This is a genomic window from Mucilaginibacter sp. P5_A4 (assembly GCF_056400605.1).
Window position 1 is genome coordinate 57,672 of the sequence record NZ_JBFUKX010000003.1, and the last position, 115,343, is coordinate 173,014.

Genomic DNA, 115,343 nt, shown 5'->3' on the forward strand with positions numbered 1-115,343 from the left:
AAATGCCGGAGCAGTTGATATTAATTTATCGGCTGCAGATCTGCAGGATATAGGCGACCTGTTAAAAAAATACCCTGATACAGGCCAGCGCTATACCGAGGCATCTTTGAAAATGACCAACCTGTAGTTTATCGGGTTTTAACGAATATCAGCCAATGAAAGATCATCATTACAAAGCCAACATCAGCTGGACGGGTAATACGGGGTTGGGAACAAAGGATTATCGTTCTTATGAACGCAGTCACACTATCAGCATTGAGGGTAAGCAGGATATTTTAGGTTCGTCGGATCCGGCATTTAGGGGAGATAAATCCTGCTATAGCCCGGAGGACCTGTTGCTTTCATCCATATCTGCGTGTCATATGCTGTGGTACCTGCACCTTTGCACCACGGTTGGTGTTGTTGTAACTGCTTATGAAGATAATGCAGAAGGTACCATGGTTGAAACAAGCGATGGCGGCGGCTATTTTTCCGGGGTGATATTAAAGCCATTGATAACATTAAAGGATGCAGCGATGCAGGCTAAGGCTGATGAGCTGCACCATGAGGCAAATAAATTGTGCTTTATTGCAAACTCGGTTAAATTTCAGATACTACACGAAGCACAGTACCAGGTAGTGGATTAATATTCTCAATTTTTTCATCTAAAAGTTTCAGGATTTAATCCGCAGTTCAAATGAAACACCCTGATTTGTTCTTGACGTAGGTTGACCAAATGAAAGACATCCCCGTACATCAGCTAAAAGAACGTGGCACATCGGGACTTGGAGATTGAGCGTTTCCCGGAAGGAGATATACCTAAAGAGGATGAACCGCTTGGTGCCAACGGTAACGATCATTATATTTTTGTTGTATGGGGGGCAGCATCGCTGATGATTGATTTTTATGAGATTGAGTTAACAGGGGTATCCTTCGGGCCAGATTAAGGTGCGGGTTTTTGGGGATTAAGCTTTTTGAATACATCGGCTAATATTTTCACAGCTTCTTCCAGTTCTTTGGGGTTGAGTGATGCGAACCCCAGCCTCACGTATTGGTGATTCTGGCTGTTATCATAAAAATAATCCTTACCATTATTGATGGTAAGCCCCATGGCAGCGGCTTTTTCGGCAACATCTGCAGGTTTTATGTCATCAGGGTATTTTACCCAAACCGCAAACCCCCCATCCGGTATCCTGAAACTTACCTGATCGCCAAGGTATTCTTTTAATAAAGCGCAAAGGATATCCCGCCTTTCATGGTATAATTTATTTGCCTTTTTAAGGTGCCTGGTTATATCCCCATTTTTCAACAGGTTGGCTATGCCCTCCTCCAGTAAGTGTTCGCCTTGCCTGTCAATCAGTTTACGTAGGCGGGTAGCCTGCACAATCAGGTTTTGCGGTGCTATCATAAATCCTATTCTTATGCCAGGCGCTATGGTTTTGCAAAATGAACCCACATAAACTACGCTACCATAATAATCGGCACTTGCTAACGGTAATATGGGGCTGCTGGCATAATGAAAATCATAATCGTAATCGTCCTCAATAATGGCAAAACGGTATTTGCGGGCCAGATCAAGCAGGCGGATACGCCGGTCGGCACTTAAAGTTACCGTAGTAGGGCGGTGGTGGTGAGGGATCACATATACCAGTTTTACCTTTTTCTTCCGGCAGATGTCCTCAACTACATCCAAATCAATACCATGCTCATCGACAGGCGCTAATAATAATTTGGCGCCAGTTTGCTCAAATACTTCATTGGCGCCAGGGTACCCGGGATCGGCAGCAATTACCACATCATATTTACTCAACAGGATCTGGGCGGCCAGGTAAATAGCCATCTGCGCACCTTTGGTAACCAAAATATCCGCTGGCGTAACTTGTAAGCCCCGCGTTTCGCCCAGGAAACGGGCCAGCTCGGTGCGCAGGTTTACCGAACCCTGCTCCGGACCGTAAGTTAAATACTTTTGAGTGAATTGATAATTGGCAAAGCGCCTGTATTCTCTCACCAGTAATTCAACCGGCGCCATCCTTGTATCCGGGAAACCATCATCAAATACAAGGGGGCGATATTTATTCTCCACAAACAGATCAGGATAGGGAACCTTCTCATCCACTTCAAAAAAGGTTTTATCGGGATAAGTGTTTTTCTTCAGCGCCTGATTGATAGGTCGTGGTGATACAACAGGCAGGTTCCCGGCTACAAAAATGCCTTTCCGCGGGTAAACATCCACCCAGCTTTGGGCATATAATTCGTTGTAAGCGGCCACTACGGTTTTACGGTGAACCTTTAGCCCAGCTGCAAGCAATCGGCTGCTGGGCAGTGCAGACGCCGGCTTTAAGGCGCCCTGCCTGATGTGCCTTATAATGCTGTTGGTTATCTGCAGGTAAACGGGTACCTGCGCATCCTTATCTATGTGTATTAACCCGGCTGTAAACAACATGTTGGACTACCTTGTTTGTGTTTTCTGGACTATAAAGGTAGGCCAATGGATGTGTAATTTTATATCAGCAAATAAAAAAATATGCAGCTCATTAAAAACTATTCATTCCCATCCATCGCTTTGCGAGGTACCCTGGCAACAAGTTACCTATGGGAAGTAGCCGATCGCCTGGGTTTTTTTGGTGCCCACGGGCAACCTCACGTAGGCTGGGGCGACTGGCAACACTTTATGACCTATGCCCGCCAGGTTATGAACTTTTTACCCGAAGCAATTATACCAACACTGGCAGTAATAGCCACCGTTGGCGAAGCTACTATTGGGATATTATTATTGGTTGGTTTATTTACGCGGATCGCTGCATCCCTTAACTGCCTGCTCAGCCTGGCTTTTGCACTATCCATGGCCATATCCGGTGGCCTTGAATCGCCGATAGGTTATTCTGTTTTTACAGTAAGCGCTGCAAGCCTGTTGCTGGCCACCCTGCCAGATTATAAATGGAGCATCGATTCATTATACACAAAAACTAAAAACAATCATGACACAAATTAAGCAACAAAAAACACCTGCATTACTGGTAATAATAGCGTTTGCAACAGTTTATATAGTATGGGGTTCAACCTACTTTTTTATACAAATGGCAGTGCATGGCTTTCCTCCAATGCTGATGGGAGCATTGAGGTACACTGCCGCCGGCCTGTTAATGCTTGGCTGGTGTGCTTTTAGGGGCGATAAGATCTGGGTAAAAAAGGATGTGGTCAATTCTGCAGTAAGCGGCTTGCTTATGCTATTTTTAGCTACAGGGATAGTGATCTGGGTTGAGCAAACTTTGCCCAGCGCCATGGTTGCCATTACGGTTTCTGCCGGGCCCATCTGGTTTGTAGCATTGGATAGGCTTAACTGGCGTACCAACTTTAAGAGCAAGGCAACCATTGGTGGCCTGATAATTGGTTTTGCCGGTGTAATACTGTTGTTTGGCGAACAGGTAAGCAAAGCTCTTGCGGGTAGCCCCCATACTTCAACCATTTTGGGTGTTGCATTGTTAGTTTTGGGGCCGATAGCATGGTCGGCAGGTTCATTATATTCAAAACGGAAAGCAAGCAGTGCCCCGGCACGTTTAAATACAGCATGGCAAATGATTATTGCGGGTGTTGCCTTCTTGCCTGCAGGTGTAATACATCATGAATTTAACGGTTTTAGTTTGATGAGTGTACCTACATCATCATGGGTGGCCATAATTTACCTTATCGTGTTTGGGTCTATCGGTGCATTTAGCGCTTATATATGGCTGTTGCAGGTTAAGCCGGCAACGCAGGTAAGTACCCACTCTTATGTAAATCCGGTAATTGCGGTTCTTTTAGGTGTATTGTTTGCCAATGAGCACATCTCATTATTGCAGATTATTGGCCTTGTTGTTATATTATTGAGCGTATTACTCATAAACCTGGCAAAATACCGTAAAGCAAATACCCGGCAAAATGTTATACCAATCACTGGTTTAAAGGAAAACGACCTAATGGTAAAGGCTTGTTAAATATGTTATATAGTAACCTGTAGGTTAACAGCCTCGTTTATTTACAGGTTACCTAATGAATTCCACAGGTTTGGATTATCTCTTATATACGTTAACTGCTCAATAACTTCCTCAACTTCAGCTACACTTAATGATCGTTCACCGGCAGTGTACGAGAATACATTAGCTGGTTCTTCAAAAGCAATAAAACCTAAGTAATCAGGATCATTAATTTTATCGAGGTGCAAACTACTCTCTTTGTTAAAGCTTTGGTTTGGGTCGCCTTTAGCCCTGTCAATGAATAGGCTATAGGTATAACTAATTACCGGGTGACCATTTAAGTGCGCCTCAGTATCAGGTATAGCCATTAAATGGAGATGGCTTTTTAGCGTAAAAAAGAGCGGTTTCATAATTGGTTATTAAAGTTAACCTTTTAATTTCAAATTGTTAAAAGTATCATGGCTTTTATTTGATGATGAGCAACCGGGGAAATCGCTGTCGTAATTGCACCCACAAAATGTCAGGTATAGCCATTGTAGGTTGTGGTAATCATCCTTAAATTCGGATATTAAAAAAGACATTTATATGGAAAGCGCAAATAATCAGAATAATGAAAATGCCGAACGCATTAGTATCATCGAAACTACAAAAATGATTGAGGCCAAATATTCGCACCTTGATGGTTCAACGTTTGTGATGTTAAAAATGAGCAAAGCGAGTTTTAACGATGTTGACCTCAGCAATTTGAAAATTGAAAACGCCAATTTAAGTGATCTTGAAATTGAAGGGGCACAATTGGGCGGCGCTTATATACACAACATCGGTATGCCACCCCAAGGACATCCTGCTTATGATGAAAATGCCAGGCAACGTCCCCTGCGTTTTGAGGATTGCGAACTGGAAGGCAGTACAATAACCAATTGTAATCTTAAACAAGTGGCTATTACCCATTGTAATACAGAGGGGATGACTATAAATGGTATTTTAGTTGATGAGTTGCTAAAAAATTACAAGGGATAAAATATTTTTAATAAATATGGTACTATGTATTGTATAGTACTGTGTTTTGTATTAGCTTTGTGATGACATTGACGCATTAACAATTATCATCATGAAAAAAATACACCTATTAATTGCTTTGGCAGGGCTATTAACCCTGGCAACAGCTTGTCGCTTTGGCGGAAGACATACTACCATTGTGGAGAACAATAATGGTACCATCGTGAAAATAGAATACGGCGGAAAAACCTATTTTACTGAAGATGGAAAAGGCATCAAAAGCATTTCGCCACATGGTTATGTAAAATTTAGCCGTAACAGCGATGACTTTGTGGCCGAAGACGATAATGGCCGGATAGTTTATGAAATAAATGGTGGTGGTAAGCAAACGCACCTTGATGAGGATGGGAAGGCGTTTTTAGCCCGGGCAGTTAAGGAAATGATTAAAAGAGGGCATAATGCCGACGGGAGGTAATGCTCAATTTGAAGATTTGTTAATTTGAAGATTTGAAAATGGATCCTTTGAATCCTGTTAAAAAAGCTGGTGATTGATCTTTCCGGTTTTTTATTTTGGTTTAATTTTTAAGTTGCTATTTATTTTCAAATCGTCAAATCACCGGATCTTCAAATTAAAATTGTTAAATTGAGCATATGAAAATATTTGTCAGCATCGTATTTGTATTGTTAATATATTTATTTAACCCGGGTTTGGCCCGCGCACAATCAGTATCGGTGGATGCCCCTAAAAACACAGGTCAAACCTTAAAGATAAGCCGTAACAAAATTGATTCCCTTGACAAAAAACTGATAGAATTACTGGGAGAGCGGGAGAAGGTTGTTAAAGAGATTGGTGTTTACAAAGCCAAAAACAATATCCCCCCGCTACAAACCGACCGCTTTAAACAAGTACTTGAAAAAGCCATTGAGGCCGGCAAACAGGAAAGCTTATCAGAAACCTTTGTTATCGAATTAATGAACGCCATCCACAAGGAAAGTTTGYGGATAGAGGAGGAGATTAAAAACCAATAAATAAAAGCCTCAACTCATCAAAAAGTCATAAACCGGCTTTCTAAAGTGTATAAATTACACAATGTAGTTTACCGTATCAAAACATTTCTTCGGTAATATTAATAATTATGAAACTAACTGATTATGAGCCATATTTGTTGTTATTTGTTTGGTATTAAACCGTATCATTTAGCCAACAAGTAGTTATAAATCAATTATTTATAGCCTTTCTTATTTGCTTTATTCAAATTAACTTTCTTAATTTGGGATACCGGAACCGCTTTCTGATCAGCGATGTTGCCTGYCGGAGACCAATTAAGTTAAACCATGAATAAAAAAATATTACTCACTTGTTTTATTGCAGGTAGCTTGCTGCAGGCCGGTTGGGTAAATGCCCAGGTAAAAGCGGTGTTCTCTGCCAAAAATAAGAATGTAAAGGTTATTGTTTCTGATAACGAAGCGGGAGTTAAATTTAAAACCACCGAGACGTTAAAGTTTACCGATAGCCCGCAACCTGGCGAAACAGAGGTTGCTGTTTTTGTTGATCCGGCAAAATCATTCCAAACCATGCTGGGTATTGGCGGTGCATTAACAGATGCCGCTGCCGAAACCTTTTACAAACTACCTAAAGACAAGCAAAAAGAGTTTTTAATGGCCTATTATGATAAAGATAAGGGTATTGGCTATACATTAGCCCGTACCAATATCCAAAGCTGTGATTTTTCGAGCGATAGCTACAGCTATATAAAGGAGGGCGATGCATCGTTGAAAACATTTAACATCAGCCATGACAGGGCCTACCGCATACCTTTTATAAAAGCTGCAATGACCGCTGCCGGTGGTAAGCTTACTTTGTTTGCATCGCCATGGAGCCCGCCTGCATTTATGAAGGATAATAACAGTGTTTTACATGGAGGTAAGCTTTTGCCAAAGTACTATCAAAGCTGGGCAAATTTTTATGGCAAATTTATAAGGGCTTATGAAAATGAAGGTGTGCCTGTATGGGGGCTTTCGGTACAAAATGAACCTATGGCGTCACAAACCTGGGAATCATGTAAATACACCGCCGAAGAGGAACGTGATTTTGTAAAGAACTTTTTAGGCCCAACATTACAAAAACAAGGCCTGGCCAATAAAAAATTAATTGTTTGGGACCATAACCGCGATTTACTTTATCAACGTGCCAGTACTATATTGGAAGATCCGGCGGCGGCAAAATATATCTGGGGTGTTGGTTTTCACTGGTACGAAACCTGGACCGGTGCAGGGCAGCAATTTGAAGCTACCCGCCGTGTACATGAGGCATTCCCCAGTAAAAACCTGATTTTTACGGAAGGGTGCATTGAAAAATTCGACTTTGATAAAATTAACGACTGGTCGCTTGGCGAAAGGTATGGCCTTTCCATGATCAATGATTTTAATGCCGGTACTGTAGCCTGGACAGACTGGAACATCCTGCTTGATGAAAAAGGCGGACCAAATCATGTTGGTAACTTTTGCTTTGCACCGGTACACGCCGATCTGCGCAATGGTAGCCTAATCTATACCAGCTCATACTATTATTTGGGGCATTTCAGCAAATATATCCAGCCGGGTGCTAAGCGTGTAGCTGCTGTTGCCAGCAGAGATAAGCTTTTAACTACTGCTTACCTAAACCCTGATGGCAAGTTAGCCGTAATAGTAATGAATAAAACCGAAGAGAAAATTGAATATAGTTTATGGATAAAAGGTAAAGCTGTGAAAACAACCAGCCAGCCGCACTCCATAACTACCCTCGTAATAGAATAAAAGACCTTTTATAATCAACTAAATCTCAGATGTATGGTGGATCATTTATGGTCCACCATTATCATTACCGGGAAATGGTCTGATGGTAATTTGGCCTCGTACTTTTTAGTCGCATTGTTTAAAGTACGGTAACTATCTGTCAATATCCCATATCTTTTTACCGCGAAATCTTTGCTCAGGAAGATATGATCTATTCGTCCTTTTGATTTGTTTTCAGCATTAAAGTCATTGAATGTGCCATTCTGGGCATATTTTATGGGCGAGAGCTCGTATGCATCCTTCAGTTTGCCCGATGTATTGATCACTGCATAGCTATCTGATGTTTCGTCGACATTAAAATCGCCAGATAATATAACCGGTTCATTAGCTGTCATTGCTTTAATTTTTGCCAGAACGAGTTTGGCACTTTCGCGACGTGCTATTACACCAATGTGATCCATATGGAGGTTAAAATAATAAAATTTATAACCTGTTTTTATTTCCTGGAACGATGCCCACGAGCAAATTCGCGGCAGGGCTGCATCCCAACCTTTATTAGGGCGGTTGGTTATAGGTGATAGCCAGAAATCACCATGCTTAAGCAACTTAAATTTGTTTGTTTTATAAAATATAGCCGAAAACTCCCCCTCTGTTTTACCATCATCGCGCCCTATGCCGGTATAGGCATATCCTGGCATTGCCGAAGTAAGATTTTTTAATTGATGAACAAGACCCTCTTGTGTGCCGAAGATATCAAAATCATGAAACTGTATCAATTTAGCTATAACAGGAAGGCGCTGCTTCCAGCCGTTGCCCCGTAAGGAATCATCATTGGTGGCGTTATCGTTACGAAGATTATAAGTAGCTACTGTAAAATGCTGCGCAAAAACAAAAGGGCACGAGAAAACAGTAAGCAATAAAATAAGCAGAAGCTTTTTCATAGAATGTATTTAGATAGATTGCAGGCAAAAATAACCGGTTGTTGTTAAATAACCGTTAAGTAATGTGTTTGTTTATGTAAGACTTCGGGATTAAGATGGGTATTGAAGTCAGTATATAAATTTCACCATAAGGGCAGATCCCGTGATCTCTGAATTTTACAATTACTCAAACACAACCGTCTTGTTTTTAGAAACAAACACACGATCTTCAAATATCAACTTAAGCGCTTTAGCTAATACCGCCGTTTCAATTTCCTGCCCGGCCTTTACCATGGTTGCTGCACTAAAGGTGTGATTTACCGGGATGATCTGCTGGGCAATAATAGGGCCTTCATCCAGCTCATTTGATACAAAGTGGGCGGTAGCGCCTATCAGCTTAACGCCGCGTTCAAAAGCCTGGCGATAGGGGTTAGCGCCGATAAAAGCAGGTAAAAAGGAGTGGTGGATATTGATTATCCGCATGGGGAACTTTGCTACAAAGGCCGGCGATAAAATGCGCATGTATTTGGCCAGTATTACATAATCCGGTGCATGTTGCTCAATAGTATCGCTTATTTTTTGTTCAAATTCTTCCTTACTTATTTGCTCATGCGATATATGGTAAAAAGGCATATCAAAACGTTCGCAAATGTTTTGCAGGGTGGCGTGGTTGCCAATCACGCATTGAACAGTTGCTCCCAGGGTTTTAAAATAATTACGGATGAGTATATCGGCAAGGCAATGATACTCCTTTGTTACCAGCACAACCACTTTTTTTTCGGGAAGGGGATTTACCGAAATAATTGCGCCGGCAGGCAAAACTTCTTTTAATTTTTGTGCAAGATTTTCATTATCCCCATCTTCTACCTCCAGGCGCATAAAAAATATGTTCTCGCTTTTATCAACATGTTCGCGCATCGAAACAATGTTCAATTGGTATTTTGCTAATATAGCCGATATAGATGCAACCAGGCCCACCTGGTCTTTACACTGGATAACAATAATCATGGTTTAATGATACAAAGAATTTTGTTGAAATTAAGGAATAAGATTTTTTTTGAAATATTTATAACTCGTTGTATCAAAGTATTTAGCGCCTGCGTAATGCTGTATATAACCTTGTATTATGAAATACCTTGCCCTTGTAATTGCCGCGCTGGTTCTATGCAGCGTTAGTTCATGCAATAAAGATGGTTTACCGGGCCCTGCTTCCACATCAATATTTGGTAGCTGGCGTTGGGTAAAATCTGTTGGGGGCATAGCGGGGATGACAATAACGCCCCAAAGTGCCGGGTATAACTTAACCCAGGTATATGGGAATGACAGCACTTTTAAAATGTTCAAAAAAGATTCGGTTATGCTTTCCGGCAAATTTTTAATAACCCGCAATTATAAATATTCGGCTACCGAAACGATAGATCTGTTGAAGATCAACGATCTGCAGGCCCATGCATTTATTATCAGAAATGATACTTTGTTTTTGAATGATGTATTTATCAGCGACGGTTTTAACAGCGTATATGTGCGGGTTAAACCAGATTAATAGTTTTAAAAGTCATCCCGTAAATGCTGGCCAGCTTACCCGGGTCCCACAAGCAAGGTGATCAATTACAGATGAAACCTTGCAAGTGGGAGGCTGATCTACCGAAAGGCAGATCAGCATGACTTTAATTTTTTTCGCCATCCGGCACAAAGTTTACCTCCTGCCCGGTACCAAAAGTAACATATACACGTCGCCATGGCTCATCGTCTATCAGCTTCCATTGATGAGCCGTTCCTGTTGTATCCATGGCTATCAGTATTTCGCCCGGGCGTAAAATAAAGGTTTCGCCTGTACGGGTTTCAAATTCCAATGTGCCGGATAGGTTGATCACATATTGCCAGGCAGGCGCGTTGTGCCAATCGTAAAACGAATGCGGGGGCGATTCCTGGAACCGGATAGTTGAAGCCGGGTTAAAAATCATTTCGGCTACTGTTCCTGATTGCACATGTGAGTGCCCGTCTTCGCCGGTATATAGTTTATAAGCTTTTATCATTTCATTTTACTTGTGGCAACGGTTGCTAAGCTAATATTTTTACGGTTTTTAATTGTAACGCCTGCACAATGTGTATGTAATTATTTACCCAAAACTTATTGTTATTTTATTGGTTTGCATAAAACGATGATTCCAGCGATACCCAGAAAATTCCGGTTCTTTCCGTTCCTCATCAGTTTATTAATTACACTGGCGATAGGTTTTGTAGCTGTACTTTTTGCTCGGCCCGAAATCACAGGCTGGTACAATACGCTTAAAAAGCCATTTTTTAACCCGCCGCTCTGGCTTTCTGCACCGGTTTGGACAATGCTTTACATCATGATAGCCATAGCAGCCTACCTGGTTTGGAAACACCGCAGCCGCAAACCGGCCTTTAAAATCACCCGGGCAATTTATTTTGTGCAGTTGTTTTTAAATTTTTTGTGGTGGGTCATGTTTTTTGCTTTACACCAGTTATTGGGTGCTATGATGGTTATTGTATTGTTGTGGATAGGTATTGTTTTTAATATTAACTGGTTTGGTAAATATAGTAGGGTTGCCGGGCGGCTGCTTTGGCCCTATTTGCTATGGGTAAGTTTTATAGCTGTGCTTAACGCGAGTATTTATTTACTAAACAGATAGCACAAAAAAACACTATTTTTATTGCGTACATTTTATTTTATGGTTTTTAACAGATGAAAAAATTATTGTTTTTATTGTGCCTTATTGCAACTACACACAGCTTTGTTTTTGCCGATACAATTGCCATAAATCATTTTGTAGTTAAAGAAAACCCTTTCGGGGTTGACCAGGTGGCTGTTATTGCCACAGATTCGGCCGGGGTAACCCAGGAGAACGTAAACGGCCTGTTCACATTTATCATGAACGGTTTTGAGTACCAGTTGAAGTTTGAAAAGGGGGTTGCCTTTTACAGGCAAAAGATAGACCGCTCTACCTTTTTATATGCCAAGCATATTAACGAAAGCGGTACACATGGCATACTCTACTATATTTATAAACACGATAGCAAATTAAGCCCGTTCCACATCAGTATTATGTTTTTGATAGCTATACCGCTAATTTTAATATTGCTGGCCTATATGTTTAAGCGGTTCATTATTATAGCGGTTATCATATTCTGCATATTCCTGTATTTTAACTACCACAATGGTTTAAGTATGCACACTTTTTTTGAAAGTGCTATAGATGGTTTGAAGGGGCTATTTTAGCCGGGAGAGCTTGATGCTAATTCAGTAATTCAAAATTAAAAAGGCAATCCTATACCAAAATTCAGTTGCATAAAATTATACGTATCGCCTCCATTGTTGCTTGCATAAGCGGTTTTAAATGACCTGCTGTGGAAAAGCTCATTTGAGTGTTTTATCAGTACCCACTGTTCGGCTCCGCTAAACTGCGGATCCTTAAATTTAAACGCTGCATCAAGCCTGAAAACAAAGAAACTCAAATCGAACCGTAAACCGGTACCAATACCAATAGCTGTTGATTGTAAAATATTATCGAACCTGAATTCACCATTTGGACTTTCTGCTTTTTTGCCCAGCCTCCAAACGTTACCGGCATCTATAAAAACAGCCCCTTTTAATTTTGCGCCAAAAAAGTTATCTGCCAGTTTATAACGGTATTCGGCATTGGCTACTATTTTTATTTCGCCAAACTGATCAAGATATTTTAGGCGGGCAAGGGATGTTGGGTCACCTGCATAAGCGGTTCCCCGGTTAAACTGACCCGGGCCAAGTGTTCGGGGTAACCACGCACGCATATCATTTGCGCCACCGGTGTAAAAGTTTTTTTCAAATATCAGCTCGTTACTATTGCCATAAGGTATACCAATGCCGGGATTAAAACGAAATACAAATTGTCGCTCGCCCCCCAGGGTTCGGTAAATGCGAAAGTCGGCTTCGGTTTTGGTATATTGAGAAAAGGTATATCCTAAAATTTGGCGCTGCCCAAGCGAATCCCTTGGTGTATTAAGGGTATTGCCCAGCAAGCTCAGGAAATTACCGCCTATATCCAAACTTCCACGGAAATACTCGAAATTTTTATAAGAGTTTAATTCAAGTGCATTATACTGAAATGTATACTGGCTGCCGGTTGTAAATACAGTTCGGCCAATTAGTTTTACGTAGGCAAACTTACCATGTGCCAATAAGGTATCACGCGCAGCAGGATTAATTACCCCCTTTGAAAATTCGATATTTATGGGTGTAACAGTATGTAGCTTGCGCCCGGTTTCATAAAAATCATAACTTATAGAGTTTACAAAGCTTTGCCGTGTTACCAGGTCTTTTTGGTAAAACAATGAATAGTTTGTGGAGAATGTGGTATGCGGCACACCGTATTTACCCATTAAAGGAAAATGAAAAGGTGATACGATACGCGGATATATTAAATTTATCCCTGCCCTGAATTCCTGGTTCTGGATATCGGCATTATTTGTAGTGTTTGTGCCGTTGTCAAATAAAATGCTCCAGTTAAGTTTTACCTGTAATATGGCTGCCTGCATAAACAGGTTTCGATTTGTAAAAGTATTGCCTATGTTGTATCCATACCGCCCATTGGCAAACAAAAACTCACCTTCTACCCGGTCTGAGTAATGTTTAAGCGGGATAATATCTATTTTGGTATTTAAGCGGTGGGTGCTATCGCCAAGTTTTTCATAAGTAGGGTTGGGTACATTTCTAAAAACATTTAACTCCGATAGGCGGGTAGTGGTAAGGGTTTGTTTATCAATATCATATATTTGCCCCTTTTTTTGATAGGTATAATCAATAACCACCCTTGGTTTAAAACGTTTAGAAAAATCAACAAACCTAAATTGCGAATCAACCTGTATTGTATCGGCCTTGCCCGGTGTTCTGCCACTACTGGCGGATATGGTTATGAGTGTATTGTTAATTTTGTAAACCGGGTGCTCTGTTTTACCGGCCGGGTTATCAATTAGCATTTTAATATCGACTACACTGCTGTTAAAGGTGGAGTCGTAATTAAAATTGATGTATTGCCTGTAAAAATCAAAATAGCCATTGCGTTTCATGAGCAGGTACAGTTCGTCACGGTCATGTGCAAGGCTATCGGTATCAAAACGGGCGCCGGGTTGTATGTGCGATATTTTGTTGCGGTTTGCTATGTAAATATTCTTGATGTTTTTATCGGGAATGCTGTCTTCAATTTTACGGATGTGGAACATTGGGCCTTCATGCGCGGTAAAAATCAACTCGGCCCGCTGTTTTTTTATCACAATGCTATCGGTGATCCTGGCTTTTAAATACCCACGGTTCTGGATGAATTTTTCCATCTGGAAACGCGAATATTCAACTAAGTTACTATCCAGTATGGCAGGGGCCTCACCAATATTTCGTTTACCATTATTGCTAAACCAGTAATAAAATTGAAGATTGAGTTTATTGTTGGGCTGTTGCTCTTTATCAACATAGTTTACAGCAACTTCTGCAAATTCCTTATCAATGCCTTTTATGGTAATTTTGCGCACTAAAGCCTGATCTTTGCGGATGCCACGGGTAACGCTGCAACCCGCGCCGATAATGAGCAGCAAAATACTTAATATTGTAAGGCGGTAACCAGCAGGTTTTATATATGCTTTCAAAATCACAAATCAGTTTATTAACATCCTTACAACATAAAAAATTTCGCAGGGAACATGGTTTTTTCCTGGTTGAGGGCTATAAATCAGTAATTGAATTTACAAGCTCAGGTTACCAGGTAGATACCATATACCATACCCCTTCAATTGCTCCAAAAATGCTGAATTTATCCCGAAAAATAAACTTTCAGGAGATTTCAATGAAGGATATAGAAAAAATAAGCACTTTGAAAACGCCGCAGGAGGTAATTGGTTTGATAAAAATACCAATATGGGCAACATTAAATTATAATAGCCTCAAACAAAAGTTTTCATTGGTGCTTGATAACATACAGGACCCCGGCAACATGGGCACCATTATACGCACCGCCGATTGGTTTGGCATTACCGATATTGTATGCAGCGAAGATACGGTTGATGTTTATAACCCTAAAGTGGTACAAGCCACTATGGGTTCCCTGGCGCGTGTAAATGTGCATTATGTAAGTCTGGAGACGGTTTTACCACAGATAGGGTTGCCCATATTTGGGGCAATGCTGGATGGGGAGAATGTTTATAACAGCAATTTTGGCACCGAAGGATTGCTGGTGATGGGTAACGAGGGTAACGGCATAAGCCCAGCCATTGAGCGGCTGATTACCACAAAAATAACCATCCCAAGGGCCGGAAAAGCCGAATCATTGAACGTTGCTATAGCTACAGCCATACTATGTTCTGAAATAAAAAGAAATTCAATGAAATAAATATTGGCTACCATTAAATTAATTACTATTTTTGCAATCCTTAAAAACAGGGTCGGGTGGCCGAGTGGCTAGGCAGAGGTCTGCAAAACCTTTTACAGCGGTTCGAATCCGCTCCCGACCTCAAGGGTATTAAAAAAATTAAAATAACAACACCATGGGCGTTACACGTTTAAAAAGAAAAGATAGAAAAAACAAAACTACTTCACGTTTAGAAGTACAGTTTTTGAAGCTGGCTACCAACCTTGAGTACGGAAGCCGTTCTGCTGAGTCAAAACACAGCCAGATAGCAAAAAACAATGCCGTTTTGGCAATTGCTGCAGGTAAATAATTCTATCTGTTAAGAGCGCAGGCGCTCAAAAGATCTTATAAATCCTGCTGGTTTCAGAAACCGGTGGGATTTTTTTGTTGGTATATTTTTCTGAACCGGAATTCATCGAATTAAAGAATTTTTGAATTTCTTTCTGCAGTTTGTGTTTTTCACAAACCACAAATGTGAAGTGTTATTCTGAATTTTTAGAATTCTGTTAATTCATAAATTCGATGAATTCCGGTTCAGACAATTAATTGCCAAGAAGTTTCTTATTTATCCTCCCTATCAGCCCCGGTCCTTCATAAATAAACCCGGTATATAGTTGCACCAGCGATGCCCCTGCATTTAATTTCTCCATTGCATCACCGGCAGAGTGGATTCCACCTACACCAATGATAGGGAACGAGCCTTTTGATTTTTTGAAAATATAGCTGATCACCTCAGTTGAGCGCTTAGTAAGCGGCTTACCGCTTAAACCACCCATCTCTGATTTTAAACTATCCGCAGCAGTTAAATTTTCACGACTGATAGTGGTATTGGTAGCTATAATGCCCGCAATGCCGGTTTGCTGTACAATATCAACAATGTCGTCCAGTTGTGAGTTGGTAAGGTCTGGTGCAATTTTTAACAGTATGGGGCGGCTGATGCCGTTTTTTGAATTGCGTTGCTGCAGGGTGTTCAATAATTGCATCAGCGGTTCTTTTTCCTGCAGTTCGCGCAGACCGGGCGTATTGGGCGAGCTTACGTTCACCACAAAATAATCAACCACATCAAACAGGCGATCGAAACATTTGATGTAATCGCTAACGGCATCTTCATTAGGTGTTACCTTGTTTTTGCCGATGTTGCCGCCAATGATCAGGCTTTTTTGTGCTCCTTTGGCATTTTTGCGGAAGGTGGCTATTCTTTCGGCAGCAACATCAACGCCGAAGTTGTTAAAGCCCATTCGGTTAATCAGCGCGCCATCTGATGGCAGGCGGAACATGCGCGGCTGCGGATTGCCGGGCTGGGGCAGGGGGGTAACGGTACCTATCTCCACAAAGCCAAAACCGATGTTGGCCATTTCGCCCATCAGTTCGGCATTTTTATCAAAGCCGGCTGCCAGGCCAACAGGATTTTTAAATTTTAGGCCGAAGACCTCTTTTTCTAAACGCCGGTCGTTTACATCCCATATAGCCCTGCTTAAAGCGGCGCCACCCGGAAAACGGTTAAAGCGCTTTAAATTGCGGGTTACAAAATAATGTACTTTTTCGGGATCGAACAGGAAAAGGATGGGTTTTAATAAAAAATACATGGTGCGAAGTTAGCAATTACTGATACGTGTGTAAACCAGAATTTGATGAAAAACAAGCCTGCGATAATATTAATCATTCAAAAGCTTGTATAAAATTTAACAAAGTATAAAAAAGCCGGGTAAATCTGTAAATTCGGAAATCAAAATCGATCTATAAAATCATTTATGAACAATATGTTTAAACGCAACCGACGCAATTTTCTAAAAACAGCATCAGTAGGTACCATAGCCGCCATGGGGCTGCCTCAAATAGTTTCAGCAGCGTTAGCTACCGAAAAACCATCAACAAAAATTAGCTTCAATACAGGTGATGTGATTCTTTTCCAGGGCGATTCCATTACCGACTGGGGCCGTGATCATAATACTACCGAATTTAATACAACCAGCTCCTTAGGATCGGGTTATGCGCTTATCACAGCATCGCAGCTATTGCTTAACCATGCTGACAAGAATCTTAAAATTTATAACAAAGGTATCAGCGGCAATAAGGTATATCAACTGGCCGAGCGCTGGGATACCGATTGCCTGGCCATTAAACCCAATGTGCTGAGCATCCATATTGGCGTAAATGATTTTTGGCATACACTCACCAGCGGTTACACCGGCACAATTGATACTTACATAGCCGATTATAAAAAACTGCTCGATCGTACCAAAGCGGCCCTGCCGGATATTAAACTGGTGATCTGCGAGCCATTTGCCCAAAAGGGCGTAAAGGCTGTTGACGAAAAATGGTACCCGGCGTTTGATTTGTATCGCAAGGCGGCCAAAGATATTGCCCAGCAGTATGGTGCCGTTTTTGTACCCTACCAGGCCGCATTTGACAAAGCCGAAACCATTGCCCCCGCCACCTACTGGAACCGCGACGGTGTACACCCCAGCGTAGCCGGCGAAGCCCTTATGGCGCAAACATGGCTTAAAGCGGTGGGAGTATAATTTGAGGTGAAAGGATAAATTTGAGGTGAAAGGCAAAAGGTGAAAGGCAAAAGGTAAGAGTGTCATTGTCTAAAATATAATGATAAAACGATGTGAGCTTTTGTGTCTTTGGTAGGTTTTCTTCCTATCAACATGCAACCTTTAACCTTTCGCCTTTTGCCTTTCACCTAAACTTCCCCCTTTTACCTAAATTTCACGTCAAATCCGTATCTTTGCGCCCAAATGATTGCTATAAATAACCTTACGTTTGAGATTGGTGCGCGGGCCCTTTACGATGAAGCCAACTGGCATATAAAACCCGGTGAAAAAATTGGTTTAATAGGTGCCAACGGAACCGGGAAAACTACCCTCTTAAAAATTATTGTAGGCGACTATAAACCTACATCGGGCACCATATCAATGGCGAAGGACCTTACCATGGGTTACCTTAACCAGGATTTGCTGTCATACTCATCTGATAAAAATATTGTGCATGTGGCTATGGAGGCTTTTGAGCGCCAAAACCAATTGCATGATGAGATAGAAGTGCTGCTTAAAAAATTGGAAACCGACTATACCGAAGACCTTTTGCACAAGCTTAGCGATAAGCAGCATGAGTTTGAACTGCTTGACGGTTATAATATTGAATACAAAGCACACGAAATTTTAGCGGGTTTGGGATTCAACGAGGCTGATTGCCAGCGTAAGCTAAGCACCTTCTCGGGAGGGTGGCGTATGCGTGTAATGCTGGCCAAAATCCTGTTACAGGCGCCCGATATTTTACTGCTGGATGAGCCTACCAACCACCTTGATTTACCTTCTATCCAATGGCTGGAAGATTATTTGAAAGCTTTTAACGGCGCCATCATCATCGTATCTCACGATAGGTGGTTTTTGGATAAGGTGATTAACCGCACAGTTGAATCGCGTAAAGGGAAACTTACCGTTTATGCGGGTAACTATACTTTTTACCTGGAAGAAAAAGCCCAGCGCGAAGAAATTCAGCGCGGTGAGTTTAAAAACCAGCAATCAAAAATAAAACAGGAAGAGCGTTTGATCGAGCGTTTCCGTGCCAAGGCCTCTAAAGCAAAAATGGCGCAGTCGCGTATTAAAATGCTTGATAAAATGGAGCGCGTGGATGATGTGGATGATGATAACCCATCGGTTAACTTCGCTTTCCGTTTCTCCAAACAATCGGGCAGGCACGTAGTAACGTTAGAGGATATTGTTAAAAAGTATCCCGCAATTGATATTCTTGATGGCGGCGAGGCAGTAATTGAAAAAGGCGACAAAATAGCACTGATTGGTGCCAACGGTAAGGGTAAATCAACCTTGCTGCGCATCATTGCCAATGCCGATCATGACTATACAGGCAAGGTAACCACCGGGCACAACGTTAGTACCACATTTTTTGCCCAGCACCAGCTGGAGTCGTTACACCTGGAGAACCAGATACTGCAGGAACTACAGGCATTTGCACCAAAGCATACCGATACCGAGCTGCGTACCATATTAGGTTCGTTTTTGTTTACCGGTGACGATGTGTTTAAAAAGATAAAGGTACTATCGGGGGGCGAAAAATCACGTGTGGCTTTAGCTAAGGCGCTTACCGCCGATGCTAACTTCCTGGTGCTGGATGAGCCTACCAATCACCTGGATATGCAATCTGTAAATATACTGATCCAGGCTTTGGAGCAGTATGAGGGTACTTTCATTGTAGTATCTCACGATAGGTATTTCCTTGATAATGTAGCCAACAAGATCTGGTTCATTGAGGATCAAAAGATAAAAATTTATCCCGGTACTTATGCCGAGTTCGACGAGTGGTTTTCAAAACGCAAGTTGGAACCCAAGGCTGCGGCTCCTGCACCTCAACCTAAAAAGGAAGAGAAAAAGCCTGAGCAGGTTAAACAGCAGCAAAGTGAAAACAAGCACCAGCAGCTAAAGAAACTGAACCAGGACCTGGCCAAAATGGAAGAGCAGATTGCCGCGCTTGATAAAACAGTGAAAGAGCTGGAAGCCAAGCTGGCCGATACCAAAATTTATAACGACAGCCAAAAGCTAAAAGAAACCAATACTGCCTATAACCAAAAACAAGCCGAGCTGAAGCAGATCCAACAAAAATGGGAAACTTTGGCCGAGCAGATTTTGGAGCTGGAAGCTTAAACGCTTTTACACTTTTGTCATGCTGAACGATAGTGAAGCATCTATTATACGTCATGCATTTTCAATATGCAAAGTTCACGAATAGATCCTTCGCGATGCTCAGGATGACAAAAGTTATCATAACTAACCAAAAATTATGAAACCCGTCATTGCGACGTACGAAGCAATCCCCAACTTTACAGGGCAACCTTGCAAGGCCGCTTTGCATATCGGCGATTGCTTCGTGCCTCGCAATGACGTTTTTGAAAATAAAAATTTTGTCATCCTGAACGCAGTGAAGGATCTGTTATTCGCGATGCTTCTTCGCCCTGTACAGTCAGCGAATAGATCCTTCACTGCGTTCAGGATGACAAACCTTTCAAAACGTCATTTACCCTTAAACATCTCCCGAAACTTTATCTCTTGCAACCTCGCGTTGTTAATACTATTTCTACTTGTCTTCTTCTCCCTCAAGACTTTTGCCCAAACACCTTACGATAATAACGTTTACAACCCCGCCATAAAAAGCGTTGAGTTTAACAATACCGATAAGCAAAACGCGTACCCGGTAATCAATCTTGGCGCTGATGATAAAGTGCTGTTGGCTTTTGATGATCTGCGTGGCGGTAGTCGTAATTACTATTATACCATTGAGCATTGTGATACCAAATGGAACTCATCTAACTTATCGCCGGCCGAGTACCTGCAAAGTTTCCAGGACGACCGTTTGTATAATTACAGCTATTCAACAGGTACGTTCCAAAAATATACCCATTATGAGCAGCTGATCCCTAATAATAACATCGCTCCTAAAATATCAGGAAACTATATCCTGAAGGTTTATGAAGATGGTGATCAATCAAAAATGGTGCTCACCCGGCGCTTATATGTGGTGGGTAAAAAGGTTTCCATAGCTGCCAATGTAATTGCATCGCCTAATACGCAAACGCGGCAAATCAACCAGAAATTAAACTTTACGGTTGATTACGGAAGTTTGCAGGTTCAAAGTCCATCCCGGGAGATCCGTGCATTGGTAATGCAGAACGCGCGTACCTCCACCGGTATTTTAAATACCGAGCCAACAAATATCCGCGGTACATCATTAATCTATAACGATGTGGCCATTAACGATTTCTCCGGCCGTAATGAATTCAGGCTATTTGATATGCGAACCTTGAAACTTAACTCGCAACGTGTGGCTAAAATTTATAAGGATACGGCAAATATCGTAGTGCTATTGGGCGACCCCATTCGCGATAATCTCGACTATGTATTGTACTATGATAACAACGGCAAATTCTTTATCCTGAACCAGGATGGCCGCGACCCACGTACCGATGCCGATTACGCACATGTATATTTCAGTCTTGCTGCCAATAAATTGGGAAGTGAAGGCACACCATACATTGTTGGCATGTTTAACGATTACAAGCTTGACGAGCAGAGTAAGCTTATCCGCGATGAAAATGGCCGGTATTATATCAACCTGTTGTTAAAGCAGGGCGTATATGATTATGAATATGTTTGGGTTGATAAAAATGGCAAGGCCGATGATGTTCCCCTTGAAGGCAGTCACTTTGAAACCGAGAACGATTACCAGCTATTGGTTTACTACCGCCCGCCCGCAGCCCGCTGGGACGAACTGGTAGGATTTAGTATGGTGAATACGGTGAAAAAGTAGTAATCAAAAAAGAAAAGAATAGGAGGGAAGACGTTTTAAAAGATTTGTCATCCTGAACGGAGTGAAGGATCTATTCGCAGACAGTACAGGGCGAAGAAGCATGGCGGAAAGTAGATCCTTCACTCCGTTCAGGATGACAAAAGAATTTTTTTAGTAAAACGTTATTCCGAAATAAATTCGGCACTACATTGGGTTAATATTATATTATTTCTAATTTAGTGTCTAAATTACATTTAATCCCAATTAACCTATTATGCATCCTATAAAGTCAATTGCCCAAGCTGTAACATCATACGGCTTGCTGCTTCTCGCCCTGTTTTTTTGTGCAGATAGTTTTGCCCAGCAAAGCCGTCAAACGCTCGACTTTGATAAGGGCTGGCGCTTTAATTTAGGCGATGTGCCTCATGCCGAAAAGCCTGGCATGAGTGATGCCAAATGGCGTTCGCTAAATTTACCGCATGACTGGAGCATTGAGGGGAAATTCAGCAAAGATAACCCAGCTACTCCCGAAGGTGGCGCATTGCCGGGCGGTATAGGCTGGTATCGTAAAACATTTACAGTGCCGCCTTCATCAAAAGGGAAATTGATTTATATAGATTTTGACGGCGTTTACCAGAAGAGCGATGTTTGGGTTAACGGGCACCACCTTGGTTTCAGGCCAAATGGTTATATCTCTTTCAGGTATGAGCTTACTCCTTATTTAAACTTTGGCGGGAATAACGTTATCGCTGTAAAAGTTGATAACTCTGTTCAGCCAAATTCCCGCTGGTATTCGGGTTCGGGCATTTACAGGAATGTGTGGTTGGTAACTACCAATAAAGTAGCAATTGACCATTGGGGTACTTATGTAACTACAACCGATGTAAGCAACGCATCGGCCAAAGTTAATTTAAAGGTGCAGGTTAAAAACGCCGCATCCTCACCGGTTACAGTAAAAACTACGCTATATGATGCTGCAGGTAAAGTGATTGCTGCAGAGGCATCTATTCCATCAAAAAAACAATTAAAAGATACTGTATTTGAAACAAACAGCGTGTTTAATGTTAAAAACCCGGTATTATGGAGTGTTGAAAAGCCTTACTTATACAAAGCGGTTACGCAGGTGCTTTCGGGTAAAACGGTAATTGACGAATATACCACTCCCTTAGGTATCCGCTATTTTAACTTTGATGTGGATAAAGGTTTTAGCCTGAACGGCAAACCAATGAAAATTTTAGGCGTTTGTGATCACCATGACCTGGGCAGCCTTGGCGCAGCTATAAATACCCGTGCGTTGGAACGCCAGCTGCAGATTTTAAAAGGCATGGGTTGTAACGGCATCCGTACCTCGCATAACCCGCCAGCTCCGGAGCTGCTTGATCTTTGCGATAAAATGGGTTTTATTGTAATGGATGAGGCTTTTGATACCTGGGAATGGGAAAAAGCAAAGTACGATTATCACCTGTTTTTCAAACAGTGGCACAAACGCGACCTGGAAGATCAAATCCTGCGCGATAGAAATCACCCCAGCGTAATGATTTGGAGTATTGGTAACGAAATAGGGCAGCAAAGCGATACTTCGGCTTTAAGGATTGCGCCGCAGCTTACAGCTATTGTTCATAGTTTAGATACTACGCGACCTATAACCGCCGCCAATAATAACCCGGATACAAAAAACAAGATCATAGCATCAGGCGCGATTGATTTGGTTGGTTATAATTACCATGAGGGAGAGTATGCCGGTTTTCATGACAGGTATCCCGGTAAAAAATTCATCGCTACAGAAACTACATCCGGCCTGGAAACCCGGGGCTTTTATGAAATGCCATCGGATAGCATCCGTGTATGGCCCGAAAAATGGGATAAGCCATTTGAAAGGGAAGGTAATAACGTATCGGCCTATGATAATGTGCGACCACCATGGGGATCGACTCACGAGATGACCTGGAAGGTAATGAAAAAGCATGATTTCCTTTCGGGGATGTTCATCTGGACAGGGTTTGACTATTTAGGTGAGCCTACCCCATATAGCTGGCCATCGCGCAGCTCGTATTTTGGTATTGTTGACCTGGCGGGTTTCCCCAAGGATGTGTATTACATGTACCAAAGCGAGTGGACTAACAAAACTGTATTGCACATTTTCCCGCACTGGAACTGGACACCTGGTAAAATGATTGATGTTTGGGCATATTACAATAATGCAGATGAAGTAGAACTTTTCCTGAACGGCAAATCATTAGGCACTAAAAAGAAAACCGGGGACGATTTGCACATCATGTGGCGCGTAAAATATGAGCCGGGTACATTAAAGGCAGTATCGCGCAAAAATGGCAAGGAGGTTTTAACCCGCCTGATCCATACCGCAGGCGAACCGGCAAAAATCGAGCTATCAGCCGATCGTAAACTGATTAAGGCCGACGGCAAAGATCTTTCATTCATTACCGTAAAAATCCTGGACAAAGATGGTAATGTGGTACCTGATGCCGAAAACCTGGTCGACTTTAAAATAACCGGACCAGCCTTTATTGCCAGCGTTGATAACGGCGATCCGGTAAGTCATGATTCATTTAAAGTATCGTATCGTAAAGCGTTCCATGGCCTGGCTTTGGCTATTGTTCAGGCTAAGGAAAAGGCAGGTGCGGTTACGTTTACAGCGACATCAAAGGGTTTGCCAAACGCTACGATTACTTTAAAATCTAATTAAGACGTACATTGTCATAAGTGGTAAAATTCAGTGCCCTCGGGGTATTATTAAGTTAAGATATTTTTCACGCAAAGACGCAGAGACGCAAAGAGTATGGATGAAAATGAACTATCCAAAGTAATCGTTAATACAGCTTTTGAAATTCATTATCAACTTGGCCCAGGTCTTTTGGAGTCTGTTTATGAGGAAATATTGTTTTTTGAACTGCTTAGTAAAAATCTTAAAGTAGAAAGACAAAAAGCTATACCGGTATTTTGGAAAGGAATAAAAATGGATGTTGGCTTTAGAGCCGATTTGATTGTTGAAGGCAAAGTTATTGTGGAATTAAAATCAATTGCGTCTATAGCTACCGTTCATTCCAAACAAGTGTTAACTTATTTAAAATTATCAGGCTGTAAACTTGGAGTTTTAATAAACTTCAACGAGTCTTTTATTAAAGACGGGCTAACACGAATAGTTAACAATCTTTAAGGCTTTGCGTCTTAGCGTCTTTGCGTGAAATTATTTTATGCTATTTTTCTTAAAGGGTTTGAAACTACGGTTTCAGGCCCTTTTGTTTTTCAGGAATTTATTGGGCAGATAAAACAATTAGTTGATTTACTCCTTGATTTGGATACACCTTATTTCCTGCCTGTATGCCGGTTAAAGAATACCCTTTTTATCTTAAGAGCACCGTTATTATGTTCGGGCTCATTTTATTGGTCTATATATTTTCACAGCTGGCCGATGTTTTTGTACCGATAGCGTTCTCGTTGTTTATTGCTATTTTATTAAACCCCGTTTGCAATTGGCTGGAAATTAAAAAGGTACCCAAAGTATTGGCTATCTCTATTACCTTGCTTTTGGCATCCGTCGCCATTGCCGGGTTATTTTATTTTCTATCTACCCAAATTATCCAGTTTGGCGATTCGCTCCCCATGCTGAAACAAAAGTTTGCAGCAATATCCGTTGATGCTAAAGATTGGGTAGCAACCACCTTTGGTTATTCTGTACAAAAGCAGAATCAATTAATTAAAGAGGCAATGGATAATAGCCATTCGCTGTTGGGCAGTACTTTAGGTTCGGTAATTGGCATCTTTGGGTTGATATTGATTGTTCCTGTGTATGTTTTCCTGGTACTGTATTATAAAACCTTACTGCTCAACTTTTTTTTCGAAGTGTTTTCAGAGGAGAACTCCAGGCGCGTGGCCGATGTATTGCACGAAACCAAAGCGGCAATCCAAAGCTACATTATAGGTTTGCTGATAGAGATGATGATTGTGGCAGCGCTGAATTCGCTGGCGCTTATCCTGCTTGGCGTAAAATATGGGATATTGATTGGGGTGATAGGCGCCATCCTTAACCTGGTGCCTTATTTAGGCGGTATTATTGCCATTGCCCTGCCAGTGTTGATGGCTACTGTTACCAAAGATGGCTATACAACGCAATTGGGGGTGATAGTGGCTTACCTTGTTATCCAGTTTATTGATAACAATATCCTGGTGCCACGTATTGTATCATCCAAGGTGCAAATCAACGCGCTCATGTCCATCATCGTTGTATTATTAGGCAATATGTTATGGGGGCTATCTGGTATGTTCCTTTCCATCCCGTTCATAGCCGTACTCAAGATCATTTTCGACCGGATTGACGGTCTTAAGCCCTGGGGTAAACTTTTAGGCGACACCGTACCTACCCGGCATAAAGGCGAGATTTGGGGCAGAAGGAAGAAGGTGGTTCTTCCGGTAGAGTAATTCAAAATTCAAAATTCAAAATTCAAAATTCAAAATTCAAAAAGGGGACGCGGGCAATTAGTTTGGCGGAATTCTCTATAAAAGTCAAAAGTCAAAACCGCATGGCAATTTTGACTTTTGACTTTTTAATTTTGACTTTTTTAATGATTAGCTCCGTTTTCGCCTTTATTTAAAGTTCCGTTGATATACAATACCTGGTTTACTTTTTTAGGATCGCCCTGGTATACCCACACAATATTGTTGATATAAGTTTTAAAGGCGTCGTTTACCTGCTCGGTTGTTAGTTTTTTAACATCGTCAACCAGGGTTAATGAGCGTTTCCAGTTGTTGAACAGCACCTCGTTTGATGCTATTGACGATGCCTGGGCGCTGTTGGTTTCGTTTTTGTAATAAAAACCTGTAAGGTAGGTTATCTTCATGTTGGCAACCTCTTCGGGTTTAAAGCCCTCGGTTTTTACCTTATCAACCAGTTTATCAAATACCGCTATGTATTTATCGGGCTGTGTAGTTGATACCGAAAACCTGGCTGTTGATGTTTGCCCTACGCTAAACCAGGCCTGTGGCGCATAGGATAAACCATTGTTGGTACGTATATCCAAAAAGTGACGGTTGGCAAATATCCTCATCGCTACGTTGAACGCATCAAAATCCTGGTTGCCGGGGATAGGGCCGCTGGTTACGCCTTCCACATAATTTGTAGCCAGGTCGCGCGACTCTACATTAATACTGTTTTTATAAACCCTGAACGATGATTTTTTAAATTCAAACGCCGTGCCTTTTTTTACACCATCAAGCATAGCTTTTACTTTCGCCTCAATGGTAGCCTGATCAAGATCAGCAACTACAACAATTACTAAACGCGATTTGGTGAAGATGGATGAGTAATAGGCTTTTGTTTCTTCGGGAGTTAATTTAGTAATAATATCAACCGTACCGGCAGGGTCCTTGGCATAATCACGGTTAGCGAAAGCTGTTTTGTCGGCAAATTTATCAATAGCCACATCAGGTCTCGAATCCATGCTTTTTATTTGGTTAATAGCATCCTGCTTAATACGGGTAAACTCTTTAACATCAAAGCGGGGCTGGGTCATGGCCTCAACGTATAAAGGCCATACAGCGTCCAGGTCGCTTTTAATACAGTTCATGCGTACTACCGAATAATTTTTATTGCTGTAACCATAAACGGTAGCACTTACTTTATCCAATAAATCCTTAAAGCTGTTTTTGTCGTGCTTAATGGTTCCGCACTCGGTAAGTGCATTCATGGCCATCGATTCGATCCCCATTTTGTCCGCCCTGTAATTTTGTACGCCGCCTTTTATAATGGTTTGTATCTCCACAATGTCGTTTCCGCTTGGTTGCACAATTACCTTTACGCCATCAACGGTGGTTTCATAAGCGGCTTTTTGTGCCTGCACTGTTTTTATATTTCCTATCGCCGCTGCAATCAGCAGGGTGAATACATATTTCTTCATCATGATAAGATGTTTTAAAATTACTTAGCTACAAAAAATGAAGCTACATTTAATTGTTTACTTAAAGCAGGTGCTATGATTATACCTGCGGCGTATGGCTTACCTATAATATAAGTATCCACAAATTTTTTGATATCAGCGCGGGTTACTTTCTGGTAATTACTGTCAAGATCGGTACCATAATTAAGCGAGGTACTGCACCATTGGTAGCTCAGCTGGCTGGCCAGCGATGACGGTTTTTCTTTACGATGGATGCTGTTTCTTAATAAAATAGCCTGGGCATCTTTTAGCTGTTCATCGGTATAGTAATCAGCTTTGCTCCATTGGCTTACCTGGTTTATTACCTCATCATAGCATTCCTTCAGCTTGGTGGGATTAGGCTCGATACCCATATCAATAGGGCCAACGTATTTGCTGGTGGTATAGCTTACATAAACGCTGCTTGCCAGGCCTTTATCAACCAGGGCCTGTTGTAGTTTTGATGAATTTAAACCCAAAATGGTACTAAATACATCCGCAGCCACAGTAGATGCCGAATCTGTTAAATATGAAGGGCCCTGCCATGAGAGTTGTATAGATGGTGTTTGCGCTATGGTGCTTTCCTTTATAAAGTATTCGCTTTTGGTTAAAGGCTTAAAGGGCGGGATAGGGTATTTTTCATGCGGATTGAAACCACTGCTGGCCCAGTCGCCAAATAACTTCTCGGCCATGGCAAAGGCTGTTTCATGTTTTACGTCGCCGCAAATAGTAAGCAAGCTGTTGTTGGGGAAGTAATATTTGTCTTTGATGATCATCATCTTTTCGGGTGTAGCGGTATTGATCACTTCATGGATCCCGATTGGATTTTTACGGGTGATGAGATCGCCCCAAAGTTTTTGCTGGATGCCATACCACAGCTGAAAACCCGGGTCGCTTTCAGCACGCTGAAACTCGCCATCAACAACCGGGCGTTCCTTTTTCATATCCTCCTCACGGTAGATGGGGAAACGGATGGCGGCGTTCATGAATTTTAAACCGGCATTAAGGCTGTCCCTGTCGAAAGTGAAAAAATAGTTTACACGCTCTACATCGGTAGTGCCATTCCAGATGGCGCCCAATTCCTGGGTGCGTTTTAAAAATGCTTCCTGGTTAGGGTAATCCTTATTGGCTTTAAAAAACATGTGCTCAAAAAGGTGAGAGAGGCCGCTAAATTCCGGGCCTTCGGTATAGGCGCCATTTTTTACAGCAATTTCTATGGTGGCCAGGGGCACCTTGCTGTTTTCAATAACAACTACTTCCAGTCCGTTTGGAAGCTTTTTCCAAAAGTAACCTTCCGGTAAGCGGGGTTGGGCAATCGCTATGCAAAAGCTGAACACCCCAATAACACTAAGTGCTAAAGTTTTAATAAGATTTCGGGTCATATATTTCATAATGTTTTAGACACTATAAATATATTGGTATAAATTATGAAAAGGAAAAATTTATCCCTTTTTAACTTAATTTTTAGTTAGAGCGATAGATATAAATGGATAAAAATAGATATAATTAATACAAATATATTTTACATGCCCGATTTGATACTATTATAGGGCACACCAAGGTCGTCAATAGAGTATTGGGTAAGTACACTATCTTTTATAGTAATATAGTCGCCCCGGTCGGTAACAAACCATTTTTCAACCCCATCCTTTTTAACTACAGTTGGGATAGTTGCCGAAACTACCTTGCCGGTTGTATCGAGCTCAAGGATATAATACTCCTTTTTGGGGTCGGTTAAATCCCTGAAGGGAATGATAACGGTATGGTTATTATCATCAATAAAGTGCCCATAAAAGTTTTGATCTTTTAGCTCCTTGGGATGAAAGCCGATAAGTTTTTTAGCTGTTTGTGCAGATACCCCGGTTATTTTTAAGCGCACAATGTTGCCTTCGGTATCTTTCAGGGTATCCTGCATGGTAGTAACCTGTGCACCGGGATATTTGGCGACGGCATAAAAGTTATTTGAACCCGTATTTTTATCGCTATGGCCGGGTAGTAAATAACAAAGCTGCAGGTTGGGCAACGCGGTGCTATCTGATCTTATTTTCCCGGCGATGCTAAGCAACTGGGCCTGGGTTAAGCGTGCTTTGATATTAACAATAACTTTACTGGCAGTATCAGATTTTGTTACCCTGGATATGGTGTAGTATGGTACGTCTTTTTTAGTGCAGCCACAGGCAAGCAGGAGTATGGAAGTATATAGAAAGATGTTTTTCATAGCAGTCAAAGATAAACACGATTTTTCACTCATTGTTTATTTTTTAGGTGTTTAAGAAGCTACGTCGCTTAAGAATTTTGCAGGATTTAGAGGATTTTGCCTGCAAAGTACGAGGAAAAGTTGAATGTTATGTTGATTTTCTTTAAATTATAACTAATTGATAATCAAACATAAAGGTGTTCCGCTTTGTGTTTTGTGAAAGCTTAAAGTGTTGACTGTCAGTGCAAATAGTGTTCCACCCGTTCCGGTGCGTTTCACCGTTCCGATGGAACACTTGTGGCTCATTATCTTGTTGTTTTCAGTGCTAAATTATCCCGTAAAGCGCTCCGCCTTTTTCGCCCATTTTGTCAACTGATTTTTCAACTTCCGGGTCCCGTTCCAATACAGGGGCATGGTGAGGCTTAATGCGGGCATCAATAATAAGCGGACCGGTACAGCCCCAGTGTTTATGCTCGGTAAAGCTGCCTATGCCATAAATATCGTGCGATGGGTTGCTGCGGGTAAACGTTACCCAAACAAAGTTGCTGATGTTTTGGGCAGCGAAAGCAGCATCGTCACATAATACTATTAATGGCAAGCCATTTAGCTCTTCTTCCTCTTCTTTCAGTCGGTACTCTATAATGCTGATGATGTTGTCGATATCCTTATGGTTCACATGTTTGGGCACTTCAACCATCAGCACACCAGGCATAGCCATTTTGTAGTTGTTTACCGGCTTAGGCAGATCGAACCAGGATGGCAATGCTGTCCACAGCTCACGTTTGATGTCGCCGGCAACGGTAATGGCTACCTTACTGCCGGTGTTGAGTCCATCTCCGCTATAGTCAAGGGTGTCGATAGTGGTACGGGTATAAAAGTGGAGGTCGCGCGTAAGGTCTACGCGTTGCAGCATGTGCAGCAGGAATGCTTCGATATTGTTTACATCCAGTGACGGGTCATCTTCCTGGGCTGCAATCAGCAGGTATTTGGCCAGGCTCAACTGGCTTTTGCCCAATATGTGATTGGCAATGGTCAGTATCTCCTGCGGTTTACGCTCTTTAATGTAGGGTGTATAACGCTCGCTGCCGATAGCAAATAACAACGGGTGTACGCCTGCCGCGTCCACCGCGTTAACGGCATGCAGGCCCGGAATTTCCTTGGGGATGGCTGCACCGCTGATCTCATGGATGAGCGCCCCAAAACTGGTATCCTCCTGTGGCGGGCGGCCAACCACCGTGAACGACCAAATGGCATCCTTACGATGATATACGTTATGAACCTTTAATAAAGGGAAAGGGTGCTTTAAGCTGTAATAACCCAAATGATCGCCAAAAGGGCCTTCGGGCTTGTTTTCAAGCGGCATTACTGTGCCGGTGATCACAAAGTCGGCATCCGAAGAAATACAGAACCCTTCCTCATCATAAAAATAACGGAAACGGCGGTTACCCAGGGCTCCGGCAAAGGTCATCTCTGATAAGCCTTCGGGCAGGGGCATCACCGCAGCAACAGGGTGCGAGGGCGGACCGCCTACAAATATGCTCACCTTTAATGGTAGCCCTTTGGCGTTTGCTTTGGTTTGGTGTACGCCAATGCCGCGGTGCAGCTGGTAGTGCAGGCCTATCTCTTCATTCAAAATATAATCGTTACCGGCCAGCTGGATGCGGTACATGCCCAGGTTGGCATTCATGATGCCCGGCTTATCGGCGTCCTCAGTGTACACTTGCGGCATGGTCACAAAGGGGCCGCCATCCATGGGCCAGTTCACAATCTGCGGGATATCGCTGATCTTACATTTACCGAACGTTACCGGGGCATTGCTGCTACCTTTCATGGGCAGGGCCGATAGGGCTGTAAGCGCTACATTTGCATATTTAAAAGGCTGTTTTATAGCTTTAAGCGGGTCGTTTTTGATTTCGACAAGGGTTTTGATCTTATCCAGCGTATCTCGGAAAATAAATTTCGAACGCTCCAGGGTACCAAACAGATTGGATACCGCGGGGAACCTGCTGCCTTTAACCTGCTCGAAAAGTATGGCTGGCCCCTGGTTTTCAAATACCCGGAGGTGTATGGCTGCCATTTGAAGGTAAGGGTCAACCTCCTCCTTAATCCGTACCAAATGACCATGCTTTTCCAGGTCGGCAATACAAGCCTGTAAACTTTTATAACCCATTCCGCAAAAGTAGTTCATTGGTTTATTAGTTCATCGGTTCATTAGTGGAAATTGTTTATCAGTTTGCTTTGGTAAGCTTAATTAAAATGTAGCCCATTTTAGGTTGACCGTGAATATTACCAAAGAGCAACGCCTGCAAAGACCAATGAACTAATGAACCAATCACCTAATCATTCCTGATCACCTTCTTAAACGCCTCAGCCGCTTCGGTGGCTTTTTCCGGGTCGCCGAGGTAACTCCATCTCAGGCCTACAATATACTTGTACATGGCCTGGTTAATTTGGTCTACGGTTACTTTTTCTATCAGTTTTGGCAGGTCATCGGCAATTTGCCACCCGCCTAAAATTTCGGCAATGCCCAGGCTGCCGGTAATTGATGCGGTGCTTTGCTGCTTGATATAGTTTGTGGTAATAAAACTGCTTTTTATACGCTGTAAACCTTCGGGAGTTAAACCATGGCTTAATACTTTTTTTACCTGCCTGTTTATGGCCAGTACTGCCTCTTTTGGATTAGTTGTACTTACATACATAATACCATATGGCATTTGCTGCATTACCGAATATGTACCCGGATCATAAGAAAGGTTAAGCCTTGTGCGCAATTCGCTAAAAAGGGAGCCGCCCAGGGCCGAGATCCCAACGCGGTAAGGCACATAATCGGGGCTGGTGAATTTAGGGGAATTCATAATGCCATTAATGTAATTAGTTTGCAGGTTTCTGTCTTCCTTCAGTAAATGATAATCATTCCAGATGGGCTCTTCCAGGGTTACCGGATTATAAGGTTTTGACGGTAAACCTGAAAATGATGCTTTAATTTTTGCAATAAGCTCCGCTTTATCAACCTTACCGGCAACCACAATAAACAGTTGGTTTTTATTTAATATGGAGTTGTAGTAGGTTTTAAGATCAGCGGCTGTAAGTTTGCTCAAAATTTCTTCGGTGCCATCCGGATCTGTAGCATATGGGGTACCCTCAAAGGCATTTTGCAATACCAGGTGTTCTGCTTGTTTGTCCGGGTTTGATTGATTGCCTTTTACCTTTGCAATCATTTTGTTCCTTAAAAGCTCAGCCTCACCGGCATCAAAAATAGGGTTCACAATAGCTTCGGTAAACAGGTCCCAGCCCTCGTTAAAATATTTGGCAACGCATTCCATCTGGATATTGCCATAATCATATTCTGAGTTCGAGCCTATGTTGATGCCATATTTATCGGCCCTGTCCTTGTAAACATTGCCTGTGTATTTTTTTGTGCCGCATTCATTGGTTGCTTCCAGCGCAAAGCTTTCAATACCAGCCTGGCTTGTAGGGTAATTGGTTACACCGCCCCGATAGTACATGCGTACATTAATGATCTCTTTTAAGGTTGGTTTAAATATCACCTTTATGCCATCCACATCAAACGAGGTAGTTTCTGTTTGAGCCAAAACCATAGATATGCCGCTCCAGATCAACAGGATGGTTGTTAATAGTTTCTTCATTGATTTAATGAGTTTGATGCTGTAAAAAAGGTTTTGGGATCAACTTGTGCGGCAAGGGTGGGGTTGATAAGCATCCCGGCGCAATAGGGTTTGTTTTTAATATACTTGCGTACGTAGTTTTGCAGATCGGCACGGGTTACCTTGTTTAACCTCGCATTATAGGTAGTGAAGTAATTAAGAGAGGCCGACGACCACCAAAACGATAATACCTGCACAAAATCGGATGCTACCTCTTCTTCCTGAACCTTAAGGATGCCCAGTTTTTGTTTGGAAGTGGCAATTTGTTCATCAGTTACATAATCATCCTTGTCCATCAGCGCAAGTTGCCTTTTTACTTCGGCCATGCATTCCTTAATTTTATTGGGATTGGGTACCACAAAGAGGGTGATAGGGCCAACATGACTTAAGGTTAAATAACTGATGTTTACATCAAGCGCCAGGCCCGATTGTACCAACGCTTTTTTTAGTGTGGATGAGTTTTGATTTAATATATAGCTAAACACATCTGCCGCGTAGGTTGATGGAATATCGGTACGGGTATCGGGCCCCTGCCAGTCTATCATAATAAAAGGCACGTTGCTCAGGTCTGATTTAATAATAAAATAATCCGGCTTTACCAGCGGTTTAAATTCAGGAATAGGCCATTTTTTAAACGGATCAAAGCCAGATGGCTTCCAGCTGCCATAAATAGCTTCTACTTTTTTAAAAACATCCTCATGCGCAACGTCGCCGGCAACGGTTAGCAACGCGTTATTGGGGTAATAGTATTTGTTTTTAATGGAATCCATCAGGTCGGGTGTGGCCGAGCGGATAACATCATGGTCACCTATGGCGTTTTTACGACTGTACAGGCTGCCCCACATGTGGTGGTCCATAGCATTGCTCAAAGCAAAGACGGGACTCGATTCCTGCCGTTGAAATTCGCCGTCAACAACCACATTTTCCTTAGCCATTTCCTTGCTGTCAAACAATGGGTAGCGGATGGCCGAGTTCATAAAATCAAGCCCCTGGTTTAAGTTGAATTTTGGCAAAGTAAAATAATAGTTTACGTTTTCGTAAGTGGTCGATCCGTTAAACTGCATCCCCAGTTCACTTACCTTGTCTAAAAAATCATCCTGGTTTTTATAATCCTTATTGGCTTTAAAAAACATATGCTCGTACAAATGGCTCAGGCCGTTAAACTTCGGCGTTTCGGTGTATGATCCATTTTTGCAGGTAATCATGATAGTTGCAAGTGGTACACTATTATCTTCAACCACCAGTACATCCAGGCCGTTGGGTAGCTTGCGCAAAAACATATTGGCAGGCAGTTTAGTTTGCCCCAAAAGCAAAACGGGCATCACGGCAGAAAGGAGTAAAAGCAGGCAGGCTTTCTTGTTCATGGATTTAAGTTTTAAGGGCTTAAAATAGTAAAACAAATTAACGCAAAGGGCATAATCTGCGTTATATATTAAAATACTTGTGAAAGGGTTAGTGGCTATCTAAAAAAGTTATTGTTACTTTCGCAATTCAACATTGCTGCAAATTATGTCGGTAATTGTACTAACGCTTATTATTCTTATCGGCTCGTATTTTGCGGGATTACTGGGTTCGCTAACCGGTTTGGGTGGTGGGGTGGTTATTATTCCCTTACTCACACTGTTATTAAAGGTTGATATCCATTATGCCATCGGCGCTTCGCTGGTATCGGTAATTGCTACTTCATCTGGATCGGCCGCGGCGTATGTTAAAGAGGGTATCACCAATATCAGGCTGGGTATGTTTTTGGAGATTGCCACCACAGCTGGGGCAATGGTGGGTGCGTTGATTGCTGTTTATATCCCAACTCATTACATCGCTATATTATTTGGGGTGATATTGATCCTCTCGGCCATTATGTCTTTAAAGAAAAAGGTTGAAATTATTAATCAGCAACCAAGTAAACTTGCCGAAAGACTCAAACTGAACAGCACATATCCATCGCGTCAGGGCACGGTAGCTTACAAAGTTAAAAACGTAGGTGGCGGCTTTTTTATGATGATGTTTGCCGGCACCATATCCGGATTGTTAGGAATAGGATCTGGCGCGTTAAAGGTGTTGGCTATGGATACCATTATGCGTATCCCCTTTAAAGTATCAACCACAACAAGTAACTTTATGATAGGTGTAACAGCCGCGGCAAGCGCCGTAGTTTACCTTCAACGGGGATATATTGACCCGGGACTATCCATGCCGGTTGCTATAGGAGTTTTATTGGGGGCGCTTAGCGGATCAAAAATACTGGTACACACCAGTTCATCCGGCTGGTTGCGTTGGGTTTTTGCTATAGTTGTAACCTTTTTGGCTTCGCAAATGATATATAATGGGTTCACACATAAGATTTAGTCATGGGGCATGATGCTGCGCTTGCCATTGGTGCCTTTCTGGTTAGAAAAATAGTTATAGCTAATTAAAACAAAGCATTCGATCGTCAATTCCCACTAATGACTAATGACTAATGACTAATGACTAATGACTAATGACTAATGACTAATGACTAATGACTAATGACTAATGACTAATGACTAATGACTAATGACTAAATTCAAAGATACCGACATGCAATCCGTTATAGGCTGGATATTGCGGGCAGGGGTTTTAATATCCATGAGCGTGGTGTTTATTGGCGGTGTGCTGTACCTGTACAGGCACGGGCAAAGTCATGTAGATTACAGTACCTTTAAGGGTGTGCCCGATTTTGTACAGAATGCAAGTGGTATCATTAATGGCATTTTTACATTACGTGGCAGGGCTATTATACAAGCCGGTATTATTTTACTGATAGCTACACCAATAATAAGGGTTGTATTCTCGGCTATTGGTTTTGTATTGGAAAAGGACTACCTGTACCTGTGCATTACATTATTAGTTTTGCTTATTATTTTGGCAAGTATGCTTAGCGGCCACGCGGGATAATTGTTTTTTAAAACATTTTTTCTTTTAGCATATTATATATAATAATATGTAATACCAGGATATGCAAAGGCAGACTGTGCAATCATCGGCATTAAGTAGTGCGGGCTATAATCCTTCCACGAAGGTTTTGGAATTGGAGTTTAGAGATAGTGGAGGGGTATGGCAATATTTTGGCTTTTCAAAAGCATCCTTTAAAAAATTTATGCATGCCGAGTCATTAGGTAACTTTTTTGTAACCCGGATAAAGGGTAAGTATCCCGAACTAAGGATAAGGTAACCAAAAGGTTTAGTTACCCGTACGGCGTTGCTCATCGGCGTTGCCTGTATCATGCTTTAAGGCCGACTTAACTGTGCTTTTACCAAAGCGGTAAGAAAAACTTATTCTGAATATGCGGGTTTCTTTTTTGTCTGTTCCTGATAGGTCGACGTTCTGGTAAACAGCATGATTGCGGTCGCGGTCGGTGTTAAAAATATCAGTCACATTTGCTTTGATACTGCCACGTTTGTTAAAAAGCTGTTTGCTGATACCAGCGTTAATAGAATAGGTTTCTTTTAGCCGGTTGATCCCATATAAAGTAGGCGATTCATACCGGCCCGAGATCTCGGCGGATATGGTACTGCTGATAGCAAAGTTTTGTGTGCTGTTGGCCGTAATATACTGCGATGCCTTATCAAAATTGCCGTTAACGGGATAAGCTTTGTAGCGTAGGTATGATGCATCCACATTGAAATTGCCCGACCACCAACTGGTAAAATGCACAGGCGCATAAAACGCAATTCCGTATGAAAATACATGGCCAAAATTTTTGCGCTCTGTTACATTAACCTTGGTGGCATCATTTTGATTGTATAAAGGAAAGTCATAGGCATCATTAGTTTGAGAATAATATACCGATGTAATAAATTCTTCTTTATAAGTATGCGATAGCTGGATAGTATTGGTATACTCAGGCTTTAGGTTTTTATTACCAGACCGGTAATCATATGGATCTGTATAGTATAAAAATGGATTAATATCCTGGTAATCGGGTCGGTGTATACCGCTGTTGTAGCTTAAACTATATGCGTTTTTATTATTGTAAGTGTATGATAACTGTGCCAGGGGGAAAAGGTTAAAGTAATTGTTAATGCTGGCATCTGTATAGTTTTTGTTTAATCCTATCGAAACACCTTTTGAGTGGGTATTCTCGGCACGTATACCAGCAGTAAGGTTCCATTTTCCAATTTTGTTTACATAGTTTATATAACCCGCGCTTACCTGTTCGGTATATAAAAACCGGTTACTAAAATTAGTGTCAGCCTTGTAGGCGCTATTTACTTTAGGGCCGAATATGAGGTTATTATCACTTTTGGTACTACTGTATTTAACACCGGCCTCTAATCTCGACGTTTTAGAGAACGGGTTAATATAATCGATCTTTGATGTCCAGGTGTGGATGTTAGATGGCGAAAGATTCTCCAACTCCATCGTATTGCGGTAAGTGCTGCTATTGGGCCTGTAAAAGTTATTGGTAATATACTCGTTTGAATGGCGCTTATAAGTGGAGTAATTTACATCTGCAGATATAGTTTTGCCGCTTTTATCCAATTCGCCATTATAATTAATATTATAGTTAAAAAGGTTGCTGCCCCTGTTAAGATCAGATTGAGCAATGATTACCGAATCAAGTTTGTTTTGATTGGAAATCTGTAAATTATTACTTTTTACAAAAGCGTCAGTCCTTACAATGCCGCTCACCAAAATACCTATAGTTTGCTTTTCTGACAGGGAATAATCAACGCCCAATTTGAAATTATGATTTTGTGTTCTTTGAATATTATTATACGCTACATTATAATTACTTAAAGTATCATGATAATTAATATTCCTGTTGTTGCTAAAGTAGCGGGTGGTTTTATTGTCATCAAAAGTGTAATTACCAAACACATTAAGTTTTGTCGTACGGTTATTGAACACTATCCCGGTACGGCCCTTGGCATATTTGCCTATGCCCGCACCGGCGGTATAGGTTCCGTTGGTGCCCAGGTTTTTACCTTTTTTTAGTACGATATTGATGATGCCACCACCCGAAGCATCATATTTTGCCGAGCTGCTGCTGATGATCTCGATTTGGTCAATAGTGCTGCTTTGCATGCTGCGCAACAGGTTATTAAGATCATCGCCGGTTAGGTTTGTTGTTTTGCCGTCAATAGTGATGAGGGCTGGTTGCCGTCCAATAATGCTTAATGTTTCTTTATCGCCCCCGGCATGTACTCCCGGCGACTGGCGCAATATTTCATAGGCCGAGTTACCATCGGCTAAAATACTGTTTTGAATGTTTAATATAATTTTGCCCGGCTTTACTTCAATGTAAGGTTTACGTGCTATAATTGTAACATCTTTTAGCTGGGTGCTTACCTGTTTCAGAATAACGTCAGGAGCTGCAAAAGTTTGGCCGGCATTTAATTGATAAGGCCCTGCATATACTTTGCCACTGCCTATCTGGGTTACTAAAAGTAAATAATTGCCGGGTTTCAGGTTATTTAATTTGTAGTTCCCTGATCTATCAGCCAATCCCGATCTAATGATGGTCGAATCAGCATATTTCATCAGTACAACGGTAGCCCCCTCGGCAGGGCCGTTAATATCTATCACAACTTTACCTTGAATAGCCGAAGGTTGGGTTTGAGCAAAAGAAATACAACGCACTCCGGTAAGGAATGCAAAAAAAATGCTTCCGAATAAAACCTTCATTAATAGTTAGATGTAGAAATTTCCGATATTTTCAGTATATGAAATGTAACGCAATATAACACAAAATATTAAATTGATAATATATTGATAATTTGTTTTTTACGGCCTGTTAATAAATAAGATAGGTTTCATATCGATGATTACAGATAAAACCCCTTGTAAATCTAACGTTGCTCTCATTGTGAAATATGTAAATCAAATAAAATGAAACCCATACGTTTTTTATTAATTTCGCATCAAACAGGCGTTACGCCGTTTGGAAGATTATAACCATGAAGAAAGTTAGTTTTTTAGTACTGATCATATGTTTTGCAACTAAGTTGTTTGCACAAACAGAGCCGGCTAATTATAAAACCGCACTAAGCAGGTTTATACAATTTTACAACAGTAACAAGCCCGATAGTATTTTTAATTTTTTTAGTCCCGAAATGAAAGCCAGCCTGCCGTTGGAAAGTTTCAAAACTACCACCCTTCAATTAAAGACACAAATGGGGAGCCTGGACCGTACGGATTTTGTAAAATTTGCCAGCCCCATAGCCGCATATAAAGCAACATTTAGTAAAGGAACTTTTTTATTAAATATAGCTTTGAATGATAAAAATCAATACACTGGTTTGTTTTTAAAACCATATGAGGGTGCAGCGGCCGAGGCAAATACAAACGGACCTACTGCCCCTGCCGCAGCTGCATTTGTTATGGATCCGTCTATTCAAGAAACACCGGTATCGGTAAAAAACCTTGCCGGCGCTATATCGGGTACTCTGGCCATGCCTAAAAACGTTACCGGCAAAGTACCGGTAGTATTGATAATTGCCGGATCGGGTCCTACAGACAGAGACGGTAACAGCCCTAAGTTAGGCTTATCGGCCAATGTTTATAAAATGATTGCCAACGAATTGGGCAAAAGCGGTATCGCATCTTTACGCTATGACAAACGCCTTGTTGGCCAAAGTGTAAGCTCTACCACAGAAAATCAGATAAGGTTTGAGGACTATGTGGAAGATGCCGTTAACCTGATAAATTTCCTGAATGATGACGATCGGTTTTCCCGCATCATTGTATTAGGCCATAGCGAAGGGTCATTAGTAGGCATACTTTCATCTGTTGATGAGCCGGTAAAAGCATTCATTTCTGTAGCCGGTGCGGGCGATTCGGCTGATATCATCCTTACCGAACAAATGAAATCGCAGCCAACACTTATTTCTGAAGGATTTAAGCGGATGCTTGATAGTTTGAAAAGAGGGAAGACAACCGATAATATTGATCCTTCACTATATTTTATAGCAAGGCCCGGGATTCAAAAATACCTGATGTCATGGTTCAGGTATAACCCTGCCAGGGAAATCAGGAAATTAAAAATGCCTATACTTATTGTTCAGGGCACTACCGATTTGCAGGTAAAAGTTACCGATGCCGAAAAATTAAAGAAGGCCAAATCAGATGCTGTGCTTGATATTATACCCGATATGAACCACGTTTTAAAAGAGGCGCCTTTAGATAAGGATAAAAACTTAGCCACCTACAACGAACCAGATCGGCCCCTCAAACCCGAATTTGTGAAAGCGGTTATTAGTTTTGTGAAGAAGGTGAGGTAGGTTATTTTTGCTTGCAATTACGCATCTTACTTAATTTAAAGGGGCTTATTCCCAGGCTCCTAATAACCTCCGTATTACGATGATCTCGGCAATATGATAAGCCATATGATCGGCCGCCTGCAATGCTTCCCGCAAAATATGCTGTCCATCGCCATGTGGGATCCTTGTAAACAGGTCCCCGGTTTTTACAAGTTCTATAAGTTCGTCCAGGTCTTTATTTATTTGGTTCACTGATTGGTCCCATGCTTCATCGCTTCCGGGTTCGGTTTCTTTTGGCCAGTATCCATCAGGCCATTCGGGCGATTGATGGCTGCCATCCTTACAAAACTCCAGCATATCCCATTGTGCAATGCGTATATGATCAACCAGTTGCCAGATGCTGTAAGGTAACTTATCGGGTTTTGCACCACGCTGGTTTTTAGGTAAGCCATCCAGCGCTTTTTTTATATTGGCGTGGGCATTACCGCCTTGCAGTAAATGCACTATTTCTTCAATCAAAATTTTATGTTCGTTATTCATAATGCCCAAAGTAACAAATTAAGCTACCGTTTGATTTATTCACCTTAAATGTTTTAAGTTTATGCGGTATTTAATTTTATTATCCCGTGATTAAAAACATACTGTTTAAAATAGCACTGGCTGTTGTGCTTTTCATGGTAGCCTTAACAGGCTGCAAAAAGGAAAGCGCAAGCAGCTATCCCACGTTTGGTAAAGATGATGAAGCTTTCACCATTTATGAAAACTCCTTCCTGGATGGTTTATGGAAGATAAATCCCGACTGGGCTACGTCCGTAGGTTACCATAAATACGATAGTTTGCTATTTATTCCAAATCAACAAAGTCGCGATAAGATACTTGATTTTGCCAAAGTGCAAAAAGATTCCCTAAGCAGATTTGATGTAAACACGCTTAATGAAAGTAACAGAGTTGACCTTAAAATGATGGAGAATCAGCTGGATTATGCGCAATGGCAGATAAAACAGTTGAAGAGCTATGAGTGGGACCCATCATCATACAACGTAATTAGCACTTTTGCCTATATTTTGAATGAGCATTATGCTCCGCTTACCAAACGCCTGCGCAATTTTTACCAGCGAATGGTTAATGTGCCGCTTTTTTATAAAGATGCACAGAAGCAGATAAAAAACCCGGTGGCCGAACTTACCAGCCTTGCCATTGAGCAAAACCTGGGTGGCGTGGATGTAATAGAAAAAGACTTTGCCGATTCGCTTAAGAAAACCAATATCCCCAAGGCCGAACAAAAATTGATGACAGACAGGGCTGCCATCACCGTTAAGGCTATAAAGGATTATGCCGAATGGTTAAAGAATTTAAAGTACGACCACCCACGCAGTTTCAGGCTGGGCAAGGACTTGTATGAAGATAAATTTAAGTACGAAATAGTAGCGGCAAACACCGCCCAACAGGTTTACAATGCCGCGGTACAGCGTAAAAAATATGTTCACCAGCAGATGGCTAAAATAAGCAGGCAGTTGTGGCCAAAATATTTTGGTAATAAGGCAATGCCTGGTGATTCACTGGCGATGATTAGCCAGCTAATTGATACGCTGTCATCAAACCACGTAAAACCGGATGAGTTTCAGTCGGTCATTGTGCAGCTGATTCCTAAACTAAATAAGTTTGTGACCGCCAAAGACCTGGTAACGCTCGATCCGACCAAACCGCTCATTATTCGTAAAGAGCCGGGTTATATGGCAGGTGTTGCCGGTGCATCCATGAGTGGGCCGGGGCCTTATGATAAAAATGGCAATTCCTATTACAATGTAGGCAGCCTTGCCAACTGGTCAAAAGAAAAGGCAGAAAGCTACCTGCGCGAGTACAACCAGTACATCATCCAGATATTGAGTATCCATGAGGCTGTGCCCGGCCACTATGTACAGGGCGTTTATGCCAATAAAGCGCCAAGTATCGTCAAAGCTGTATTTGGCAATGGCGCCATGGCCGAAGGCTGGGCTGTGTATAGCGAGCAGATGATGCTGGATGCCGGCTACGGTAATAATGAAGCCGAGATGCTGCTGATGTGGTATAAATGGAACCTGCGTTCGGTATGTAACGCCATATTGGATTACAGCGTGCATAGCGGTGGCATGACCAAAGAGCAGGCCATTAAAATGCTTACCACCGAGGCCTTTCAGCAACAGGCAGAAGCCGATGGCAAATGGAAAAGGGTAAGTGTTAGCAGCGTACAGCTTACCAGTTATTACACCGGCTATAAAGAGATCATGGACCTACGCGATGCCTGGAAAGATAAAATGGGCGATAAATATAAACTCAAGGATTTTAACGAGAAATTTTTAAGCTATGGCAGTGCCCCGGTTAAATTTATTAAGGAGGCTATGCTGGCAAAGGAACCGGTGAAGAAGGGATAGAAGCCTCTCGCGTTTGTTTTTAAGCCCTCCCTTCGGGGAGAGTTTGGGTGGGCTAATAAAAAAAGATAGCCCACGAATAATAAATTCCCATGGACTATGAACCATGAGCCATTACCCATGAACTATCAAATTCTTTTTTACCTGTTTTATTAATACCCGTAATGATTTTTTATATGCTGCGCCAGCTGGGCCATTATTTTATCTTCCAGCTTACCCTGGCAGCAAACAACGTTTCGGTTTTCATCAAAATTAACTTCAGCGATAATCTTACCCTGATCAACCACGCGGAACTTTCCTGCCTCGTTGGGTAATACAGCTACAACGCGTTCATCGTTTTTAAAATTGATCAGCACGTGAAATTGACGCTGTGGTATAAATGCTATTTGCTGTAACATAAAACCCTCCTTTCGGTTATTAAAATGACTGAATGATAAAGAGTAATTGGTTACTATAAAGTTAACGAATTTAGTTTTAATTAATTGTTAAAATTTATTACATTTTTTTGATGAAATAATATAATATCTTAGCCCGGTAAGCTCTTAACGCCATGAAATATCTGTTCAACCTGTTTTTACTGTTAATTGCAACCGTTACCTGCCAGGGGCAAAGGTTAAAACTCGCCCTGCATTTAACAAAAGGTAATACTTATAATATGATTACCACCACCACATCGGCTATAAAGCAAACCATAAACGGGCAGGTAAATAATATGGATGTTTCAATATCCGGAACCACATCCTTTAAAGTGCTTAATGCAGACGATTCCCTGTACTATATGGAGGTTACCTACAAAAACCTGAATATGAAAATGCAGTTGCCAAACGGATCGGTGAGCTTTGATTCACAAAAAAAAGATCCTGCTGATATCATGTCGTCTATTTTAGGGGGACTGATTGATAAGCCATTTACTGCTACTTTTACCAAAAGCGGCAAGATCCAATCGGTTGAAAATGTAGAAAGCATGATCTCGTCGGTTCTTGATGGTTTTTCGCAGATCCAGGGAGTGCAAAAAGACCAGTTAAAAGCAAAGTTCATACAATCGTTCGGTGGCGGGGCCATTAAAGGAAGCATCGAAATGTCGACAGCGGTTTTTCCGGAAATAGCTGTGGCAAAAAATGATAAATGGACCATCCATACCACGCTTCAAAGCACCATGAAGGCCAATGTTACAACGGATTACCAGTTAACTGATGTTACGCCATCAAGCTACGTGATCCATGGCGATGGCGCCATAGTAACCATTACCGGCCCGGTAGCAGATATGCCCATGAAATATGATATGAAGGGCACCATGATATCCGATATTAAAGCAGATAAGGTAACCGGCTGGATCAGCGAATCAAAAATTAAACAAAATATCAGCGGAACGGTGTCAATAAAAGATAATCCAGATGTTCCCGGCGGCATTACCTTTCCAATGAGCATGATTAGTGAAACGGTTATTACGGATAAGCCAATAGTCACCGGTCATTAGGCCAGCATTTGAAAAAACTAATGACCAGTGACTAACGACCAATCACTAAATTATTACCTTCGCATATATGTCACCCGCCGAAGCAAAAAACCAGATCCAGGCATTAACCGCCGAGTTAAAGCAGCACAATTACAACTACTATGTGCTGGCTATGCCTACAATTACCGATTTTGATTTTGACAAGAAACTGGAGCAACTGAACAAGCTTGAGAAGGAATTCCCAGAGTTTGCCGACCCGGATTCGCCCACGCAACGGGTTGGTGGAGATATCACCAAAGAGTTTGTTACAGTAAAACATCGCTGGCCCATGCTGTCGTTAGGTAACACCTACAACGCGCAGGAACTGGTGGAGTTTGATCAGCGCATCCGCAAGGCTATTGGCGATAATTTTGAATACGTTTGCGAGCTTAAGTTTGATGGCCTCAGCATGAGTTTAACTTATGAAGATGGCAAGCTGGTGCGCGCCGTAACCCGCGGCGATGGCACACAGGGCGATGAGGTAACTACCAACGTGCGCACCATTCATAGCATCCCCAAAAAGTTAGATAAAGGCGGCTACCCCAATCTGTTTGAGATAAGGGGCGAGGTGTTTATGCACCTGAAAGCCTTTGAGCGGTTGAACAAAGAACGTGCAGATAATGGCGAGGTGACTTACGCCAACCCGCGTAACTTTGCATCGGGTACCATGAAGCTCCAGGATTCGGCAGAGGTGGCCAGGCGTCCGCTTGACTGTTTCCTGTATGGTTTATACACCGAAAAAACTTTGTTTAAAACCCATTGGGAAAGCCTGGAAGCTGTAAAAAGCTGGGGTTTTCATGTAGACAACCATAGCCGCTTATGCGGCGACATTAACGATGTACTGGAATTTATAAACAAATGGGATAAAGACCGTTTCGACCTGAGCTACGATATAGATGGTATTGTTATTAAGGTAAATAATTACTCGCAGCAGCAGGAGCTGGGTTTTACCTCAAAATCGCCCCGCTGGGCCATATCATACAAGTTTAAAGCAGAGCGCGTGGAGACCGAACTGCTGCAGGTAAGCTACCAGGTTGGCCGTACAGGCGCGGTTACGCCGGTAGCCAACTTAAAGCCGGTGCTGCTGGCAGGCACAACCGTAAAACGCGCCACCCTGCACAATGCCGATGAAATTACCGAGCGCCTGAAACTGCACGAACATGATACCGTTTTTGTTGAAAAAGGAGGGGAGATCATCCCGAAGATCATCAGTGTGAATTTAGATAAGCGCAAACCCGATGCAAAACCTATAGCCTACTTAACCCATTGCCCGGCATGTAATACCCCATTGTTACGTACCGAAGGTGAAGCTGCCTGGTACTGCCCCAATGATGAAGGCTGCCCGCCGCAGATAGTTGGCAAAATGCAGCATTTTATTGGCCGTAAAGCCATGGATATTGATGGTTTGGGCGATGAAACAATTGAAACATTATACTCGCGTGGATTTATAAAACACATTAGTGATATTTACGATTTGTACACGCATGCCGATGAGTTAAAACAGATAGACCGTTTTGGAGAAAAATCCATCAACAATATGCTCGACGGGATCGAAAAATCAAAACAGATGCCGTTTGAAAAGGTATTGTTTGGTCTGGGCATTCGTTATATTGGTGAAACAGTAGCCAAAAAACTGGCTTTTCATTTTAAATCAATTGATAAACTGGTGGCTGCCAGTCTTGAAGACCTCGTGGCTGCGGATGAAATAGGTGAGCGTATTGCTCAAAGCATTATTGAATATTTTGGCGATCAAAAACATCAGCAGGAAATAGAAAAATTAAAAGCCCGGGGCTTGCGGTTTGTTGTAGTGGAAAATGAAGTTAAGCTGGCAAGCGAGAAATTAACGGGGCAAAGCTTTATCATATCCGGTGTGTTCGAAAAATTCTCGCGCGATGAGCTGAAAGACCTTATTGAACAAAATGGCGGTAAAATATTGAGCAGTATTTCTGCCAAGCTGAGCTACCTGGTGGCCGGTGATAATATGGGGCCTGCCAAGCTGGAAAAAGCTCAAAAATTAAATATCCCCATCATCAGCGACCAGGAATTGCTTGACCTGATAGGCTAAATTTATAATGTCTTTTTCTTTTTCTAAGTGTCAATTTAGAGGGGCTGATGCTTCGTGCCTACCCATGACTGTTTGCAAAAAAAAGCCTTTTGTCATGCTGAACGCAGTGAAGCTATTCTTCGCTCTGTACAGTATGCGAATGGATCCTTCAATTTCAAGGATGACAAATCTTTTAAAACGTCACTTCCCCTTCAAAGTCCCGGGATTTTAGCCCTAACGGTACATTTAGTTATTTCCAAAGCGATTTCACACAATTTAACATTTAACCACTGTAACATTTAGTAAATAAGCTTCATCTTAGCTTAAATACCTGCTAAATGAAATTAACCCCGCTATTATTCCTGTTTTTAGGTTTAAGTATCCATGCGTTTTCACAACAGCAGCTCAACATCCGCGGTAAAATAACCGACGAAAATAATAAACCAATCCCTTTTGCATCGGTGTATATAAAAAACACCACCAAAGGCGTATCGGCCAATAGTGATGGGGCTTACCAGATACAGTTAAAGCCGGGCACTTATGAATTGCAGTTTAAAGCGGTGGGATTTGGGCAGCAAAGTAAACAGGTAACGCTAACCGACAGCCAGGTGATAAACATCAGCCTGAAAACAGAAATCTACCAGCTTAAGGATATTGCCATACATGCCGGCGGCGAAGATCCGGCCTACGCCATCATCCGCAAGGCTATTAAAAAGCGCAAAACTTATTTAAATGAGGTAAATGCCTATACCTGCGATATTTATATAAAAGGATTGCAAAAATTATTGGCCGCCCCAAAATCATTCATGGGCTTTGATGTGCAGAAAGCTACCAGCGAGGCCGGGCTCGACTCCAACCGTACCGGCATTGTGTACCTTTCGGAGTCTGAATCAAAATACAGCTTTATGCGGCCCGACCTGGTGCATGAGGTGCAGGTATCATCAAAAGTATCGGGTTTTAACAGGGCTTTCAGCTTTAACCGGTCATCAGATATGCTGGTGAACTTTTACCAGAATTTTGAGAGCTGGAAAGGCCTCAGCAACCGCCCACTGGTATCGCCCATAGCCGATAATGCCTTATTTTACTATAAGTATAAGCTGATAGGAGTGACCGTTGAAAACGGCGAAACCATCAACAAAATCCAGGTAACACCCAGGCGCGGTTACGATCCATGTTTTGAGGGCTATATTTACATACTGGATGATAGCTGGCGGCTTTCGGCATTGCAGCTTTTTATCAGCAAAAAATCAAACATCAATTTTGTTGATACGCTGAAGATAAACCAACAGTTTTATCCGGTAAATGATAAGGTATGGATGCCGGCTTCAATTAAATTTGAATTTACCGGCGGTGTTTTTGGTTTTAGGCTGGGCGGGTATTTTATAAGCGTTTATAAAAATTATGACCTTAACCCCGTACTTAACAAAAAGGATTTTGTGGAGCGGATCAATATCAGCAAAGGGCATGATAAGGATTCGGTATACTGGGCACAGGAGCGTCCTATTCCGCTTACCGATGAGGAAAAGAAAGACTATGAGGTTAAGGGTAAACTGGCCATTAAACGCGAATCAAAACCCTATCTCGATTCGTTGGATAAAGCCAATAACACTTTTAAACTAAGTAATTTGCTGGTTACAGGTATTGATACCCGTAACCGGTACAATAAAGAAAGTTTTCACTATAACAGTGTATTAAACTCGGTATTGTACAACACCGTTGAGGGTTTTGCTGTTAACTATGGTGTAAGCTACAGCAAGCTTACAGATACCGTTAACAACAGCTCTATAACCGTGAATGCCAGGGCACGCTATGGTTTCAGCAATCACCTGTTTAATGGCGTTGCCGGGGTTGCTATGCCCGTGAAGCGAATGACATTGAGCTTCAACGCAGGATCGGACATTACTGACCTCAACAATAATCAGCCCGAATCTCCATTTTTAAATTCGGTTTACACGTTGTTTTACAGGCGGAACTATCAAAAGCTGTATCAAAAGCAATTTACTTCGGCATCACTTTCCGGTCGGATCAGCGGCGGATGGCAGGCCAGCGCCTATGTGGAGTGGGCTAACCGTAAATGGTTGCCTAATAGTACCAATTACAGCTTTTTTCATAATAACGATCGCCAGTTTACTTCAAACAATCCTTTAGTGCCCACGCAGGATGTCCCGCTGTTTCCAGAGAATCAATCATTCAAAATAAGTACACGCGTTAGTTATGATTTTAGCAACCGGTATGAAACCTATCCGTTTGGTCGCCGGTATCTGCCATCCAAATATCCAACCATCGGTATCAATTATACCAAAGGGATAAACGGGGTATTTGGAAGCGATGTGGATTACGACCTGCTGAGTGCCGACATTGCCAAATCTGATATCGACCTCGGCTTTTATGGGCAAACATCCTTTTTTATCGGCGCAGGAAAATTCCTCAACACAAACAAAATATATTACCCCGATTATAAGCACTTTGATGGTAACCAGCTGGTAGTTTATAAACCGGCTTTTAGCCGCTTCCTGCTTTTGGATTATTATAATTTCAGTACACCGGATAAATACATCGAAGGTCACCTGGAACATAACTTCTCGGGTTTTATAACCAATAAGATCCCCTTTATCCGCAATTTAAAATTACAGGAGATCATTGATGTAAATTACCTGTACACCCCAACACTTAAAAATTACACCGAACTTGGTTTCGGTTTGCAATACCGCGCTGTTAGGGTATTGTACGGCGTGAGCTACAACAGCGGGAGTAATATGAGGAATAATTTGGTGATAGGAATTTCTCTTTAGTAGCAAGTAGTTAGTATCAAGTAGCAAGCAATCTTCAGCCGGCTATAATAGAAAACTGTACCATTAATACTAGTCAAGGCTCGAAACTTGATACTTATCCGATAAAATCTTGATACCTGATACTAACTACTTGATACTTTCCTCCTATATTAGCATCCTTTAAATTTAATCATGAATATATTTTACGGAACGGGGGTAGCCATGGTGACCCCTTTTCATGCGGATGGAAAGATCGACTACGATGGGTTGAAAAACCTTATTGAACATTTGATTGATGGCGGGGTAGAATACCTGGTATCATTAGGTACAACCGGCGAAAGCGCCACATTAAGCGAGGCCGAACGAAAGCAGGTTTGGGCTTTTACTGCCGGAGTGGTGAATAAGCGTGTTGGCCTGGTTGCCGGTATAGGTGGTAATAATACTCATGAAGTTGTTGAGCAGGTAAAATCATTTAATACCGATGGTTACGATGCTATACTATCATCAAGCCCGCATTATAACAAGCCTACACAGGAGGGTATTTACCAGCATTATAAAGCAATAGCCGAAAATGCGAAGCTGCCCATTATTTTATATAATGTACCCAGCCGTACGGGCAGTACTATAAGTGCCGAAACCACTGTGCGCCTGGCAAATGATTTTAAAAATATCATCGGCATAAAAGAGGCCTCGGGTAGTTTCGACCTGTTTAACCACCTGGTGCGTGATATGCCCGAAGGTTTTTTATTCATATCGGGCGATGATCCGGTTACTTTGCCTATGATGGCATTGGGCGCGGTGGGAGTGATATCGGTTATAGGCAACGCTTTGCCAAGACAGCTATCAGATATGGTGCGTTTATTATTGAATAACGATTACAAAGGCGCCCATGCCGCGCATTATAGTTTAATAGAATTTACCCGACTGATGTTTGCCGATGGCAGCCCGGCCGGCGTTAAAGCCGCCTTAAAGCAATTAGGCATTTGCGGTGATACCGTGCGGTTACCCCTGGTGCAGGTTGGCAAGGCTACTGCTGATGCCATTATTAAGGAAACACAAAGTTTAGCTTAAATAGCGACAGCTTAAAAATAAGGAAAGCCATGTCAATTTGATGTGGCTTTTTTGTTGCGGCAATAAATAGAAAGTGAGGGGACGTCCTTTAAATATCATTTCAATCCGGAAGATGGGAGAAGGTGTAAATTAACCTTTTGTCGCTACTCAGATCAGGAACAGATCGGATTTGAATTGTTTTATCCCTATTTTCGTATCATCAAATATGGACCTGGTAAAACTCACAACAAAATATAATGACCTGGGCATACCGGGGGTGCTTGATCATGACAGGTTTAACCTGATCGCTATTGATCATCATTCAACGCGAATTGAGGGTTCCACGCTCACCGAAATTGAAACGCAGGTGCTTATTAATGAGGGTCGCACACCGAATGGTAAGCCGCTTGAAGAAAGCCTGATGGTAACGGATCATCATGCCGCCCTTTTGTTTACAATGGAAAATGCAAAAGCTAAGCGAAGTTTATCTGAAACTCTTTTACAGCAGATAAATGCCTTGGTGATGAAAAATACCGGTAAAGTTTATAACACTATGCTGGGTACCGTAGATTCAGCAACAGGCGCATTCCGTAAGGGAAATGTAACGGCTGGAGTTTCCTATTTCCCGAACTTTGATAAGGTAGAACGATTAACAAAGGACCTTGTAAAAAAGTTGAATGAGGCAATGGAAAAGCCCCTGTCTGTAGCGGAGCAATTAAACCTTTCGTTTGATGCTCATTTCAACCTCGTAAGCATCCACCCGTATTATGATGGTAACGGTCGTGCCTCCCGTTTGCTGATGAATTATATTCAGGCTTATTATAAACTGCCTTTAGCCATTGTACAAAGTGAAAACAAGGTCGCATACATCCAGGCCCTGGTTGATACACGTGAACTGCAGGATATTCAGATATTCCGGAATTTTATGGCCGGCGAGTACGCTTTTCTGTTAGGGAAGGAAATAGAAAAGTTTGAAGAAATGAAAAAGCCTTCAAAAGGTGGGGGATTTTCCTTCTTATTTTGATCCCCGGCTTCCTGTTTATAATTGTAGGAGGCAAGAATATTAATTTTTCGCGATAGGGATAGTAACGGGCACCGGCCCTCGGGGCTAAGGCCTGTGTAGTATGAGTGAATAGCCCGGACCGCAGGGATCGCCCTCAATTTATCGATCAATAGAAACAAAATGGCAACAAAAAAACCCGGTTATTGATTGTAACCGGGTTTTTATAGGAATAAGATTGATCAAAAAATCTTCCTTAGCTTTCTTTGTTTTTAGCTTCTTGAACCTCAAGGCGAATAGCCTGTGCCAGGTTTTTAAGATCTTGCATACCTTTACGAACACGGGTTCCGGCAGCGCTGTTTCCTTTGTTGTAGAATTTGTCGGCGTCAGCCTCTAAAGAAGCTACAAGCTCTTTTACTTCAGTAAATTTTTTCATTTAATTACTCCTTTTAAATTATGAGGTCTATTGTTTTTAATTAAAGCTAATCTATAAGGTTTTTTTTTAATTTAAAATTTTAAAAGCCGAAAAATACTGCCTTTAAAGCGGTTTTTTTCCACATTTTTAGTTATTCGCAAGTATTTATGTTTTGATTGTACAATATGAAAATGGTACTATACTATAGTATATTTTAGTTATATGTAAATGATAAATTTAATAATTAAAATATGTTGGTATTAAATAGTATTTAATTGCTTTTTAATTTAGATAGGCCTTATTTGATATACTTATTTAATTGATGGTAATATTTCCGTATCGGCTGGCGAGATATATTTTTATGTTCGCCTGGATGTAGCGCTTAAGGCCGCCTTATCGTATAAGAAGAAAAAGCCGGTATGAAAAAAATATTTCTCCTGTTAAGTTTAGGATTGATTGTTTTTGGTTGTAAAAAAAGCAACCCTAACCCCGGCAAAAGCCAGGGGGTAATAATTGGCTACGACCTTAGGTTATGCCCCAGTCCCATGTGCGGGGGCCTTGAAATAACTATTAAAGACGATACAGCTAAAAACCCGCCACCCTTTTACAAAATTAATTCAACACTGCAACAATTGGGCATTAGCGAAAACACGGCATTCCCAATAAATGTTAATTTGAACTGGAAACACGATACCTTACCGTATGGCGCCTATAATTACATAGTTGTTTCGCAGCTAAAGGTTGTTAAATAGCTGTTTTACCAACAGATCACCCATGGCATTCAAACGCCATATAATACCCTCTATAATGCATGCCGGTTAAGAAAAACGGCTAAAGTTAATTTCACGCAAAGATGCCAGGACGCAAAAAAAATGAGCAAATCACATTGCGTCTTCACGTCTTTGCGTGAAAACCCTCTTAACATAATGGCATCGGCATATCGGATTGAAAGTTTTGCAATTATCCGTGTATATTTGGTATAGCTGCTCCCGGTGTTTGGCCATTGATGGGCGCTGCCCATTCTATATGTACGAAATTATTACGCAATCATTACGTAGCCTTGTTGATTTTACCGATGAGGAGCTTTTTTTGTTTATGCAAAGGCTTAAGCCGGTAAGCTTAAAAAAGTATGCTTTTTACCTAAAAGGGGGCCAGGTTTGCAAAAGCATGGTTATTGTTTATAAAGGCGGACTAAGGTATTTTTCGCGGGGCGAAAAGGGCGACCATACCATTGGGTTTGCTTTTGAAGGCGAATGGATTGGCGATTATGAAAGCTTTTTATTACAGACTCCATCGCCCGATTTTATTGAGGCCCTTGAAGATTGTGAACTGTTTACCCTGGGCTATGCCGATATGCAGGCTTTGTACCAGCACAGCCAGCGCTTTGAAAAATTTGGGCGCATCATTGCCGAGAAACTTTTTATTGGTGCTGCCAAACAAAACCGTAATTTAATGATACAATCGGCCGAAGACAGGTACCAGGAATTACTAAGCACCCAGCCCCATATATTTGAAAGATTGCCGCAGCACCTGATTGCATCTTACCTGGGCATCCAGCCTCAAAGCCTCAGCCGCATCCGGGCCAGGCTTTTAAACACCAAAAATTAACTTAGGTTAATAAATCAGCTGCTCTTTTTAACCTCAAATCATTTTCGGGCAAAGCTATTAACGTCATTTTTGTGCTGTGCATTTTAAATGCGCCGCGGTATCAAATAAATCAAAAATGATATGAATCCAGCACAGGTTTTTTCAGCAGTTAGCTCACTTGCAGCTTTGCAATGGCTGTTGTTAATAACGCTTCCAAAATGGAAGGCAACTCAATGGTTAATTAAGTATGCTGCTGTTCCCTTATTGCTGGCTGTTATTTACTGCATTTACGTTGCTGGCTTTTTTAGCATTCGGGGTGGTGGATTTGGGTCTATACAGGAGGTGCGCACGCTTTTTAGCAATGATAACCTGCTGCTTGCCGGCTGGGTGCATTACCTGGCTTTTGATTTACTTATCGGCTTCTCTATCATCCAATCGGCACAAACAAAGGCGGTTTCTCACTGGCTGGTAATCCCGTGCCTGGTACTCACATTCATGTTTGGGCCGTGTGGCTACCTGCTTTATCAAATCATCACTAAAATCAAAACCACCCAATGAAAACCTTATTCGCCCGGATCAGGAATATAAGTCCTGCTTTTTATTATTGCGGTTTAGCGCATTTTACGCTGTTTATGCTGATGTTCATCATCGCTCAGTTTGATCACCGGCAGCTGATGGGGATTAATTTATGGATCAAGCCTATGAAATTTGCCTTATCCATAGCTATTTACAGCCTAACGTGGCCGCTGCTTTTACAATACCTGCCTTTTGAGCGGGCAAAAAAAAGATTCATAAACTTTAGTGTATTTGCCCTCTCGTTCGAGATGGTTTGTATTGCTACACAGGCCGCAAGAGGGCAACTATCGCATTACAACATTGCCGGGCTTTATAACAACCTGGTGTTTGGCTTAATGGGGGTAGTTATTGCTTCGCAAACACTTTTTGCACTTTATATGGGCTTCCTGTTTTTTAAAGTAAAGGCCGCGCAAATACCGGCAGCTCTATTGTGGGGTATCCGTTTAGGGATAATTATGGCAGGTGTTTTTGCTTTTGAAGGTGGTATAATGGCCAGCCGGCTGGCGCATACCGTTGGCGCCAGCGACGGTGGACAGGGCCTGCCCTTTTTTAACTGGAGCCGGATAGCGGGTGATTTACGGATAGCTCATTTTATGGGTTTACACGCTTTGCAGATTGTGCCCTTATTTGCCTTTTTAACCTGGTTTAAAAACGCGGGAGCAACCATCATTTTCGCAGCAGCATATTTTGTATTAATATCCCTGCTTTTGTACAATGCCATGCTGGGCAGGCCCTTGTTTTGAAGAAGGTTGTAAACTGCGTATATTTTTCTCTGCAAAGTTTTTGCTCTCCGGAGCAGCGACCTTTGAGTTTGTATATTATTGAAAAACATATCTGCCCTTACCTTAATTATTTTAATGAATTTGCTCTGATTTCTTGATAGTTATAGTTGACAAAAAGCTAAAAACTAATTATATTTGAGTATGACAACACTAACTATCCATCCCATAACCGCTGATCAGGAAACTGCTATTCGCATGTTCCTGGATGCATTGCATGTTGATTATAATATCAGTGAAGAACCCGGTGATACAGCTTACCGGCTATCATCCAAAGCAAATCCAAAGCATCTGCAAAAATCAACTGAACAAGGGCAAAAACGAGATGTTACCAAACTTCACATTGATGAAATATGGAAGCTGTAAATTGGCGGCAAAGTTCTCTGAAGCTATCTGAAAATGATAATCTGTTTTAACAGCAGGTTAGGTTATTTGTAATGGGTATTTAGTGTAAAAACTCAATATTTTGCATCTCCCGCATGCAATCCAGATTGCATACTGCTCTGTATATCCGAAAACGCAAAATATCTTTGCATAATTTCACTTCAAACTAAAAATGCCCATAATTAAATCACGGGCATTTTTAGTTCAAAATTTAAAATATCTTCTGCAACAAATCCGGGTGATGCGCATGCAGTTTAATAATCAGTTCGCCAAATAGGGTATTGGCCCAGGCAAACCATTTGCGGGTAAAGTTGCTGGCATTATCCTTATGGAAACCTTCGTGCATAAAGCCCGTACCGGCATGGGTGTTTTTTAGCATGTGCAGGCATCGGGTTATCTCTAACTTATCTGTTGAAGTTAGCGCGCGCATGGTAATAGCCATTGGCCATATAAAATCCATCCCCACATGCGGACCACCAATACCTTCGGCAACTTTGCCTTTAAAAAAGTATGGGTTATCCAGGCTCAGCACAAAGCGGCGTGTGTTTTGGTACAAAGGATCGCTTATGGGTAACGAATCGAGGTACGGCAGGGCAAGCAGGCTTGGCACATTGCTATCATCCATCAACAATTGGTTACCAAAACCATCAACCTCAAAGGCCAGAATTTTACCATAAACCGGGTGATTTGCAACCGCATATTTTTTAAGAGCGGCCTCCACTTCGGCAGCAAGGGCTTTGCACGTTGCCGCTGTTTTGGCATCCTTGCCTATCACAGTAAACATTTCGGCCATTTGCCTCAAACTGGTTATCGCAAAGTAGTTAGATGGTACCAGGAAGGGGTAGATAGTTGCATCATCGGATGGCCGGAAGATACTGCAGATGAGCCCAACGGGTTTCACCGGGTTACCATAACCCTTGTTTGGCGCGGTATCACTGGCGGTTTCTGTTTTACGTTGAAAGTGGTACGGACCTTTGCCTGTTTTACGTTGCTGTACTTTAAAAGTATCCAGTATTGTTTTACCTGCTTTTTGCCAGGTTTCGTCAAAAAAGCTGGTATCGCCGCTTATTTTCCAATAGTTATAGGCTAAACGAACCGGGTAACAAAGGGAATCAATCTCCCATTTGCGTTCATGCAGTTCGGGCTTCATGTCGGTTACATCGCTGTCCCATTCACTGCCGGTGGGGCCTTCGTTAAAGGCATTGGCGTAAGGATCTATCAAAACGCATTTGGCCTGCCGGCTTAATACCCCTTGTATCACCTTTTTAAGGGCCGGATCGTTTTTTATCAGTGGTAAGTACGGCCAAACCTGTGCCGATGAATCGCGCATCCACATGGCAAAAATATCGCCGGTGATTACAAATGTATCGGGTTTTCCGTCTTTTTCTGAATAATTTACTGTTGTATCTAAAGTATTGGGGTAACAATTTTCAAAAAGCCAGGCTATTTCCGGGTCTTTTATATCGGCTTTAACTTTTTGTATAATGCTTTCAACAGCCTTGCTGGTGAATTTGCGGTCGGCAGGTTTTGGGCGACGGCTTTCAAATACAGGCGCAGTGCTGCCAAGCCAGGTTGGCATTGGTACAACGCCAAGGCCTAAACCAGCAGTTGCAACGCTGTTTAGTTTAATAAAATGTCTTCTGGTAATCATAAGCGGTTTTTAATAGTATGGTAAATGTAAAAATATAAAAGCCTTTGGTTATCCAAAAAAAATCGTGCTAAATTAATTTAGTAACGGTAATTTGTCCGTATTATAAATTAAGGCAACATTTAATAGGGTGACTTATCAGCCAGATACTTTTTAACAGACGTTCAATACATCGAATACATATAAAAAAGCGTACACCTCATCAGTCTGATTATCTTTTATCTCAAAATCCTTTATCCTTAATCCAAAAAAAGCTATTTTTCCCCCATGCATCACCCCGAAGACAATCCCTGGAAAATAACCTCCGAAAAAGCCATATATGATAACCCCTGGATAAACGTGACAGAGTACCAGGTGATCAATCCATCGGGCAACCCTGGTATTTACGGCAAGGTGCATTTTAAAAACCTGGCCATCGGCGTTTTACCGCTGGACGACGATTTGAACACCTACCTGGTGGGCCAATATCGTTTTGTACTGAACCAATACAGCTGGGAAATGCCCGAAGGCGGTGGCCCGGAAGGCACCGATCCGCTGGAATCTGCCAAACGCGAACTGCTGGAAGAAACCGGCCTGAAAGCCAGCCGATGGACCGAAATCCAGCGCCTGCACCTGAGTAACTCCGTATGTGACGAGCTTAGCATTTTATACATAGCCCGTGGCCTAGCCCAGTTTGAAGCCGAGCCGGAAGATACCGAGCAGCTGATTATAAAGAAGGTGCCCTTTGCCCAGGTATACCAGATGGTTTGCGATGGAGCGATTACTGACGCTATGACGGTTGCTGCGGTGCTAAAAGTGCAATTAATGATCACAGAAAACCAGATATAGACCCATAGGATTTCACAAAATAACCTAAATTTGCCTGTCGAATGAAAAAAATTTTAGGCTATTTCCTTACCCCGATAGCTACCGGGATGTTTTTACTGGTACTTATTATATTTCAACCTATCCAGTGGGTATGCTTTCGTTTTTTTGGTTATTCGGCACATAAAAGGTCGGTTGATATCCTGAACCTGTTCCTTTTGCGTTCGATATACCTGTTAGGGAATACGGTTACCTTTATCAATAAGCAAAACCTGCCGCTTGGGCGGCCTATCATTTTTCTGGCCAATCACCAGGGGCTGCTTGATATACCACCCCTCATCTGGTACCTGCGCAAATATCACGCAAAGTTTATATCAAAAATTGAGCTTACCAAGGGTATACCCTCTATATCCTATAACTTGAGGCATGGCGGCGGCGCTAATATTGACCGTAAAGACGGCCGGCAATCCATCGGCGAAATTGTAAAGCTGGCCCAGCGGATGAAGGAGAATAAATGGTCGGCAGTGATATTCCCGGAGGGTACCCGCTCAACCGATGGTACCGTAAAAACATTCCAGGTTGGCGGAATAGCCACCATACTAAAAAAATGCCCTGAAGCCCTGCTGGTACCCATCGCCATAAAAAACTCCTGGAAAATGATCCAATATGGGCAGTATCCACTCAATACTTTTACGGCAATGACCTGGGAGGTGCTTTCGCCAATTGAACCCGCGGGGCGGTCTGTTGAAGAGCTGGTGCTTGAGGCGGAGAATATGATTAGGGCACGATTACAGGAATAAAACCGATTACAGAATTGGGTAGGATTTACAGATTTTTGATGTGCAGATGATGTCCTTTCCTGTTGTTTCTACTTCATAAATAACTTTTCTCTTTTGTTCGGAATTTATCGAATTTCTGGAATTTTTATTTGTATTTGGGGAGCCGATAAATTCTAAAAAATCATTAATTTGATAAATTCAGGTTCAGACATCATCTGCACATAATCCTGTAAATTCTGCCCAATCCCTAAATCGTGTTAAAAAATCCCCTTATATGTTGATATTCAGCTAAATGTTAACAAATAAATTACAGTCAGTTTACGTTTATATGGAACCTTATCGCTTATTTTTATAGACCTATAAAGTGGGTCGGCTAAAATTAACTTAAAACAATTTTTATGACCTGGAGAAAGTTCAGCGGTGAGGTGATCCAATCGCCCATTATGGAAGAGGTTGAAAGGGCAATTGAACGCGAAGCCAACCTTGGTAACAAGCTTAAAGTATGTATCGGAACCGATTCGCAGGTTAAGGGCACCGTAACTGATTTTGCTACAGTTATTGTTTTTGTGCGCGAGCAACGCGGCGCTTTTATGTTTATTCACCAGGAGCGAACGTCGCAAAAAATGAGCATCAAGGAACGGATGCTGAGCGAGGTGCAAAAATCCATCGACATTGCTTACAAGCTTTGCGATCTGCTCGACCTGTATGATGTGGAACTGGAAGTACATGCCGACATTAATACCAACCCAATGTTTAAATCGAACCAGGCGCTGCACGAGGCAATGGGTTATATCCTGAGCATGGGCTTTGTTTTTAAGGCTAAACCCGAGGCTTTTGCAAGCTCCTACTGCGCCAATAAAATAGTGCAGTAAAAAGCGTAAAACACAAAGTGGTGTATTTATATTTGGTCTTTACTACAGACCGAAAAAACTATGTCGCCACTAATTGAAATTAACGATTCGGCTATCGCCGGCCCGAACACTATACTTATCGATGCCCGCGCCGGGAAAGATACCCATGACCGCTACCTCGCCGGCCACCTTAAAAATGCTGCTTATGTTGACCTGGATAGGGATCTGGCAGCCCCGGTTACCAATGCTGCTATCGGCGGCAGGCACCCTTTACCCGATATTATTGATTTTGCAGCCCTGCTGGGCAAATTAGGTATAACACCCGATAGTCATGTTGTTGTGTACGATGATAAGGCTGCGGCTTTTGGCGGCGCCCGTTTCTGGTGGATGCTGAAAGCTATTGGTCATCAAAATGTACAGGTATTGAATGGCGGCCTGCAAGCTGCTATAAACGCAGATATTGAACTAAGTACAGAAGAATATACACCAACAGCGGTTGATCCATATCCTGTAGCTGGTGGGTACCGGGGTACAGTTGTTATTGAAGAGGTGGGCGCTGCAGCACATGACCCGGGCCGGATTGTTATTGATGTACGTGAAAGCCCGCGTTATTTAGGCCAGACCGAACCGCTCGACCTGATAGCAGGCCACATCCCCGGTGCGTATAACCTGCCTTATATTACTAACCTTGATGTTGACGGTAAATATCTGCCTGCCGAGGCCCTGCGTAAAATTTATGATGAAGCGATTGCTAATGTAAATCATGAGGATATCATTGTTCACTGCGGATCGGGTGTTACGGCCTGCCATACGCTTTTGGGTATGGAATATGCAGGTATTAGCGGCCCTAAATTATATGTTGGCTCATGGAGTGAATGGTCAAGGCGCGATTTGCCAATTGGCACTACTGAGCGATAAAGTAAAACAAGTGGGTATTTAATTTATCGATCCGTCAGTGAAAACATACGTTTTAAAAGCCGAACAAAAGATACCCATCAGTTTGGACGAGGCCTGGGATTTTTTTTCGTCGCCGGTTAACCTGGCTAAGATAACGCCGCCCGGGATGGGTTTTTTGGTAACATCTGATTATGCCGCGGATGCAAAGGTGTACACCGGGATGATCATCACCTACAAGATATCGCCCCTGTTGGGCATCAAAATGAATTGGATGACCGAGATCACGCATGTTGCCGATAAACAGTACTTTGTGGATGAGCAACGCTTTGGTCCCTATGCAATGTGGCATCACCAGCACCATTTTAAAGAGATAAAAGGCGGTGTGCAGATGAACGATATTTTACATTATGCCATCCCATACGGTGTTATCGGGCAGATGGTCAATAGCGTTTATGTAGGGAAAGAGGTTAGCAAAATATTCGCCTTTAGGGAGAAGGCCATTGAGCAAATGTTTGGGGTTTATAAGGGATAATTATATTAAACAAGTCGTGCCGAAATAAATCCGGCACGACTTGTTTTAAATTACACCAACTCCATCAAAGCTTCTTTGCTAAAGCCTTTTAATTCATCTGTACGTTCTTCGCGGATTTTTTGTACCCAATGAGGGTCTGCCAATAGTGGGCGGCCAACAGCTACCAGGTCAAAATCACCACGGTCCATGCGGCGTAATAATTCATCTAATGAGCTTGGGTTTGAGCTTGCACCTGCAAAAGCGCTAAGGAATTCGCCATCAAGCCCAACCGAACCAACGGTGATAGTTGCTTTACCGGTTACCTTTTTTGCCCAGCCGGCAAAGTTCAGGTCCGACCCTTCAAAATCGGTTTCCCAGAAACGGCGTTGCGAGCAATGAAAAATATCTACACCGGCATCGGCCATAGGGTTTAACCATGCTTCCAGTTCCTGTGGTGTTTTAGCCAGTAGGTTATTATATTCGGCAGGTTTCCATTGTGATAGGCGGATGATAATGGCAAAATCATCACCAACCTGTTTCCTTACTTCTTTAATTACTTCAACCGCAAAACGGCTACGCTCGGCCAGGGTTTTACCACCGTATATATCGGTACGTTTGTTGGTAGCATCCCAAAAAAACTGGTCTATCAAATAACCATGGGCACCATGGATCTCTACGCAATCAAAACCTAACCTTTTGGCGTCGGCAGCTGCACGGCCAAACGCGGCAATGGTATCGGCAATATCAGCATCGGTCATGGTATTACCATTGTAATTGCCCGGCTTGTTTAAGCCAGATGGTCCTTCAAATGGCTGTGACGGAACCCAGCCCGAATGATGGTTGTCCATTATGCCCATGTGCCAGATTTGCGGCGCCATAGCGCCACCGGTGCCATGTACACCATCAATTACGTTTTGCCAGCCGGCCAATGCCTGTTCGCCATAAAAATGTGGTATGTTGGCATCGTTTGACGATGAAACGCGGTCAATTACAGTGCCTTCAGATAAAATTAAACCTACTTCGCCTTCGGCACGTTTGCGGTAATAAGCTGCAACGCCGTCAGTTGGTACTCCGTTTGGCGAAAATGAACGTGTCATAGGCGCCATTACTATCCGGTTTTTGATATTTAATGATTTCAGGCTAAACGGCCTGAACAAAGTGCTGTTAGTGCTCATTGTATATGTATTTAGATGGTAAATGCTTGTTTATAATTCTGATTCAACCAGTTTGCTCAGGGCTGCAAATGCTTCTTCATTGCGTTTGTAATAGGTCCATTGGCCAACGCGGGTAGCGGTAACCAGGCCGGTACGTTGCATGAGTGCTAAATATTCGGAAACGGTAGATTGGGTGAGCCCTGATTTATGCTGGATTTGTCCCACGCAAACCCCGTTTTCAAAACCGCCTTCCTGTTCGGGGAAACTTTTTTCGGGTTCCTTAAGCCATTGCAGTATTTGCAACCTGGCTTTGTTCGATAATGCTTTAAATATCTCCAACTGATCCATGGGACAAATATATATCGACTTTTCCCGATATTCCAATTAATAATGTAGAGATGACATTAGATTGATGAAGACTGTAAACTAATCACAGGATTAATCGCCCAAAAGGGTAAAGCTATTTCAGGACCTGGCAGCTGATTGACTGTTCCACCGGAACGGTGGAACGCACTGGAACGGTGTGGAACGCCTTGGTGTTGATTTTCAGTATTTTAAGTTTTGATAAAGTAGGGCCTGGAACACTTCTATGCTGATGGTCAGTGTGTTAAGTTTTTTAATAAAATGCAAAATTTTCAATAAAATCGTATTTTGAGGCGATCTTATACCGCTTAGGATAGTGTGTAAAATAGATAAATAGATCGTCATTGCTTCGTGCCTCATAATGACGTGATTGTAAAGTATTGACTGCCAGTGTTATTTTTTCAATGCAGCCTATGTCATTGCGAGGAACGAAGCAATCGCATAGTGGACCTGTACAGTTCGCGATTGCCGCGCTGCGCTCGCAATGACATGGTTGTTGTTGGGTTCTGAAATCAACCCGTCATTGCTGTTTTTTACAGGGATTACCCTGGATACTCACAATGACGACAGGATATGTATTTCACGGACCTATCAGGGCGCAATCAATCCTTAATTACCAAATAAACAAAGGAACCAGCCATATTGGCGATATATAATACGGATCATAATAGGGCTCGTAATATGTTATCGTTTCTTCTTCAACAACGGTAGTAGTGGTAGTGCCGCCGCCTCCGTTATTGCTGTTGCTATTTTGTTTTTCTTCTTCCTCCATCAGCCTTATCATCAGCTCCGATCCCTGGTTTATCATATCTACCATGGCATCTTTGCCCACGTCTTCGGGTTTTATGGCGGTATTACAAATTTCTTCTATTTCGTTCCAGGCATCATCTGCCATCAAATCATTTTGCCAGCCGGCCGCGGTTGTATCAAACTTGTTTTCGTTGATGAACGACATGAATACAATTTCTGCCGGATCTGCCTTTTTAAACATGGCTACTGCAATACGCAGGTCGTCAAACCGCTCGTCGTTGGTGAAATCAAACCAGGCGTCATCGGTATCAAAATCAAAATAGCTGTCAAAAGCAAACTCGCCTTTTTCAAGATCAACAAATGAAAAAACATCATAAACCTTCAGGTATTCGGTATAACGCTTCATAAAGGTATCAAACACACTCCGGCCCTTTGAACTAACCCGGTAGCCGGAACCCGAGGTAATAATATAGCCGTTGGCAACAAGTTCGGTAAATAAAGGCTGCAGCGCGGCATCGTCACCATGAGCGCTGCCGCTAAATTGGTGGTTGCCATTTATCATTTCGTTTAAAAGGACGATTGCCTTAAACGTTTTTTTATTATCGTCGGATAAAACGGTATTTTTTCTTAATTGGATAGCCATATCTATAGTTCAGAGCGGTTTTCTGTAAAATTTGTGAATAAAAATCTATAAAAATTTAGATATATGGAGATGATTTTACCGCCTGCGGCCAAATCCGCCGCGGCTGCGCCCAAAGCTTGATCTGCTGCCGTTTGATCTGCTGCCGCCAAATCCGCCGCTCCTTACCCTGCTGTTTGAATTGCGGGAACCGAACGATCTTTGCGACCGCGTGGGCTGACTTAAGCTGCTCCGGCTGCTGCTTCTTGACGACATTGCCGACGAGGTGGTTGGCCTGAAGGTGGTGTAAGTACGGGTGCGGGTATAATACGATGGATAGTACCCGTAATGGTACATAGGCATATAATAGCTATGCGGGCGTAAAAAGTAGCTTAATATCAGTACATCGGTTAACGAAAATGAGGAATGGTAATAGTTATTATATCCCGCATAGCTTGGGTTACCCTGTATACTCATATCGGCAGTATTGTTATTGTCCGTAGGGCCAACCTTGATACTGGCAACCGTTACCGATTCGGAATTGCTAACGTCATCAATTACCTTGAGGTTGTTATTATCGGCTTCCTGTACCTTCAGGTAATCAATATTGCCATCCTTATCCAGGTCCAGGTTGTTTATCTGGTTAGCAGGGTTATTAATAGCTTTCTCCAGCGTTTGCGGATCGGTGCTGGTTTTAACAAACTGGGCAAGCTTATTTACGTCGAAACCGGCAGTGGTGTTGTTTTCAATAGTTACATTATTTTGCTGTGGCTGCCTTTGGCTACACGCCGAAACCAGCAATACTAAACCTGTAAGCGCTATAAATATTTTTTTCATGCTGTTTTTTAATGATTTGCCGAACACGGCAGTTTTGTTGGTTATGGTTTGTGCCAGCCGGTTTTTTGTATTTAACTTTTTTGTTTAGTTAGATGTGGGGACATGGTGCTATGTTACAAAAAAAATATACTATTTGAAAGGGGATGGGAGTTACTCTTTTGTCTTATTTGGAATTTTAAAAAATGACGTTAATGATCAATGATAATGATACGCGTTTTTCTGTAAAATAGAAATGGCTTCATCTGCGAGATCATCAGTTAAGCCAACTGAAGGGCTTGTTAACACCAGGTTGTTTTTTATATTTTCGGGCAGATCATTTAACATTTTGTCATCGTCGATAATTACAAACACCTCGTTGGGTATATGTTTTTCCGTGTACCATTGCAATATTTCATCTTTACGACTTGTTTGCAAACTGTTGGTGGTCAACCGGTGTATTTTTTTAGGGTTGATTCCCCTTAATTTTAATAAATCCCGCCATTGCGATACATTATATTTCGTCTTATGCGAAGTGGTTAATAAAACAGCTGCATTTGTTTCCGACAGAATTCGCTGAAGTGCTTTTACAGACCTTGAATTAAACACAGGAAATCCATCAGCCAGAAACTCCGGTTTTTTCCAGGAGTTTGCAGGAACTAATACACCATCTATATCTAATAAAATCAACATGAGATAAATTTACAACTGATTGTTTATCTTAAAGTTATTTGATTTACAAATTCTATTTCCAGGTCGTTATACTTCGCGTCCAATTGATTTCCGCCTGCGCATTAGGTCACTAAATTTGGGCAACAGCAATTGCTAAAAGTACTATGTGCTGAATTATTTAACGTCAATTTCGACCCGGGCATCTAAGCGAAACCCATAAGTTTTATAAAACCATTTATTCTTCTCATTATCAATCACGGTAAAGTTTGGATGCTTTTTATTACAAGCAAACCCTTTTTTATACCTAAAAGCAGATAAATCATGGTTAGCATGGAGTAATTTCATAGTGTTTTCCAACTGTCCGACGGCATCGCCTAACCAACCACCTGTTCCTCTTTCTTTCAGTTCCACAAGGAATAAGGTGTTAACTGTCGTCAGCATTCCATCACAAGTACTTTCTTTGTCTTTTGTACCGGGCTTGTGTAAGATAATACAATTATCAATCGGCGTAAAAATAATTTCTGTTTCGTTTGGGTTATTGACCTTGGCTATCCATTGTTTATCATCGCCAGTGTCGCTATACGCTTTCTCGCTATTCTGATCATCGCAAAGTCCAAAGAGTTTATCCTTTCTTGATAGTTCATTGCATTTAGATCCTAAAAAGTCAGTACTCATTGTTCTTGTTGAAGTTCTAAAAGGGAATCAAATAGTTTGTTGCCCTCAGCCAGCGATTCATTTAAATAATTCCGGTCAGAAGGTATACCCTCATATTTGGGCAGATCGGTAATTGAACCACGTGCTTCATCAAGTTGATAAATACAAACATCATCAGCTTTAACAGTTGCATTTGCCGGTACAATATGCTCAAGTTTATTTTTTAAAGCGTCTGAATTAAGCGTTGCCAAAACTGATCCGGCTTCAATTGCTACACTTAAATAGTTAATAATATAAGGACTGTGGGTTGTTATTACCAGGCTGTTGTTGTCATTTTCTTTATTGATTCGCAATAGTGAATTAAGAATATGATGTTGCGATGTCGGAAATAAATTCTGTTCAGGTTCCTCTACTATATTAATGAAGGCTGAATATGTAGTTCTTGATGACAAGAATTCCAGCGAGTTCTTCTTCACCTCATCCGATAGATTTGGATTGGTAAGAATATCTTGTATTTGCTTTCTTATTCGCCGTTCTTGTTCAATACTAATCTCCTTCGTTGCATTGTCGCTCTCTTTATTAAGTGATTCTGCGAGATAACTACTTACTATAAATAATGGAACAAAGGACTGAAAGCCACTTGAAGCTTCAGAAAGTTTTATTTTATAATCCTCACCAACTATCCATGAAAGTTCATTCAGTTTCTGATATTCAAACTTAACTTTGTTGATAGGCAGTTCTACCTGGCCTTTTAAAGTGCCAACCGCATCTAAAAACTCATCTGAAAAAGTATAAAGTGTGCTTGGTAATCCTTTTAGCTTATTAACGTTCCTCACAGAACTAACAAAATTTCGCTCTGAGGGAACATACATAATCTTTGGAAAAACATAATCTTTTCCTTTAACTTTATGCACAAGTACCGCCTTGTTTTTATAACTGATATGATAAGCCCGTCCCTGGTATTCAATAATCGTATCATCATTAAAATAGCTATCTACATTCTGATAAGAAAAATGCCGCCTAAATAAACTTCCAGCCGTTAATTCCTTCTCACCAAAATCGCCTCTCACCAATGCTTTTTCAAGCCAAGTCATTGTGGAAATCACTTTTGCGACAGTACTTTTTCCAGATCCCTGATTGCCAATAAAAACAGTAACCTTGTTGATGGTCATCCAGCCACCATCGCTATGGTAACCAGCCCTGATCGGCCCAAAGTTTAAAACACGTATTTTATTCATTATTTCTTTTATACAATGCAAATTTACGCATTAGCTGTGAGCTGCGTAATTTAAATAACGCATAAAGATACCAAAATTTTCTACCCTCTTTAGCCCTTTAGTGCAGGTGTTGTGTGGCTGCCTGCGCGTTATGTCACTCGCGACTTTATTTACGAAATAATGACATATTATTATATTGCATCAGACATCATCTGCACATTTGAAATCTATAATCTGCACATCTGCATCACATCAGTAGCCTAAAATTCAAACGCCGCGTCACTATCCGGGTTATCCAGCTTGGTGCTTTTGCGCTGGCCGCTAACGGTTACGTGCAGCATATTGATCTGCTCGGCATGTTCGCTGAAAAGGATATCGTCATGAACATCAATTTTTTTTACTTTGCTGATGCCTTTCACTTCAAAATAAATCCAGGCGGCATCTTCCTGTATCTCGTAACCAACATAGCTTAAATTAAGCGCTTTGCTGTCGGCTTTAATGAGCAAATGCTTTTTAATGTAATCGTTAAGCATCTGGTTCATTTTGGCTTTATCCTTCGGGTGTACAATATCAACAGGCGTTTTGTATTGTTTTTCGATGGTGCGTTCCAGGTCGTCGTAAAAAATGCGGCAGCTTACCTCAACGCTTTGGTTTTTGGCATTGTGGTTAATGGTGGTAACGCTTACAAAAAAGGGGTGGAAAAAGCTAAACCAGCTTATGATGATCAACTGCAACATGAAACGCACGGGTATTTTATTTTCGACAAAAAACGTTATTTTTATTGGCAATTGCGAATTAGCTCAATGACTGACTTTTCATTATACTTCCAGTTGGGATGGCAACACATCTGCAACTGGGAGGGGTACGACCATATTTTATTTGTAACTGTACTATGCGGTACCTACCTGCTTGCCGACTGGCGCAAGGTGCTGGTATTGGTTACAGCATTCACTATTGGGCACTCTATTACGCTGGCCTTAAGCGTTTTAAACATCATTCACATCAATACTTCGCTTATTGAGTTCCTGATTCCGGTTACTATTGTTTTTACCAGTTTGGTTAATGTGCTCAATAAAAAACGCACAGCCAATACCATGCGGCTTAACTATTCTTTAGCCTTGTTTTTTGGGCTCATCCATGGCATGGGTTTCTCCAACTACCTTAAAAGTTTGTTAGGCAGCAGCAGTAATATTACCGCGCAGCTGTTCGCTTTTAACCTTGGGCTTGAGTTTGGGCAGGTTTTAATTGTAATATCTGCGTTACTTATCTCTTATTTGCTTATCAAATTTACCAAAACACCATGGCGCGACTGGACGCTGTTCCTCTCGTCGGCTATATTTGGAATTGCTTTTATAATGTGTATCGAACGTTTTTTTCTAATTAAATTCAGATGAATAAATTTTACCCGGCTCTATTTTCATGCCTGATGCTGGCCTCGGCATCATGGGCACAACACGACAACAACCCCGGCTCCAATCACGGTAACCGTTTTGAGCAGCTGGGCACCATGCTAAGTACGCCGAACGGTTATCGCTCGGCATCCGGCGCACCTGGTCCGCAATATTGGCAGCAAAAAGCCGATTACGACATCAACGCCACCCTTAACGATGATAAGCAGCGTTTGGATGGATCGGAAACGATAACCTATACCAACAACTCGCCCGATGCACTTACTTACCTGTGGCTGCAGCTTGATGAAAATCAACATAAAAAAGATGGGGAAGCTTCAAAAATGAATGAAAGCAAAATGCAGGGCAAAATGAGCATTCGCCAGTTGCAGGGCATCATGGGCACCGGGCTTGACCTGGGTAACCATATTGAAAGCGTAAAGGATGTTAATGGCCGTGCGCTTAGCTTTACCATTAACGAAACCATGATGCGCATTGAATTGCCGGTAGCTTTGCAGCATGGGCAAAAATTTAAGTTTAAGGTTAACTGGTGGTATAATATATCCGACAGGATGACCATCGGCGGTCGCGGCGGTTACGAATATTTTCCCGAGGACAACAATTACCTGTATACCATGACGCAATGGTACCCAAGGATGGCTGTTTACAGCGATTTCCAGGGATGGCAAAACAAACAGTTTATTGGCAGTGGCGAGTTTGCCTTAACCTTTGGCGATTTTAAAGTAAACCTTAACGTACCGGCCGATCATGTGGTGGGTGGTACCGGCCAGTGCTCAAACTACGCGCAAACATTAACTGCCGCCCAGCTAAAACGCTGGAACGCGGCGCAGTCTGCAACCTCGCCGGTTGAGGTAGTAAATTTAGACGAGGTAAAAAACACCATGAAAGGCCATGCAAGCGCCCGCAAAACATGGGCTTTCCATGCCGAAAACGTGCGCGATTTTGCATGGGTATCATCACGCCGGATAGTATGGGATGCCATGAGTACCCAGATAGAGGGCGGTAAAAAGGTAATGGCAATGTCGTACTATGGTCCCGAGGCTTACCCGCTTTACCGCAAATATTCAACCAAGGTTGTTGCGCATACCTTACGCGCCTATTCAAAACATACCATTCCTTATCCTTACCCGGTTGCTATTTCTGTTGAGGCCGCAAACGGCATGGAGTACCCGATGATCTGCTTTAACTTTGGCAGGGCAGAAAAAGATGGCACTTACAGCGAGGCTACCAAGAATGGGATGATAGGTGTTATCATCCACGAGGTTGGGCACAACTTTTTCCCGATGATCGTAAACTCCGATGAGCGCCAGTGGACCTGGATGGACGAAGGCCTGAACACCTTTTGCCAGTACATGGCCGAGCAGGAATGGGACCCTAAATTCCCTTCGTCGCGTGGTCCGGCTTACAAGATTGTGGATTACATGAAAATGCCAAAGAACCAGCTGGAGCCTATCATGACCAACTCCGAAAACATTATCATGTTTGGCCCTAATGCTTACGCTAAACCTGCAACAGCCTTAAACATACTGCGCGAAACCGTAATGGGCCGCGAGCTTTTTGATTATGCTTTTAAAACCTACGCCAAACGCTGGGCCTTTAAGCACCCAACACCGGAGGACCTGTTCCGTACCATGGAAGATGCCTCGGCTGTTGACCTTGACTGGTTTTGGCGCGGATGGTTTTACGGAACCGAACCGGTGGATGTATCATTGGATAGCGTAAAATATTACCGTTTAAATACCAAAAACCCGGCTGTTGAAGGCGCTACAGACCGCGCCGCATTTGATCATAACCTCGAGAATATCAGCACCACCCGCAACAAAGCAGCCGGAACCCGCTTTGCCGTGGAGGCCGATACCGCATTGCAGGATTTTTATACCAAATGGGATCGTTTTGCGGCAACGCCGATGACCACCAAGAGCTACCAGGATATGTACAGCGCCTTAACTCCCGAAGAGAAGAAACTGTACGATAGCAAAAGTTATTTTTATGAGCTTACCTTCAGCAACAAAGGCGGTCTGGTGAGCCCCATCATTATTGAGTGGACATATGCCGATGGTACCACGGAGATAGACAATATCCCGGCTTACATATGGCGTAAAAACGAATTTAAGGTGAGCAAGGTGTTTGCCAAAACCAAAGAGGTAAAATCAATCAGGCTCGACCCATACCGCCAAACGGCCGATATAGACGAAGCCAACAACAGCTGGCCAAGGGAATACAGCCCATCAAGGTTCGAGCTGTTTAAGCAACAAACACTGCCAAGAGGCTCAACACCGGGCAGTAACCCGATGCAGGATGCCAGGAAAACAAATTAATATTAAAAGCCCCCGATGTGATTGGGGGCTTTGCTATTAGTAATATAAGCCATGTCATTGCGAGGCACGAAGCAATCGCGAACTGTGCAGGTCCACCCAGTAAAGCTTGCGATCATTTCGTTTATATCCACGATGGATTGAATAAAAGTAGTTGCGTAATGTGCATTGGGGCGTTGCCTGCGGCCGGGCTCTATGCTCATACTACACAGGCCTTATCAGCCAGCCGGCTGACGGTATCCGCGCCGATCCCTAACGCAAAAATTGTCTGAACCGGGATTAAACAGATTTATCAGATTTTGGGATTTTGAGTCCGCATAGCGGACGGCCCATATATTAGCAACGGGTTTCAACCCGTTGACCCGGAATATCGCAAGCCAATAGTTCCATAGGAACGACCCATATATATGCGCCGAACCTACGGGTCTTTTTCAACAACCGATGAAATAGTTTACATTTGATTTTGAGGCATTATGGAAACAACAACCTTTACCTACACCAAAGTCCGGCCTATATTGGGTATAACGATTTTTAGCTGCTTTACCATTTGCTTCCTTGTTTTGGGCATTCTCAGTCATGAGATAAATATTTGGTTATTTCTTGGTCTTCCTGTTGTAGGTTCAATTTACGCAGTTATTTACATCATAAAATACCGCCTCGTTCCTGCCATCAGGAATTATCCCATACTTGAAGTTGACGCTGAAAAGCTGGTGTTTTATTTAACCGACCGTACCATTTATTGGAAAGACGTTGTCGAGATATCATGGTACTATTACCATGGAAGTTACCTATCTTTCGAAATGGTGGATGGGAGACGAAATTTAAAAGTTGGAGTTAGTTGGATTGCAGGCAGTAATGATGTAATTTACAATACTGTTCAAGAGTATTTCGGCCAATCGTTATTGGCGAAATAAAGTGCTCATGGATGAAGCATTTCAATACTAAAGCAAAACTACCTACAACTCATACGACGATTTCCTGCTAATCTCACTCACCAAATCCTTAATCAATTCTCGTCCGCTTTTCCAGCGCTTTAAGCGGTTGGCCTGTTGAATGCCCGGCCTGTCTTTAATTTCGAGATCCGGGTGGTAGTAATCCTGCATGATGGCTTTCATCGCGTTGTGGATATCATAGGTGCTTCCTGTTAACGTGAGTTCCGGGTTGTTTTTTACCAGGTCGGCCAGGGCATTGGCCATGCTGGTGGCGTAGTAGGGGCAGTCCCAATCATGGCGATAGGGGTTATCGCCCTTAATATTTACCTTTTGTAGCGGGTGCGAAAGATCTTCTACGATCTCCGATATCGCCTCGCCAAATACATGCGAATATTCTGTAATAAAATGATTCCACCAGCGCGGGTGATGGGGCAGTTCCTTGAGCAGGGTATCACAAACCATTACACGCCGGGGGAAATCGGGATTTGCCGGGTCCATGATCACCAGGGATGTTCCAAAATGCCCCTCTTCGGGCGAATGCCTGCTGTAGATCACAAAAAATTGCGGCTGTGTTTCACCCGCCTCATGCATGGCGGCTGTAAGCACTTTTACATCCTGTAAGCGCTCTTCCAAAAATCCACGTTTAAAAAGCACGTGTAGGTTGCCTGCTGATTTTGCCGTGCAGCGCTTACTGTTTTCGTCAAATACATTCCCGTTTGCCGGGCGGCTGCTAAAATGATTGCCGCTGTTATACCGGATTTGTTCTGATCCGGTGGGGTAGGTACTGATATCCGCGGTATCGCCCGCCTCAGTCTGCTTGTAAGGATGAACCGAGCGGAACGGAACATGCATCCGTTCGCTATCCATCCTGCGGGCAAGGTTATAAATCCGCTGTTCTGTGGGGGCCAGTAAGGGATCTCCGCTTACAGGGTCAAAATAAACAGCCCGTGCACGTCGGCCCAGGTGGCAGGCGATAGGACGATTTTTTAACAACCGCTGGATTGGATGCCGCGTATTCAAAAAGAAATCCCGCAAGGCATCATTGGCCAGGTACTCATCCAATGGCTGATCAAACTGGAGCAGCGTTTTATCCTCATGGTTATGCACCCATGCGCGCAAAAAATTGCGCACTTCCCACTCGAAGCTGCGGTTGGCAGCTTCTGCTATTTCTATAGTGTAGATGGGGTGTTTCATAAACTTCCTTGGGACAAGTAATATCGTAGAAAAAAATGTGATAAAAGTCAAACGATAATCATAATTAATACAAATGGGTAAATAGTTTTATCTGAATAATGATGGCGTTGCCTGCGGCCGGGCCATCCGTTCATACGCGCACAAAGCATTAGGCGCGGCCTGTGCGCAGTGCCATCGCGCGGCTGGTATCCACTGCTGTCCCTAACGCTTTTGTCTGAACCGGAATTAAACGAATTAAAGAATTAACAGAATTTAAAAGCAAATTCGACAAATTCTAAAAATTCGTTTAATTCCGGTTCAGATGAAATTCTGTACATTCTAAAATTCTGAAAATTCTGATTCAGACAAATGCATTAGCGATTGCAGCGGATACCTCCGTTAGCTAACGGATAAGGCCTTGTGCGCGTATGAGCGTAAAGCGCGGCCCGCAGGGAATGCCATTATTGGAGTATGGATTAAAGGATAAAGGAATAAGGACTTCATCTATTAAATAAATTCATCCTGCTTACATGGCTTTCACCTATCGCTAAATTATTTACCTTTGCCCCAATGAAATTCCTATGCTACATATCTGCCCTGGTTGTGCTGCTGCTTACGGCAAAGCCATGTTGTGCCGATAATGATTGTAGCATCAAAAACGCTGTTGCAAAAAACACCCCGGCCAAATCATCGCCCAAAGAGAAAGATTGCCAGGGTTGCTCGCCATTTTTTGCGTGCGGCTCATGTACCGGGTTTACCGTTACCAAAGCTATCGACCACACCTCGTTTTTATTGCCCGCAATACCCGTTAAGCATGTTATTGCTTATAACAGACCATATACCGAAGATGTTGCCCTTTCCATCTGGCAACCCCCGCAGATAAGTTAATACAAGCCACCATTACAGCTAAGCAGCTGGCCATTTTGTATTCTGTTAGCTTTAAGCTTTGTGCTTTCTGCTTTTAGCTTCAACATAACTAATTTCCATATTCATGAAAAAAATTATAGTGCTTTTTACGGCACTCTTATATACCACTATGGCGTATGCCCAGGATACGCTTAAAGCAATTATTAAAGACGCCAAAACTAACGAAACCCTGATTGGTGCAACGGCCATAATACAGGGGATTAATAAAGGGGCTACTACCGATGCTGCCGGTTTAATTACCTTAACAAATATACCCGCCGGCAAGCAGGTTATCCGCTTTAGTTATATAGGTTACGAAACCCGGCTGGATACTTTAACGTTCCCGGTTCAACAATCCTCTCCCGTGATAATTTTGCTCCAGGCTAAAGGCAGTGGCGAAGGTGAGGAGCTGGGCGAAGTTACCGTATCATCCACCCGCAGCAGCCGTACCATTGCCAATATTCCTACCCGGGTGGAGGTTATCTCGGGCGAGGAACTCGACGAAAAAGCCAACATGAAACCCGGCGATATCCGCATGCTGCTTGCCGAAAGTACAGGCATCCAAACGCAGCAAACCTCGGCAACCAGTAATAATTCCAGTATCCGGATCCAGGGGCTCGATGGTAAGTATACACAAATTATAAGGGACGGGTTCCCGCTGTACTCCGGCTTTTCGGGTGGCCTGGGCTTGCTGCAAATTGCCCCGCTCGATTTGAAACAGGTTGAAGTGATCAAAGGCTCATCCTCCACGTTGTATGGCGGCGGCGCTATTGCAGGCCTGGTTAACCTGGTATCCAAAACACCAACCGATCAAAGGCAACTCAACTTTCTGTTAAACGGTACTTCGGCATTGGGTTTGGATGCCAGCGGTTTCTATGCGCAGAAGTTTAAAAAAATGGGCGCAACTATATTTGCAGCCTATAATCATGGTGCCGCTTATGACCCGGCCAATATCGATTTAACCGCCATTCCAAAGTATAACAGGTTTACGTTTAACCCCAAATTGTTTTTTTACCTGGATGATAAAACCACCCTGGTAACCGGCATCAACAGCACTATAGAGAACCGTATTGGCGGCGACCTGCATTATATTGAGGGCGACGGCAACGCGCAACACAGTTATTATGAAAAAAATAAAACAGGCAGGTACAGCACACAGGTTGAGCTCGACCGCACTTTGAATGAACGGGAAAAGCTGGTATTTAAAAACAGTGTAAGTTATTTCGACAGGGCTATCAACCTGCCCGATTACCGCTTTTCGGGGATCCAGTTTTCAACTTATAGTGAAGCAACTTACTCCCGTACAAACGAAAGGTCTGACTGGGTTGCAGGATTAAACTATTTATCAGAAAACTTTGCCGAGGATAAAAATAGCGCCTTCCCGCTCAGGAGCTACAACTACAGCACCATAGGCGGTTTTGTGCAAAACACCTGGAATGCCACACAAAAGCTGACTGTTGAAAGCGGCTTACGCGGCGACTATCATAACCGGTACGGCTTTTTCTTCCTGCCCCGTTTGTCTGCTTTGCTGAAGATCAATTCGCATTTTTCAACCCGTTTAGGTGGTGGCCTGGGTTATAAAGCGCCTACTGTATTTACAGAGGATGCCGAACGCATCCAGTTTAGAAATGTATTGCCCGTTGACGTTAAAAACACCACTGCCGAACGGTCATACGGCGCCAGCTATGACCTGAATTACCGTACAGGTTTATTTGATGATAAGGTGAGTTTTAGCATTAATCAATTGTTTTTTTATACGCGGATAGAGAAGCCAATCCTGCTTGCATCGCTGCCCGATGGTAACCTCCAATACCAGCAACCCCGCGGCGACCTGAACACCAAAGGATTGGAAACTAATGTGAAGCTAACCTATGCCGATTTTAAACTGTTTATAGGTTATACGCTGGCCGATGTAACGCAGCACACCGGCAACAACATTGCAGCATATCCCTTAGTATCTAAACACAGGCTGAACAACGTACTGGTTTATGAAATAGAGAATAAGTTAAAGATAGGATTGGAAGCCTACTATTTTAGTCCGCAACGCTTAAATGACGGCACCACAGGCAGGGCTTACTGGACAACCGGGTTGATGGCCGAAAAGATCTGGGATCGGTTTTCCCTGTTCATCAATTTTGAAAACCTGACCGATACCCGGCAAACAAAGTTCGACGCCATTTATACCGGTAGCCTAACCAACCCGGTGTTTAAGGATATATATGCCCCTTTGGACGGCTTTGTTGTGAACGGGGGGATTAAGATTAAGCTGTAACCAGGCCCGCTCACTTCTGAGAGAGAATGATGTATATCGCATGGCGGCGACGACTCACCCCGACGATCCGTTAGCTAACGGACGTCACCCCTCTCTCCGACTGCGTCGCATAGAGGGGGGCTAAAAAAAATAAAAAAATGAGCTCAACCCTCTTTGCGGCACAGCCGGAGAGAGGGTCGGCCAGCGCAGCGTAGCCGGGGTGAGTCGTAGTCCGCGTTCAAAACCGATGTTTATTGAACCGGAATCCCGTCATCACGCATAACGGTATTGTTTACCAGGTGCGATGAACTTTACACAGTTGGCACCGCCGTAAAAATACTTTTATAGTATTTAAAGTAAGCTATGCCCAAAAAGAGGTTTAAAATAATTATCCCTAAAGCCATTGGGACACCTGCAGGAGCCAGCATGGAATGAAAAAGGAAAATATTTAACGAAATAGGAAAAAGAGCAAGCACAAACAAAGCAGTGTAACGGTTGATGAGCAAACCGATGCCTGAAGTAATTTCGATAACTTTCATGTATTGGAAAAAGTAACCGGAACCAAACAGGCCGCCACTAAAGGCCTGTGCTTTCTCTGACATGGCAGGCTGCGCCATTGGGATAAAATGAAAAAAGAAATTAAAACCAAATACTACAAAGATGAGGCCCAGCAATATGCGGGCAATTAATACTGCAATTTTCATAATGTTGAGGTTAAATGTAAGTTTAAACACTAAGTTTAGTAATTTAATTGACATAATCAAATACTGTTTGTGCCAGGGCATTCAACAGGCATTACTTTTGAGGACACAAATACAATGAACACACAAAAAATAACTTTCGGCAACGGTTGCTTTTGGTGCACCGAAGCCATTTTTCAATCACTTAAAGGCGTACTGTCAGTAACATCGGGTTACATGGGCGGCGATGTGGATAACCCAACCTACAAACAGGTTTGCACAGGCACCACCGGCCATGCCGAGGTAATAGCGCTGGAGTATGATGCCGATGTACTATCGCTGGATGAATTGTTGCTGGTTTTCTTTAAAACCCATAACCCAACAACGCTTAACCGCCAGGGTAATGATGTGGGCACACAATACCGGTCGGCTATATTTTATACTACCGATGAGCAAAAATCCGCGGCAGAAGCCATGATTAAAACCCTTACAGACGAAAAGGTTTTTGATAGCCCTATTGTTACCGAGATTACCCCGGCCGGCAAGTTTTACAAAGCCGAAGCATATCACCAGAATTATTTTAACGATAATCCAGGTCAATCATATTGCGCATTTGTTATCCAGCCAAAACTCAATAAATTTGCCAAAGAGTTTACGGATAAAATTAAGCCGGAATTGCTGTAAAATTAATTTATGGTGCTGGTTTGCAGAATTTTGTGAAAATCGATACCCAGACATTGGCTTTGAACGTTGGCTAAAACTCACCCCGGCTACGCTACGCTGGCCGACCCTCTCTCCGGCTGCGCCGCAAAGAGGGTGCAGCTCATTTTTTATATTTTTAGCCCCTCTATGCGCGAAGCGGAGAGAGGGGTGACGGGCGCAGCCTCGTCGGGGTGAGTCGTTTCCGCCATGCGATATAAGAGCAACAAAAAGAATGTACCATCAATGAAAAAAATACACCTACTACCCGTAATTTTGCTATTCACAGCCTGCGCATCCACAAAAAAAACTGCTACCGGTAATGCTCTTTCTATCACCAACGGCGGTAAAGCATGGGCGTCTATCTGGCAGCAAAGGGCAGCGGAGTACAAGGCTTTGTGTTTCCAGGCCTATAATATAGCCAGGCAGCGGGTTGATGAAGGCATAAAAAATCCCGGCAGCAAACCGCTGGCCATTGTAACCGATATTGACGAAACCCTGCTTGACAACAGTCCTTATGATGCCGCCAGGGCATTACAGAACCTGGATTACAGCGATGCAACCTGGAAAGGTTGGACGGATAAAGCCATTGCCGATACCGTACCCGGCGCGCCTGCGTTTTTTAAATACGCGGCATCAAAAGGCATAACCATATTTTACATCACCAACCGTAACGAAAACGAGCGGGCGTCAACTTTAAAAAATTTGCAATTGTATGGTTTACCCAATGCCGATGATGCGCACCTGCAGTTAAAAACAACAACATCAAGCAAAGAAGCCCGCCGGTTAAATGTGTTAAAAACGCATAACATACTGCTGCTTTGCGGCGATAACCTGCCCGATTTTGATATGCTATATGATAATCACCCACCCGAAGAAAGCCGGGTGGCAACAACGCAAAAGCTGCAGCAGGAATTTGGCAGCCGGTATATTGTAATCCCTAACCCATCATACGGCGATTTTGAGGGGGCACTGTTTCACTTTAATTATAAGCTCACAAACGCTCAAAAGGATTCTGTCATCAAAGCTAATATCAAGACGGATAAGTAGGTTTTATTCAGATATCCGGCATTTTGTGATGGGGATTTCGGATTAATGGCACAGATAGCTTATATTTAGTTTTTGTATGCAAAAAGGTGCTCCATAGCATGTTCCGTTTGCAAAAAGCCCCTCAATTGGCGCAAAAAACCGGGAAAATGTTGGAAAGATGTCAAATATTGCTGCTAAATGTGCAGAAACGGCAAATAAATTGCAAATTTGTAACCTGCATAAATACAGTTAACTCCCTGTTTAACGATGAGTGATAGAACGATACTGGTTTGGTTTAGAAATGACTTGCGCATAAACGATAACGAAATTTTGTTAGAAGCCGTACGCAAGGCAGATAAAGTACTGCCGGTTTATTGTTTTGATCCCTATTATTTTCAGCAAACAGCATCGGGTAATTTTAAAACAGGTAGCTTCAGGGCTCGTTTCCTGTTAGAGGCCGTTGCCGATTTGCGGAAAAATTTGCAGGGTTATGGCGCCGAGCTCATCATCAGGATAGGGAACCCTGCCGAGATAATTCCGCAATTGGCCGCTCAATACCAGGTGAACGAGGTTTACCATCACCGCGAGGTGGCTTATGAAGAAACCGAAATATCAGAGCAGGTAGAGACAGCGCTTTGGAAAATGAGGCTCAACCTGAAGCATTTTATAGGCCATACCCTATATCATAAGGAGGATCTGCCTTTCCCTATAAAAGATATTCCCGATAGTTTTGCCGTATTTAAAAAGAAGGTGGAGCGCGATAGCAATGTACGCCCCTGTGTACCAACGCCCGAACATATTTATACGCCCGAAATTACAGATGCAGGAGAGCTGCCAACCTTACAGCAATTAGGATTGACAGAACCTGTGGATGATCCACGGGCTACAAACTGTTTCCAGGGGGGCGAAACGGCCGCGCTGCTGCAACTACATAAATATTTTTCAAAAACCGATCTTGCGGTTAAATCAAAAGGCCGTAGTGGTAACATCAATAATTCGTCAAAATTATCGCCGTGGATAGCAATTGGCTGTATCTCGCTAAGGCAGGTATATTGGGAAATATTTAAACATAGTCAGGAGGGAAGCACGCCGGGTGTTATGCTCAAACTGGAATTGCTTTGGCGCGATTATTTCAGGTTCATGTTTAAAAAGCATGGGCAAAAATTTATACAAGCAAAAAAAGCCGGGGAAGAAGCAGTGGTATCGGCCGCCGGTGAAGAAGGCTTTTTAAAATGGACGGCAGGTAAAACCGGTGTTCCGTTTATTGATGCCTGCATGCATGAGCTGAATGCCACCGGCTACATTTGTAACCAGTGCAGGCAAATTGCGGCAAGCTACCTGGTAAACGACCTTAAAGCCGACTGGACAAAAGGCGCCACCTATTTTGAAGAAAAACTGATAGACTATTCGCCCGCCAGTAACTGGGGTAACTGGGCCTTTATAGCCGGCGTAAACGATGCCAAAGAAAGCAAATACGCCATAGCCGCTATGCCCCAAAAAGAGCTGGAAAACAAAAGTGATTTTGTGAACACCTGGCAATCATCACTTAAAGATGAGGCGGGTGATTTGGTAGAGGCATAAGTTGCAAAAAAAAAATTTTTGTCATCCTGAACGTAGTGAAGGATCTGCTCTCCGCCATGCTTCTTCGCCCTGTACAGTCTGCGAATAGATCCTTCACTGCGTTCAGGATGACAAATCTTTTAAAACGTCATTTCCCTTTCAGAGTCTCCGGATTTTACCGCTGTTTTTATAAAGTCACCAGTCCACCTCGCTTTCGGCCAGGGCAGCTATCTGCGCCAAATAGAAGTTAATTCAATATTGTGACAAATAAAACAATCATATTTGTTATTTTTGCTTTATGCAAGCGTCCTTAATAAGGAATAAAAGAGTAGTAGTTATTCATTGGAAAAATCAAAAAGAAGATTGCTTTGAGGTTTTTTCCAACCTGAAAAACTTTTGCCTTAGTTATCCGGGCTATAATTACAATACGCTCAATAATTATCTGAGTAAAGAAAAGATAGCTTACGAAAACGATGCCGTTCGTATAGAAAGGAAAAACATTATTGCCAAACCCAAACAGGGTGAAAGTTTTGCAGCAACTAAACGAAGTATCGTTCCGGTTGTAAGAAGGGTTCATATGAAAGATGCAAATGATGAACAGAGTGATTTGGAATATTGGTTATCTCAACCACCACATAAGCGCGTAGAAGCGGCAACCTTTATTGTATCTCAATCTTTAAAAAAGGATGAACGTATGGATAGGACAGTTGTTAGTAGAAAAAAGCTTAAAGGATGATATTGACAAAAGACTTTCAGGAATTTGTAGAATTTATTCAAGTATATAGTACCTCACAAATAAATCTCCCCCCAAGTCAAACCAGTACGAAATTCTTAGCGTCCTTGCGTCTTCGCGTGAAACCTTCTTAAATACACCTCCACACCATTTCTCTCCAAATTTCTTTACAATTAATTGTGAAGTATATAAGCCTATATGCTTACTTTTGTACCGTTTTAAAGATCATTTTCACATGGATCGTCTAAATTATATTAATAGCGGCAACGCAGACTACATCAATTCCTTATACGAAGCATACAAACAGGACCCCGAATCAGTAGATTATGGATGGCAAAAGTTTTTCGAAGGTTTTGAATTTAACCTAAATACCAACGCGACCGGCACGGTTGCAACATCGGCAGCCCCGGCAATTGGTGATGAAACACACGATCACTTTTTAAAAGAGATCAATGTGCTGAACATGATCCATGGATACCGTTCACGCGGGCACCTGTTTGCCAAAACCAACCCTGTGCGCGAGCGTCGCCACTATTACCCTGGTAAAGAACTGGAAACATTTGGCCTGAACGATGGCGACCTGGATACGGTTTTTAACGCGGGTGTTGAGGTTGGCCTGGGTGCAGCCAAACTGCGCGACATTCGCCAGCTGCTGGAAGATACCTATTGCCAGGCCATCGGCGCCGAGTACAGGTACATCCGCAACCCTATCAAGATTAAATGGTTTGAGGACAGGATGGAGAAGCATCGCAATACGCCTTCGTTCACCAATGAAGAGAAAAAGCTGATGCTGAATAAGCTGAACGAGGCTGTAACTTTCGAAAATTTTTTGGGTACCAAGTTCCTGGGTCAAAAACGTTTCTCGCTCGAAGGAGCAGAGGCGCTGATCCCGTCACTGGATTCGGTTATTAAAAAAGGCGCCGACCTGGGTATCGAGGAGTTTATCATTGGTATGGCTCACCGCGGCCGTTTAAACGTGCTTACCAACATCATGGAGAAAACCTATAAAGAGGTGTTCTCTGAGTTTGAAGGCAAAAACTTTGATTCTGAATCACCTTTTGGCGGCGATGTTAAATACCACTTAGGTTTTTCTACCGATGTAATTACATCAAACGGAAAAAAAGTACACTTAAGCTTGTGTCCTAACCCATCGCACTTAGAGGCGGTTGACCCGGTTGTTGAAGGGATTACCCGTTCAAAGATCGACTTTAAATACAATGGCGATCATTCCAAAATAGCCCCTATATTGATCCATGGCGATGCCTCAGTTGCAGGCCAGGGTATTGTTTACGAAGTTTTACAAATGGAAAAACTGGATGGCTACCGTACCGGCGGCACCATTCACCTGGTTATTAATAACCAGATAGGTTTTACTACCAACTATAAAGATGCCCGTTCAAGTACTTATTGTACCGATGTGGCTAAAACGGTACTATCTCCGGTGTTTCACGTAAATGGTGATGATGTGGAGGCTTTGGCCTATGTAGTTAACCTGGCCATGGAGTACAGGCAGGTATTTAACGAGGATGTGTTTATTGATATTCTTTGTTACCGCCGTTATGGCCATAACGAAGCCGATGAACCAAAATTCACCCAGCCATTATTGTACAAGGCTATTGAAGCGCATCCCAACCCGTTGAAAATTTACAACCAGAAATTGATAGCCGAAGGCAGCATTGACGCCGAACTGCTTAAATCAATGGAGAAAACTTTCAGGGACGAGCTGCAGCAAAAGCTGGATGAATCAAAAGCTGAGGATAAGTTTACCGATACCATTGCCATGTTTGAAGGCGCCTGGAGCGGTTTACACCTGGCCAGTCACAAAGAATTTGTTCGCACCGTTGAAACATCGGTACCGGAGGAAGAATTATTGGAAATAGGTAACAAAATAACCACCTTACCGCCAAACAAAGAATTTTTTAAAAAAATAGAAAAACTGTTTGAAGACCGTAATGCCATGGTTAACAAAACCCGGGTATTTGACTGGGCTATGGGCGAATTGCTGGCCTACGGTACTTTGCTAAAAGATGGTTACCCCATCAGGTTAAGCGGCGAGGACGTAAAACGCGGAACATTTTCGCACCGCCACGCGGTATTAACATTGGCCGAATCTGAAGATGAGTATACGCCGCTTGCTACTATAGAAACAGAAGCAAAGCTGAGCATTTATAACTCACTGCTATCCGAGTATGGTGTTTTAGGTTTTGAATATGGCTATGCCCTGGCAAACCCCAATGCGCTTACTATATGGGAAGCCCAGTTTGGCGATTTCTTTAACGGCGCGCAAATCATTGTTGACCAGTATATTGCCAGTGCCGAAACCAAATGGCAGCGTGGTAATGGTTTGGTAATGTTATTGCCGCATGGTTATGAAGGTCAGGGTCCGGAGCATTCATCAGCGCGCGTAGAGCGCTTTATGGAGCTTTGTGCCGATGATAATATCCAGGTTGCAAACTGTACTACACCTGCAAACTTCTTCCATATTTTAAGGAGACAGATGCACCGTGATTTCCGTAAGCCACTTATCATATTTACACCAAAGAGCTTACTGCGTAGTCCTAAATGCGTATCGCCGATTGAGGATTTTACCAGCGGTAAATTCCATGAGCTATTTGATGATACTTACGCTGATGCTAAAAAGGTAAAACGGGTATTACTATGTACCGGTAAGGTTTATTACGATTTGTTGGAGAAACAACAGACTGATAAACGCAATGATGTAGCTATTGTACGCGTTGAGCAATTATATCCAACACCGGTTACCCAGATCCTGAAGATAAAAGCCAAATATGATAAAGCAACCGAGTTTTTCTGGGTACAGGAAGAGCCGGAGAATATGGGTGCATGGCCATACATTTGCCGCAAGTTCCATAACGATAAGGTGATTAACCTGAATGTGATCTCGCGTAATGAAGGCAGTAGTACAGCAACAGGTTTTGCCAAGCAACATGCCGCGCAACAGCTGTACATTGTTTCAAAAGCATTTGAAGCGCCTGCGGGCAAAGTGGTAAAGCAAGCAATAAAAAAAACAGCCAAAAAAATGGCTGATGCCGGAGCGGATTGATAATTTGGGTTGCGGGTTGCGGGTATCGTGTTGCGGGTAAGAAAAGCCCGGCACCCGAACCCCGCAACACGATACTCGCAACCCAAACCTCACACCCGCAACGATAATAAGTAAAATCTACAATACTAAAATATGAGTTTAGCGATCAAAGTACCTACCGTAGGTGAATCAATAACAGAAGTAACCCTATCAAGCTGGATTAAAAAGGACGGCGATCACGTGGAAATGGATGAGGTTATTGCCGAATTAGAATCGGATAAGGCTACTTTTGAACTTACTGCCGAGCGTGCAGGTACTTTACAAACAGTTGCCAAAGAAGGCGATACTTTAGCTATTGGCGCACTGGTTGCCAATATTGAAGAAGGAGCCGGTGCTGCTGCTCCGGCAGCACAGCCGCAGCCTGAAGTTGTAGCCAATGCTCCTGCACCGGCCCCTGTGGCCGAAGCAGCGCCTGCCGCTACTCCTGCACCTGCAACAGGTGGCGGTTCTTTAGAAATTAAAGTTCCAACTGTTGGTGAGTCTATTACAGAAGTAACCTTATCGCGCTGGATAAAAAAAGACGGTGATGCCGTTGAAATGGACGAAGCCATTGCCGAACTGGAATCAGACAAAGCAACTTTTGAACTGACTGCCGAAAAAGCCGGGATATTAAAAACTATAGCCAAAGAAGGCGATGTACTACCCATTGGCGCGGTAGTTTGTACCATTGAAGGTGCAGCAGCTGCAAAGCCCGCTGCTGTTCATGTTACACCAGATGTGGTTATTGCTACGGATGAGTCGCCGCGTGGTGGTGGCGCCGGTACTTCTGGTGGTAAAACTTATGCATCTGGTACACCTTCACCCGCTGCAGCAAAAATATTAGCCGAAAAAGGCGTTGATCCTAACGGTGTAAACGGTACCGGCGTTGATGGCCGCATCACTAAAGGCGATGCGCTTGGCGCGCAGGCTGCACCTGTCCAGCCAGCTGCTAAACCGGCCGCTGCTCCAGCTCCTGCCGCTGCACCTGTTGTAGCCGGCGAAAGAAGCGAAAAACGCGAGAAAATGACCTCGCTGCGTAAAACTGTTGCCAAACGCCTGGTTGCCGTTAAAAATGAAACAGCCATGCTTACCACCTTTAACGAAGTGGATATGCAACCCATCATGGAACTGCGCGGTAAGTATAAAGATAAATTTAAAGAGAAACACGGCGTAGGCCTGGGCTTCATGTCCTTCTTCACCAAAGCGGTTACCGAAGCTTTGAAAGACTGGCCTGCTGTTGGCGCCCGTATTGAGGGCGAAGAGGTTGTTTACAGCAACTTTGCCGATATTTCGATAGCTGTATCGGCCCCTAAAGGTTTGGTGGTTCCGGTGATCCGTAACGCGGATAGCATGAGCCTTGCCGAAATTGAAAAGGCAATTGTTGTATTAGCAGGCAAAGCCCGCGAAAACAAACTAACCATTCCAGAAATGACAGGTGGTACTTTCACCATCACCAACGGTGGTGTGTTTGGTTCCATGATGTCTACCCCGATATTAAACTCGCCTCAGTCTGCCATATTAGGTATGCACAATATTATTGAGCGCCCGGTTGCCGTAAACGGGCAGGTGGTTATCCGCCCGATGATGTACCTGGCCCTGTCATATGATCACCGCATCATTGATGGCCGCGAATCGGTAAGCTTCCTGGTACGTGTAAAACAATTACTGGAAGATCCTGCAAGGTTGTTATTAGGGGTATAAATTACTCCATTATAGATATTAAAAAAGCCTGGTGAAAACCGGGCTTTTTTAATGAAAAAGAAAACTTTTTAAATTGCGGAAAACCCTTCATTTTTCTCGATTTCTTTTGCTCTTTTTTTGCATATTTATTGATATAATCAGCGTTTTTATAACATTTTATAGCTAAAAAACGACTTTAAGAAGTTTTTTAGGAAATAATCAATGCAAAACCTTCTTACGCTCCTTACTAACCGGGCTGAGGTAATTATTATCGGCCAGCCAGTCGGCCAAACGCTGCGGCCAGGTGCTGATGGATTGTAGCTTTGAGCGGTTACCCATATTAAACCCATGACCACCCTGCGTAAAAATATGCACCTCGACAGGCACTTTGGCATCCCGGTACTTTTGCAGCAGGCTTACCACCGGTACGGCGCAGCAGGGGTCGTCATTGGCCGCAAGTAAAAAGGCAGGCGGGGCATCCGCAGGGATCACATCCGGTATATACAGCGGCCCCGGATAGATCTGGATCACCAACCCCGGCTTCGCATTCAGGCGGTCGATAGGGTCGGCAGCAGCGGGATCGCCTTTGCCATCGCCAAAGGCTACCATGTCCACAACCTCGCCCCCGGCCGAAAAGCCCATCATACCTATACGGTTGGTATCCAGGCCATATTCAGTTGCCTTACTGCGTACCAGGCGCATAGCGCGATAGCCATCCTGCCTAGCATGCACATCAATTTTATAGGGCGAAAGGGTATCCCTGCCCAAGCGGTATTTCAGCACAAAAACAGTGATACCAAGGCTGTTGAGGTATTTAGCTGGCTCTACCCCCTCGGCTGTATAAACCAGCAAACGATGACCGCCACCGGGGCATATTACCACGGCAGCGCCATTAGCTTTGCCTGCAGGGGGTAAAAACACGGTAAGCGAAGGGTTATGGATGTTCTTCACCCAATAATCCTTTGCCTGTTCTGGTTCATTCCGCCGGTTCTCGAACCCGGGGGCACCCTTTGGCCAAAGCGGGATCACAGCAGGCTTTTCTTGTGCCGATACAGCAAATGGGGCTGCAAATAGCAGCAAGCATAGGTAAAGGGCGAGTTTTGTTTGCATAAAGTAAATATAGTTTATAGTTGATATTTCAAAGTTCATTGGCTTAAACTTTTATGTAACTTAATAGTTATAAAAAAGGATCATAGATCGTTAACTAAAATAATATGGCAAATTTCCAGGAAATTATAGCATCAGAGATACCAGTACTGGTTGATTTTTCGGCTGAGTGGTGTGGCCCTTGTAAAATGATGCCACCAATATTGCAGGATGTAAAGCACGCCCTTGGCGATAAGGTAAAGATCATCAAAATAGATATCGACAAAAACCCGCAGGCTGCAAGCGCCTACAAGGTTCAAAGTGTGCCAACACTCATGATATTCCAAAAGGGTCAAACCAAATGGCGCCAAAGCGGCGTTGTACAGGCCAGGGACCTGCAACGGACGATAGAGATGTTTATATAATCCTTAGTCCTGCCTGTCAAAAAGGGAAAGGGCTACGTGAGGCTTCCATGACAAATAGTTCATACTATGTATGTAACTTTAACGTATAATATTAAAAGCAAACTCACTATGGCAACTATCGAAAGCATCCAGAACGCATATATTGATTATGTACTTACCGAAGGCTCGCAACCAAAATCGGTATACATATTTGCTAAACAAAATGAAATGACCGAGGCTGAGTTTTACCAGCTTTTTGGTTCGTTTGAGGCGGTAGAGCAATCTATTTGGGCTGGTTTTGCCACAAAAACACTGACCGAAATAAGGGCCCAGGAAGTTTGGGCGCAATATAGCGCCCGTGAAAAGGCCTTATCATTTTTTTACGGTTTTTTTGAGTTGCTAAAAGGCAGTCGCAGTTTTGCCATTTACACCATAAATAAACAGCCTAAAGGATTTACTACCCCGCGTGTTTTTGAGCGCCTGAAAGATATTTATGAAAATTTTGCTGATGAAATCCTGAAAGAAGGCATTGAAACTACGGAGCTTACCGACCGAAAATTTTTCAGCAAACGCTATAAGGATGCACTGTGGATTCAGTTTGTATTTGTGCTAAACTTTTGGGTGAATGATAATTCAGCCGGGTTCGAGAAAACCGATGAGGCTATTGAAAAAGGTGTAAATGTAACGTTCGACTTGTTTCAGCGCTCACCTATCGACAACCTTTTTGAGTATGGCAAATTCCTCGTAAAAAACGGCAGGATTTAAGATGAGATTTTAGAAATCATTATGACAGATAATAAAAAAGATCGTCCATTGAAAGATGGAGGAGATTTGCAGGGGGCTGCTCCCGAACAAAACAGCATACCAACTACCAAAGCAGAACGTTCGGCCAGGTTTGTAAAAACAGGGTTTAAAATAGGGGGGAACTATATAAAGCATTATTCAAAAAAACTGTTCAACCCCGGTATGGATAAATCCGAATTGAATGAGGATAATGCTGCAGATATCTATCAGTCGTTAAGCGAACTTAAGGGAAGCGCACTTAAGGTTGCTCAAATGCTCAGCATGGATAAAAACCTGTTGCCCCAGGCTTATGTAGATAAATTCACACAATCGCAATACAATGCCCCACCGCTTTCGGGGCCGCTGATTGTGCAAACATTTAAAAAATATTTCGGCAAAAATCCAGAACAGATCTATGATAAGTTCAATATCCGGTCGACCAATGCTGCATCAATAGGGCAGGTTCACCAGGCCGAACTGAATGGTAAAAAACTGGCCGTAAAGATCCAGTATCCCGGCGTAGGCGATTCTATATCATCCGACCTGAAACTCATCAAACCCTTTGCTTTCCGCATGCTGGGCATGAGCGAAAAAGAACTGGATGTTTATATGCGCGAAGTTGAGGAGCGCCTATTGGAAGAAACCGACTACGAGCTGGAAGTACGCCGCTCCATCGAGTTCTCGACCGCCTGCGCCAACCTGGATAATGTGGTTTTTCCTGAATACTACCCCGAACTATCCAGCAAGCGTATCATCACAATGGATTGGCTGGAAGGGAAACATCTTAAAGAGTTTTTGGCTACCAATCCATCACAGGAGTTGCGCAACCGGATAGGCCAGGCTTTATGGGATTTTTACAATTTTCAGCAACACGAATTGCGGGCTGTACATGCCGATCCGCATCCCGGTAATTTTATGATCACCCCGGAAGGTAAACTTGGTGTTATTGATTTTGGCTGCATAAAAGAGATGCCCGAAGATTTTTACTATCCCTTTTTCTCGCTCACATCTACTAATCTGCTTGATAATAAGGAAGAAACTATCAAGGCTTTCCGCCAGCTGGATATGATCCGTAAAAACGATACCCCAGCACAGGTAGCTTTTTTTTACACCCAGTATAAGGAGATGATCAGCCTGTTTGCTTTACCTTACATCGATACCCATTTTGATTTTAGCAAAAAAGAGTTTTTTGAAAAGCTATTCAGCTTTGGTGAGCGGCTTTCAAAAATGCCAGAGTTTAAACAGGCTCGCGGGGTTAAGCATTTTATTTATGTAAACCGTACTAATTTTGGCTTGTATAATATTTTGCATGAGCTTAAGGCCGAGGTGAAAACGGATACGTTTAAGCCGCATGTGGTGTTGGAGTATTGAGCGGGTATTGATACTCCTTCGCTATGCTAAGCGATAGTAGTGAATCAAATTGTCAACATATAAAATCTGCGTATATATCTTCCACTGGTTAGGATGGTAAAATTTTAAGCTTGCAATCAATTATCTAATTTTTAATTTAGCATTAAATCTCAAATACTACCATGCCATTACTCCAAAACACCTTTGTTCACCATGTACATTTCTGGCTAAAAAATAAGACCGATAAGGATAAACTGATTGAGGGCCTAAACATATTGAAACCTATAGCCCACATCCGCGATATCCATATAGGCGTACCTGCCGATACCAACCGCGATGTGATTGATCGTTCATATGATGTTTCCTTATTGCTTTTGTTTGATTCGCCGGAGTTACAGGAAGCTTACCAGGTTGATGCTACCCATGTTATTTTTGCTGAGCAATATGCCAAACCACTATGCAGCAAAGTTGTTGTTGTGGATAGTATTAACGTATAGCTGGGTAGCTTAAAATACATTGTAGCATAACCCAATTAAAACACCCTGCGTTTTTGGTTGTTGCACATAGCATGAAGGTATTACTTGCAGGCACCAATGGTTATATAAGTACTAAGCTTATACCTGTTTTGCTGGAGAAAGGCCATAATGTAATTTGCCTGGTGCGCGATAAACGCCACTTTAATGAACACAACGACTTTAGCAGGCAGGTAACCGTTATGACCGGGGATCTGCTTAAAGAATCGAGTATAGAAGCCTTTCCTGAAGATATTGATGCGGCTTATTACCTGGTGCATTCCATGTCGCAGGCGCAGGATTTTGCTGCATTGGAAGTGTTATCGGCCTATAACTTTATTCATACGCTGGATAAAACCAACTGCCGGCAAACAATATTTTTGAGTGGCATCGGCAACGATGATAATCGTTCCACACATCCCGAATCGCGCAGGTATGTGGAAGACGTTTTAAAGAAAGGTAAACCGGCGCTTACTGTGTTAAGGACGGGCCCAATCATCGGTCAGGGCAGCGCATCGTTCGAGATTATTCGTGATCTTACCGAAAAATCCCCTGTAATGGCCGGTGCCAGGTGGATGAATACCCGTTGCCAGCCTATTGCCATTTGTGATGTGCTGGGCTACCTGGAAAGTGTGCTGCTCAACGAAAGAACGTTTAATAAAACCTTTGACATCGGCGGGCCGGATATTTTAACTTTTAAAGAGATGATACTTACTTATGCCAAAGTGCGCCATCTTAAAAGATATATTATTAACATTCCGCTTCTGTCGCCAAAAATATCATCATATTGGCTATCCCTTATAACTTCTACGGGTTATGTGATGGCCCAAAACCTGGTAAATAGCATGAAGCACGAAACCATTGTGCATAATCATAGTATAGATCATATAATACTACGACAATGCCTAACCTACGAGGAGGCTCTTAATCTTGCGTTCGTTTCCCTGCAACCAATAAGTAACGCAATGAAAAGCAAAGAACTATTAACCAATGAACAAGTGAATCAATGAATATATTAATAACCGGAGGCTCTGGAGGATTAGGTAGGCGGCTTAGTAAGTTATTGCTGGCAAAGGGTCATTCTGTAAGTTTTTTGAGCAGAAATCCGGCTAAGGATATTGATATTAAAACCTTTATCTGGGATGTGAATAAAGGTACTATTGATGAGCATTGCATTGATGGAGTGGATACTATTGTCCACCTTGCCGGGGCCGGTATTGCTGATAAACGCTGGACAGATCAGCGTAAAAAAGAAATAGTTGAAAGTCGTACCAAATCAATCGCCCTGTTATATAATCTTCTTAAAAGCCGGGCAAACAAGGTTACATCGGTTATATCCGCATCTGGAATTGGTTATTATAGTGATAGGGGCGAGGAGTTACTGACAGAAACCAGCGCCCCTAAAACTGATTTTCTATCGCAATGCTGCGTTGATTGGGAAGCTGCTGTTGATGAAGGTGATAAATTAGGTCTTCGTGTAGTAAAGTTCCGTACAGGTGTAGTATTGGATAAAGATGCCGGGGCATTGCCCGCGCTGGCCTCGCCGGTAAAGCTTTACATCGGTTCGCCAATTGGCAGCGGTAAACAATGGATCTCCTGGATCCATTGGCAGGATGCGATTGATATGTACCTGTTTGCTATAGAAAATAAGGAGCTGAAAGGTGTTTTTAATATGGTGGCGCCTAACCCGGTGACCAATGCTCAAATGATAAAGGCAGTGGCTAAACAATTACATAAACCTACGTGGGCGCCAAATGTGCCTGCATTTGTGCTGAAATTGATGTTGGGCGAAATGAGCAGCCTGGTTTTAGGAAGCACGAAAGTAGCTGGCAAAAAAATCAAAGATGCCGGCTTCAGCTTTAAATATGCTGAAATTGCTGAAGCATTAAAAGAAATATATGGATAATAATATCCCGGTAACCATCTTCTGGTTTCGCCGTGATCTGCGCTTAAATGACAATGCCGGTTTATACCACGCGTTAAAAAGTGGCAAACCTGTTTTGCCTTTGTTTATTTTCGACAGGGAGATATTAGATGAGCTGGAAGATAAGGATGATGCCCGGGTAACCTTTATTTATAACACTATTGAAAAGCTGCATCATGAACTGCGTAAATACAACAGCAGCTTGTTAATAATTTATGATAAGGCCACACATGCATGGGATAAGGTTATTAACGAGTATAACATTGCGGCGGTTTATACCAATCATGATTATGAACCCTATGCTGCCAGGCGCGATGATGCCGTAAGGGAAAAGCTAAAAAAGCATAGTATAGATTTCAAAACCTTTAAAGACCAGGTAATATTTGAAAAAAATGAAGTAGCCAAAGATGATGGGAAGCCTTATATTGTTTATACCCCTTACCGACGTAAATGGTACGCCACACTTAAGCCGTTTTACCTGGAGGTTTACCCTACCGGAAAATATTTAATAAACCTGGTAAAAACCCCGGCGCTGGCGATACCAGAGTTAAGGGAAATTGGCTTTGAAAAAAGTACACGGCATTTTCCCATTCAGGAGTACAAAAATGTTATCAGCGATTATGCCGATAAACGCGATTTTCCGGCTATTAAAGGCACATCACATATTGGGCTGCATTTGCGTTTCGGCACGGTGAGCATACGGGAACTGGCCAAAACGGCATATGGCTATAGTGATAAAACGTGGCTTGATGAGCTTATATGGCGCGAGTTTTATATGATGATATTGCACCATTTCCCGCATACTATGGATCATGCCTTTCGCCCGGAGTATGACCGCATAAAATGGGTTAATAACGAGGAGCAATTTAAAGCCTGGTGCGAAGGGCAAACCGGTTATCCTATAATTGATGCAGGCATGCGCGAGCTGAATGCTACAGGCTTTATGCACAACCGGGTACGTATGATAGTGGCCAGCTTTTTAAGTAAAGATCTGCTGATAGACTGGCGTTGGGGCGAACAATACTTTGCCCGCAAGCTGTTGGATTATGAAATGGCCAGCAATGTTGGTGGCTGGCAATGGGCTGCAGGCTCAGGTACCGACGCAGCGCCATACTTCAGGATCTTTAATCCTGAATCGCAAACTAAAAAATTTGACCCGAATCTGAAATACATAAAAAAATGGGTTCCGGAATATGCTGACTTTAGCAAATGTCCGAAACCCATTATTGATCATGCGTTTGCACGTGAACGTTGCTTAAACGCCTTTAAAGCGGCTTTAGCTAAGTAATATTAGTTAGTTACAGTAACTATTGTAAAGTCAAAACGTAAGTTTGTATTTGTTGGGATACTTTGATTGCCACCCCTGCCATAAGCATATCTTGATGGCAGGAGGAGGGTAACTGCAGCGCCTGTTGTATAGCCTTGTAAACCTTGCGCCACACCTGTTACAGGTACGCTTCCGCCATTGCCCGAAAGATCGAATGCTACACCTGTAGTGTTGGCGTCAAACTCTGTTCCGGTTAAAAATTTGCCCGAGTAAGTTGCAGTAAAGGCCGAATATTGACCAATAGGATTGGCGCCTGTACCTGGAGTTGTCACCTTATAATAATAACCGCCGGCCGATTTAACAAAGCCCGTTAAGCTATTGGTAGCCATATACTTTTTTATGACCTGATCGTCATAAGTATTTTGATCAGATATCACATTTACATAAATGTCAAGGCATTGGTTACCGGCAATACGGGTATTCACATTACTTGAACTCCCCGATCCGGTTCCATTAATGCCATAGCCCAGGCGCGATGGTATCAACACTCTCGCTCTTGTACCTTTGTACTTAATGAGGTTATGAATGGCTATCTGCAATCCCTTAGGTAAATTGCCCTGGCTTATATGCCCTGCAAAGCCATCATAATGATTGGAGGTAAGCGAATCGAGTGAGTTGTACTTGCCATCAAACGATTTTAAAGTAAACACAAACTTTACCGTGTCTGAATATGCTATGGGGTTAGTAGTTGCTCCCTGCGAAAGTATCTGGTAATAAATACCAGTGGTATCACCATCGGTAGTATCACGTTTCATTGCAGTAAGCCCGTTTGCTGTAATATAGTTTTGGATATTGGTTTCGTCGTATTGTGTAATATTCGGATCGTTCCCGGTTTTACGGCAGGATATAAAACCTATTGTGGTAAGTAGTAATAACGTAAAAGTAATTTTCTTCATTTATATTGGTTGTTAACAGTAATAGCTAATCATTATCGCTTTTTACCTTTATTTTTTGTCTAATTAGTTATGTTATAAAGCTGTATATTAAAATCAAGCACCGAATTAGCGGGCAAATTTATCGAATCCTGTGCAAATGGTCCATAAGCATATCTCGATGGAATAAGCAACCTTATTTTGCCACCTTTTTTTATTTGAGGTACTCCCAACTGCCAACCCTTTATCACACTTCCTAATGTATAGGATGGATGAAAATTGCTGGTTTGCGCAAATACTACACCATCAGTTAATCGTTGTCCGGTAAAACCTACTGTTATAGTTGTCGAACTGGTAAACAGGTCATTTCCTGATCCTTCTTCGCCTTTTTTTATAATGTAAAACACACCTGATGTATCAACGCGTTTAGCACTGTCTTCCGGATGCTGTGCCAGGTAATCGCTGATTATTTTATCGTCAATATCAGCTTGTATTTTATACTGTGCTAAAGGATCGGCAGATTTTTTACATGCACCCAGTCCAGCCATCAAAAGCAATAGTAAAACAAGTAACCTGTTCATTTTTTCAAAAGGCAAATTTATTCTTTTATAATAGAAAAACGGCAGCTTAACATTTTTTAACACATTGCTCAGCTATTATTTGTTCACAACGAACATAGTTCAATCAAAAACGCATTATTCTTTGAAAAATTATAGCGGAATCGGCTTCTCGGTTATTGGTCATTAGTGCTTATCTGCGCATGCAATGACTAATGACTATTAGGTTTATAGTTAACTGTAAGCTTGTTTATCTTTTTTAGCATTTCGGTGAGATATTCCTTATCTGCCTCGCTGATATGGGCATCAAGGTAATTGTTAAATTGCCTTACTACTACACGTGCCTGGTGACGTTTTTCTTTACCCAGTTGGGTCAGGTAAATCTTTACCGAGCGTTTATCCCCCTGGTTGGATTCACGATAGATTAACCCCGTTTTTTCCAGTTGACTAAGCATTCTTGATAAACTGGTTGATTTAAGACCCAGCAAAGCTGCAGCCTGGGATACAGTGGTGCCTTCTTTTTCATCTATATTGATCAACAGATAGCCTATAGACTGTGTGATACCAAACTCAGTAACCAACTGGTTATACCTGTTAGCCACAGTTTGCCACACAATCTTTAAAAAATAATCGATAGTTTCCTGGTGTTTTACGCTGTTATGCATGCATACCAAACGTAAGAAATGCTTGTTAATTACGCAAATTTAAGTTTGCGGTTTGCAACAAACAGGTATTAAGTAATACAGCCTTACTACCACCCCAGTTTAGTATCGTCCCCTCTCGGGTCGGCACCTCCTTCATAATAACCCTCCTTGGTTTTAAGGATGGCATCTACGCGACCTATAGCATTGCGATTTGTTATTTTGTAACCTTTGCTTTGCAGTTTTATCAGGGTTGCGCCGTCTATCCCGTCTTTTTCAACGGCTACTTCATCGGGCAGCCATTGTGAGTGGAAGCGTTTAGATGTTACAGCCTGCTGCATATTTTGGTTAAACTCTATCACGTTAAGTATGGTTTGAAATACCGATGTGATTATAGTTGAACCACCGGGAGTACCTACCACCATAAATAGCTTGCCATCCTTTTCAACAATGGTTGGTGTCATGGATGATAACATGCGTTTACCGGGCTGAATGCTATTGGCCTTGCCTCCAACCAGTCCATACATATTGGGTACACCTGGTTTTGAACTAAAATCATCCATTTCGTTGTTCAGTAAGAAGCCGGCGCCTTTCACAAATATTTTGGAGCCAAAGCTATCGTTCAAAGTTGTAGTGATTGACACTGCATTGCCATCTCCATCTACAATAGAATAATGAGTTGTTTGATCGCTTTCATAACCTGTAAAGGTGCCGGGTTGTATGCTGGTACTTGGGGTAGCTGCAGCCCAGTTAAAATTATTCATGCGTGATGTTATATAAGCCGGTTTGAGGAGACTATCGACGGGCACTTTATAAAAATCGGGATCGCCCAGGTATTTTGATCTATCGGCATAAACCCGGCGTTCGGCCTCAACTACCAACCTTATAGTACTATCCTGGTTATATCCCCATCTTTTTAAAGGATATTTTTCAACCGATTGCAGCAGTTGCAGCAGGGCTATTCCTCCGCTTGATGGCGGTGGCATGGTAATGATCTTGTAGTCTTTATAATTACCCGTAAGGGCTTTACGCCAAACTGCATGATACTTTTTCAGATCTTTTTTGGAGATCAGGCCATTCCCGCTTTTCATTTCGGCAACAATCTGATCGGCAACGACGCCCTTATAAAAGCCTTTACGACCTTTATCACGGATAAGTTCAAAGGTTTTGGCAAGATCTTCCTGTACCAGCAGATCGCCTTCTTTCCACTCTCCTTCTTTAATTAAATAGGGTTTACCGGGATTTAGTTTCAGGAATTGGGCATGGGTGCGGTTTAGATCATTGGCCATGCGTTTGGTTATGTTAAAGCCGTTGCGGGCAAGGTCGATAGCAGGTTGTACCAGGTCGGCCCATTTTAGCTTGCCATATTTGCGATGAGCCCTAACCATGCCATCAACAGAGCCGGGCACGCCCGATGCCTGGTGTGTATACAAGCTCATATCGGGTATTACATTCCCGGCGGAATCAAGATACATATTGGCACTTGCAGCGGCAGGGCCTTTTTCCCTGAAATCGAGGGTATTGCATTTGCCCTTTTTTGAGCGGAAAACCATAAAGCCACCACCGCCAATATTGCCGGCATCCGGGTAAGTTACAGCAAGCGCAAAATGTACAGCTACAGCGGCATCAACGGCATTCCCGCCTTTCTTCAAAATATCAAGACCAACCCGGGCTGCATCGGGGTAGGCACATACTACCATACCATTATGATATTGACCATTATTGTTGTCAACGGATTGCCCAAATACGCAACCGGCTGAAATAAAAAAAAGTATTGTTAAAAATCGCGTTAAGTACCTGGTATTTGTTATTTTAAAGGTATATATCATCATAGTTTGCAGCAATTATTTTTACTAAAATAACTTATTTAAAGGCACAATCCCACTAAAAAAAACGAACCAATATTTCCCTCTGAAAATCAGTTAGATGAGCATTTGCCAAAATAGTTTTTAATTTACAATACCATAAAAACCCAAATCCCGCGTTTATTTGCAGAAACATTTAAGCTTACACATGGTTAAACCTGTGTTAAGTTTTATATGCCAAAACATTACCTGTTTAATTGTTTATTTAAAACTACTATATGAAAAAATTAATTTACATTCTGCTCTTCTCTGTTTCATTTTTATTAATTGGTAAGCGCTCACAGGCGCAAGACTATAAGGTGGCCGCCGGTTTAAAATTCGGGGCATATGAAATTGGTCCATCCGGAAAATACTTCCTGGATAAAAACACAGCACTCGAGGGTATCTTGGGCATCCGCGATCATGGCCTGGTAATAACGGGTTTATATGAAATACATACGCAGGCTTTTAACGTGGATAAGCTTAATTTTTATTATGGCTTTGGGGGCCACTTAGGCTCCATCGGTAGCGGTTATTACAAACGTTTTGGCAGCGACGATCAATACTATAGAGACAGGCATCTTTTATTAGGAGCTGATGGTGTTTTGGGCCTTGAGTGGATGGTGCCCAATAGCCCGATTGCGGTAAGCCTGGACCTTAATCCACGCCTTGAAGTGGCAACCGGACCGTTTTTTGACATTGCACCAGGTGTTGGAGTAAAATATACTTTTCAGTAAAAAGCACCCTCTAAGTCTCACCCGCCGCATGGTGCGTGAGACTTTTTGAAAAAATTTAATCCCTGCGTTCCCGGAAAATGTTTGTATGAGGCCGACGAATTAATGGGCTATAATCACCTTCTTCCCGTAAACCTTACTACCCAGTAATACCTTTAATACATAAACGCCCGGCTGCAAATTGGTTACATTTATTACAGTACTAAAATTGCCCTGAGGCAGGACTTGTTTTTTTGACAACACAGTTTGCCCCACAGAATTTACAAGCGATAGATTTAGGTCGGCAGCAGCTTTTGCTGTAAATACAACATAAAGGTTGGCACTTGCCGGCACAGGAAATACTGTCAGCCCAATATCGGTCGATTTATCCGCATTGGCAACCGTTCGTGCGTAAGTAAAAACATCTGATAAGGCTACGCATCCGCTAACTAAAGTATCTGCCACCTGGTAATCCCCGCTTTGCAGGGGCTCATAAGTGGCACTGGTGGCTCCTGCTATAGGCTGTCCATTTAACAACCATTGGTTGCCTGTTGCAATACTGGAGTTTAAGGTATTATTACTTTGCGTAATTACGGGTTTGGCTGGTGTAACAGCTTTTCTTGCAGCCGATGCACAGCCCAGGCTTTGCACCTTCATATCATAAAAATAATAGTAAAAACTTTTGTAGTAGCTTGTATCCGAAGGGTTATCACCTGTCGCGTCGTTCCCGGTAATACTGAAAATATTACCTATGCCAAACGGATAGGCTGTTACACCGGCGTTGTTACGGTAAATGGTTGCTGTATTGTCATACTCAACCGATATTAGGTATTTGCCGGCAGCAGGTAATTCAAGATTAAGATCATAAACCTTACCCTGGTCGGCCGGGTCATCTGCCTGCGGGCCTGGCAGAGGTACAGTACGGGTGGCCTGGGCATTTATAGTTGTTGATGCCACGGTTTGTCCGCTGCTGTTACTTACGTTAAAAGTAATTTTACCGGGATTGCCGATGTATAAGCGGGCGCTTTGAATAACTACCGGTACTTTGGTATTAACAATTACCGATGGTGTAAACTGGTTATACCCACCGCCGCCGAAAGTATTTTTAGTAGCCGGACCAACGGTTCCTTTAAAATCATTTACCCCTGCGTAATATTTATTATTTACAGGCGGATAAGCTGTGCTTACAAGGCTGCCTGCGGCAATAGGGATAGTATCATTTATGTTTTGATACCAAAGTAAAGTGCCATCACCATCGCCCGATAAAAGGTATTGTTTGCTATCGGTACAGTAGTAAGCGTTAAGAGCGCCAATAGCAGATGGTGAGTTGACAACGATAGTTGTTGTTACGGTATCATTTGTTTTTACCGGGTCGCCGGATAAGTTGCTTATGGCAGTTATTGTATAGTTGGCCCCGGCAAGCGCATTAAAACTTTGACTAAAGGTAAAATTATCCTCATCGCCAGATGCAAGTGTGCCGGTATAGGTTCCGGTAAACGTAGTTACGGTATTGTCAGAAGCGGTTATTTTTACCGTTAGCGGGATATTGCTGATTGCTGCGCTGCCAAAGTTTTTAACCCGGATAGTTACGGGGGTACTTACCGAGCATGTTCCATCTGAACCAGGGTTAACAATGGCCGAAATACCTGCATCAACGCTGGTTTGTAAAAACCGCACCCTGTAATCCTGGGTTTCGCCTTTGCTGTAACTGCCGCAGGCCTTTATAGTGGAGGTGTCCCCGGTTTCGCTTAATACTACCCTCATTAAACTGTAAGTGCCCGCGGATACATTTGCCGGTATTTTTATAGTAGTATTATATGTGCCCGTACCGTTAATAAAACCGGTAGTTGCAACCAGTTCGCTATTATCAAAAATGCCGTTTTCATTATAATCAATAAATACCCTGGCTGCTTTAGTAAAATTGCCGCCGCAGGTACCCAGGGTAATACTTAGCGGATAGGATTTGTCCTGCTCCAATTGAACGGTTAAATTGGTGTAATCAGAATAACTTTTGCAGCCCTGGGCCGGTGTATTATTAATATTAGCAAGCTTAAGGTTGTCAATGCGCGAATCGGCATTACTCAGCGGAGCCGACGAGCAATATGCTGTGCCACCAATACCGGTTACTATAAGTGAGTAAGCTTGCTGGTCTGACGATAAAATACCTTTATGAGATACTGTAACTGTGTAAGCTTTGCCTGGTACCACATTGGCAATATAAACCTGCTCCACATTATCCCGAATGTTGTCGCCGGTTGTTGCAGCAACAGATGGGTGATCGGGATCTAAAACCCATGCATCATAGGTAGTATTGCCAGCGTTCACTTTTATATCCAGATCATTTACCAGTTTTGGGGTACGGCTGTTTATCGTGCCGTCAGGCGAAACCGTTCCCTGCGGGTCGGTCCATGCAATGGTGGCCATTAAAGCACCTGATCCTGATGCCACCACATTAAATGTTTGAGTTTGGCCCTGGGTAAGGGTATTCTCTTTAACAAGACTTTTGGTGCCATTATCAGTTATAGCCTGCGCAGCCTTTGTCATATTGAGCAGTCCCCATCCATAGATATAATCGGGGCCTACGTTACCGGCATCAAAAGCAGTATGGCAAACCAAGCCTTTCAGCGTTGCCGAGCGCATAAAACTCTGGTTGTTTTGTTTGTAATAGTACTCCTGCAATAAATATAAAGATCCTGTAATATTAGGCGCAGCCATCGAGGTGCCTGATAAGGTAAGATATGATGTGCTGTTTGCAACGCCTACCGATGTTACATTAACGCCGTCGCCAACAATATCGGGCTTAACCCGTCCATCATCAGTTGGCCCCCAGGCACTGAAATAAGCAACGCTTACATCCTGCCTGTTTGTAGGGCCCGACGGTAAAGGGTTTACAGCCCCTACTGTAAGTGTGTTTTTAGCATTACCAGTTGTGCTTATGATATCATAACCGCTATTATCGCTGATGGTTGCAGGTCTGGCGCCCTTGTTTACCATCGTTTGGTCGGTTCTGCTCCTGTAGCCATAATAGGTTGAACCTATGGCTGGTCCGTTACTGGACCGGCTATTACCGGCCGATTCGACTATAAGATAATATGGGGCGGTATAAGCAATTTTATCCCATGACTGTGCGCGGGTATCATAAAAACCAAAAGTGTAATCAACAGAATCACCGGGTATGCCATACCATTCCCAGCGGGAGTCGGTATCGCTATATTCCCATCCAGCCACATCACCGTAGGAGTGATTGGATAGCAGCAAGCCTGATGCGGCGGCACTCATTTCGCTTATATCGTTATCAAAATCCCATGATAAAAGGCTGCCCGCATTAAAGGCCATGCCTTTGGCAGGTGCATATACACCTTTAGCTATCATAGTACCTGCTACGTGAGTGGTATGGTCAAGTATTGCTGCGCTATTTTTTATGGTAATGGTTTTACCTGTAAATTCCTGGTGAGCGGCATAAACCGAGCCGCCATCCCATATGGCCAATTTATTGAGGAGGCTGGCACTGGAACCAGACAAATTTAATCCTAACGAACCACCGGGTTGTACAGTATTAGTACCTGTTGTTGCCGCGGCAGTAGTATTATTATGTGTAATGAGGTATATGGGGAAGCCCAAACTGTTTACTCCTTGTAACGACAGTAAATTGCCATTTTTTGACCGGCGACTGATTGGCCACCCGCGTTTGCCTGCTAATGACAGAGCCTGCTGCTTGCTGACGGTATAAGTGTCTTTTAATTGTGATGAAAAGTTAGCTAATTCGGCCTTTTTGGCATCACTTACCAAGGGTTGCTGGGCAAAAGTTTGACCGGCTGTACACAGCACAAAAAAACAAGCACATAGCGCTGCGTAAAATTTATTCATGGGCTTGAAATATAGGTATTTTCAAGAAAATTTAAATGAACAAATTAACTCTGTATAAAATTAGTTTTTATAATGAGAATCGATAAACACAATTTATCTACGAAAGATATTTACCCACAATAGGCATTCTGCGGCCCATACCAAAGGCCTTGGGCGAAACCCTTAAGATTGGTGGTGTTTGGTAGCGTTTATGCTCGGCCGAATTGGTAAGCTTGATTACCCGGCGAACGGTAGCTTCGTCATATCCCATTTTAATGATCTCGGCAGATGAGCGACGGTATTCAATATATTCTTCCAATATTTTATCCAGAATATCATACTCAGGCAGGGAGTCGGTATCCTTTTGGTCGGGCCTTAACTCAGCCGATGGTGGTTTAACAATGGAATTGATTGGGATGATTTCTTTATCACGGTTAATGTGACGTGCCAGTTCAAAAACCTGCGTTTTGTATACATCGCCTATAACGGAGATCCCTCCGCACATATCGCCATATAAAGTGCCATAACCTACTGCCGCTTCACTTTTATTGCTGGTGTTTAGCAAAATATAACCGAACTTATTGCACATAGCCATTAATAAAATAGCTCTGCTGCGCGATTGGATATTTTCTTCGGCAATATTAAATGGAAGGTTTTTAAACTGCGGGTGCAAGGAGCCCTCAATTGCTTCGGTAATATGCTTTATAGCTATTGTTTCACTTTTGCAACCCAGGTTTTTCACCAGGTCCTCGGCATCTTTAAGGGAATGATCTGTTGAAAAACGCGATGGCAGCAATACGGCCATCACATTTACGGGGCCCAAGGCCTCAGCAGCCAAAGCGCAAACCACGGCCGAATCTATCCCGCCGGATAAACCCAATATGGCCTGTTTAAAGCCCGATTTATAAAAGTAATCGCGGATACCCAATATAATTCCCTGGTGTATCTGGTCAATATCACTCGGCCGTTCAGTTTTCAGGGTCGATGGATGTTCAAAACTTAGCGTGCCATCATCCGCAAGGGTATAATAAGCCATATTCTCTTCAAAATAAGGCAACTCGTCTATCAGCTTACCTGTATTATCAAATATCAACGATCCCCCATCAAATATCAATTCGGTTTGGGCGCCTACCTGGTTTACATAAAGCAGCGGCAAATTATAGCGACTGGCATTATCGCTCAAAATGGCAATCCGCACCTCATCATGGTTATATGCAAAAGGCGATGCGGCAATATTGATCATTATATCAGGCTGCTGATTGATCAGAATATCCATTGGGCGGGTTACGTATAACGGGTTCTCGATAGTATTCCACAGGTCCTCGCATATAGTAAGCGCTATTTTTTTGCCCTTAAATTCAATACAATTAAAATCTGTTGATGGTTCAAAGTAACGGTACTCATCAAATACATCATAATTTGGCAGCAAAGCTTTGTTCACGATGGCTTTAACCTTACCATCTTCAATAAAATATGCAGAGTTGTTCAGGTCTTTACCCTCTGTTTTGTTATTGAAAGTGGGCAGGCCGATAATACAGGCAACATCAGTACATATTGCAGCTATTTTTTTTGCAGCTTCATCGCACAAACCAATAAACTCATCAAATTCAAGAAAGTCGCGCGCCGGGTAACCGCAAACGCATAGTTCGGCAAATACAACAAGGTCTGCACCTTTTTCCTTTGCCTCTAATATATGATCAATAATTTTGGTAGTGTTTGATTCGAAATTACCTATATGATAGTTAAGCTGGGCTAATGCGATTTTCATGGATGGTATAGTAACGTATTAATGCAAATAAAAATTATTTTTGCTCAAAGGATAAAAATGATAACTACCCGGCATAAAGCAAAACAAATTTACTTAATTTTTTTTATTGGCCTGATATTGACGGCCTGCGGGCGCAATAAAAAGATTGATGTAAGCAATATTGACCTTGAGGTGAAGATACAGCGCTTTGATCATGATTTTGATGCAATGCGCACCGGATCCATGAGTAAGCAGGCAGGCTTTCTTCAGAATAAGTATGGTGTATTTTACCAGGATTTTATTGAACGTATTTTACAGGCCGGTAGTACAAAAGATACTGCCTATTTTAAAACCCTGCACGAAGTATTTAAAGGGAAAGCCTATAACGATTTGAAACATGATGTGGAAGCTGTTTATCCTGATATGGATAAGCAAAATGCCGAACTGACCGAAGCTTTTAAGTATATTAAATACTACTATCCGCAGAAGAGGATCCCGAGAGTTTATGCTTATTTATCAGGTTTCCAGGCACAAACATCAATTGGAGACGGTTATTTTGCCATAGGGCTTGATTTGTTTTTGGGGGCCAACTCCAGGTTTTATCCTTCAATTACCAGTGCGTTTCCGCATTATTTGTCAAGGCATTTTACGCCCGATAATATTACACCCCGTGTTATTGAGGGTATTGCCCGTGAAGATATGTTTCCGGAAGATGACAATGATAAATCATTGCTATCAAAAATGGTGTACAACGGTAAGATCATGTACTTTATGGATAGGATATTGCCCGATGCAGGCGATACATCTAAGATAAGTTATACAACGGCCCAGTTGAAATGGTGCACTGATTTTGAATCGAAGATATGGGCTTACTTTTTAGAAGAGAACTTATTGTATGAAACTGATTACCCAAAAATTCAGAAATATCTTACCGAAGCCCCGTTCACCCCGGGCCTGGGTGAAAGAAATGAATCGGCGCCAAAGCTGGCTGTATACACAGGCTGGCAAATTGTGCGTGCCTATATGGATAGGCATCCTGAAGTTACTTTGCCACAGTTAATGGCCGATAAGGATGCGCAAAAAATATTAAATCAATCAAAGTACAGGCCGAAGTAGCCCCCAAAAGGATGCTTCTTTGATTTGTAGATAAATGTTTAAAACTAAAGAAGCCCCGTTCAAAATGAACGGGGCTTCCTGTTTATATCTGCCAACTTCCTTTTAGGGGTGGGGGATTACTTCATTATATCAAACACTGCTTTTAAAGCAAGCAAAGTACCAACCAGTAGTGCAAAGTTAGCTATATAAGAAAAGTAATGAGAGTTTTCATCACCTGCAAAGCGGATGAATACACCAAAAATGCCTATAATGATTGCGACAACTAATAGTTTGTAATGTTTCTCTGCGTTAGCGTTTTCCATTGACTCCATGATACCGTATTTAATGTTTTGGCAAAAATAGAAATGTTTAGCGAAAATGCCACTAATTTTTATGATTTTATGAAACCGAAAAATGCGGGGTGTTTTCTTTTATAATATCTTACCAGAATCCACACGCCAATGCCTGCTAAAATGGATACCCATAGGTTAGTTATGGCCAAAATAAGTTGAGTAAATAAATACCAGCCATTATGCAATGAATTGGTAAAACGTTTACTAAACGACAATTGGTACGCCGATGGATCATCATTGGCGATAGTTTCGGTTACTATAGTATTGCTTTGATAAAAGCTGAGGGTTATAACACTAAACTTAACGGCAGCATCAATTTTCATATTGTCAATCTGGCCCTCAACCATATCGTCTTTCAATAACAATACATTCAATGGGTTTTTTATGGTGACTTTGCCTTTTTTTTGTTGATCAACAAGCTCCCTGCGACTATTGAGTTTCAATTTCGACGATAAAAAATCCAGCGATTTATCATCAATGTCCATTTTGCTATAAGTAACATACATGCCCATATGCGCTACCTGTTGCATGAAACTGCCTAGCACGTGAGATGGCACCTTAACTGTCATATTCTCAGTAGTGCTAAAAGCAGATAGCCGCTTTACAGAATCGTCGCTAATGCGATAATCCTGGCTGTTTTGTACCGATGACTCCATTTGGTGGTGCATTACCATTCCATTATTTTTAACGGTCAAGGCGGCAATTTTCTCGGCAGTTTGCTGCACATTTTGAACTTTGAAGCGCATATCGGCAGTTTTTACCAATTTGGGCTGTACCATCATTAACGAATCTGTGCGGGCATCTACCGTTGCCGAATCTGCAGCGCTACTGTTATTAATAGCTTCATACTTAGATACGTCTCCTTTACACGCGCCCAGCAGAACAATGCCCGCCAGCAGCGCACTTACAATTTTTGTTTTCATGAATTTTAATTTTTTTTGGTTACTATTGATACTTATAAATACGAATAAGTAACCCTTGTGTGGAGAGAATCAGGTAGTTAGCGTATGGTCAGATAGTTATTTACTGAAACAAACATCTATACCACGATGATTTTTTATATGTTATTATTTGGTTATTGATCGGTTCAATGAAAGGGGTAATCCAACCGAAAAAACCATGTTGGGTTTATCCGATGAATACCTGGTTAAATTAGCCACACCTACGCTAAGGCATACCGGGCTTTTAAATGGCCTTAAGCCAGTCGAAAATCCTAAATTCATGCCTGTCCATTCTGCATTCATACTCAGGTGCCTTATCACTTCAAATGATATGCTACCAAATATTGCAGCGCCATGCGCGCCTTTTTCGTGGGCAATGTCTGCGGGGCTTTTTTCATAAAACCCGCCACTGCCTAGCCCAAGGGTGTAACTAAGCCGCGAGCAGCCCGGAGTTAAAGACGGAATGGTTTGTATTGCATGGCTTATAGCCATAAAAAAGGTTGAACCTGGTGAATCTGATTGTTTATTGCTGGCGAACATCTGCAGCGCACCTGCTGAAATGCTTGTACCCTCAAATACCTTTCTGCTCAGGATAAAATTACCGGACAACCCGGAATCCGCAGTTAACTTTGCAGCCGGGTTGAATATGACCGATTTCGCCATTTTCGTCCAGTAATGTTTCCTGTATTGCTGCTACAGGCACTGGCGCTAAAAACGAATCGATCTTTTGTTTTAATTCTTTTTCGAAGGAATTTTGACCCAAGGTCGATCATGCAAACAAATAAAGAATGGTAACTGTGCAAAACTTAAATGAGCACAGCCGTAGTTTGCAAATCATGGTGGGTGATTAGATTAGATAGTTGGTTTATTACAGCTGTTTGTTTATTGGTTAGTTATGTCAATTAAAACTAAACTATGTATTTTTTTGATACGAAACAATACGCGTGTTTGTTTCTCAAAAAAACTGATTGGAGCTGATAAATAAATTGATAGCTTAAACCAGGGTGAGGCTAATTGTTTTCGGCGGGATGAGTTGGGTTAACTCAACTCATCGTAGGCTGCGGTCAGCCCGCGATCAATTCCATCGCCCTGCCACTCGGTTATGCCCGGAATACTTTTGGCGCCAATGATCTCTTCTTTTGATTTGCCGGCCTTAATACTGGTATCTACAAAGGTAACCAGGCTTTCCATAAAGTGCTGCATGGCTTTCACATCGCCCATATTACCGGTTACTTTAAGCGGATCAAAGGCATGACCAAAAACGAATATCGTGTTTTTGTCAAACTGTTTGGTGGCTGCTTCCAGCGTGGTGATCCAGCTTTTGCAGGATGCACCTGCACTACGATCAACAAAAGGGTAGCGACGGTTAAATACCAGGTCGCCGGTGTGCACAACGTTGGCGTTTTCAAAGTGGATAAAGCTATCGCCATTGGTATGGCCTGCGCCAAAGTAATGTGCGGTGATATGCTCGTCGCCTACTTTTATTTTCCACTTATCGGTATAAGTAGTATCAGGATACAGCTGTTTATCATCACTATTTTGTTTGGCGGCAGATGCTTTTTGATTGCTGAGCGAATTAGCATGTGCAGCAACGTTTTTGACTATGCCTTTAAACGAGATGTTTCCGCTGGTATGATCGCCATGGTGATGGGTGTTGATAAGCCATTGGAAGGGCTTGTCCGATTGTTTTTTCAGCTCGCCTATCAGGTGTGTAGCCTGTTCCGGGAATTCGGCGTCAACCACAACAATACCTTCCTTATTTACCAGCCAGGCAATGGTGCCACCTTTTTCGGCAAACATGCCCACGTTGCCGCGGAGGATTTTAAACTGGAAGGTAGGGTCGGCAAACATCGCGGCCAGGCTTCTTTTCCCCAATAGTGCAACTGAGCCTGCAGTAAGAGCTGCGGTTGTTAAAAACTTACGGCGTTCCATATTTGTCATTGGTCAATGGTTTGATTGGTAAGTAAATTTAGGTATTTTAATTTCTAAGTAGCAAGCAGATATATGATGTATCAATAATAATATATTAACCGGGAGCAAATAACGGCGCAGCGAAATGACTACGGCTATTTGTGTTAAATTATGTTAACACAGCTACTTACGTTAATTAAAGCAATTATCTTTATTGGATAATAAGAAAACCTATGCTGAAAAACTACTTTAAACTGGCCTGGCGTAACCTTGGGAAGAACAAAGCTTTTTCGTTGATCAATATCTTCGGTCTTTCGGTAGGTATAGCCTTTACTTTACTTATTGGTGCCTACATCTGGGGGCAGCTGCAGGTAAACCATCAGCTTAAAAATTTTAAAAACCAGTATATCTTAATAAGCCGGTGGAAAGATCCGGGCCAGGGGAATGAAATTGCTTCGGCCGGGCAAATGCCCCGTGCATTGCATGATAATTACCCCAACCTGGTAGCTAATTATTATCATTTTGATGGTGTTACCACCAATGTATCAAAAGGTGATATGCATTTTAGGGAAAGCCTGCAGTTGGGCGATAGCACGCTTCTGAGCATGTATGGTTTTAAATTGTTGTACGGCGACGCCAAGACCGCTATGCATGATCCTTTTGCTGTTATACTGACTCAAAAAATGGCCTTGAAATATTTTGGTAAGCTGGATGTTGTTGGACAAACCCTCAACTTTGAAAGTTTTGGGGGAGAGAAGCATGATTTTGTGATTAGCGGAGTGTTGGATAATGCGCCCAAAAACTCGGTGACTAACCTTGATCAAAACAATAATTCAGATTTCTTTTTTACGGCCAGCTCGGCAAAATACTTTAAACGCAACCTTGATGGGTGGACAAACTTTAGCACCGTTGGCTATGTTGAATTAAAAGATGGTGCTACTGCAAAGGACCTGGAAGCACCGCTGCGCGAGCTGATGAAGAAGAATGCATCGGCAGATATCAGCAAAAGCCTTACAAACGTAGCGGTGCCCCTAACTGATTATTATCTTGAAGGATGGGGCGGCGCTGTTAAAACCATGTGTTATACATTGGGTTACATTGCGCTGTTTATTTTGTTGATGGCTATCATCAATTTTGTGAACATTTGTATCGGCCGCTCATCCGGGCGGATGAAGGAGATGGGTATTCGCAAGGTATTAGGCGGTTTACGCGGCCAGTTGATCTGGCAGTTTCTAACCGAGGCGGTATTAATGGTTTTAATTGCCACGGTATTTGCACTGGCGTTTTATGCCTTGGCAAGGCCATATTTTAGCGAGGTACTCGGTGAGCAGATCACCGGTCTTTTTGCCTTCCCCGTTTATTTTATAGCGATCCCTTTTTTGTTTGCCCTGTTTGTGGGGATACTGGCTGGTATTTATCCGGCATTGATATTATCGGCATTAAAATCCGTTGATTCGTTAAAAGGCAAGCTGGCATCAGTAAAGGAGAGTGTGCTATTCCGTAAAACGCTGGTGGGCTTTCAGTTTGGTACCGCGGCTATCGTATTTATTGGCGCGCTTATCGTTTCGCAGCAAATAAGCCTGTTTTTTAACGGTAAGTTGGGTTATAATAAAGACTATGTAATATATGCCCAGTTGCCCAGGGATTGGTCGGTTAAAGGAGTGCAAAAAATGCAATCGATAAAAGATCAGCTAATGCAGATGCCGCAGGTAAGCAGTGTATCGCTTTCATGGGATATTCCGAACGGACAAAACGGCGGCAATTATACCGTGTATAAGCAGGGAGGGAACCCCGCGCAATCAGTTACTGCAACGGGTTTAATGGTTGATAATCAATATGCCGCCACCTATAATATTCCAATGAAGGCCGGTACTTTTTTTAAGCCGGTTTTTGTCCCGGCAGATACAGCACAAGTAGTGATTAACGAAACGCAAGCTAAAATAATGGGATATAAAACTCCTGATGATGCTATTGGCCAAAAGATCATGCAGCAGGGCAGCAATATTCCGTTCATTATTTGCGGTGTTACGGCCGATTTTCATTTCGGGTCGATGCATGATTTGATATCGCCCATTACTTTTATGAATGTTAATTACACTACCTATTACCGGTATTTTTCTATCAAACTAAAGACGGGCAACATGCAGCAAAGCATCACCGCGCTGCAAAAAAAGTGGACAGTGCTTTTACCCGGTGCTCCCTTTGAATATGGCTTTATGGATGATGCCCTTAAAAAAGTTTATCAGTCCGAGATTCAGTTAAAGCAGGCCGCTTATATTGCTACAGTTTTAGCGGTGATTATTGTACTGTTGGGCGTATTGGGACTAATATCATTAAGCATACAGAAGCGTACTAAGGAAATCGGTATTCGCAAAGTATTAGGTTCATCGGTTGCCGGGATCATCAGCCTGTTTATAAAGGAGTTTTTAGGGGTGATAGTGATTGCTTGTCTAGTGGCCTGCCCTCTGGCTTATTTGATAATGAGTAACTGGCTTAATAATTATGCCTATAAAATAGCCATTACCCCAAATCCATTTATGATTGCTATTGTTGGACTTACTTTGGTTGCGGCTATATTAATCACTATACAAACTATAAAAGCCGCCCTGGATAGCCCGGTAAAGAGTTTGAGGAGTGAATAGGTAATAACCCATAACGGCGCAGCTTATTTAGTAGGGTCATTCACCACACCTGCAAACAATACCAACCCGCTTTTCATTTCGCGAATAGCAAAAATGAATGGGTGATCAAACCTGTACGTATTGGGGTTTATAGCAGTAACACCAATGCTTATTGAGGTTACTGCCGCGGCAGTGGTGCCATCTTCGTTTACTTCAACGTAAGCTTTGTGTTTTACTTCGGTGATTTGCAATTGCCCCGCGGCATTGATGCGGGTAAAATCGGCTGCATCAGTAAATGCAATGCCCATGCCCAGGCTACTTAAAATATCGTCCAACTTAGTTTCGTAGCTGAACTTAAATTTGGGTATAGTAACCAATCCTTTAGTTTGTGTTAAACTCTTCATTAACGTTTGCCATTTGGCGGAATCAAGCGACGCGGCAAATTCCTTTACCGATTTATCTATTGGCATTAAAAGCACCATGCTGAATTTATTATTGGCATAAGGCAGTTCTATCACCCGGGCATCTGATGCGGCTACGGTATTAAAGTTTACCTCGCTATTCATCAGTTCGGCCTGAACGGTGCTGCCAGATCCTAAATAGAAAGTCGATTTCTGAGTTTTGGCGGCGTCAAATTTATTGGCCCAGCTACTTTAAAGTAAATGGCGTTGATGAGATACATTATCACATTATCCTGAATATTATCGATGATACTGGTGATCTTGCCATCGGTTGCGTTATTAACCCAGCTGTTGATTACATCTTTAGCGGCTGCATTTTTAAAATCAGCAGCTTCAATCCTTGCGTTGTAATTTGAAGCGTTTGCCTGCAAAAATGTGGGAATTGGCGTAAACGAATTAGTGTACCAAATGGAGTTGGCAAATTTTAGCGTGGTTTTAGGATCAAGCTGGGGAAGCTCGGTTATCATTTTGTGATAGTAGCCGTTTACCTGGTCCTCGGTAAAATTATTAAAATTCATGGTATTCCGGATGGCTTGCAGGGTTTGTCCTGATGCTCCGTTGCTGGTCATGCCTACGGCCATGCTTACGCTAAGGGGTGACAGGAAAAGATTATCAGCATCCGGATTGCCATTAAGGGTGGCTTTAAATAGTTTCAGGGTAAAGGCATTATCGGCAGTAACTTTTAGCTGTTCGGCAGCAGTAAGTGTAAGTTCTTTACCGGTATCCGGGGTATTGTCAATTTTTTTGCAGGCGGTAATTATGATAAGCGACAGGCAAAGGAGTGTAATAGTTTTGCGGATCATATATAACTGGTTTATAATGCTATTACGACGTAATAAACCACAATGCAACAAGCTATTGTCTTTTATTTTTTGACAAATTGACAATGGCCACTTCCATATTATACAATTCTTTATCGCGAGTGGCTTTGTTTAAAAAAGCAGGACTGAGGCGGGTGACAGGGTATGATTTAAAAGTTTTAAGCACTTTAATATCCCATCCTTTATTAATATAGGTATGCACTACATCGGCATTGGTATAAAGCAGCACCGGGCCAGGGAGCCTGCCTGTACTATCAGGGTTGATTTCGGTAAAGGGAGCATCCAGGTAAAAGTTTAAATCGTCATGAAACTGACCTGCAGCTATATAAACGGGCAGTTTGCCGGGGTTGTTATGATTTATCCATATAGCGGCCTCGCTGCCCCCCTGGTAATGCAGCAACGATGGGTAAAAGCACAGGTTAAGGTACAGGTTAACGGTAAAGGATACCAAAAGTGTGCGGTATATGGTTTGCTGCATTCCTGCTGATATTTTTGAGGGCAAAAATATCAGCATCAGCAAAAATGCTAAAATGATGGGCCCTGTTAGCCAGTTAAACGTTTCGGGTTTGAAAAAGTACTCAAGCGCGCTCACTATAACTACAAGCAATATAATAACCACATTTTGCGTAACGCGTACTGCTTTAATGCTTTTTAAGGATTTTAGCTTATCAAGATATTGCGCTGTAATAATAGCGAAGAAGGGGAATACGATATTAAGATAATGCGGCAGCTGAAATTTTGATGCTGAAAACAGCAGGAAGGTGATCAACGACCCGCAGATGCAATACCACTCCTGCGCCTGTACATTTTTAGCTCCTTTTTTAATGAACTGAAATATAGCTGCAAACAATAAAAGCGACCATGGCGAAAATGCCCACAGCAGGGTATGGATAAAAAAACTGGGGTCGCCGCTTCCTTTGATGGGGCCTGTATTAAAAAAACGGCCAAACTGACTATCCCAAAAAAAGAATTTAATACCTGATACACCGGTACGGCCAAATACCACCTTTTCGGGGTGCAGATCAAACTGCCGGTACAAGCTCCAGATCTCGGGCAAAATAAACACCAGTATCAATAAGGCAGCAAACAGCCATCGCCAGGTAAAAAGTTGTTTCCACTGCCTGGTGATAATCAGATGGCCTGCAACTGCGCCGCCTATGGTAATAAGGGCAAACATACCCTTAGTCATGAGCGCACAGGCTGTGAACAGGCTGGCCAGTATTAAATGCCAGAAACTGTTGCCGGTTTGGGCTTTATAAAAGTGATAAACCGCTGCAATGATTAGCCCGGTTAAATAAGGCTCGGCACGTACATCGGTGTTGGATAGGATAATGTGCTGCGCGGTAAGCAATATCAGTACCGACCATAGTGCTATTTGTTTACTGTAGAGGTTTTTTGCTAATTGATAAGTATAAACGGCCCCCATCATCATAAACAAAATACCCGGGAGCTTATAAGCCCACGTGTTAAACCCAAAGCATTTAAAAAACAAAGCGGTAACCCAAAAAGGGAAATGTGGTTTATCCAGCCAATCGCCGCCCCAGGCAAACAGGTCGCTGTAATTGTTGCGCAAAACCATGTTTTTAGAGATGGTGGCATACAGGTTAGCATCGGGGCCTATAATGGTTGTAAACAACCCGCTAAAATTTATAACAACCGCCATACCGATAAACAGGTAAAGCCATTTGTTTTGATTTGCGGTGCTGTTGAGATTCATAAGGTAATTGCTGTAAAGATAAATAGAATTGTAGGAGGTGCGAGAATTGAGATTGAATTGTCTGTCGCTCTACTCGTCCCGTTACGAGGTGCAGGTAATATTTTTTGCATTAGTTGGCTTTTACTACAAAATCAAAAAACATAACAATTTATTAACCCGGCAATTTTTTATTCAGCTTAGCTTAGCGCATTATATTTCAACAATGCAAAACCTTGTTAAATTATTTCTTTTTGGCTTGCTGTGTACTGTGGTTATTGGGGTAAAGGCCCAACCCCGTAGTAAAAAAGCCATTTTTATTATTGCTGATGGGATTCCTGCTGATGTGATCGAAAAATTGAACACGCCCAATCTTAAGCAGATTGCCGCACAAGGTGCCTATCTGAGGGCACACGTAGGGGGCGAAAAAGGTGGTTATTCGCAAACGCCGACTATATCTGCCAATGGATACAACAGCCTGCTTACTGCTACATGGGTAAATAAACATAATGTTTGGGGTAATGATATTAAAGCGCCAAATTATGATTACTGGAACATCTTCCGGATGTTTAAAAATGCTTACCCAGGTAAAAAAACTGCTATATTTTCGAGCTGGACGGATAACCGCACGAAGCTCATTGGCGATAACCTGCCCGAAGCCGGCAGCATTCACCCCAACTATGCTTATGACGGATTTGAGCTGGATACGGTAAAATTTCCGCATGACAAGGCAGGTAATTATATGCACCTGATAGATGAGCACGTTGCAGCATCAGCAGCCCTATGTATTAAGGATAAAGCGCCCGATCTTTCATGGGTGTACCTGGAGTATACCGACGATATGGGGCATAAGTATGGCGATAGTCCGCAATATTATGATGCCATTGAGAAGATGGATACGCAGGTTGGCCGTATATGGCAGGCTATCCAATACCGGCAGAAAAATTTTAAGGAGGATTGGCTGATATTCATCACTACCGATCATGGTCGCGACGAGCAAACAGGCAAAAATCATGGTGGCCAAAGTACGCGGCAACGCAGCACCTGGATGGTAACAAATTACAAACCGCTTAACAATTACGCCAAATACTATACTCCGGGTATTGTGGATATTACTCCATCAATCAACAACTTTTTAAATGTAAAAGTGCCCGAAGCACAGTTAAGGGAGGTGGATGGTATTTCGCTGATTGGTGCAGTATCTGTTGCTCAGCCGGAAGCCAATTTAGTGCAGGGCGCGCTTGATGTAAGCTGGAAAGCTATGGATGCTAAAGGTAAAGTAAAGATAAGGGTAGCTGCTGCAAATAATTTTAAGGAAGGTAAAGCTGATGAATATAAGCTGTTAGCCGAAGTGCCTGTTACTGCTGAGCATGTTTTGGTTGATGTAAAAAACATGCCATCAGGGTTTTATAAGGTATGTATTGAAGGGGAATTGAATACGGTGAACAGGTGGGTAGTAGTGAAGTAGGATTTTTGGAGCAAGGATTTTCGGACAAAGGAGCAAGGACGAAGGGTTTTGGGACGAAGGATAAGGACGAAGTTATCTAAACCTTTACAGTTTAGGATGACTTCATATTTTTTTAAATATTAACGCTTAATTTTATATAGATCATGGGCACACGGCGGGATTTTATTGGAACCAGCCTTACTGGCATAGCGGCTTTAACTTTATTGCCGGCTGTTAACTCTTTTGCAAGCATTGGCAATAGTTACCGGCGGGAGCATAAAACAAAACTGAAACTTCGTTTTGCGCTGGCATCTGATATTCATTACGGGCAGCCAGACACCGATTTTACTGCCAATACCGGCAATATGGTAAAATGGCTTAATGAGGACCATGCTAAAAATCACCTGGATATGGTTATCGTTAACGGCGACCTGGTGCATAATCGTCCCGATTTGCTGCCCGAAATTAAAAGCACTTACCTTGATAAATTGAGTGTGCCTTACCATACTATTCCCGGCAATCATGATTTTGCTGATGCCTCTGTTTGGAAGAAGAGTTTTGGTTACGAGGATAAATATACTATAGAATTTGGCGACATCGCTTTTGTGCTGGCCAATACTGCCGATACCAAAGGCGTTTATGTGTGCCCCGATAATACCTTTATAAAAACATCGCTGGATAAATTTGCCGGCAAAAAAATTGTATTTGCAATTCTGCATATCCCGCCAATAAACTGGACTAAAAATGATGTTTTCACCGATTGCCCCGAAACCATTGAGCTGCTGCATCGCTACCCGAATGTAAAGGCCGCATTTCATGGTCACGATCATTTGCTGGACGGCGTGCGCTATACCGGCAACAAATTCCCTCATTTTTTTGATTCGCATATAGGAGGTAATTGGGGAACCGATTACAAGGGATACCGGATAGTTGAGGTAGACGAGCAAAATGCCATTTATACTTACCAGGTAAATGCAAGCCAAAACCCGGTGCTTAACTCCAATAAGTTTTAATCGGACAAAACGGGTTTGAATTTGAATGCTGTTTTGGCTGCCGGTTTACTAACAAGCTTTAAATTCACTTTATTACTGCTCTGATGAATATTTCAACCCAACCTGCGCCCGTGCCCGGTCGATCATATCAATCATTTGTCGCGACATCTGGTGGGGAATGATGGGGCTTTCTGTTGCACCCGATCTGATCAGGTCGCAAAAATGTTTTATCTCGTAATTCAAGCCTCCGGCGGTAAATGGCTCATTGAGCTCTATACTTCGGCCATCCAGGTAATCAATAGTTGCGCGGGTCGGGTTCCACCAGTTTTTATGGATGGTTACGTGGCCAAGCGGACCAGCAATGAG

Annotated in this window: 106 protein-coding genes, 1 tRNA gene and 1 pseudogene (2 of these 108 cut by a window edge); 65 read left to right on the plus strand and 43 right to left on the minus strand. The window is 42.6% G+C overall.

Going from position 1 to position 115,343, the window contains the following annotated elements; genetic code table 11:
* The 3 genes from AC1DQW_RS03140 to AC1DQW_RS03150 all read left to right on the plus strand — a co-directional run.
* On the plus strand, positions 1–127 hold the end of the coding sequence (locus AC1DQW_RS03140; protein ID WP_477452811.1) for an aldo/keto reductase. 881 nt of this gene lie to the left of the window's left edge; only the last 127 of its 1,008 coding nucleotides appear in the window; its start codon lies beyond the left edge, outside the window; its stop codon occupies positions 125–127.
* 28 nt (positions 128–155) lie between these two features.
* Positions 156–626 carry an OsmC family protein gene (locus tag AC1DQW_RS03145; RefSeq protein WP_477452812.1) on the plus strand — a complete coding sequence of 157 codons (471 nt, stop codon included), beginning with the start codon at positions 156–158 and terminating at the stop codon, positions 624–626.
* Between the two features lie 123 nt (positions 627–749).
* On the plus strand, positions 750–926 hold the full coding sequence (locus AC1DQW_RS03150) for a hypothetical protein (RefSeq protein ID WP_477452813.1): 177 nt from the start codon (positions 750–752) through the stop codon (positions 924–926).
* On the opposite strand, the gene pdxR is transcribed toward AC1DQW_RS03150, so the two are convergent.
* Complete coding sequence (pdxR, locus tag AC1DQW_RS03155) at positions 923–2,422, minus strand: MocR-like pyridoxine biosynthesis transcription factor PdxR (protein WP_477452814.1); 1,500 nt, start codon at positions 2,420–2,422, stop codon at positions 923–925. The two genes, AC1DQW_RS03150 and pdxR, sit on opposite strands and share 4 nt — an antisense overlap.
* An 81-nt stretch (positions 2,423–2,503) precedes the next feature.
* Between pdxR and AC1DQW_RS03160 the strand changes: the two genes are divergently transcribed.
* Both AC1DQW_RS03160 and AC1DQW_RS03165 read left to right on the plus strand, forming a co-directional pair.
* Positions 2,504–2,971 carry a DoxX family protein gene (locus tag AC1DQW_RS03160; protein ID WP_477452815.1) on the plus strand — a complete coding sequence of 156 codons (468 nt, stop codon included), beginning with the start codon at positions 2,504–2,506 and terminating at the stop codon, positions 2,969–2,971.
* Positions 2,958–3,953: an EamA family transporter gene (locus AC1DQW_RS03165; protein WP_477452816.1), complete on the plus strand. Its 996-nt coding sequence runs from the start codon at positions 2,958–2,960 to the stop codon at positions 3,951–3,953. The genes AC1DQW_RS03160 and AC1DQW_RS03165 overlap by 14 nt, the downstream gene beginning before the upstream one ends.
* 41 nt (positions 3,954–3,994) lie before the next feature.
* Here the strand turns inward: AC1DQW_RS03165 and AC1DQW_RS03170 are convergent, their stop codons facing one another.
* Entirely contained in the window at positions 3,995–4,342 is a 348-nt protein-coding gene (locus AC1DQW_RS03170) for a hypothetical protein (RefSeq protein ID WP_477452817.1), read from the minus strand.
* Positions 4,343–4,517: 175 nt separating this feature from the next.
* Between AC1DQW_RS03170 and AC1DQW_RS03175 the strand changes: the two genes are divergently transcribed.
* The 4 genes from AC1DQW_RS03175 (at position 4,518) to AC1DQW_RS03190 (ending at position 7,727) form a co-directional block, all read left to right on the plus strand.
* On the plus strand, positions 4,518–4,952 hold the full coding sequence (locus AC1DQW_RS03175; RefSeq protein WP_477452818.1) for a pentapeptide repeat-containing protein: 435 nt from the start codon (positions 4,518–4,520) through the stop codon (positions 4,950–4,952).
* A 91-nt stretch (positions 4,953–5,043) separates the two neighbouring features.
* Positions 5,044–5,406, plus strand: coding sequence for a hypothetical protein (locus AC1DQW_RS03180; RefSeq protein ID WP_477452819.1), 363 nt, complete (start codon positions 5,044–5,046; stop codon positions 5,404–5,406).
* A gap of 176 nt (positions 5,407–5,582) precedes the next feature.
* Positions 5,583–5,960 carry a chorismate mutase gene (locus AC1DQW_RS03185; RefSeq protein ID WP_477452820.1) on the plus strand — a complete coding sequence of 126 codons (378 nt, stop codon included), beginning with the start codon at positions 5,583–5,585 and terminating at the stop codon, positions 5,958–5,960.
* A gap of 306 nt (positions 5,961–6,266) precedes the next feature.
* Positions 6,267–7,727, plus strand: a complete 1,461-nt coding sequence (locus AC1DQW_RS03190; protein WP_477452821.1) for a glycoside hydrolase family 30 protein — start codon at positions 6,267–6,269, stop codon at positions 7,725–7,727.
* Positions 7,728–7,768: 41 nt separating this feature from the next.
* Here AC1DQW_RS03190 and AC1DQW_RS03195 read toward each other — a convergent pair whose 3' ends face one another.
* Together AC1DQW_RS03195 and purU are read right to left on the minus strand one after the other, a co-directional pair.
* Complete coding sequence (locus tag AC1DQW_RS03195) at positions 7,769–8,647, minus strand: endonuclease/exonuclease/phosphatase family protein (protein ID WP_477452822.1); 879 nt, start codon at positions 8,645–8,647, stop codon at positions 7,769–7,771.
* Positions 8,648–8,809: 162 nt separating this feature from the next.
* Complete coding sequence (gene purU / locus AC1DQW_RS03200) at positions 8,810–9,634, minus strand: formyltetrahydrofolate deformylase (protein ID WP_477452823.1); 825 nt, start codon at positions 9,632–9,634, stop codon at positions 8,810–8,812.
* A gap of 118 nt (positions 9,635–9,752) precedes the next feature.
* Here purU and AC1DQW_RS03205 point away from each other — a divergent pair, with 118 nt between their 5' ends.
* Positions 9,753–10,169: a hypothetical protein gene (locus AC1DQW_RS03205; protein ID WP_477452824.1), complete on the plus strand. Its 417-nt coding sequence runs from the start codon at positions 9,753–9,755 to the stop codon at positions 10,167–10,169.
* A 124-nt stretch (positions 10,170–10,293) separates the two neighbouring features.
* Here AC1DQW_RS03205 and AC1DQW_RS03210 read toward each other — a convergent pair whose 3' ends face one another.
* On the minus strand, positions 10,294–10,662 hold the full coding sequence (locus AC1DQW_RS03210) for a hypothetical protein (RefSeq protein ID WP_477452825.1): 369 nt from the start codon (positions 10,660–10,662) through the stop codon (positions 10,294–10,296).
* 126 nt (positions 10,663–10,788) lie between these two features.
* On the opposite strand from AC1DQW_RS03210, the gene AC1DQW_RS03215 reads away from it, so the two are divergent.
* A complete protein-coding gene (locus tag AC1DQW_RS03215) occupies positions 10,789–11,283 on the plus strand; it encodes a TspO/MBR family protein (RefSeq protein WP_477452826.1) in 495 nt (164 codons plus the stop codon).
* 53 nt (positions 11,284–11,336) lie between these two features.
* Positions 11,337–11,870, plus strand: coding sequence for a hypothetical protein (locus tag AC1DQW_RS03220; protein WP_477452827.1), 534 nt, complete (start codon positions 11,337–11,339; stop codon positions 11,868–11,870).
* Between the two features lie 35 nt (positions 11,871–11,905).
* On the opposite strand, the gene tamL is transcribed toward AC1DQW_RS03220, so the two are convergent.
* A complete protein-coding gene (tamL, locus tag AC1DQW_RS03225) occupies positions 11,906–14,266 on the minus strand; it encodes a translocation and assembly module lipoprotein TamL (RefSeq protein WP_477452828.1) in 2,361 nt (786 codons plus the stop codon).
* Between tamL and AC1DQW_RS03230 the strand changes: the two genes are divergently transcribed.
* The 3 genes from AC1DQW_RS03230 (at position 14,257) to AC1DQW_RS03240 (ending at position 15,334) form a co-directional block, all read left to right on the plus strand.
* On the plus strand, positions 14,257–15,006 hold the full coding sequence (locus AC1DQW_RS03230; RefSeq protein ID WP_477452829.1) for a TrmH family RNA methyltransferase: 750 nt from the start codon (positions 14,257–14,259) through the stop codon (positions 15,004–15,006). The genes tamL and AC1DQW_RS03230 overlap by 10 nt on opposite strands.
* A gap of 50 nt (positions 15,007–15,056) precedes the next feature.
* Positions 15,057–15,127 (plus strand) — tRNA-Cys (locus AC1DQW_RS03235).
* Between the two features lie 33 nt (positions 15,128–15,160).
* Positions 15,161–15,334: a spore protein gene (locus AC1DQW_RS03240; RefSeq protein WP_477402690.1), complete on the plus strand. Its 174-nt coding sequence runs from the start codon at positions 15,161–15,163 to the stop codon at positions 15,332–15,334.
* Positions 15,335–15,566: 232 nt separating this feature from the next.
* Here AC1DQW_RS03240 and AC1DQW_RS03245 read toward each other — a convergent pair whose 3' ends face one another.
* The gene (locus AC1DQW_RS03245) at positions 15,567–16,610 is read right to left on the minus strand and encodes a quinone-dependent dihydroorotate dehydrogenase (protein WP_477452830.1); all 1,044 of its coding nucleotides are present in this window, start codon (positions 16,608–16,610) and stop codon (positions 15,567–15,569) included.
* A gap of 174 nt (positions 16,611–16,784) precedes the next feature.
* Between AC1DQW_RS03245 and AC1DQW_RS03250 the strand changes: the two genes are divergently transcribed.
* The 6 genes from AC1DQW_RS03250 (at position 16,785) to AC1DQW_RS03275 (ending at position 25,767) form a co-directional block, all read left to right on the plus strand.
* Entirely contained in the window at positions 16,785–17,546 is a 762-nt protein-coding gene (locus tag AC1DQW_RS03250; protein ID WP_477452831.1) for an SGNH/GDSL hydrolase family protein, read from the plus strand.
* 222 nt (positions 17,547–17,768) lie between these two features.
* Positions 17,769–19,691 carry a ribosomal protection-like ABC-F family protein gene (abc-f, locus tag AC1DQW_RS03255; RefSeq protein ID WP_477452832.1) on the plus strand — a complete coding sequence of 641 codons (1,923 nt, stop codon included), beginning with the start codon at positions 17,769–17,771 and terminating at the stop codon, positions 19,689–19,691.
* A 136-nt stretch (positions 19,692–19,827) separates the two neighbouring features.
* Positions 19,828–21,351 (plus strand): type IX secretion system plug protein, encoded by a 1,524-nt coding sequence (locus tag AC1DQW_RS03260; RefSeq protein WP_477452833.1) that lies wholly within the window; start codon positions 19,828–19,830, stop codon positions 21,349–21,351.
* A 253-nt stretch (positions 21,352–21,604) separates the two neighbouring features.
* The gene (gene galB, locus AC1DQW_RS03265; RefSeq protein ID WP_477452834.1) at positions 21,605–24,034 is read left to right on the plus strand and encodes a beta-galactosidase GalB; all 2,430 of its coding nucleotides are present in this window, start codon (positions 21,605–21,607) and stop codon (positions 24,032–24,034) included.
* Between the two features lie 93 nt (positions 24,035–24,127).
* Positions 24,128–24,505, plus strand: a complete 378-nt coding sequence (locus AC1DQW_RS03270; protein ID WP_477452835.1) for a GxxExxY protein — start codon at positions 24,128–24,130, stop codon at positions 24,503–24,505.
* A gap of 209 nt (positions 24,506–24,714) precedes the next feature.
* A complete protein-coding gene (locus tag AC1DQW_RS03275; RefSeq protein WP_477452836.1) occupies positions 24,715–25,767 on the plus strand; it encodes an AI-2E family transporter in 1,053 nt (350 codons plus the stop codon).
* 140 nt (positions 25,768–25,907) lie between these two features.
* Here the strand turns inward: AC1DQW_RS03275 and AC1DQW_RS03280 are convergent, their stop codons facing one another.
* The 6 genes from AC1DQW_RS03280 to AC1DQW_RS03305 form a co-directional block, all read right to left on the minus strand.
* Positions 25,908–27,245, minus strand: a complete 1,338-nt coding sequence (locus tag AC1DQW_RS03280) for a M16 family metallopeptidase (protein ID WP_477452837.1) — start codon at positions 27,243–27,245, stop codon at positions 25,908–25,910.
* A gap of 17 nt (positions 27,246–27,262) precedes the next feature.
* A complete protein-coding gene (locus AC1DQW_RS03285; RefSeq protein ID WP_477452838.1) occupies positions 27,263–28,642 on the minus strand; it encodes a M16 family metallopeptidase in 1,380 nt (459 codons plus the stop codon).
* Positions 28,643–28,782: 140 nt separating this feature from the next.
* Complete coding sequence (locus AC1DQW_RS03290; RefSeq protein WP_477452839.1) at positions 28,783–29,478, minus strand: hypothetical protein; 696 nt, start codon at positions 29,476–29,478, stop codon at positions 28,783–28,785.
* A 304-nt stretch (positions 29,479–29,782) separates the two neighbouring features.
* A complete protein-coding gene (locus AC1DQW_RS03295; RefSeq protein WP_477452924.1) occupies positions 29,783–31,627 on the minus strand; it encodes a UbiD family decarboxylase in 1,845 nt (614 codons plus the stop codon).
* A gap of 166 nt (positions 31,628–31,793) precedes the next feature.
* A complete protein-coding gene (locus AC1DQW_RS03300; protein ID WP_477452840.1) occupies positions 31,794–33,104 on the minus strand; it encodes a M16 family metallopeptidase in 1,311 nt (436 codons plus the stop codon).
* Entirely contained in the window at positions 33,101–34,486 is a 1,386-nt protein-coding gene (locus tag AC1DQW_RS03305) for a M16 family metallopeptidase (protein ID WP_477452841.1), read from the minus strand. Before AC1DQW_RS03305 ends, AC1DQW_RS03300 begins: the two co-directional genes overlap by 4 nt.
* A 145-nt stretch (positions 34,487–34,631) precedes the next feature.
* Here AC1DQW_RS03305 and AC1DQW_RS03310 point away from each other — a divergent pair, with 145 nt between their 5' ends.
* From AC1DQW_RS03310 to AC1DQW_RS03320, 3 genes are all read left to right on the plus strand, one after another.
* Positions 34,632–35,468: a sulfite exporter TauE/SafE family protein gene (locus tag AC1DQW_RS03310; protein ID WP_477452842.1), complete on the plus strand. Its 837-nt coding sequence runs from the start codon at positions 34,632–34,634 to the stop codon at positions 35,466–35,468.
* Between the two features lie 189 nt (positions 35,469–35,657).
* On the plus strand, positions 35,658–36,038 hold the full coding sequence (locus AC1DQW_RS03315) for a DUF1634 domain-containing protein (protein ID WP_477417051.1): 381 nt from the start codon (positions 35,658–35,660) through the stop codon (positions 36,036–36,038).
* Between the two features lie 61 nt (positions 36,039–36,099).
* Positions 36,100–36,315, plus strand: coding sequence for a KTSC domain-containing protein (locus AC1DQW_RS03320; protein WP_477452843.1), 216 nt, complete (start codon positions 36,100–36,102; stop codon positions 36,313–36,315).
* 9 nt (positions 36,316–36,324) lie between these two features.
* Here AC1DQW_RS03320 and AC1DQW_RS03325 read toward each other — a convergent pair whose 3' ends face one another.
* Entirely contained in the window at positions 36,325–38,772 is a 2,448-nt protein-coding gene (locus AC1DQW_RS03325; protein WP_477452844.1) for a TonB-dependent receptor domain-containing protein, read from the minus strand.
* Between the two features lie 272 nt (positions 38,773–39,044).
* Between AC1DQW_RS03325 and AC1DQW_RS03330 the strand changes: the two genes are divergently transcribed.
* Positions 39,045–40,367 (plus strand): alpha/beta hydrolase, encoded by a 1,323-nt coding sequence (locus AC1DQW_RS03330; protein ID WP_477452845.1) that lies wholly within the window; start codon positions 39,045–39,047, stop codon positions 40,365–40,367.
* A gap of 45 nt (positions 40,368–40,412) precedes the next feature.
* Here the strand turns inward: AC1DQW_RS03330 and AC1DQW_RS03335 are convergent, their stop codons facing one another.
* Positions 40,413–40,886, minus strand: coding sequence for a DinB family protein (locus AC1DQW_RS03335; RefSeq protein ID WP_477452846.1), 474 nt, complete (start codon positions 40,884–40,886; stop codon positions 40,413–40,415).
* Between the two features lie 86 nt (positions 40,887–40,972).
* Between AC1DQW_RS03335 and AC1DQW_RS03340 the strand changes: the two genes are divergently transcribed.
* On the plus strand, positions 40,973–42,757 hold the full coding sequence (locus AC1DQW_RS03340) for a DUF885 domain-containing protein (RefSeq protein ID WP_477452847.1): 1,785 nt from the start codon (positions 40,973–40,975) through the stop codon (positions 42,755–42,757).
* 149 nt (positions 42,758–42,906) lie between these two features.
* Here AC1DQW_RS03340 and AC1DQW_RS03345 read toward each other — a convergent pair whose 3' ends face one another.
* Entirely contained in the window at positions 42,907–43,152 is a 246-nt protein-coding gene (locus tag AC1DQW_RS03345) for a hypothetical protein (RefSeq protein WP_477417063.1), read from the minus strand.
* Positions 43,153–43,304: 152 nt separating this feature from the next.
* Here AC1DQW_RS03345 and AC1DQW_RS03350 point away from each other — a divergent pair, with 152 nt between their 5' ends.
* The 5 genes from AC1DQW_RS03350 (at position 43,305) to AC1DQW_RS03370 (ending at position 51,138) form a co-directional block, all read left to right on the plus strand.
* On the plus strand, positions 43,305–44,231 hold the full coding sequence (locus tag AC1DQW_RS03350; protein ID WP_477452848.1) for a DUF6263 family protein: 927 nt from the start codon (positions 43,305–43,307) through the stop codon (positions 44,229–44,231).
* Between the two features lie 67 nt (positions 44,232–44,298).
* The gene (ligA, locus tag AC1DQW_RS03355) at positions 44,299–46,314 is read left to right on the plus strand and encodes an NAD-dependent DNA ligase LigA (protein WP_477452849.1); all 2,016 of its coding nucleotides are present in this window, start codon (positions 44,299–44,301) and stop codon (positions 46,312–46,314) included.
* Positions 46,315–46,631: 317 nt separating this feature from the next.
* Positions 46,632–49,085, plus strand: coding sequence for a DUF5686 and carboxypeptidase regulatory-like domain-containing protein (locus AC1DQW_RS03360; protein ID WP_477452850.1), 2,454 nt, complete (start codon positions 46,632–46,634; stop codon positions 49,083–49,085).
* A gap of 171 nt (positions 49,086–49,256) precedes the next feature.
* Positions 49,257–50,135 (plus strand): 4-hydroxy-tetrahydrodipicolinate synthase, encoded by an 879-nt coding sequence (gene dapA, locus AC1DQW_RS03365; protein WP_477452851.1) that lies wholly within the window; start codon positions 49,257–49,259, stop codon positions 50,133–50,135.
* A 205-nt stretch (positions 50,136–50,340) separates the two neighbouring features.
* Complete coding sequence (locus tag AC1DQW_RS03370) at positions 50,341–51,138, plus strand: Fic family protein (RefSeq protein WP_477452852.1); 798 nt, start codon at positions 50,341–50,343, stop codon at positions 51,136–51,138.
* Between the two features lie 232 nt (positions 51,139–51,370).
* On the opposite strand, the gene AC1DQW_RS03375 is transcribed toward AC1DQW_RS03370, so the two are convergent.
* On the minus strand, positions 51,371–51,550 hold the full coding sequence (locus AC1DQW_RS03375; protein WP_090652322.1) for a histone H1: 180 nt from the start codon (positions 51,548–51,550) through the stop codon (positions 51,371–51,373).
* Between the two features lie 398 nt (positions 51,551–51,948).
* Between AC1DQW_RS03375 and AC1DQW_RS03380 the strand changes: the two genes are divergently transcribed.
* The 5 genes from AC1DQW_RS03380 (at position 51,949) to AC1DQW_RS03400 (ending at position 54,837) form a co-directional block, all read left to right on the plus strand.
* Positions 51,949–52,281 carry a hypothetical protein gene (locus AC1DQW_RS03380; RefSeq protein ID WP_477452853.1) on the plus strand — a complete coding sequence of 111 codons (333 nt, stop codon included), beginning with the start codon at positions 51,949–51,951 and terminating at the stop codon, positions 52,279–52,281.
* Between the two features lie 274 nt (positions 52,282–52,555).
* Positions 52,556–53,137: a Crp/Fnr family transcriptional regulator gene (locus AC1DQW_RS03385; protein WP_477452854.1), complete on the plus strand. Its 582-nt coding sequence runs from the start codon at positions 52,556–52,558 to the stop codon at positions 53,135–53,137.
* A 120-nt stretch (positions 53,138–53,257) separates the two neighbouring features.
* Positions 53,258–53,674 carry an ABA4-like family protein gene (locus AC1DQW_RS03390; RefSeq protein WP_477452855.1) on the plus strand — a complete coding sequence of 139 codons (417 nt, stop codon included), beginning with the start codon at positions 53,258–53,260 and terminating at the stop codon, positions 53,672–53,674.
* Entirely contained in the window at positions 53,671–54,435 is a 765-nt protein-coding gene (locus tag AC1DQW_RS03395) for a hypothetical protein (RefSeq protein ID WP_477452856.1), read from the plus strand. Before AC1DQW_RS03390 ends, AC1DQW_RS03395 begins: the two co-directional genes overlap by 4 nt.
* A 180-nt stretch (positions 54,436–54,615) precedes the next feature.
* Complete coding sequence (locus AC1DQW_RS03400) at positions 54,616–54,837, plus strand: hypothetical protein (protein WP_477452857.1); 222 nt, start codon at positions 54,616–54,618, stop codon at positions 54,835–54,837.
* Between the two features lie 229 nt (positions 54,838–55,066).
* On the opposite strand, the gene AC1DQW_RS03405 is transcribed toward AC1DQW_RS03400, so the two are convergent.
* The gene (locus tag AC1DQW_RS03405) at positions 55,067–56,506 is read right to left on the minus strand and encodes a glycoside hydrolase family 125 protein (RefSeq protein ID WP_477452858.1); all 1,440 of its coding nucleotides are present in this window, start codon (positions 56,504–56,506) and stop codon (positions 55,067–55,069) included.
* A gap of 264 nt (positions 56,507–56,770) precedes the next feature.
* Here AC1DQW_RS03405 and AC1DQW_RS03410 point away from each other — a divergent pair, with 264 nt between their 5' ends.
* The 5 genes from AC1DQW_RS03410 (at position 56,771) to AC1DQW_RS03430 (ending at position 60,366) form a co-directional block, all read left to right on the plus strand.
* The gene (locus AC1DQW_RS03410) at positions 56,771–57,331 is read left to right on the plus strand and encodes an NUDIX domain-containing protein (protein WP_477452859.1); all 561 of its coding nucleotides are present in this window, start codon (positions 56,771–56,773) and stop codon (positions 57,329–57,331) included.
* 41 nt (positions 57,332–57,372) lie between these two features.
* Positions 57,373–58,107 (plus strand): lysophospholipid acyltransferase family protein, encoded by a 735-nt coding sequence (locus AC1DQW_RS03415; RefSeq protein WP_477452860.1) that lies wholly within the window; start codon positions 57,373–57,375, stop codon positions 58,105–58,107.
* Between the two features lie 377 nt (positions 58,108–58,484).
* Positions 58,485–58,958 carry a ribonuclease H-like YkuK family protein gene (locus AC1DQW_RS03420; protein ID WP_295717807.1) on the plus strand — a complete coding sequence of 158 codons (474 nt, stop codon included), beginning with the start codon at positions 58,485–58,487 and terminating at the stop codon, positions 58,956–58,958.
* 60 nt (positions 58,959–59,018) lie between these two features.
* Positions 59,019–59,855 (plus strand): sulfurtransferase, encoded by an 837-nt coding sequence (locus AC1DQW_RS03425; RefSeq protein WP_477452861.1) that lies wholly within the window; start codon positions 59,019–59,021, stop codon positions 59,853–59,855.
* Positions 59,856–59,892: 37 nt separating this feature from the next.
* Positions 59,893–60,366, plus strand: coding sequence for an SRPBCC family protein (locus AC1DQW_RS03430; RefSeq protein WP_477452862.1), 474 nt, complete (start codon positions 59,893–59,895; stop codon positions 60,364–60,366).
* Positions 60,367–60,416: 50 nt separating this feature from the next.
* Here AC1DQW_RS03430 and AC1DQW_RS03435 read toward each other — a convergent pair whose 3' ends face one another.
* The 8 genes from AC1DQW_RS03435 to AC1DQW_RS03470 all read right to left on the minus strand — a co-directional run bounded on the left by AC1DQW_RS03435 (position 60,417) and on the right by AC1DQW_RS03470 (position 67,324).
* Positions 60,417–61,520: an NADH:flavin oxidoreductase gene (locus AC1DQW_RS03435; protein ID WP_477452863.1), complete on the minus strand. Its 1,104-nt coding sequence runs from the start codon at positions 61,518–61,520 to the stop codon at positions 60,417–60,419.
* Positions 61,521–61,550: 30 nt separating this feature from the next.
* Positions 61,551–61,847, minus strand: a complete 297-nt coding sequence (locus tag AC1DQW_RS03440) for an ArsR/SmtB family transcription factor (protein ID WP_477452864.1) — start codon at positions 61,845–61,847, stop codon at positions 61,551–61,553.
* A gap of 628 nt (positions 61,848–62,475) precedes the next feature.
* Complete coding sequence (locus AC1DQW_RS03445) at positions 62,476–63,255, minus strand: hypothetical protein (RefSeq protein ID WP_477452865.1); 780 nt, start codon at positions 63,253–63,255, stop codon at positions 62,476–62,478.
* Between the two features lie 75 nt (positions 63,256–63,330).
* The gene (locus AC1DQW_RS03450; protein WP_477452866.1) at positions 63,331–64,068 is read right to left on the minus strand and encodes a hypothetical protein; all 738 of its coding nucleotides are present in this window, start codon (positions 64,066–64,068) and stop codon (positions 63,331–63,333) included.
* A gap of 195 nt (positions 64,069–64,263) precedes the next feature.
* Positions 64,264–64,737 (minus strand): HAD domain-containing protein, encoded by a 474-nt coding sequence (locus AC1DQW_RS03455; RefSeq protein ID WP_477452867.1) that lies wholly within the window; start codon positions 64,735–64,737, stop codon positions 64,264–64,266.
* Between the two features lie 153 nt (positions 64,738–64,890).
* Positions 64,891–65,391, minus strand: a complete 501-nt coding sequence (locus AC1DQW_RS03460) for a hypothetical protein (RefSeq protein WP_477452868.1) — start codon at positions 65,389–65,391, stop codon at positions 64,891–64,893.
* Positions 65,388–66,608, minus strand: coding sequence for an ATP-binding protein (locus AC1DQW_RS03465; RefSeq protein ID WP_477452869.1), 1,221 nt, complete (start codon positions 66,606–66,608; stop codon positions 65,388–65,390). Before AC1DQW_RS03465 ends, AC1DQW_RS03460 begins: the two co-directional genes overlap by 4 nt.
* A 239-nt stretch (positions 66,609–66,847) precedes the next feature.
* Positions 66,848–67,324, minus strand: a complete 477-nt coding sequence (locus AC1DQW_RS03470; protein WP_477452870.1) for a DUF6702 family protein — start codon at positions 67,322–67,324, stop codon at positions 66,848–66,850.
* A gap of 66 nt (positions 67,325–67,390) precedes the next feature.
* Here AC1DQW_RS03470 and AC1DQW_RS03475 point away from each other — a divergent pair, with 66 nt between their 5' ends.
* The 3 genes from AC1DQW_RS03475 to AC1DQW_RS03485 all read left to right on the plus strand — a co-directional run bounded on the left by AC1DQW_RS03475 (position 67,391) and on the right by AC1DQW_RS03485 (position 71,225).
* Positions 67,391–67,981: a HupE/UreJ family protein gene (locus AC1DQW_RS03475; RefSeq protein WP_477452871.1), complete on the plus strand. Its 591-nt coding sequence runs from the start codon at positions 67,391–67,393 to the stop codon at positions 67,979–67,981.
* Complete coding sequence (locus AC1DQW_RS03480) at positions 67,978–70,314, plus strand: M1 family metallopeptidase (protein WP_477452872.1); 2,337 nt, start codon at positions 67,978–67,980, stop codon at positions 70,312–70,314. The genes AC1DQW_RS03475 and AC1DQW_RS03480 overlap by 4 nt, the downstream gene beginning before the upstream one ends.
* A gap of 470 nt (positions 70,315–70,784) precedes the next feature.
* Positions 70,785–71,225, plus strand: a complete 441-nt coding sequence (locus AC1DQW_RS03485; protein WP_477452873.1) for a hypothetical protein — start codon at positions 70,785–70,787, stop codon at positions 71,223–71,225.
* A gap of 42 nt (positions 71,226–71,267) precedes the next feature.
* On the opposite strand, the gene AC1DQW_RS03490 is transcribed toward AC1DQW_RS03485, so the two are convergent.
* Positions 71,268–72,437 (minus strand): hypothetical protein, encoded by a 1,170-nt coding sequence (locus AC1DQW_RS03490; RefSeq protein WP_477452874.1) that lies wholly within the window; start codon positions 72,435–72,437, stop codon positions 71,268–71,270.
* Positions 72,438–72,986: 549 nt separating this feature from the next.
* On the opposite strand from AC1DQW_RS03490, the gene AC1DQW_RS03495 reads away from it, so the two are divergent.
* The gene (locus AC1DQW_RS03495; RefSeq protein WP_477452875.1) at positions 72,987–73,304 is read left to right on the plus strand and encodes a DUF6660 family protein; all 318 of its coding nucleotides are present in this window, start codon (positions 72,987–72,989) and stop codon (positions 73,302–73,304) included.
* Positions 73,305–73,407: 103 nt separating this feature from the next.
* Positions 73,408–75,594, plus strand: a complete 2,187-nt coding sequence (locus AC1DQW_RS03500; RefSeq protein WP_477452876.1) for a TonB-dependent receptor — start codon at positions 73,408–73,410, stop codon at positions 75,592–75,594.
* A 290-nt stretch (positions 75,595–75,884) separates the two neighbouring features.
* On the opposite strand, the gene AC1DQW_RS03505 is transcribed toward AC1DQW_RS03500, so the two are convergent.
* Positions 75,885–76,277, minus strand: coding sequence for a DoxX family membrane protein (locus AC1DQW_RS03505; protein WP_477402263.1), 393 nt, complete (start codon positions 76,275–76,277; stop codon positions 75,885–75,887).
* A gap of 114 nt (positions 76,278–76,391) precedes the next feature.
* On the opposite strand from AC1DQW_RS03505, the gene msrA reads away from it, so the two are divergent.
* The 7 genes from msrA to odhB all read left to right on the plus strand — a co-directional run bounded on the left by msrA (position 76,392) and on the right by odhB (position 85,057).
* Complete coding sequence (gene msrA, locus AC1DQW_RS03510) at positions 76,392–76,937, plus strand: peptide-methionine (S)-S-oxide reductase MsrA (RefSeq protein ID WP_477452877.1); 546 nt, start codon at positions 76,392–76,394, stop codon at positions 76,935–76,937.
* 261 nt (positions 76,938–77,198) lie between these two features.
* Positions 77,199–78,002, plus strand: coding sequence for a 5'-nucleotidase, lipoprotein e(P4) family (locus AC1DQW_RS03515; protein ID WP_477452878.1), 804 nt, complete (start codon positions 77,199–77,201; stop codon positions 78,000–78,002).
* A 72-nt stretch (positions 78,003–78,074) separates the two neighbouring features.
* The gene (locus tag AC1DQW_RS03520) at positions 78,075–78,179 is read left to right on the plus strand and encodes a DUF2256 domain-containing protein (RefSeq protein ID WP_477402267.1); all 105 of its coding nucleotides are present in this window, start codon (positions 78,075–78,077) and stop codon (positions 78,177–78,179) included.
* A gap of 69 nt (positions 78,180–78,248) precedes the next feature.
* Positions 78,249–79,562 carry a DASH family cryptochrome gene (locus AC1DQW_RS03525; protein WP_477402268.1) on the plus strand — a complete coding sequence of 438 codons (1,314 nt, stop codon included), beginning with the start codon at positions 78,249–78,251 and terminating at the stop codon, positions 79,560–79,562.
* 277 nt (positions 79,563–79,839) lie between these two features.
* A complete protein-coding gene (locus AC1DQW_RS03530) occupies positions 79,840–80,277 on the plus strand; it encodes a hypothetical protein (protein WP_477452879.1) in 438 nt (145 codons plus the stop codon).
* A 232-nt stretch (positions 80,278–80,509) separates the two neighbouring features.
* Positions 80,510–83,338, plus strand: coding sequence for a 2-oxoglutarate dehydrogenase E1 component (locus AC1DQW_RS03535; RefSeq protein WP_477452880.1), 2,829 nt, complete (start codon positions 80,510–80,512; stop codon positions 83,336–83,338).
* A gap of 132 nt (positions 83,339–83,470) precedes the next feature.
* On the plus strand, positions 83,471–85,057 hold the full coding sequence (odhB, locus tag AC1DQW_RS03540) for a 2-oxoglutarate dehydrogenase complex dihydrolipoyllysine-residue succinyltransferase (protein WP_477452881.1): 1,587 nt from the start codon (positions 83,471–83,473) through the stop codon (positions 85,055–85,057).
* A 198-nt stretch (positions 85,058–85,255) separates the two neighbouring features.
* Here odhB and AC1DQW_RS03545 read toward each other — a convergent pair whose 3' ends face one another.
* Positions 85,256–86,146 carry an alpha/beta hydrolase gene (locus tag AC1DQW_RS03545; protein WP_477452882.1) on the minus strand — a complete coding sequence of 297 codons (891 nt, stop codon included), beginning with the start codon at positions 86,144–86,146 and terminating at the stop codon, positions 85,256–85,258.
* A gap of 104 nt (positions 86,147–86,250) precedes the next feature.
* On the opposite strand from AC1DQW_RS03545, the gene trxA reads away from it, so the two are divergent.
* The 7 genes from trxA to AC1DQW_RS03580 all read left to right on the plus strand — a co-directional run bounded on the left by trxA (position 86,251) and on the right by AC1DQW_RS03580 (position 92,383).
* Positions 86,251–86,547: a thioredoxin gene (gene trxA / locus AC1DQW_RS03550; RefSeq protein WP_295717750.1), complete on the plus strand. Its 297-nt coding sequence runs from the start codon at positions 86,251–86,253 to the stop codon at positions 86,545–86,547.
* A gap of 108 nt (positions 86,548–86,655) precedes the next feature.
* A complete protein-coding gene (locus AC1DQW_RS03555; RefSeq protein ID WP_477452883.1) occupies positions 86,656–87,291 on the plus strand; it encodes a TetR family transcriptional regulator C-terminal domain-containing protein in 636 nt (211 codons plus the stop codon).
* 21 nt (positions 87,292–87,312) lie between these two features.
* Positions 87,313–88,680, plus strand: coding sequence for an ABC1 kinase family protein (locus tag AC1DQW_RS03560; RefSeq protein WP_477452884.1), 1,368 nt, complete (start codon positions 87,313–87,315; stop codon positions 88,678–88,680).
* A gap of 161 nt (positions 88,681–88,841) precedes the next feature.
* Positions 88,842–89,156 carry a Dabb family protein gene (locus AC1DQW_RS03565; protein ID WP_477452885.1) on the plus strand — a complete coding sequence of 105 codons (315 nt, stop codon included), beginning with the start codon at positions 88,842–88,844 and terminating at the stop codon, positions 89,154–89,156.
* A 71-nt stretch (positions 89,157–89,227) separates the two neighbouring features.
* Complete coding sequence (locus tag AC1DQW_RS03570) at positions 89,228–90,181, plus strand: NAD(P)H-binding protein (protein ID WP_477452886.1); 954 nt, start codon at positions 89,228–89,230, stop codon at positions 90,179–90,181.
* Positions 90,178–91,077 (plus strand): TIGR01777 family oxidoreductase, encoded by a 900-nt coding sequence (locus AC1DQW_RS03575; RefSeq protein WP_477452887.1) that lies wholly within the window; start codon positions 90,178–90,180, stop codon positions 91,075–91,077. The genes AC1DQW_RS03570 and AC1DQW_RS03575 overlap by 4 nt, the downstream gene beginning before the upstream one ends.
* A complete protein-coding gene (locus AC1DQW_RS03580) occupies positions 91,070–92,383 on the plus strand; it encodes a cryptochrome/photolyase family protein (RefSeq protein ID WP_477452888.1) in 1,314 nt (437 codons plus the stop codon). The genes AC1DQW_RS03575 and AC1DQW_RS03580 overlap by 8 nt, the downstream gene beginning before the upstream one ends.
* 2 nt (positions 92,384–92,385) lie before the next feature.
* Here the strand turns inward: AC1DQW_RS03580 and AC1DQW_RS03585 are convergent, their stop codons facing one another.
* The 4 genes from AC1DQW_RS03585 to ggt all read right to left on the minus strand — a co-directional run bounded on the left by AC1DQW_RS03585 (position 92,386) and on the right by ggt (position 96,321).
* A complete protein-coding gene (locus tag AC1DQW_RS03585) occupies positions 92,386–93,318 on the minus strand; it encodes an FKBP-type peptidyl-prolyl cis-trans isomerase (protein ID WP_477452889.1) in 933 nt (310 codons plus the stop codon).
* Positions 93,319–93,377: 59 nt separating this feature from the next.
* Positions 93,378–93,875, minus strand: coding sequence for an FKBP-type peptidyl-prolyl cis-trans isomerase (locus AC1DQW_RS03590; RefSeq protein ID WP_477452890.1), 498 nt, complete (start codon positions 93,873–93,875; stop codon positions 93,378–93,380).
* A 188-nt stretch (positions 93,876–94,063) separates the two neighbouring features.
* Positions 94,064–94,516, minus strand: coding sequence for a MarR family winged helix-turn-helix transcriptional regulator (locus tag AC1DQW_RS03595; protein WP_477452891.1), 453 nt, complete (start codon positions 94,514–94,516; stop codon positions 94,064–94,066).
* An 86-nt stretch (positions 94,517–94,602) separates the two neighbouring features.
* The gene (gene ggt, locus AC1DQW_RS03600; protein ID WP_477452925.1) at positions 94,603–96,321 is read right to left on the minus strand and encodes a gamma-glutamyltransferase; all 1,719 of its coding nucleotides are present in this window, start codon (positions 96,319–96,321) and stop codon (positions 94,603–94,605) included.
* Between the two features lie 254 nt (positions 96,322–96,575).
* On the opposite strand from ggt, the gene AC1DQW_RS03605 reads away from it, so the two are divergent.
* Positions 96,576–97,073, plus strand: a complete 498-nt coding sequence (locus AC1DQW_RS03605) for a hypothetical protein (protein WP_477452892.1) — start codon at positions 96,576–96,578, stop codon at positions 97,071–97,073.
* Between the two features lie 99 nt (positions 97,074–97,172).
* Here the strand turns inward: AC1DQW_RS03605 and AC1DQW_RS03610 are convergent, their stop codons facing one another.
* The gene (locus AC1DQW_RS03610; protein ID WP_477452893.1) at positions 97,173–100,916 is read right to left on the minus strand and encodes a S8 family serine peptidase; all 3,744 of its coding nucleotides are present in this window, start codon (positions 100,914–100,916) and stop codon (positions 97,173–97,175) included.
* Positions 100,917–101,013: 97 nt separating this feature from the next.
* Positions 101,014–102,663, minus strand: a complete 1,650-nt coding sequence (locus AC1DQW_RS03615) for an NAD+ synthase (protein WP_477452894.1) — start codon at positions 102,661–102,663, stop codon at positions 101,014–101,016.
* Between the two features lie 57 nt (positions 102,664–102,720).
* Here AC1DQW_RS03615 and gldB point away from each other — a divergent pair, with 57 nt between their 5' ends.
* Positions 102,721–103,758: a gliding motility lipoprotein GldB gene (gldB, locus tag AC1DQW_RS03620; protein WP_477452895.1), complete on the plus strand. Its 1,038-nt coding sequence runs from the start codon at positions 102,721–102,723 to the stop codon at positions 103,756–103,758.
* Positions 103,759–103,874: 116 nt separating this feature from the next.
* On the opposite strand, the gene AC1DQW_RS03625 is transcribed toward gldB, so the two are convergent.
* The 4 genes from AC1DQW_RS03625 to AC1DQW_RS03640 all read right to left on the minus strand — a co-directional run bounded on the left by AC1DQW_RS03625 (position 103,875) and on the right by AC1DQW_RS03640 (position 106,972).
* Positions 103,875–104,069 (minus strand): hypothetical protein, encoded by a 195-nt coding sequence (locus AC1DQW_RS03625; protein WP_477452896.1) that lies wholly within the window; start codon positions 104,067–104,069, stop codon positions 103,875–103,877.
* Between the two features lie 59 nt (positions 104,070–104,128).
* Complete coding sequence (locus AC1DQW_RS03630) at positions 104,129–105,013, minus strand: DUF4349 domain-containing protein (protein WP_477452897.1); 885 nt, start codon at positions 105,011–105,013, stop codon at positions 104,129–104,131.
* Between the two features lie 144 nt (positions 105,014–105,157).
* Complete coding sequence (locus tag AC1DQW_RS03635; RefSeq protein ID WP_477452898.1) at positions 105,158–105,694, minus strand: hypothetical protein; 537 nt, start codon at positions 105,692–105,694, stop codon at positions 105,158–105,160.
* Positions 105,695–106,069: 375 nt separating this feature from the next.
* Positions 106,070–106,972: an MBL fold metallo-hydrolase gene (locus AC1DQW_RS03640; RefSeq protein ID WP_477452899.1), complete on the minus strand. Its 903-nt coding sequence runs from the start codon at positions 106,970–106,972 to the stop codon at positions 106,070–106,072.
* A 203-nt stretch (positions 106,973–107,175) separates the two neighbouring features.
* On the opposite strand from AC1DQW_RS03640, the gene AC1DQW_RS03645 reads away from it, so the two are divergent.
* Positions 107,176–109,584, plus strand: coding sequence for an ABC transporter permease (locus AC1DQW_RS03645; RefSeq protein WP_477452900.1), 2,409 nt, complete (start codon positions 107,176–107,178; stop codon positions 109,582–109,584).
* Positions 109,585–109,607: 23 nt separating this feature from the next.
* Here AC1DQW_RS03645 and AC1DQW_RS03650 read toward each other — a convergent pair.
* The 3 genes and pseudogenes from AC1DQW_RS03650 to AC1DQW_RS03660 all read right to left on the minus strand — a co-directional run.
* Positions 109,608–110,153 (minus strand): annotated as a pseudogene (locus tag AC1DQW_RS03650) (serpin family protein); the annotation flags it as partial.
* Positions 110,154–110,158: 5 nt separating this feature from the next.
* Entirely contained in the window at positions 110,159–110,827 is a 669-nt protein-coding gene (locus AC1DQW_RS03655; RefSeq protein WP_477452901.1) for a serpin family protein, read from the minus strand.
* A gap of 52 nt (positions 110,828–110,879) precedes the next feature.
* A complete protein-coding gene (locus tag AC1DQW_RS03660) occupies positions 110,880–112,562 on the minus strand; it encodes an ArnT family glycosyltransferase (protein ID WP_477452902.1) in 1,683 nt (560 codons plus the stop codon).
* A 202-nt stretch (positions 112,563–112,764) separates the two neighbouring features.
* Between AC1DQW_RS03660 and AC1DQW_RS03665 the strand changes: the two genes are divergently transcribed.
* Both AC1DQW_RS03665 and AC1DQW_RS03670 read left to right on the plus strand, forming a co-directional pair.
* Positions 112,765–114,006 (plus strand): alkaline phosphatase family protein, encoded by a 1,242-nt coding sequence (locus tag AC1DQW_RS03665; RefSeq protein ID WP_477452903.1) that lies wholly within the window; start codon positions 112,765–112,767, stop codon positions 114,004–114,006.
* A gap of 143 nt (positions 114,007–114,149) precedes the next feature.
* A complete protein-coding gene (locus AC1DQW_RS03670; RefSeq protein ID WP_477452904.1) occupies positions 114,150–114,998 on the plus strand; it encodes a metallophosphoesterase family protein in 849 nt (282 codons plus the stop codon).
* A 72-nt stretch (positions 114,999–115,070) separates the two neighbouring features.
* Here the strand turns inward: AC1DQW_RS03670 and AC1DQW_RS03675 are convergent, their stop codons facing one another.
* Positions 115,071–115,343, minus strand: partial view of a Gfo/Idh/MocA family protein gene (locus AC1DQW_RS03675; RefSeq protein WP_477452905.1) — the end only. It continues 693 nt past the right edge of the window; 273 of the gene's 966 nt are visible here — the last part of the coding sequence; its start codon lies off the right edge, out of view; its stop codon occupies positions 115,071–115,073.

Excerpts from the sequence above, each read along its gene's own strand:
- AC1DQW_RS03145 (WP_477452812.1), top strand. The coding sequence starts at position 156 with ATGAAAGATCATCATTACAAAGCCAACATCAGCTGGACGGGTAATACG.
- pdxR (WP_477452814.1), bottom strand. The coding sequence starts at position 2,422 with ATGTTGTTTACAGCCGGGTTAATACACATAGATAAGGATGCGCAGGTA.
- AC1DQW_RS03160 (WP_477452815.1), top strand. The coding sequence starts at position 2,504 with ATGCAGCTCATTAAAAACTATTCATTCCCATCCATCGCTTTGCGAGGT.
- AC1DQW_RS03165 (WP_477452816.1), top strand. The coding sequence starts at position 2,958 with ATGACACAAATTAAGCAACAAAAAACACCTGCATTACTGGTAATAATA.
- AC1DQW_RS03170 (WP_477452817.1), bottom strand. The coding sequence starts at position 4,342 with ATGAAACCGCTCTTTTTTACGCTAAAAAGCCATCTCCATTTAATGGCT.
- AC1DQW_RS03175 (WP_477452818.1), top strand. The coding sequence starts at position 4,518 with ATGGAAAGCGCAAATAATCAGAATAATGAAAATGCCGAACGCATTAGT.
- AC1DQW_RS03180 (WP_477452819.1), top strand. The coding sequence starts at position 5,044 with ATGAAAAAAATACACCTATTAATTGCTTTGGCAGGGCTATTAACCCTG.
- AC1DQW_RS03190 (WP_477452821.1), top strand. The coding sequence starts at position 6,267 with ATGAATAAAAAAATATTACTCACTTGTTTTATTGCAGGTAGCTTGCTG.
- AC1DQW_RS03195 (WP_477452822.1), bottom strand. The coding sequence starts at position 8,647 with ATGAAAAAGCTTCTGCTTATTTTATTGCTTACTGTTTTCTCGTGCCCT.
- purU (WP_477452823.1), bottom strand. The coding sequence starts at position 9,634 with ATGATTATTGTTATCCAGTGTAAAGACCAGGTGGGCCTGGTTGCATCT.
- AC1DQW_RS03205 (WP_477452824.1), top strand. The coding sequence starts at position 9,753 with ATGAAATACCTTGCCCTTGTAATTGCCGCGCTGGTTCTATGCAGCGTT.
- AC1DQW_RS03210 (WP_477452825.1), bottom strand. The coding sequence starts at position 10,662 with ATGATAAAAGCTTATAAACTATATACCGGCGAAGACGGGCACTCACAT.
- AC1DQW_RS03215 (WP_477452826.1), top strand. The coding sequence starts at position 10,789 with ATGATTCCAGCGATACCCAGAAAATTCCGGTTCTTTCCGTTCCTCATC.
- AC1DQW_RS03220 (WP_477452827.1), top strand. The coding sequence starts at position 11,337 with ATGAAAAAATTATTGTTTTTATTGTGCCTTATTGCAACTACACACAGC.
- AC1DQW_RS03230 (WP_477452829.1), top strand. The coding sequence starts at position 14,257 with ATGCTTTCAAAATCACAAATCAGTTTATTAACATCCTTACAACATAAA.
- AC1DQW_RS03240 (WP_477402690.1), top strand. The coding sequence starts at position 15,161 with ATGGGCGTTACACGTTTAAAAAGAAAAGATAGAAAAAACAAAACTACT.
- AC1DQW_RS03245 (WP_477452830.1), bottom strand. The coding sequence starts at position 16,610 with ATGTATTTTTTATTAAAACCCATCCTTTTCCTGTTCGATCCCGAAAAA.
- AC1DQW_RS03250 (WP_477452831.1), top strand. The coding sequence starts at position 16,785 with ATGTTTAAACGCAACCGACGCAATTTTCTAAAAACAGCATCAGTAGGT.
- abc-f (WP_477452832.1), top strand. The coding sequence starts at position 17,769 with ATGATTGCTATAAATAACCTTACGTTTGAGATTGGTGCGCGGGCCCTT.
- AC1DQW_RS03260 (WP_477452833.1), top strand. The coding sequence starts at position 19,828 with ATGAAACCCGTCATTGCGACGTACGAAGCAATCCCCAACTTTACAGGG.
- galB (WP_477452834.1), top strand. The coding sequence starts at position 21,605 with ATGCATCCTATAAAGTCAATTGCCCAAGCTGTAACATCATACGGCTTG.
- AC1DQW_RS03270 (WP_477452835.1), top strand. The coding sequence starts at position 24,128 with ATGGATGAAAATGAACTATCCAAAGTAATCGTTAATACAGCTTTTGAA.
- AC1DQW_RS03275 (WP_477452836.1), top strand. The coding sequence starts at position 24,715 with ATGTTCGGGCTCATTTTATTGGTCTATATATTTTCACAGCTGGCCGAT.
- AC1DQW_RS03280 (WP_477452837.1), bottom strand. The coding sequence starts at position 27,245 with ATGATGAAGAAATATGTATTCACCCTGCTGATTGCAGCGGCGATAGGA.
- AC1DQW_RS03285 (WP_477452838.1), bottom strand. The coding sequence starts at position 28,642 with ATGACCCGAAATCTTATTAAAACTTTAGCACTTAGTGTTATTGGGGTG.
- AC1DQW_RS03290 (WP_477452839.1), bottom strand. The coding sequence starts at position 29,478 with ATGAAAAACATCTTTCTATATACTTCCATACTCCTGCTTGCCTGTGGC.
- AC1DQW_RS03295 (WP_477452924.1), bottom strand. The coding sequence starts at position 31,627 with ATGGGTTATAAAAGTTTACAGGCTTGTATTGCCGACCTGGAAAAGCAT.
- AC1DQW_RS03300 (WP_477452840.1), bottom strand. The coding sequence starts at position 33,104 with ATGAAGAAACTATTAACAACCATCCTGTTGATCTGGAGCGGCATATCT.
- AC1DQW_RS03305 (WP_477452841.1), bottom strand. The coding sequence starts at position 34,486 with ATGAACAAGAAAGCCTGCCTGCTTTTACTCCTTTCTGCCGTGATGCCC.
- AC1DQW_RS03310 (WP_477452842.1), top strand. The coding sequence starts at position 34,632 with ATGTCGGTAATTGTACTAACGCTTATTATTCTTATCGGCTCGTATTTT.
- AC1DQW_RS03315 (WP_477417051.1), top strand. The coding sequence starts at position 35,658 with ATGACTAAATTCAAAGATACCGACATGCAATCCGTTATAGGCTGGATA.
- AC1DQW_RS03320 (WP_477452843.1), top strand. The coding sequence starts at position 36,100 with ATGCAAAGGCAGACTGTGCAATCATCGGCATTAAGTAGTGCGGGCTAT.
- AC1DQW_RS03325 (WP_477452844.1), bottom strand. The coding sequence starts at position 38,772 with ATGAAGGTTTTATTCGGAAGCATTTTTTTTGCATTCCTTACCGGAGTG.
- AC1DQW_RS03330 (WP_477452845.1), top strand. The coding sequence starts at position 39,045 with ATGAAGAAAGTTAGTTTTTTAGTACTGATCATATGTTTTGCAACTAAG.
- AC1DQW_RS03335 (WP_477452846.1), bottom strand. The coding sequence starts at position 40,886 with ATGAATAACGAACATAAAATTTTGATTGAAGAAATAGTGCATTTACTG.
- AC1DQW_RS03345 (WP_477417063.1), bottom strand. The coding sequence starts at position 43,152 with ATGTTACAGCAAATAGCATTTATACCACAGCGTCAATTTCACGTGCTG.
- AC1DQW_RS03350 (WP_477452848.1), top strand. The coding sequence starts at position 43,305 with ATGAAATATCTGTTCAACCTGTTTTTACTGTTAATTGCAACCGTTACC.
- ligA (WP_477452849.1), top strand. The coding sequence starts at position 44,299 with ATGTCACCCGCCGAAGCAAAAAACCAGATCCAGGCATTAACCGCCGAG.
- AC1DQW_RS03360 (WP_477452850.1), top strand. The coding sequence starts at position 46,632 with ATGAAATTAACCCCGCTATTATTCCTGTTTTTAGGTTTAAGTATCCAT.
- dapA (WP_477452851.1), top strand. The coding sequence starts at position 49,257 with ATGAATATATTTTACGGAACGGGGGTAGCCATGGTGACCCCTTTTCAT.
- AC1DQW_RS03370 (WP_477452852.1), top strand. The coding sequence starts at position 50,341 with ATGGACCTGGTAAAACTCACAACAAAATATAATGACCTGGGCATACCG.
- AC1DQW_RS03375 (WP_090652322.1), bottom strand. The coding sequence starts at position 51,550 with ATGAAAAAATTTACTGAAGTAAAAGAGCTTGTAGCTTCTTTAGAGGCT.
- AC1DQW_RS03380 (WP_477452853.1), top strand. The coding sequence starts at position 51,949 with ATGAAAAAAATATTTCTCCTGTTAAGTTTAGGATTGATTGTTTTTGGT.
- AC1DQW_RS03385 (WP_477452854.1), top strand. The coding sequence starts at position 52,556 with ATGTACGAAATTATTACGCAATCATTACGTAGCCTTGTTGATTTTACC.
- AC1DQW_RS03390 (WP_477452855.1), top strand. The coding sequence starts at position 53,258 with ATGAATCCAGCACAGGTTTTTTCAGCAGTTAGCTCACTTGCAGCTTTG.
- AC1DQW_RS03395 (WP_477452856.1), top strand. The coding sequence starts at position 53,671 with ATGAAAACCTTATTCGCCCGGATCAGGAATATAAGTCCTGCTTTTTAT.
- AC1DQW_RS03400 (WP_477452857.1), top strand. The coding sequence starts at position 54,616 with ATGACAACACTAACTATCCATCCCATAACCGCTGATCAGGAAACTGCT.
- AC1DQW_RS03405 (WP_477452858.1), bottom strand. The coding sequence starts at position 56,506 with ATGATTACCAGAAGACATTTTATTAAACTAAACAGCGTTGCAACTGCT.
- AC1DQW_RS03410 (WP_477452859.1), top strand. The coding sequence starts at position 56,771 with ATGCATCACCCCGAAGACAATCCCTGGAAAATAACCTCCGAAAAAGCC.
- AC1DQW_RS03415 (WP_477452860.1), top strand. The coding sequence starts at position 57,373 with ATGAAAAAAATTTTAGGCTATTTCCTTACCCCGATAGCTACCGGGATG.
- AC1DQW_RS03420 (WP_295717807.1), top strand. The coding sequence starts at position 58,485 with ATGACCTGGAGAAAGTTCAGCGGTGAGGTGATCCAATCGCCCATTATG.
- AC1DQW_RS03425 (WP_477452861.1), top strand. The coding sequence starts at position 59,019 with ATGTCGCCACTAATTGAAATTAACGATTCGGCTATCGCCGGCCCGAAC.
- AC1DQW_RS03435 (WP_477452863.1), bottom strand. The coding sequence starts at position 61,520 with ATGAGCACTAACAGCACTTTGTTCAGGCCGTTTAGCCTGAAATCATTA.
- AC1DQW_RS03440 (WP_477452864.1), bottom strand. The coding sequence starts at position 61,847 with ATGGATCAGTTGGAGATATTTAAAGCATTATCGAACAAAGCCAGGTTG.
- AC1DQW_RS03445 (WP_477452865.1), bottom strand. The coding sequence starts at position 63,255 with ATGGCTATCCAATTAAGAAAAAATACCGTTTTATCCGACGATAATAAA.
- AC1DQW_RS03450 (WP_477452866.1), bottom strand. The coding sequence starts at position 64,068 with ATGAAAAAAATATTTATAGCGCTTACAGGTTTAGTATTGCTGGTTTCG.
- AC1DQW_RS03455 (WP_477452867.1), bottom strand. The coding sequence starts at position 64,737 with ATGTTGATTTTATTAGATATAGATGGTGTATTAGTTCCTGCAAACTCC.
- AC1DQW_RS03460 (WP_477452868.1), bottom strand. The coding sequence starts at position 65,391 with ATGAGTACTGACTTTTTAGGATCTAAATGCAATGAACTATCAAGAAAG.
- AC1DQW_RS03465 (WP_477452869.1), bottom strand. The coding sequence starts at position 66,608 with ATGAATAAAATACGTGTTTTAAACTTTGGGCCGATCAGGGCTGGTTAC.
- AC1DQW_RS03470 (WP_477452870.1), bottom strand. The coding sequence starts at position 67,324 with ATGTTGCAGTTGATCATCATAAGCTGGTTTAGCTTTTTCCACCCCTTT.
- AC1DQW_RS03475 (WP_477452871.1), top strand. The coding sequence starts at position 67,391 with ATGACTGACTTTTCATTATACTTCCAGTTGGGATGGCAACACATCTGC.
- AC1DQW_RS03480 (WP_477452872.1), top strand. The coding sequence starts at position 67,978 with ATGAATAAATTTTACCCGGCTCTATTTTCATGCCTGATGCTGGCCTCG.
- AC1DQW_RS03485 (WP_477452873.1), top strand. The coding sequence starts at position 70,785 with ATGGAAACAACAACCTTTACCTACACCAAAGTCCGGCCTATATTGGGT.
- AC1DQW_RS03490 (WP_477452874.1), bottom strand. The coding sequence starts at position 72,437 with ATGAAACACCCCATCTACACTATAGAAATAGCAGAAGCTGCCAACCGC.
- AC1DQW_RS03495 (WP_477452875.1), top strand. The coding sequence starts at position 72,987 with ATGAAATTCCTATGCTACATATCTGCCCTGGTTGTGCTGCTGCTTACG.
- AC1DQW_RS03500 (WP_477452876.1), top strand. The coding sequence starts at position 73,408 with ATGAAAAAAATTATAGTGCTTTTTACGGCACTCTTATATACCACTATG.
- AC1DQW_RS03505 (WP_477402263.1), bottom strand. The coding sequence starts at position 76,277 with ATGAAAATTGCAGTATTAATTGCCCGCATATTGCTGGGCCTCATCTTT.
- msrA (WP_477452877.1), top strand. The coding sequence starts at position 76,392 with ATGAACACACAAAAAATAACTTTCGGCAACGGTTGCTTTTGGTGCACC.
- AC1DQW_RS03515 (WP_477452878.1), top strand. The coding sequence starts at position 77,199 with ATGAAAAAAATACACCTACTACCCGTAATTTTGCTATTCACAGCCTGC.
- AC1DQW_RS03525 (WP_477402268.1), top strand. The coding sequence starts at position 78,249 with ATGAGTGATAGAACGATACTGGTTTGGTTTAGAAATGACTTGCGCATA.
- AC1DQW_RS03530 (WP_477452879.1), top strand. The coding sequence starts at position 79,840 with ATGCAAGCGTCCTTAATAAGGAATAAAAGAGTAGTAGTTATTCATTGG.
- AC1DQW_RS03535 (WP_477452880.1), top strand. The coding sequence starts at position 80,510 with ATGGATCGTCTAAATTATATTAATAGCGGCAACGCAGACTACATCAAT.
- odhB (WP_477452881.1), top strand. The coding sequence starts at position 83,471 with ATGAGTTTAGCGATCAAAGTACCTACCGTAGGTGAATCAATAACAGAA.
- AC1DQW_RS03545 (WP_477452882.1), bottom strand. The coding sequence starts at position 86,146 with ATGCAAACAAAACTCGCCCTTTACCTATGCTTGCTGCTATTTGCAGCC.
- trxA (WP_295717750.1), top strand. The coding sequence starts at position 86,251 with ATGGCAAATTTCCAGGAAATTATAGCATCAGAGATACCAGTACTGGTT.
- AC1DQW_RS03555 (WP_477452883.1), top strand. The coding sequence starts at position 86,656 with ATGGCAACTATCGAAAGCATCCAGAACGCATATATTGATTATGTACTT.
- AC1DQW_RS03560 (WP_477452884.1), top strand. The coding sequence starts at position 87,313 with ATGACAGATAATAAAAAAGATCGTCCATTGAAAGATGGAGGAGATTTG.
- AC1DQW_RS03565 (WP_477452885.1), top strand. The coding sequence starts at position 88,842 with ATGCCATTACTCCAAAACACCTTTGTTCACCATGTACATTTCTGGCTA.
- AC1DQW_RS03570 (WP_477452886.1), top strand. The coding sequence starts at position 89,228 with ATGAAGGTATTACTTGCAGGCACCAATGGTTATATAAGTACTAAGCTT.
- AC1DQW_RS03575 (WP_477452887.1), top strand. The coding sequence starts at position 90,178 with ATGAATATATTAATAACCGGAGGCTCTGGAGGATTAGGTAGGCGGCTT.
- AC1DQW_RS03580 (WP_477452888.1), top strand. The coding sequence starts at position 91,070 with ATGGATAATAATATCCCGGTAACCATCTTCTGGTTTCGCCGTGATCTG.
- AC1DQW_RS03585 (WP_477452889.1), bottom strand. The coding sequence starts at position 93,318 with ATGAAGAAAATTACTTTTACGTTATTACTACTTACCACAATAGGTTTT.
- AC1DQW_RS03590 (WP_477452890.1), bottom strand. The coding sequence starts at position 93,875 with ATGAACAGGTTACTTGTTTTACTATTGCTTTTGATGGCTGGACTGGGT.
- AC1DQW_RS03595 (WP_477452891.1), bottom strand. The coding sequence starts at position 94,516 with ATGCATAACAGCGTAAAACACCAGGAAACTATCGATTATTTTTTAAAG.
- ggt (WP_477452925.1), bottom strand. The coding sequence starts at position 96,321 with ATGATATATACCTTTAAAATAACAAATACCAGGTACTTAACGCGATTT.
- AC1DQW_RS03605 (WP_477452892.1), top strand. The coding sequence starts at position 96,576 with ATGAAAAAATTAATTTACATTCTGCTCTTCTCTGTTTCATTTTTATTA.
- AC1DQW_RS03610 (WP_477452893.1), bottom strand. The coding sequence starts at position 100,916 with ATGAATAAATTTTACGCAGCGCTATGTGCTTGTTTTTTTGTGCTGTGT.
- AC1DQW_RS03615 (WP_477452894.1), bottom strand. The coding sequence starts at position 102,663 with ATGAAAATCGCATTAGCCCAGCTTAACTATCATATAGGTAATTTCGAA.
- gldB (WP_477452895.1), top strand. The coding sequence starts at position 102,721 with ATGATAACTACCCGGCATAAAGCAAAACAAATTTACTTAATTTTTTTT.
- AC1DQW_RS03625 (WP_477452896.1), bottom strand. The coding sequence starts at position 104,069 with ATGGAGTCAATGGAAAACGCTAACGCAGAGAAACATTACAAACTATTA.
- AC1DQW_RS03630 (WP_477452897.1), bottom strand. The coding sequence starts at position 105,013 with ATGAAAACAAAAATTGTAAGTGCGCTGCTGGCGGGCATTGTTCTGCTG.
- AC1DQW_RS03635 (WP_477452898.1), bottom strand. The coding sequence starts at position 105,694 with ATGGCGAAATCGGTCATATTCAACCCGGCTGCAAAGTTAACTGCGGAT.
- AC1DQW_RS03640 (WP_477452899.1), bottom strand. The coding sequence starts at position 106,972 with ATGACAAATATGGAACGCCGTAAGTTTTTAACAACCGCAGCTCTTACT.
- AC1DQW_RS03645 (WP_477452900.1), top strand. The coding sequence starts at position 107,176 with ATGCTGAAAAACTACTTTAAACTGGCCTGGCGTAACCTTGGGAAGAAC.
- AC1DQW_RS03655 (WP_477452901.1), bottom strand. The coding sequence starts at position 110,827 with ATGATCCGCAAAACTATTACACTCCTTTGCCTGTCGCTTATCATAATT.
- AC1DQW_RS03660 (WP_477452902.1), bottom strand. The coding sequence starts at position 112,562 with ATGAATCTCAACAGCACCGCAAATCAAAACAAATGGCTTTACCTGTTT.
- AC1DQW_RS03665 (WP_477452903.1), top strand. The coding sequence starts at position 112,765 with ATGCAAAACCTTGTTAAATTATTTCTTTTTGGCTTGCTGTGTACTGTG.
- AC1DQW_RS03670 (WP_477452904.1), top strand. The coding sequence starts at position 114,150 with ATGGGCACACGGCGGGATTTTATTGGAACCAGCCTTACTGGCATAGCG.